General features: G+C 62.1%; 107 protein-coding genes, 1 tRNA gene and 1 other RNA gene (1 of these 109 running past the window's edge). 45 read left to right on the top strand and 64 right to left on the bottom strand.

Annotated features, from left to right (window positions below):
* Positions 1-127 precede the first annotated feature (127 nt).
* From truB to rimP, 6 genes are all read right to left on the bottom strand, one after another.
* The gene (gene truB / locus GGD53_RS20045) at positions 128-1,060 is read right to left on the bottom strand and encodes a tRNA pseudouridine(55) synthase TruB (RefSeq protein WP_184458626.1); all 933 of its coding nucleotides are present in this window, start codon (positions 1,058-1,060) and stop codon (positions 128-130) included.
* 12 nt (positions 1,061-1,072) lie between these two features.
* On the bottom strand, positions 1,073-1,477 hold the full coding sequence (gene rbfA, locus GGD53_RS20050; protein ID WP_009993666.1) for a 30S ribosome-binding factor RbfA: 405 nt from the start codon (positions 1,475-1,477) through the stop codon (positions 1,073-1,075).
* Between the two features lie 150 nt (positions 1,478-1,627).
* Positions 1,628-4,381 carry a translation initiation factor IF-2 gene (gene infB, locus GGD53_RS20055; RefSeq protein ID WP_184458627.1) on the bottom strand — a complete coding sequence of 918 codons (2,754 nt, stop codon included), beginning with the start codon at positions 4,379-4,381 and terminating at the stop codon, positions 1,628-1,630.
* 102 nt (positions 4,382-4,483) lie between these two features.
* Positions 4,484-5,176, bottom strand: a complete 693-nt coding sequence (locus GGD53_RS20060; RefSeq protein WP_184458628.1) for an RNA-binding protein — start codon at positions 5,174-5,176, stop codon at positions 4,484-4,486.
* On the bottom strand, positions 5,173-6,774 hold the full coding sequence (nusA, locus tag GGD53_RS20065) for a transcription termination factor NusA (protein WP_064800221.1): 1,602 nt from the start codon (positions 6,772-6,774) through the stop codon (positions 5,173-5,175). Before nusA ends, GGD53_RS20060 begins: the two co-directional genes overlap by 4 nt.
* A 59-nt stretch (positions 6,775-6,833) precedes the next feature.
* The gene (gene rimP / locus GGD53_RS20070) at positions 6,834-7,439 is read right to left on the bottom strand and encodes a ribosome maturation factor RimP (protein ID WP_041678513.1); all 606 of its coding nucleotides are present in this window, start codon (positions 7,437-7,439) and stop codon (positions 6,834-6,836) included.
* A 244-nt stretch (positions 7,440-7,683) separates the two neighbouring features.
* Between rimP and GGD53_RS20075 the strand changes: the two genes are divergently transcribed.
* Together GGD53_RS20075 and GGD53_RS20080 are read left to right on the top strand one after the other, a co-directional pair.
* Positions 7,684-9,315 carry an MFS transporter gene (locus tag GGD53_RS20075; RefSeq protein WP_184458629.1) on the top strand — a complete coding sequence of 544 codons (1,632 nt, stop codon included), beginning with the start codon at positions 7,684-7,686 and terminating at the stop codon, positions 9,313-9,315.
* 8 nt (positions 9,316-9,323) lie between these two features.
* On the top strand, positions 9,324-9,779 hold the full coding sequence (locus GGD53_RS20080; protein ID WP_184458630.1) for a GNAT family N-acetyltransferase: 456 nt from the start codon (positions 9,324-9,326) through the stop codon (positions 9,777-9,779).
* Between the two features lie 6 nt (positions 9,780-9,785).
* Here GGD53_RS20080 and GGD53_RS20085 read toward each other — a convergent pair whose 3' ends face one another.
* Complete coding sequence (locus GGD53_RS20085) at positions 9,786-11,057, bottom strand: lytic murein transglycosylase (RefSeq protein ID WP_184458631.1); 1,272 nt, start codon at positions 11,055-11,057, stop codon at positions 9,786-9,788.
* Between the two features lie 185 nt (positions 11,058-11,242).
* Complete coding sequence (gene recR, locus GGD53_RS20090) at positions 11,243-11,848, bottom strand: recombination mediator RecR (RefSeq protein ID WP_184458632.1); 606 nt, start codon at positions 11,846-11,848, stop codon at positions 11,243-11,245.
* A 57-nt stretch (positions 11,849-11,905) separates the two neighbouring features.
* On the opposite strand from recR, the gene GGD53_RS20095 reads away from it, so the two are divergent.
* Positions 11,906-12,523 (top strand): MOSC domain-containing protein, encoded by a 618-nt coding sequence (locus GGD53_RS20095; protein ID WP_184458633.1) that lies wholly within the window; start codon positions 11,906-11,908, stop codon positions 12,521-12,523.
* Between the two features lie 84 nt (positions 12,524-12,607).
* On the opposite strand, the gene GGD53_RS20100 is transcribed toward GGD53_RS20095, so the two are convergent.
* The 3 genes from GGD53_RS20100 to ffs form a co-directional block, all read right to left on the bottom strand.
* Entirely contained in the window at positions 12,608-12,931 is a 324-nt protein-coding gene (locus tag GGD53_RS20100; protein WP_184458634.1) for a YbaB/EbfC family nucleoid-associated protein, read from the bottom strand.
* Positions 12,932-12,953: 22 nt separating this feature from the next.
* Positions 12,954-14,825: a DNA polymerase III subunit gamma/tau gene (locus tag GGD53_RS20105; protein WP_184458635.1), complete on the bottom strand. Its 1,872-nt coding sequence runs from the start codon at positions 14,823-14,825 to the stop codon at positions 12,954-12,956.
* A gap of 46 nt (positions 14,826-14,871) precedes the next feature.
* Positions 14,872-14,968, bottom strand: an RNA gene (gene ffs, locus GGD53_RS20110) — signal recognition particle sRNA small type.
* Between the two features lie 89 nt (positions 14,969-15,057).
* Here ffs and GGD53_RS20115 point away from each other — a divergent pair.
* The 5 genes from GGD53_RS20115 to GGD53_RS20135 all read left to right on the top strand — a co-directional run bounded on the left by GGD53_RS20115 (position 15,058) and on the right by GGD53_RS20135 (position 18,027).
* Complete coding sequence (locus GGD53_RS20115) at positions 15,058-15,468, top strand: HIT domain-containing protein (protein WP_184458636.1); 411 nt, start codon at positions 15,058-15,060, stop codon at positions 15,466-15,468.
* Positions 15,465-16,424, top strand: a complete 960-nt coding sequence (gene nudC / locus GGD53_RS20120) for an NAD(+) diphosphatase (protein ID WP_184458637.1) — start codon at positions 15,465-15,467, stop codon at positions 16,422-16,424. The genes GGD53_RS20115 and nudC overlap by 4 nt, the downstream gene beginning before the upstream one ends.
* Positions 16,425-16,428: 4 nt before the next feature.
* Positions 16,429-17,124 carry a helix-turn-helix transcriptional regulator gene (locus GGD53_RS20125; protein WP_184458638.1) on the top strand — a complete coding sequence of 232 codons (696 nt, stop codon included), beginning with the start codon at positions 16,429-16,431 and terminating at the stop codon, positions 17,122-17,124.
* Positions 17,125-17,267: 143 nt separating this feature from the next.
* The gene (locus GGD53_RS20130) at positions 17,268-17,528 is read left to right on the top strand and encodes a hypothetical protein (RefSeq protein WP_184458639.1); all 261 of its coding nucleotides are present in this window, start codon (positions 17,268-17,270) and stop codon (positions 17,526-17,528) included.
* Between the two features lie 130 nt (positions 17,529-17,658).
* A complete protein-coding gene (locus tag GGD53_RS20135; RefSeq protein WP_184458640.1) occupies positions 17,659-18,027 on the top strand; it encodes a VOC family protein in 369 nt (122 codons plus the stop codon).
* Between the two features lie 19 nt (positions 18,028-18,046).
* Here the strand turns inward: GGD53_RS20135 and GGD53_RS20140 are convergent, their stop codons facing one another.
* Complete coding sequence (locus GGD53_RS20140; protein ID WP_184458641.1) at positions 18,047-18,901, bottom strand: prephenate dehydratase; 855 nt, start codon at positions 18,899-18,901, stop codon at positions 18,047-18,049.
* A 10-nt stretch (positions 18,902-18,911) separates the two neighbouring features.
* Positions 18,912-19,667: a 3-deoxy-manno-octulosonate cytidylyltransferase gene (locus GGD53_RS20145; RefSeq protein ID WP_184458642.1), complete on the bottom strand. Its 756-nt coding sequence runs from the start codon at positions 19,665-19,667 to the stop codon at positions 18,912-18,914.
* Between the two features lie 153 nt (positions 19,668-19,820).
* Between GGD53_RS20145 and GGD53_RS20150 the strand changes: the two genes are divergently transcribed.
* The gene (locus GGD53_RS20150; protein WP_086081450.1) at positions 19,821-20,384 is read left to right on the top strand and encodes a c-type cytochrome; all 564 of its coding nucleotides are present in this window, start codon (positions 19,821-19,823) and stop codon (positions 20,382-20,384) included.
* A 72-nt stretch (positions 20,385-20,456) separates the two neighbouring features.
* Here GGD53_RS20150 and GGD53_RS20155 read toward each other — a convergent pair whose 3' ends face one another.
* Complete coding sequence (locus GGD53_RS20155) at positions 20,457-21,404, bottom strand: AEC family transporter (protein ID WP_184458643.1); 948 nt, start codon at positions 21,402-21,404, stop codon at positions 20,457-20,459.
* Positions 21,405-21,901: 497 nt separating this feature from the next.
* Between GGD53_RS20155 and GGD53_RS20160 the strand changes: the two genes are divergently transcribed.
* A complete protein-coding gene (locus tag GGD53_RS20160; protein WP_184458644.1) occupies positions 21,902-22,894 on the top strand; it encodes an adenosine kinase in 993 nt (330 codons plus the stop codon).
* On the opposite strand, the gene GGD53_RS20165 is transcribed toward GGD53_RS20160, so the two are convergent.
* Positions 22,887-23,426, bottom strand: coding sequence for an SH3 domain-containing protein (locus tag GGD53_RS20165; RefSeq protein ID WP_184458645.1), 540 nt, complete (start codon positions 23,424-23,426; stop codon positions 22,887-22,889). The two genes, GGD53_RS20160 and GGD53_RS20165, sit on opposite strands and share 8 nt — an antisense overlap.
* Positions 23,427-23,611: 185 nt before the next feature.
* Between GGD53_RS20165 and GGD53_RS20170 the strand changes: the two genes are divergently transcribed.
* Positions 23,612-24,613 (top strand): 2-hydroxyacid dehydrogenase, encoded by a 1,002-nt coding sequence (locus tag GGD53_RS20170; protein ID WP_184458646.1) that lies wholly within the window; start codon positions 23,612-23,614, stop codon positions 24,611-24,613.
* Positions 24,614-24,619: 6 nt separating this feature from the next.
* Here the strand turns inward: GGD53_RS20170 and GGD53_RS20175 are convergent, their stop codons facing one another.
* Genes GGD53_RS20175 through recF form a run of 3 tightly spaced genes read right to left on the bottom strand, consistent with a single transcriptional unit; the run spans position 24,620 to position 27,044 of the window.
* Positions 24,620-25,093: a GNAT family N-acetyltransferase gene (locus tag GGD53_RS20175; RefSeq protein ID WP_184458647.1), complete on the bottom strand. Its 474-nt coding sequence runs from the start codon at positions 25,091-25,093 to the stop codon at positions 24,620-24,622.
* Positions 25,090-25,923, bottom strand: a complete 834-nt coding sequence (locus GGD53_RS20180; RefSeq protein ID WP_432443134.1) for a molybdopterin-synthase adenylyltransferase MoeB — start codon at positions 25,921-25,923, stop codon at positions 25,090-25,092. Before GGD53_RS20180 ends, GGD53_RS20175 begins: the two co-directional genes overlap by 4 nt.
* Entirely contained in the window at positions 25,920-27,044 is a 1,125-nt protein-coding gene (recF, locus tag GGD53_RS20185; protein WP_184458648.1) for a DNA replication/repair protein RecF, read from the bottom strand. Before recF ends, GGD53_RS20180 begins: the two co-directional genes overlap by 4 nt.
* 381 nt (positions 27,045-27,425) lie before the next feature.
* Here recF and GGD53_RS20190 point away from each other — a divergent pair, with 381 nt between their 5' ends.
* Positions 27,426-27,791 carry a helix-turn-helix domain-containing protein gene (locus GGD53_RS20190; RefSeq protein ID WP_184458649.1) on the top strand — a complete coding sequence of 122 codons (366 nt, stop codon included), beginning with the start codon at positions 27,426-27,428 and terminating at the stop codon, positions 27,789-27,791.
* Between the two features lie 121 nt (positions 27,792-27,912).
* Here GGD53_RS20190 and GGD53_RS20195 read toward each other — a convergent pair whose 3' ends face one another.
* From GGD53_RS20195 to GGD53_RS20220, 6 genes are all read right to left on the bottom strand, one after another.
* A complete protein-coding gene (locus GGD53_RS20195) occupies positions 27,913-28,113 on the bottom strand; it encodes a hypothetical protein (RefSeq protein WP_184458650.1) in 201 nt (66 codons plus the stop codon).
* A gap of 360 nt (positions 28,114-28,473) precedes the next feature.
* On the bottom strand, positions 28,474-29,601 hold the full coding sequence (gene dnaJ, locus GGD53_RS20200; RefSeq protein ID WP_184458651.1) for a molecular chaperone DnaJ: 1,128 nt from the start codon (positions 29,599-29,601) through the stop codon (positions 28,474-28,476).
* Positions 29,602-29,686: 85 nt separating this feature from the next.
* On the bottom strand, positions 29,687-31,603 hold the full coding sequence (dnaK, locus tag GGD53_RS20205) for a molecular chaperone DnaK (protein WP_184458652.1): 1,917 nt from the start codon (positions 31,601-31,603) through the stop codon (positions 29,687-29,689).
* Between the two features lie 282 nt (positions 31,604-31,885).
* On the bottom strand, positions 31,886-34,213 hold the full coding sequence (locus tag GGD53_RS20210; RefSeq protein ID WP_184458653.1) for a transglycosylase domain-containing protein: 2,328 nt from the start codon (positions 34,211-34,213) through the stop codon (positions 31,886-31,888).
* Positions 34,214-34,726: 513 nt separating this feature from the next.
* Positions 34,727-35,428, bottom strand: a complete 702-nt coding sequence (locus tag GGD53_RS20215; protein WP_184458654.1) for an SH3 domain-containing protein — start codon at positions 35,426-35,428, stop codon at positions 34,727-34,729.
* 442 nt (positions 35,429-35,870) lie between these two features.
* A complete protein-coding gene (locus tag GGD53_RS20220) occupies positions 35,871-37,259 on the bottom strand; it encodes a M20/M25/M40 family metallo-hydrolase (RefSeq protein ID WP_184458655.1) in 1,389 nt (462 codons plus the stop codon).
* Positions 37,260-37,469: 210 nt separating this feature from the next.
* Here GGD53_RS20220 and GGD53_RS20225 point away from each other — a divergent pair, with 210 nt between their 5' ends.
* On the top strand, positions 37,470-39,854 hold the full coding sequence (locus GGD53_RS20225; RefSeq protein ID WP_184458656.1) for a bifunctional diguanylate cyclase/phosphodiesterase: 2,385 nt from the start codon (positions 37,470-37,472) through the stop codon (positions 39,852-39,854).
* A gap of 6 nt (positions 39,855-39,860) precedes the next feature.
* On the opposite strand, the gene GGD53_RS20230 is transcribed toward GGD53_RS20225, so the two are convergent.
* Positions 39,861-40,277: a MarR family winged helix-turn-helix transcriptional regulator gene (locus GGD53_RS20230; protein ID WP_184458657.1), complete on the bottom strand. Its 417-nt coding sequence runs from the start codon at positions 40,275-40,277 to the stop codon at positions 39,861-39,863.
* Positions 40,278-40,688: 411 nt separating this feature from the next.
* On the opposite strand from GGD53_RS20230, the gene polA reads away from it, so the two are divergent.
* Together polA and GGD53_RS20240 are read left to right on the top strand one after the other, a co-directional pair.
* Complete coding sequence (gene polA, locus GGD53_RS20235) at positions 40,689-43,688, top strand: DNA polymerase I (RefSeq protein WP_184458658.1); 3,000 nt, start codon at positions 40,689-40,691, stop codon at positions 43,686-43,688.
* Positions 43,689-43,858: 170 nt separating this feature from the next.
* Positions 43,859-46,225, top strand: coding sequence for a DNA translocase FtsK (locus GGD53_RS20240; RefSeq protein WP_184458659.1), 2,367 nt, complete (start codon positions 43,859-43,861; stop codon positions 46,223-46,225).
* A 35-nt stretch (positions 46,226-46,260) separates the two neighbouring features.
* Here GGD53_RS20240 and GGD53_RS20245 read toward each other — a convergent pair whose 3' ends face one another.
* From GGD53_RS20245 to phnG, 15 genes are all read right to left on the bottom strand, one after another.
* Entirely contained in the window at positions 46,261-46,767 is a 507-nt protein-coding gene (locus GGD53_RS20245; RefSeq protein WP_184458660.1) for a GrpB family protein, read from the bottom strand.
* 9 nt (positions 46,768-46,776) lie between these two features.
* A complete protein-coding gene (gene phnN / locus GGD53_RS20250; RefSeq protein WP_184458661.1) occupies positions 46,777-47,382 on the bottom strand; it encodes a phosphonate metabolism protein/1,5-bisphosphokinase (PRPP-forming) PhnN in 606 nt (201 codons plus the stop codon).
* Positions 47,379-48,518, bottom strand: a complete 1,140-nt coding sequence (locus GGD53_RS20255; protein ID WP_184458662.1) for an alpha-D-ribose 1-methylphosphonate 5-triphosphate diphosphatase — start codon at positions 48,516-48,518, stop codon at positions 47,379-47,381. Before GGD53_RS20255 ends, phnN begins: the two co-directional genes overlap by 4 nt.
* A 13-nt stretch (positions 48,519-48,531) precedes the next feature.
* Positions 48,532-49,227 (bottom strand): DUF1045 domain-containing protein, encoded by a 696-nt coding sequence (locus GGD53_RS20260; RefSeq protein ID WP_184458663.1) that lies wholly within the window; start codon positions 49,225-49,227, stop codon positions 48,532-48,534.
* 141 nt (positions 49,228-49,368) lie between these two features.
* Positions 49,369-50,712, bottom strand: a complete 1,344-nt coding sequence (gene phnE, locus GGD53_RS20265) for a phosphonate ABC transporter, permease protein PhnE (protein ID WP_184458664.1) — start codon at positions 50,710-50,712, stop codon at positions 49,369-49,371.
* A gap of 7 nt (positions 50,713-50,719) precedes the next feature.
* Positions 50,720-51,679: a phosphonate ABC transporter, permease protein PhnE gene (gene phnE / locus GGD53_RS20270; RefSeq protein ID WP_184458665.1), complete on the bottom strand. Its 960-nt coding sequence runs from the start codon at positions 51,677-51,679 to the stop codon at positions 50,720-50,722.
* A 64-nt stretch (positions 51,680-51,743) separates the two neighbouring features.
* The gene (phnD, locus tag GGD53_RS20275; RefSeq protein WP_184458666.1) at positions 51,744-52,649 is read right to left on the bottom strand and encodes a phosphonate ABC transporter substrate-binding protein; all 906 of its coding nucleotides are present in this window, start codon (positions 52,647-52,649) and stop codon (positions 51,744-51,746) included.
* Positions 52,650-52,737: 88 nt separating this feature from the next.
* Positions 52,738-53,583 carry a phosphonate ABC transporter ATP-binding protein gene (gene phnC, locus GGD53_RS20280; RefSeq protein WP_184458752.1) on the bottom strand — a complete coding sequence of 282 codons (846 nt, stop codon included), beginning with the start codon at positions 53,581-53,583 and terminating at the stop codon, positions 52,738-52,740.
* Between the two features lie 118 nt (positions 53,584-53,701).
* Entirely contained in the window at positions 53,702-54,319 is a 618-nt protein-coding gene (locus GGD53_RS20285; RefSeq protein WP_184458667.1) for a DapH/DapD/GlmU-related protein, read from the bottom strand.
* Positions 54,316-55,023: a phosphonate C-P lyase system protein PhnL gene (gene phnL / locus GGD53_RS20290; RefSeq protein ID WP_184458668.1), complete on the bottom strand. Its 708-nt coding sequence runs from the start codon at positions 55,021-55,023 to the stop codon at positions 54,316-54,318. The genes GGD53_RS20285 and phnL overlap by 4 nt, the downstream gene beginning before the upstream one ends.
* A gap of 24 nt (positions 55,024-55,047) precedes the next feature.
* Positions 55,048-55,824, bottom strand: a complete 777-nt coding sequence (gene phnK, locus GGD53_RS20295) for a phosphonate C-P lyase system protein PhnK (RefSeq protein WP_184458669.1) — start codon at positions 55,822-55,824, stop codon at positions 55,048-55,050.
* Entirely contained in the window at positions 55,821-56,696 is an 876-nt protein-coding gene (locus GGD53_RS20300; RefSeq protein ID WP_184458670.1) for an alpha-D-ribose 1-methylphosphonate 5-phosphate C-P-lyase PhnJ, read from the bottom strand. Before GGD53_RS20300 ends, phnK begins: the two co-directional genes overlap by 4 nt.
* Positions 56,693-57,799 carry a carbon-phosphorus lyase complex subunit PhnI gene (locus GGD53_RS20305; protein WP_184458671.1) on the bottom strand — a complete coding sequence of 369 codons (1,107 nt, stop codon included), beginning with the start codon at positions 57,797-57,799 and terminating at the stop codon, positions 56,693-56,695. Before GGD53_RS20305 ends, GGD53_RS20300 begins: the two co-directional genes overlap by 4 nt.
* Positions 57,800-57,803: 4 nt before the next feature.
* Entirely contained in the window at positions 57,804-58,412 is a 609-nt protein-coding gene (gene phnH, locus GGD53_RS20310; RefSeq protein WP_184458672.1) for a phosphonate C-P lyase system protein PhnH, read from the bottom strand.
* The gene (gene phnG, locus GGD53_RS20315) at positions 58,412-58,888 is read right to left on the bottom strand and encodes a phosphonate C-P lyase system protein PhnG (RefSeq protein ID WP_184458673.1); all 477 of its coding nucleotides are present in this window, start codon (positions 58,886-58,888) and stop codon (positions 58,412-58,414) included. Before phnG ends, phnH begins: the two co-directional genes overlap by 1 nt.
* A gap of 110 nt (positions 58,889-58,998) precedes the next feature.
* Here phnG and phnF point away from each other — a divergent pair, with 110 nt between their 5' ends.
* A complete protein-coding gene (gene phnF, locus GGD53_RS20320; protein WP_184458674.1) occupies positions 58,999-59,736 on the top strand; it encodes a phosphonate metabolism transcriptional regulator PhnF in 738 nt (245 codons plus the stop codon).
* 55 nt (positions 59,737-59,791) lie between these two features.
* Here the strand turns inward: phnF and GGD53_RS20325 are convergent, their stop codons facing one another.
* The 6 genes from GGD53_RS20325 to mepA form a co-directional block, all read right to left on the bottom strand.
* Positions 59,792-60,427: a 2,3-bisphosphoglycerate-dependent phosphoglycerate mutase gene (locus tag GGD53_RS20325; RefSeq protein WP_183705438.1), complete on the bottom strand. Its 636-nt coding sequence runs from the start codon at positions 60,425-60,427 to the stop codon at positions 59,792-59,794.
* Between the two features lie 21 nt (positions 60,428-60,448).
* Positions 60,449-61,273, bottom strand: coding sequence for a 4-hydroxy-tetrahydrodipicolinate reductase (gene dapB, locus GGD53_RS20330; protein ID WP_184458675.1), 825 nt, complete (start codon positions 61,271-61,273; stop codon positions 60,449-60,451).
* A 15-nt stretch (positions 61,274-61,288) separates the two neighbouring features.
* A complete protein-coding gene (locus tag GGD53_RS20335; RefSeq protein WP_184458676.1) occupies positions 61,289-63,076 on the bottom strand; it encodes an ABC transporter ATP-binding protein in 1,788 nt (595 codons plus the stop codon).
* A 124-nt stretch (positions 63,077-63,200) separates the two neighbouring features.
* Positions 63,201-64,226, bottom strand: coding sequence for a glucokinase (locus GGD53_RS20340; protein ID WP_184458677.1), 1,026 nt, complete (start codon positions 64,224-64,226; stop codon positions 63,201-63,203).
* Between the two features lie 17 nt (positions 64,227-64,243).
* Positions 64,244-64,624, bottom strand: a complete 381-nt coding sequence (locus tag GGD53_RS20345; protein ID WP_064707596.1) for a methylglyoxal synthase — start codon at positions 64,622-64,624, stop codon at positions 64,244-64,246.
* Positions 64,625-64,710: 86 nt separating this feature from the next.
* Entirely contained in the window at positions 64,711-65,784 is a 1,074-nt protein-coding gene (gene mepA / locus GGD53_RS20350; RefSeq protein WP_184458678.1) for a penicillin-insensitive murein endopeptidase, read from the bottom strand.
* Between the two features lie 253 nt (positions 65,785-66,037).
* Here mepA and GGD53_RS20355 point away from each other — a divergent pair, with 253 nt between their 5' ends.
* The 7 genes from GGD53_RS20355 (at position 66,038) to pncB (ending at position 74,857) form a co-directional block, all read left to right on the top strand.
* Positions 66,038-67,870 (top strand): extracellular solute-binding protein, encoded by a 1,833-nt coding sequence (locus GGD53_RS20355; RefSeq protein WP_184458679.1) that lies wholly within the window; start codon positions 66,038-66,040, stop codon positions 67,868-67,870.
* 150 nt (positions 67,871-68,020) lie between these two features.
* Positions 68,021-69,109, top strand: coding sequence for a microcin C ABC transporter permease YejB (locus GGD53_RS20360; RefSeq protein WP_184458680.1), 1,089 nt, complete (start codon positions 68,021-68,023; stop codon positions 69,107-69,109).
* Entirely contained in the window at positions 69,109-70,257 is a 1,149-nt protein-coding gene (locus GGD53_RS20365; RefSeq protein WP_184458681.1) for an ABC transporter permease, read from the top strand. The genes GGD53_RS20360 and GGD53_RS20365 overlap by 1 nt, the downstream gene beginning before the upstream one ends.
* Complete coding sequence (locus GGD53_RS20370; protein WP_184458682.1) at positions 70,254-71,891, top strand: ABC transporter ATP-binding protein; 1,638 nt, start codon at positions 70,254-70,256, stop codon at positions 71,889-71,891. Before GGD53_RS20365 ends, GGD53_RS20370 begins: the two co-directional genes overlap by 4 nt.
* Positions 71,892-71,899: 8 nt before the next feature.
* On the top strand, positions 71,900-72,859 hold the full coding sequence (locus GGD53_RS20375; protein ID WP_184458683.1) for a 2-hydroxyacid dehydrogenase: 960 nt from the start codon (positions 71,900-71,902) through the stop codon (positions 72,857-72,859).
* A 149-nt stretch (positions 72,860-73,008) separates the two neighbouring features.
* Positions 73,009-73,365, top strand: coding sequence for a hypothetical protein (locus GGD53_RS20380; RefSeq protein ID WP_184458684.1), 357 nt, complete (start codon positions 73,009-73,011; stop codon positions 73,363-73,365).
* A 187-nt stretch (positions 73,366-73,552) separates the two neighbouring features.
* Positions 73,553-74,857, top strand: coding sequence for a nicotinate phosphoribosyltransferase (gene pncB / locus GGD53_RS20385; protein ID WP_184458685.1), 1,305 nt, complete (start codon positions 73,553-73,555; stop codon positions 74,855-74,857).
* Here the strand turns inward: pncB and GGD53_RS20390 are convergent.
* The 3 genes from GGD53_RS20390 to GGD53_RS20400 form a co-directional block, all read right to left on the bottom strand.
* On the bottom strand, positions 74,854-75,099 hold the full coding sequence (locus GGD53_RS20390; RefSeq protein ID WP_184458753.1) for a CrpP-related protein: 246 nt from the start codon (positions 75,097-75,099) through the stop codon (positions 74,854-74,856). The genes pncB and GGD53_RS20390 overlap by 4 nt on opposite strands.
* A gap of 361 nt (positions 75,100-75,460) precedes the next feature.
* On the bottom strand, positions 75,461-75,670 hold the full coding sequence (locus GGD53_RS20395) for a KTSC domain-containing protein (protein ID WP_064681543.1): 210 nt from the start codon (positions 75,668-75,670) through the stop codon (positions 75,461-75,463).
* Positions 75,671-75,823: 153 nt separating this feature from the next.
* Positions 75,824-75,913, bottom strand: a tRNA-Ser gene (locus GGD53_RS20400).
* Between the two features lie 227 nt (positions 75,914-76,140).
* Here GGD53_RS20400 and GGD53_RS20405 point away from each other — a divergent pair.
* The 9 genes from GGD53_RS20405 to deoA all read left to right on the top strand — a co-directional run bounded on the left by GGD53_RS20405 (position 76,141) and on the right by deoA (position 84,722).
* Positions 76,141-76,458: a hypothetical protein gene (locus GGD53_RS20405; protein ID WP_184458686.1), complete on the top strand. Its 318-nt coding sequence runs from the start codon at positions 76,141-76,143 to the stop codon at positions 76,456-76,458.
* 310 nt (positions 76,459-76,768) lie between these two features.
* The gene (locus GGD53_RS20410) at positions 76,769-77,761 is read left to right on the top strand and encodes a BMP family lipoprotein (RefSeq protein ID WP_184458687.1); all 993 of its coding nucleotides are present in this window, start codon (positions 76,769-76,771) and stop codon (positions 77,759-77,761) included.
* Positions 77,762-77,844: 83 nt separating this feature from the next.
* On the top strand, positions 77,845-79,356 hold the full coding sequence (locus GGD53_RS20415; protein ID WP_184458688.1) for an ATP-binding cassette domain-containing protein: 1,512 nt from the start codon (positions 77,845-77,847) through the stop codon (positions 79,354-79,356).
* 7 nt (positions 79,357-79,363) lie between these two features.
* Entirely contained in the window at positions 79,364-80,467 is a 1,104-nt protein-coding gene (locus GGD53_RS20420; RefSeq protein ID WP_184458689.1) for an ABC transporter permease, read from the top strand.
* A gap of 10 nt (positions 80,468-80,477) precedes the next feature.
* A complete protein-coding gene (locus GGD53_RS20425; protein WP_184458690.1) occupies positions 80,478-81,449 on the top strand; it encodes an ABC transporter permease in 972 nt (323 codons plus the stop codon).
* Between the two features lie 2 nt (positions 81,450-81,451).
* On the top strand, positions 81,452-81,841 hold the full coding sequence (locus GGD53_RS20430; protein ID WP_184458691.1) for a cytidine deaminase: 390 nt from the start codon (positions 81,452-81,454) through the stop codon (positions 81,839-81,841).
* Entirely contained in the window at positions 81,838-82,644 is an 807-nt protein-coding gene (locus GGD53_RS20435) for a purine-nucleoside phosphorylase (protein ID WP_184458692.1), read from the top strand. Before GGD53_RS20430 ends, GGD53_RS20435 begins: the two co-directional genes overlap by 4 nt.
* Positions 82,637-83,413 (top strand): deoxyribose-phosphate aldolase, encoded by a 777-nt coding sequence (gene deoC, locus GGD53_RS20440; RefSeq protein WP_184458693.1) that lies wholly within the window; start codon positions 82,637-82,639, stop codon positions 83,411-83,413. Before GGD53_RS20435 ends, deoC begins: the two co-directional genes overlap by 8 nt.
* A 1-nt stretch (position 83,414) precedes the next feature.
* Positions 83,415-84,722: a thymidine phosphorylase gene (deoA, locus tag GGD53_RS20445; RefSeq protein WP_184458694.1), complete on the top strand. Its 1,308-nt coding sequence runs from the start codon at positions 83,415-83,417 to the stop codon at positions 84,720-84,722.
* Positions 84,723-84,728: 6 nt separating this feature from the next.
* Here deoA and GGD53_RS20450 read toward each other — a convergent pair whose 3' ends face one another.
* The 7 genes from GGD53_RS20450 to GGD53_RS20480 form a co-directional block, all read right to left on the bottom strand.
* On the bottom strand, positions 84,729-85,298 hold the full coding sequence (locus tag GGD53_RS20450) for a TIGR02281 family clan AA aspartic protease (RefSeq protein WP_184458695.1): 570 nt from the start codon (positions 85,296-85,298) through the stop codon (positions 84,729-84,731).
* 127 nt (positions 85,299-85,425) lie between these two features.
* A complete protein-coding gene (upp, locus tag GGD53_RS20455; protein ID WP_020920114.1) occupies positions 85,426-86,055 on the bottom strand; it encodes a uracil phosphoribosyltransferase in 630 nt (209 codons plus the stop codon).
* Between the two features lie 102 nt (positions 86,056-86,157).
* Complete coding sequence (locus GGD53_RS20460) at positions 86,158-87,126, bottom strand: adenosine deaminase (RefSeq protein WP_184458696.1); 969 nt, start codon at positions 87,124-87,126, stop codon at positions 86,158-86,160.
* Positions 87,123-88,343: a phosphopentomutase gene (locus tag GGD53_RS20465; RefSeq protein WP_184458697.1), complete on the bottom strand. Its 1,221-nt coding sequence runs from the start codon at positions 88,341-88,343 to the stop codon at positions 87,123-87,125. The genes GGD53_RS20460 and GGD53_RS20465 overlap by 4 nt, the downstream gene beginning before the upstream one ends.
* A gap of 102 nt (positions 88,344-88,445) precedes the next feature.
* Complete coding sequence (locus GGD53_RS20470; protein WP_184458698.1) at positions 88,446-89,027, bottom strand: TadE/TadG family type IV pilus assembly protein; 582 nt, start codon at positions 89,025-89,027, stop codon at positions 88,446-88,448.
* Positions 89,027-89,662, bottom strand: a complete 636-nt coding sequence (locus GGD53_RS20475; RefSeq protein ID WP_184458699.1) for a TadE/TadG family type IV pilus assembly protein — start codon at positions 89,660-89,662, stop codon at positions 89,027-89,029. Before GGD53_RS20475 ends, GGD53_RS20470 begins: the two co-directional genes overlap by 1 nt.
* Before the next feature lie 113 nt (positions 89,663-89,775).
* Complete coding sequence (locus GGD53_RS20480; protein ID WP_064809269.1) at positions 89,776-90,186, bottom strand: pilus assembly protein N-terminal domain-containing protein; 411 nt, start codon at positions 90,184-90,186, stop codon at positions 89,776-89,778.
* Positions 90,187-90,566: 380 nt separating this feature from the next.
* Here GGD53_RS20480 and GGD53_RS20485 point away from each other — a divergent pair, with 380 nt between their 5' ends.
* From GGD53_RS20485 to GGD53_RS20530, 10 genes are all read left to right on the top strand, one after another.
* Entirely contained in the window at positions 90,567-90,743 is a 177-nt protein-coding gene (locus GGD53_RS20485) for a Flp family type IVb pilin (RefSeq protein WP_184458700.1), read from the top strand.
* A 121-nt stretch (positions 90,744-90,864) separates the two neighbouring features.
* On the top strand, positions 90,865-91,377 hold the full coding sequence (locus tag GGD53_RS20490; RefSeq protein WP_184458701.1) for an A24 family peptidase: 513 nt from the start codon (positions 90,865-90,867) through the stop codon (positions 91,375-91,377).
* A 110-nt stretch (positions 91,378-91,487) separates the two neighbouring features.
* Positions 91,488-92,303 carry a Flp pilus assembly protein CpaB gene (gene cpaB, locus GGD53_RS20495; protein WP_184458702.1) on the top strand — a complete coding sequence of 272 codons (816 nt, stop codon included), beginning with the start codon at positions 91,488-91,490 and terminating at the stop codon, positions 92,301-92,303.
* A gap of 12 nt (positions 92,304-92,315) precedes the next feature.
* A complete protein-coding gene (locus tag GGD53_RS20500; RefSeq protein WP_184458703.1) occupies positions 92,316-93,812 on the top strand; it encodes a type II and III secretion system protein family protein in 1,497 nt (498 codons plus the stop codon).
* Positions 93,809-94,567: a CpaD family pilus assembly protein gene (locus tag GGD53_RS20505; protein ID WP_184458704.1), complete on the top strand. Its 759-nt coding sequence runs from the start codon at positions 93,809-93,811 to the stop codon at positions 94,565-94,567. Before GGD53_RS20500 ends, GGD53_RS20505 begins: the two co-directional genes overlap by 4 nt.
* A gap of 14 nt (positions 94,568-94,581) precedes the next feature.
* Entirely contained in the window at positions 94,582-95,859 is a 1,278-nt protein-coding gene (locus GGD53_RS20510; RefSeq protein ID WP_184458705.1) for an AAA family ATPase, read from the top strand.
* Between the two features lie 89 nt (positions 95,860-95,948).
* Positions 95,949-97,421 (top strand): CpaF family protein, encoded by a 1,473-nt coding sequence (locus GGD53_RS20515; protein ID WP_184458706.1) that lies wholly within the window; start codon positions 95,949-95,951, stop codon positions 97,419-97,421.
* A 4-nt stretch (positions 97,422-97,425) separates the two neighbouring features.
* Positions 97,426-98,433 carry a type II secretion system F family protein gene (locus GGD53_RS20520; protein WP_184458707.1) on the top strand — a complete coding sequence of 336 codons (1,008 nt, stop codon included), beginning with the start codon at positions 97,426-97,428 and terminating at the stop codon, positions 98,431-98,433.
* A 14-nt stretch (positions 98,434-98,447) separates the two neighbouring features.
* On the top strand, positions 98,448-99,434 hold the full coding sequence (locus tag GGD53_RS20525) for a type II secretion system F family protein (protein WP_184458708.1): 987 nt from the start codon (positions 98,448-98,450) through the stop codon (positions 99,432-99,434).
* Positions 99,435-99,591: 157 nt separating this feature from the next.
* Entirely contained in the window at positions 99,592-100,224 is a 633-nt protein-coding gene (locus GGD53_RS20530) for a LysE family translocator (protein ID WP_184458709.1), read from the top strand.
* 40 nt (positions 100,225-100,264) lie between these two features.
* Here the strand turns inward: GGD53_RS20530 and GGD53_RS20535 are convergent, their stop codons facing one another.
* The gene (locus GGD53_RS20535; RefSeq protein ID WP_184458710.1) at positions 100,265-101,104 is read right to left on the bottom strand and encodes a tetratricopeptide repeat protein; all 840 of its coding nucleotides are present in this window, start codon (positions 101,102-101,104) and stop codon (positions 100,265-100,267) included.
* Between the two features lie 141 nt (positions 101,105-101,245).
* Here GGD53_RS20535 and GGD53_RS20540 point away from each other — a divergent pair, with 141 nt between their 5' ends.
* The 3 genes from GGD53_RS20540 (at position 101,246) to GGD53_RS20550 (ending at position 104,044) form a co-directional block, all read left to right on the top strand.
* A complete protein-coding gene (locus tag GGD53_RS20540) occupies positions 101,246-102,637 on the top strand; it encodes a leucyl aminopeptidase family protein (protein ID WP_184458711.1) in 1,392 nt (463 codons plus the stop codon).
* A 174-nt stretch (positions 102,638-102,811) separates the two neighbouring features.
* A complete protein-coding gene (locus tag GGD53_RS20545; RefSeq protein ID WP_011423607.1) occupies positions 102,812-103,162 on the top strand; it encodes a MarR family transcriptional regulator in 351 nt (116 codons plus the stop codon).
* Between the two features lie 24 nt (positions 103,163-103,186).
* Complete coding sequence (locus GGD53_RS20550) at positions 103,187-104,044, top strand: NlpC/P60 family protein (RefSeq protein ID WP_184458712.1); 858 nt, start codon at positions 103,187-103,189, stop codon at positions 104,042-104,044.
* Here the strand turns inward: GGD53_RS20550 and GGD53_RS20555 are convergent.
* From GGD53_RS20555 to GGD53_RS20585, 7 genes are all read right to left on the bottom strand, one after another.
* Entirely contained in the window at positions 104,041-105,432 is a 1,392-nt protein-coding gene (locus GGD53_RS20555; RefSeq protein ID WP_184458754.1) for an amidase, read from the bottom strand. The genes GGD53_RS20550 and GGD53_RS20555 overlap by 4 nt on opposite strands.
* A 23-nt stretch (positions 105,433-105,455) precedes the next feature.
* The gene (locus GGD53_RS20560; protein WP_184458713.1) at positions 105,456-106,316 is read right to left on the bottom strand and encodes an ABC transporter permease; all 861 of its coding nucleotides are present in this window, start codon (positions 106,314-106,316) and stop codon (positions 105,456-105,458) included.
* Between the two features lie 3 nt (positions 106,317-106,319).
* Positions 106,320-107,267, bottom strand: a complete 948-nt coding sequence (locus GGD53_RS20565; protein ID WP_184458714.1) for an ABC transporter permease — start codon at positions 107,265-107,267, stop codon at positions 106,320-106,322.
* 267 nt (positions 107,268-107,534) lie between these two features.
* Complete coding sequence (locus tag GGD53_RS20570; RefSeq protein ID WP_184458715.1) at positions 107,535-109,064, bottom strand: ABC transporter substrate-binding protein; 1,530 nt, start codon at positions 109,062-109,064, stop codon at positions 107,535-107,537.
* A gap of 110 nt (positions 109,065-109,174) precedes the next feature.
* Positions 109,175-110,170, bottom strand: a complete 996-nt coding sequence (locus tag GGD53_RS20575; RefSeq protein WP_184458716.1) for a P1 family peptidase — start codon at positions 110,168-110,170, stop codon at positions 109,175-109,177.
* Positions 110,171-110,296: 126 nt separating this feature from the next.
* The gene (locus GGD53_RS20580; protein ID WP_184458717.1) at positions 110,297-110,491 is read right to left on the bottom strand and encodes a hypothetical protein; all 195 of its coding nucleotides are present in this window, start codon (positions 110,489-110,491) and stop codon (positions 110,297-110,299) included.
* Between the two features lie 520 nt (positions 110,492-111,011).
* Positions 111,012-113,384: the 3' portion of an aminotransferase gene (locus GGD53_RS20585; protein WP_184458718.1), read on the bottom strand. It continues 555 nt past the right edge of the window; the window shows 2,373 of its 2,928 coding nt (coding positions 556-2,928); the start codon falls outside the window, past its right edge; its stop codon occupies positions 111,012-111,014.

Consider the following 113,384-nt stretch of genomic DNA (forward strand, 5'->3'; position numbering starts at 1 on the left):
ATGAATGTTCATTCGCGGCGATCCCTCCGACTCGAGATGTGGTAGCTCCAGTCTCCTCGATCCGCTCCGAATGGACAACCTCCCGAAAGCTCACAGCAGAGCCTGACAATCGTCAGTGGTAACGGACTCAGGCGAAAACCCGCTTCGGTCGAAACTCGCCCTGGCCGATTTCGCCGATCGCGATCAGCCTGCCGCGTGCCGTCGCATAGGCTTCGCTTTCAGCAATCGGCGCATCGCGGCCGCGCACCAGGATCGGATTGCCCATCTTCAGCCGGTGCGCCTGATCTTCGTTGATGACGAGATGAGGCAGGGCCGACAATGCTTCGCAGGTGTCGATGAGCAGCGCGTCGAGGGCGGCAAGCCGCTCGTCCATATCCTCGATCGCTTCGAGTGCCACGAGGTTTGCGAGCGGCACCATGGCGTCTTCCGAAAAGGGCGCGACAAAGGTGCGTCGCAGCCCTGATATATGGCCGTAGCAGCCGAGCTCGCGGCCGAAATCGCGGGCCAGCGCCCTGACATAGGTGCCCTTGCCGCATTCCACTTCGAAATGCGCGGTATTGGCGTCCGGGCAGGCAAGCAGGGTCAGCCGGAAGATCTCCACCTCGCGCGAGGGGATCTCGACGGCTTCCCCTTCGCGCGCCAGGTCGTATGCGCGTTCACCCGCTATCTTGATGGCGGAAAACTGCGGCGGGACCTGGCTGATCGTGCCGATATATTTTGGCAGGATGTCGCGGACCTGCTGTTCGGTCGGACGCTTGTCGGATGTCTGCGTGACCTCGCCTTCGAGGTCGTCGGTCGCGCGCTCCTCTCCCCAGCTCACCGTGAATTCATAGATCTTGCGGCCGTCCATTACATAGGGAACCGTCTTGGTCGCGTCGCCGAGCGCGATCGGCAGCATGCCGGAGGCGAGCGGATCGAGCGTGCCGGCATGGCCGGCCTTCTGCGCCTTGTAGAGCCACTTGATCTTGGAAACGGCTTCCGTCGAGCCGAAATCCACCGGCTTGTCGAGAATCAGCCAGCCGGAAATCGGCCGGCCCTTGGGTTTGCGTGGTTTGGACATCAGTCTCTTCTGTTATTGTTCGTCGTTGTCGCCGTCGAGATCTCGGCTCACCTCGGGCGAACGCAAGAGCTCGTCGATCTTCTTGTAGTTGTCGAAGCTGGTGTCGTCCCGGAAGCGCACCTCCGGCATGTATTTCATCTGCCGAAGCTGCGGCCCGAGCCGGCCGCGGATGAACTTCGCATGGCGGTTTAATGCCTCGATGACGATGCTGTGGTCGGAAACGCCGAGCGGTGTCACATAAGCCGTGGCGATCTTGAGATCGGGCGACATGCGCACTTCGGAGATCGAAATCACGGTCGCCTCGATGATGTCGTCACGCACTTCGCCGCGCTGCAGCACCTGGGTGATCGCGGCGCGGACCTGTTCGCCAACGCGCAGCATGCGCTGCGAAGGCGCGGATGATGTTGGTCTGGTCATTGTTATCTCTGTTTGCCGATGCGGCTGGGAATCGAACCCGTCAAAGGAGAGCGTCCATGACTCTTTTGGCTGAAAAGGTCAAGCCGGCAGGTAGAAAAGCCACCCGCCGGAGAGCGGATGGCTTTTGTCAAGCTGCTGGAACGCAGAGGATTAGAGCGTGCGCGTGATATGTTCGACGCGGAAGCACTCGATGACGTCGCCGACGCGCATGTCTTCGTAGTTTTCGAAGGCCATGCCGCACTCCTGGCCCATCGGCACTTCGGAGACTTCGTCCTTGAAGCGCTTGAGGGTCTTGAGCTTGCCTTCGTGAACGACGACGTCGTTGCGGATAAGGCGGACGCCCGCCCCGCGCTCGACCTTGCCTTCGACGACACGGCAGCCTGCGACCTTGCCGACCTTGGTGATGTTGAACACCTCCAGGATCTCGGCATTGCCGATGAAGGTCTCGCGCCGTTCCGGCGACAGCAGGCCCGACATCGCTGCCTTCACGTCATCCACGAGGTCGTAGATGATGTTGTAGTAGCGGATCTCGATGCCCTGGCGTTCGGCGAACTGGCGCGCCTGCGCATTGGCGCGAACGTTGAAGCCGATGATGGCCGCGTTCGAGGCTTCGGCGAGCGAAATATCCGACTCCGTGATGCCGCCTGCGCCCGAATGGACGATGCGGGCACGGACCTCGTCGGTTCCGAGCTTTTCCAGCGCGCCGGCAATCGCTTCGATCGAACCCTGCACGTCGCCCTTGATGACGAGCGGGAACTCCTTGATGCCGGTGCTCTGCATCTGCGTCATCATCTGTTCCAGCGAACCGCGCTGTCCCGACTGGCGGGCAGCCGCCTTGTCGCGGGCAAGACGCTGGCGGTATTCCGAGATTTCGCGGGCGCGGCTTTCGCTCTCGACCACGGCGAACTTGTCGCCCGCCTGCGGCGTGCCGGAAAGGCCAAGCACTTCGACCGGCATCGCCGGCGGTGCTTCCTTCATATGCTCGCCCTTGTCGTTGACGAGGGCGCGCACACGGCCCCAGACATCGCCTGCGACGATGATCTGGCCCGGCTTCAGCGTACCGTTCTGAACGAGAACCGTGGCAACCGAGCCGCGGCCGCGGTCGAGCTGGGCTTCGATGACGGTACCTTCCGCGGTGCGGTTTGGATTGGCCTTGAGGTCAAGGATTTCCGCCTGCAGCAGCACGGCTTCGAGCAGCTTGTCGAGGTTCTTGCCTGTTTTGGCCGACACTTCGACGTCAAGCGTTTCACCGCCCATCGATTCCACGAAAACTTCGTGCTGCAGAAGCTGGTTGCGCACCTTCTGCGGATCGGCTTCGTGCTTGTCGATCTTGTTGATTGCAACAATGATCGGAACACCGGCCGCCTTGGCGTGATTGATCGATTCGATCGTCTGCGGCATGACGCTGTCGTCAGCCGCCACGACCAGGATCGCGATGTCGGTCGACTGCGCGCCGCGGGCACGCATCGCCGTGAAGGCGGCGTGGCCGGGGGTGTCGATGAAGGTGATCTTCTGGCCGTTCTGCTCCACCTGATAGGCGCCGATATGCTGCGTGATGCCGCCGGCTTCGCCGGCAACCACGTTGGCATGGCGGATGGCGTCGAGCAGCGAGGTCTTGCCGTGGTCGACGTGGCCCATGATGGTGACGACGGGCGGACGCGAAACGCGGTCGCCTTCAACGTCGGCGATGTCAAAGATGCCGAGTTCGACGTCGGATTCAGAGACACGCTTGACGGTATGGCCGAATTCGCCGGCGATGAGTTCGGCAAGGTCGGCGTCGATGACGTCGCCCGGCTTCATCATCTGGCCTTCTTTCATCAGGTACTTGATGACGTCAACGGCGCGTTCGGACATGCGCTGCGACAGTTCCTGAATGGTGATGGTCTCAGGCAGGACGACTTCGCGGGAAATCTTCTCGCGAGTCTCCTGCATCTGGCTGCGGCGGAACTTCTCCTGCCGGCGGCGCATCGCCGAAAGCGAACGGCTGCGGCCGGCGTCCTCGCCGTCCACATCGGCAGTGGTAATCGTCAGTTTGCCGCGGCGGCGCTCGTCATCCGTCTTCGGACGGGTCGTCACCGGCTTTGCGGGTTCGGGGCGAACGACGCGGCCGCGCACCGGACCGCTGCGCGAAGCGCCACGATCGTCATCGTCGCCGTCATTGCGACGGCCCCGAACGCCAGCCGGCGCGCCGGGCGCCGGGCGAGCGGCTGCTCCGTCGGCATCGGGCCGGCGCGCTGCCGGCGCGGGTGCTGCCGGGCGCGGCGTCGTGTTCGGGCGAGCCTCAGCCGTAGCGGGAGCCGGCGCTGCAGCAGCGGCAGCCGGTTCGGCGGCAGCAGCGGCGGCCGCTTCGGCCTGCCGGGCTGCCTCTTCGACGGCTCGGCGTGCGGCTTCCTCCGCCTCGGCTGCCTTGCGGACAGCCTCTTCGGCGGCGCGGCGCTTTTCGTCCTCGGCGCGGCGGATCGCATCCTGGGCGTCACGTGCCTGGGATTCGGCGAGCGCACGGCGGCGCGCATCCATTTCCTCAGGCGACAGATGGTTCAGCACGACAGGGCGCGGGCGATCGTTCGGACGCGGCTGCTGATAGGACTGTTGCGGACGCTGGTTGCCTTGGCCGCCGCCCGGCTGATGAATCCGCGGCGCCGGCGTCGACTGCTGCGGACGCGCCTGAGCAGGTGCTGGCGCCGGTTCGGCTGCGCGAACCGGGGCTGCGGGGACCGCAGGCGTGATCGGCTTTTCGTCTTCCGGGCGCATCGGGCGCCGCTTGCGGGTCTCGACCACGACCGCCTTGGTGCGACCCCGACCCATATCCTGGCGAACGGTACCCTGGCTCATCCCCGATGGTTTCAGGGTGAGAGTCTTCTTGCCCGTTACGCTGAGTGTCTTGTCGTCGTTACTATCGGTCATTCGTTCCCGTTCCTTCGGACAGGGAGCGATGACTAGATCAGACCCTGTCGTTCAAATACTGTCGATCAATGAGAATGAGACCGGCCGATGCCGGTGACCGCCTCATTGTTGTTGCCGGCCAGCGCCGCCCGCTGCCCGGGACTGACCGCCAATACGGTACTGTTCGAGCATCTTTGCGCGCTTCACTACACCCTCACCCGCCTGCCCTGCAAGCACTGCGGCATGGATAAAAGCATTCTGGCCCATCAGGCCTTCCATTTCGCTCTCCGAGAAGAAACGGTAGGAAGGTATCTCCTCCTCGGTCTCCATTCCGAGGTGCCAGGCCTTGCGGGCCTGGTCGATTTTTCGCACTCCATCATCCGCTGCGTCAGTGGCGTGGAACACCGCAAGGGCTGCTCCACTTCTGACCGCGGCATCCACTTTCGAGGCGCCGCTGACGAACTGGCCGGCCTTGCGCGCCATGTTCATCATCTGCATCACTTGCGCCGCCAGCAGTCGGTCGACGCTTGCGCCGAGATCGTCCGCTGCCTTCACTTCCGCTTTCAGCGCCCGGGCGAACAGCTTTTTCGCCACCGCCCTGTCGACCAGCGACCGGTCGGCCTTCACCCAGCAGCCGCGTCCCGGAAGCTCGCGCTTCAGGTCGGCGACGACGGTTCCGTCGGGAGCCGCGACGAAGCGGATCAGCTCTTCCGGCGATCCGCTTTCGCGCGTCACGATGCACATGCGTCCGTTCACGTCATACCCTGCAAGATCGTCGTCCTCGGGATGAACGTTCGGCTCATGCGCGGTCATCATGCTTCCTGTTCGGCTTCGGTGACCTCTTCTTCGGTCCCCTTCGCCAGGTCCTCTTCGGTGATCCAGCCAGCCGCGAGGCGGGCCTGCACGATCATCTGCTCGGCCTCGACACGCGAGACGTCGAACTTCGAGAACAGGCCTTCGAACTTCTTCGTTTCGCCGTTCTTGCGTTCGCTCCAGCCGACGAGGTCATCGGCCGCACAACCGGCGAAATCCTCGATCGTCTTGATGCCGTCCTCGCCAAGCGCCACCATCATCTGGGCGGTCATGCCGTCGATCTGGCGCAGCTCGTCCTCAACGCCGAGCGCCTTGCGCTTCTCATCCATCTCGGCTTCGAGACGCTCGAGGAATTCGCGGGCGCGCTGCTGGATTTCCTGCGCCGTCTCTTCGTCGAAACCGTCGATCGAGGAGATTTCGTCGAGATCGACATAGGCAAGTTCTTCGACGGCGGCAAAGCCTTCCGACGCCAGAACCTGGCCGACCATCTCGTCGACGTCGAGCGAATCCATGAACAGGTTGGTGCGTTCGTTGAATTCCTTCTGACGGCGTTCCGATTCCTCGGCCTCCGTCATAATGTCGATATCCCAGCCGGTCAGCTGCGAAGCGAGGCGGACGTTCTGGCCGCGGCGGCCGATCGCAAGCGACAGCTGCTCGTCGGGAACGACGACTTCGATGCGCTCGGCGTCCTCATCGAGAACGACCTTGGCCACTTCCGCCGGCTGCAGGGCGTTGACGACGAAGGTCGCCGGGTCCTGGCTCCAGGGGATGATGTCGATCTTCTCACCCTGGAGTTCGCCGACGACGGCCTGGACGCGCGAGCCGCGCATACCGACGCACGCGCCGACCGGATCGATCGAACTGTCGTTCGAGATCACCGCGATCTTGGCGCGCGAGCCCGGATCGCGGGCGACCGACTTCACCTGGATGATGCCGTCGTAGATCTCGGGCACTTCCATGGTGAAGAGCTTCACCATGAACTGCGGATGCGTGCGCGACAGGAAGATCTGCGGACCGCGCTGTTCGCGACGAACATCATATACGTATGCACGGACGCGATCGCCATAGCGCACGTTCTCGCGCGGGATCATTTCGTCGCGGCGGATGATGCCTTCACCGCGGCCGAGATCGACGATGACGTTGCCGTATTCGACGCGCTTGACGGTGCCGTTGACGATTTCGCCGACGCGATCCTTGAATTCGTCGAACTGGCGGTCGCGCTCGGCTTCACGCACCTTCTGTACGATCACCTGCTTGGCGGACTGTGCGGCGATGCGGCCGAAATCCATCGGCGGCAGCGGATCGGCGATGAAATCGCCAAGAGCTGCGTCCGGATTGCGGTCGCGGGCAAGTTCCAGCGGGATCTGCGTCGAATAATCCTCGGCCTTGTCGACCACTTCGAGCAGGCGTTGCAGACGGATTTCACCGGTCTTCGGATTGATGTCGGCCCGGATGTTGGACTCGGTGCCGTAACGGGAGCGCGCCGCTTTCTGGATGGCATCGGCCATTGCGGCAAGCACGATCTCCCGGTCGATGACTTTTTCGCGCGCCACTGCATCTGCGATCTGCAGAAGTTCGAGCCGGTTCGCACTGACTGCCATTGTTTTGTTTCTCCGTCTTTACTCCAGGGTTCCCGTCCCTGCAGCGGTCTGTTGATCGGTTATTCCTGGTCGTCTGCTTCGTTCTGGTTCGCGGCCTGCGCTTTCGCCAGCTTGTCGGCGCGCAGCGCATCACGGATCAGATCGTCGGTCAGAATGAGCTTCGCATCGCTAAGCGCCGTGAAGGGAATGATGACCTTCTGCTCTTCCCCGTAGGCGACCTGGTCACGCTCGAGCGTGAATCCATCGGCGTCTGCTTCGACGATCTTGCCGCGGAAGCGTTTGCGGTTGCCGATCATGATCGACGTTTCGCACTTTACAAGGTGGCCTTGCCAGCGGACGAAATCGGATTTCCGCACCATCGGACGGTCGATGCCGGGCGAAGACACCTCGAGATGATACTCTTTATCGATCGGATCTTCCACATCGAGGACGGGAGAAATCGCCATCGAGACTTCTTCGCAGTCCTGAACCGTCATCGTGCCGTCGTTGCGCTCGGCCATCACCTGCATCGTCGCGCCGTTCTGGTTCAGCATGCGCACGCGGATGAGCCGGAAACCCATGCCGACGAGAACGGGTTCGATGATATCGGCAAGACGCTGGTCGAGCCCGGTTTCGGTAATCAGCCGCGGCTCAAGTTCGTTGTCTGCGTTTGTCATGTCCGACAAGCGGCGCTCCTCGCAATTTCAAGCTGTTCAGGCGATCGAGCTAATAAAAAAGAGCGGGTCCTTGCGGCCCACTCTTCATCAAGCGATCAAGAATTTGAGAGCCATATAGTCGGGTTTTTCCGAAATTGCAAGGTCTGCGACCGATTCCGCCAATTCATGCCGGGCGAGGGGAACGGACCTATGGCCAGCGATCGTCTTCCGCATATATTGCCGGTGGCACACAATAACAAAAACGGGAGACATCGTGGGCTATACATCGTCGACACTGGCGCCTTTGCGGCACGATACCTACCGCACCATCTGGTTCGCCAGCCTTTCCTCGAATTTCGGCGGCCTGATCCAGGCGGTGGGTGCCGCCTGGATGATGACGACGATTACCGCCTCCGAGGACATGGTCGCGCTGGTGCAGACCTCAACGGCGCTGCCGATCATGCTGTTTTCGCTGATATCGGGGGCGTTGGCCGATAATTTTGATCGCCGCCGGGTCATGCTGACGGCACAGTGCATGATGCTGACGGTTTCGGCCTTGCTGACGGCGTCAGCCCTTCTCGGTTGGATCACGCCCTGGCTGCTGCTCTTCTTCACCTTCCTGATCGGCTGCGGCACTGCGCTCAACAACCCTTCCTGGCAGGCCTCCGTCGGCGATATGGTACCGCGCGCCGATCTGCCGGGCGCCGTTACGCTGAACAGCATGGGTTTCAACATCACCCGCAGCGTCGGCCCGGCGATCGGCGGCGTGATTGTGGCGGCAGCGGGTGCTGCCGCGGCCTTTGCTGTGAACACCGCAAGTTACCTCGCCCTGATTTACGCCCTGCTGCGCTGGCGCCCGAGCACGCCCGTCCCCACCTTGCCGCGCGAAGCGCTCGGCAGCGCCATCTTCGCCGGCCTGCGTTATATCTCGATGTCGCCCAATCTTGAAAAGGTCCTCGTACGAGGCCTGGTTTTCGGTATCGGCGCGAGCTCGATCCTGGCGCTGCTGCCGGTTGTCGCCCTCGACCTCGTTGCCGGCGGTCCGCTGACCTATGGCTTCATGCTCGGGGCCTTCGGTATCGGCGCGATCGGTGGTGCGGTGCTGAGTGCAAGAATTCGCCAGGCGCTGTCAAGCGAGACGATCATCCGCCTCGCCTTTGCCGGCTTTGCATTGAGCGCCGTCATCGCCGCCATCAGCCCGAGCGCCGTCCTCACATCAGCCGGGCTGCTCATTTCGGGCGCCTGTTGGGTCTCCGCACTTTCGCTCTTCAACACCATCGTCCAACTGTCGACGCCGCGCTGGGTGGTCGGGCGCGCGCTGTCGCTCTATCAGACCGTCACCTTCGGCGGCATTGCCGGTGGCAGTTGGCTCTGGGGTGTCGCGGCGGACCGCTATGGGGTCGCCGATGCGCTGCTGATGGCGTCGGTCGTCCTGCTGCTCGGCATTGCGATTGGCCTGCGGTTTTCGATGCCGGCCTTCGCCTCGCTCAATCTCGATCCGCTGAACCGCTTCACTGCGCCGGCCTTAAGCCTCGACATCACCCCGCGCAGCGGCCCGATCGTCATTCAGGTCGATTACGAGATCGCCGACGACGATCTGGCGGAATTCATGGCGCTGATGGGCGAGCGCCGCCGCATCCGCATCCGCGACGGCGCCCGGCATTGGGCGCTGATGCGCGATCTCGAAAATCCCGGCCTCTGGACGGAAAGCTACCATACGCCGACCTGGGTCGAATATATCAGACACAACCAGCGGCGCACCCAGGCCGATGCCGAAAACATCGACCGGCTGCGAGCGCTCCATCGCGGTGAAGGCCCGCCCCATGTCCACCGCATGATCGAGCGCCAGGCCATCCCGCCAGGCGACGATGTCTTCCACAAGGCGCCGATCGATCTGCATCATTGAGAGCAGCCATGTACAGTTTCAGGCTCGCCCGTCTATCCGATCTCGCCGCCATCGTCCGGCTTCTCGCCGATGACGATCTCGGCGCCGCCAGGGAAATCGTCTCCGATCCCGTCGATGCGCGTTATCTCTCGGCCTTCGCGGCGATCGAGGCGGATGCCAACCAGTTGCTTGCTGTCGCGACCGACGCCTCCGACCAGGTCGTCGGCTGCCTGCAGCTGAGCTTTCTTCCCGGCCTCTCCCGGACCGGCATGTGGCGCGGGCAGATCGAAAGCGTGCGTATCGCAAGAGAGTGTCGCGGAGCGGGCCTCGGCGCGCAATTCATCGAATGGGCGGTCGCCCAATGCGTCGAGCGCGGCTGCGGCCTCGTGCAGCTGACATCGGACAAGACACGGAAAGACTCGATCCGCTTCTACGAAAAGCTCGGTTTCGTCGTCAGCCATGAAGGGCTGAAACGCAACCTCTGAATCCGGCTATTTCAGTCTGCCCTTCATGCTGGCTTCGGGAAAGCATGTCGGCTTCATGCCGTTCTTTGCCTGCCACTGGCCGATCGAGCGCCGCGTCTTATAGCCGGGCAATCCGTCGGAGCCGCCGACGTCATAACCCTGACGCTCCAGCGCCTTCTGCATGGCGGCGACATCCGAACGCAGCATCTTGCCGACATCGCCCCATTCGCCTTCGAATGCGTCGCCGTTCGAGGCGATCCGGTCGGCGAGGTTGCCGATATAAAGCGCGTAGAGGTCGGAGTTGTTATACTCCTTGATGATATAGAAATTCGGCGTGACGATGAATTCCGGGCCGTCGCGGCCGGCCGGCACCAGCATCATGCCCTGAGCCTTCATCTCACCTGAGGGAAAGGCTTTGCCGGAGATGCGCTCGATGCCGAGCGAGGCCCAGTGCGAAAGCGGCTTTGCCAGATCAGGCCCCTCCTGCGCGCAGGAGACCGCTTCGGGTATCGACACCTCGAAGCCCCAGTCACGATCGCGCTGCCAGCCCTTCTTGACCAGATAGTTGGCGATCGAGGCGAGCGTATCCGGCACCGAGGTCCAGATGTTGCGGTGGCCATCGCCGTCGAAATCCACCGCATATTTCAGATAACTCGTCGGCATGAATTGCGGCTGGCCGAGCGCGCCGGCCCATGAACTCTTGAAATCGGCAGGCGTCACGTCGCCGCCGTCGAGAATATGCAGTGCCGCCACCAGCTCGGCGCGGAACATCTCCTTGCGCGTCGACATGAAGGCCTTGGTCGCCAGCACTTCGATCGCCGATTCCGGGATCTTCGCGGCGCCGAAGCCGGTTTCCCGGCCCCAGATGGCGAGCACGATCGAGCCCGGCACGCCATAGGTCTTCTCGATCCGCTTCAGCGTCGAGCTATATTGCGCGGCAAAGCCGCGTCCCGTTACGGCAAGCCTCTGCAGCCGGTCCTCGTTGAAATAGGGGCCGGGCGAGGAAAATTCCGCCTGCGTCTGCTTCTGTTCTTTCGGCGGCGGGAAACCGGGCGGAGCGAGATCCGGCAGGTTCCAGTTCAGCGTGATGCCTGAGAAAGCGGCCTTGAAGGTCGTCTCGGAAATACCGCCCGCCTTTGCTTCGGGCCAGAGGTCCTTCTGCACCCAGTTTTCGAACTGTGCCTCGACATCGGCTTTCGATGGGGCTGCGTATGAGGGGAGAGGAAGGAGGGCAGTCATAGCAGCAAGTGCGAATATAAGCAGCCGCCGAGCCACACCCCCCTCTGTCCTGCCGGACATCTCCCCCACAAGGGGGGAGATCGGCTGGGGGCGCCGTCTTGCCCAAATGAAGCGCCTAAGATGGTCGAAGCCGCCTGGCGCACGATCAAGATTTTGGGAGGCCTGCGCCTCTTGTCGATCTCCCCCCTTGTGGGGGAGATGTCCGGCAGGACAGAGGGGGGTACGCTGCCACATACGCAACCCCCTCATATCGCCGTCCGCGCCCGTAGCGCCGCCGCCAGCGTGCCCTCGTCGAGATAGTCGAGCTCGCCGCCGACCGGCACGCCATGCGCCAGCCGCGTGATCTTCACCTCAAGTCCCTGCAGCTGATCGGTGATGTAGTGCGCCGTCGTCTGCCCCTCGACGGTGGCGTTGACGGCGATAATCAGTTCGCGGATGCCGCCTTCGCCGATCCGGTCGATCAGCCCGCGAATATTGAGATCGTCGGGCCCGATCCCGTCGAGCGGCGACAGCGTGCCGCCGAGCACGTGATAGGCGGCGTTCATTGCGCCCGCCCGCTCCAACGCCCAGAGGTCCGAGACGTCCTCGACGACGATGATGACGGATTGATCGCGCTGCGTATCGGTGCAGACGGTGCAAGGGTCGACCGTATCGACATTGCCGCAGCGCGAGCAGATCTTCACCTTGTCATAGGCCTCGCCCATCGCGTTCGATAGCGGGCCGAGCAACTGGTCCTTCTTCTTGATCAGATGCAGCGCCGCCCGGCGGGCCGAGCGCGGCCCGAGGCCCGGCACCTTCGCCAGAAGCTGGATGAGTTTTTCGATTTCGGGGCCGGTGACTCGTTTTGCCATGCGCCGTTCTTAACTGATATGGAACGAAAACGGAATCGCGGAAGGATCGGCCGTCGCATGAAAATCCTGGCCCTTTGCACAGGCAACCCGGAAAGGCTGGCCTGCAAAAGTTACAAGACCGGCATCTTCAAGCGGCCCGTCAACGGCGCGGTGATGATCGATGCCGAGGGACTAGTCGGCGATGCCATCTGCAACCGCAAACACCATGGCGGCGTCGACCAAGCTGTTTATATCGAGGGATCGCTGACGCTCGACTGGTGGAGCAGGGAGCTCGGCCGACCCCACGAGCCCGGCACCTTCGGCGAAAACATGGTGATCTCGGATCTCGACAATCGCGACGTTGCCGTCGGCGACCGGTTCATATCAGGCGATCTCATCCTCGAAGTCACATCGTGCCGCATCCCCTGCGCCACTTTCGCGGCCAGGATGAATGACGCGAAATTCGTCAAACGCTACACCGTGGCCGCCAGCCCCGGCATCTATTGCCGCGTCATCAAACCCGGTGTGGCCAAGGCCGGAATGCCGGTGGAGCATCAGGCGTTTGTTGGAGAGAAAGTCACGATACCGGAGCTGATGAAAACATTTGGCCGGCAGCTTTCGGAGGCGGACCGGTCGCGATATCTCGCTGCTCCCATTCACTATAAGCTGCGGGCGATGCTGGAAGCGCAGCGTTAAGAGCGGCGTTCTGCAGGTGTCGCCGGCCCGATAGCAGCATCGGCTATCGGAACCGCAGTCAATATGATTATCAATTGTCTGCTATCAAAACGGCAGCTTGAAGCCGGGCGGGATCGGCAGGCCGGCGGTCAGCGCCTTGGTCTTTTCGGCGGCGAGCGCCTCAGCCTTGTCCTTGGCGTCCTTGTGGGCGGCAACGACTAGATCCTCGAGGATCTCGACATCGTCCTCTTTGAACAGCGACGGGTCAATCTTCAGGCTCTTCAGGTCGCCCTTGCCCGAAATGACGACGGTGACGAGGCCGCCGCCGGCCTTGCCTTCGGCCGTGAGCTCGGCGATCTCCGCCTGCATCTGCTCCATCTTGGCCTGCATTTCCTTGACTTTGCCCATCATGCCCATGATGTCGCGCATCGTCTCACTCCTTCTTGAAACCTTAGAATTCTATGTCGTCGCCGGGCAGAATGTCGCCTTCTTCGGATTCGGCGGCAGCCGGCGGCTTGGCCTCGCCTTCCTCTTCCGGTTCCGGCGCCCGCACGCGCACGTCGATGATCTTTGCGCCGGGAAAATGCGCCAGGATCGCCGCCACGTCAGGGTCCTGGCGGGCATCGATGACATGCTGTTCCCGGGTCCTGGCCTCTGCTTCCACCAGCGTCGGCTGGCCTTCGTCGCGGCTGAGGCTAACGATCCAGTGGATGCCGGTCCATTCCTTCAGCTTGACGGCAAGCTCGTTGAGCAGCGTCGTCGGCGCGCCTTCGGTCAGGCTGACGTCAAGCCGGCCGGGCTCGATCCGCACCGGGCGCACGAAATTGCGCACCATCGCCTTCAGCTTCGCGTCGCGCTTCTCGGTGGCGAGATTGACGATATCGCTGACCGAATTGACCTTGACGAGCGGCTTCGGCGCTTCCGCCGGTTTCGCCTCTATCCGCCCGACAGGCATGGTCTCGGGCTGGCTGCTCGGCACGGCGCGCAGCATTGCCACCGGCGCCGAAGGCTGCGGCTTGCTCGGCGCGATATCAGGCGCGCGTGCCGCGACACTGCTTTGATAGGGAACCCGCGTGCCGCCGCCTCCGCCGGAAGGCGGGGAGGAGGGGCGCGAGCCGGCATTGTCGCCGGAAAACTCCGCAAGCCGCCGCGCCGCATCCTCGGGCGCTGGCAGATGGGCCGCGTGCGCGAGTCGGATCAGCACCATTTCGGCTGCACCCGCCGTGCGCGACGAGCCTTCCGTTTCGGGAATGCCCTTCAGCAGCATCTGCCAGATGCGCGACAGCGTCGTCACCGCAACACCCCTAGCGAATTCCGCCGCCTTGGTGCGCTCGATCTCGCTCAGAGAAGGGTCGTTTGCCGCATCCGGCACATATTTCAGTCGCGTCACCAGATGGGTGAAATCGGCAAGATCGGTGAGCACGACCACCGGATTGGCGCCAGCCTCATACTGGCTCTGGAACTCGCCGAGTGCACCGGCCACGTCGCCTTTGACGATATGCTGAAAGAGATCGACGATCCGGGCGCGGTCGGCAAGGCCGAGCATGCCGCGCACCGCTTCCGTCTGCACGGCGCCTGCGCCATGGGCGATCGCCTGGTCGAGCAGCGACAGGCCGTCGCGCGCCGAGCCTTCGGCGGCGCGCGCGATCATAGCCAGCGCGTCGCCTTCCGCCTCGATGCCCTCCTTGGCCGCGATTGTCGTGAACAGCCCGACGAGATCCGACGCGCTGATGCGGCGCAGGTCGAAGCGCTGGCAGCGCGACAGCACGGTGATCGGCACCTTGCGGATTTCGGTGGTGGCGAAGATGAACTTCACATGCTCCGGCGGCTCTTCGAGCGTCTTCAGCAGGCCGTTGAAGGCCTGCGTCGACAGCATGTGCACTTCGTCGATGATATAGACCTTGTAGCGCGCCGAAACCGGCCGGTAGCGCACCTGCTCGATGATCTCTCTTATATCGTCGATACCCGTGTGTGAAGCGGCATCCATTTCGATCACATCGACATGCCGGCCTTCCATGATCGCCTGGCAATGTTCGCCGGGAACACGCAGGTCGATCGTCGGCTTGTCTATTTCTGCCGTCTTGTAATTCAACGCCCGCGCCAGGATGCGCGCCGTCGTCGTCTTGCCGACGCCGCGCACGCCGGTCAGCATATAGGCCTGCGCGATGCGGCCGGTCTCGAAGGCGTTGGTGAGCGTGCGGACCATCGGCTCCTGGCCGACCATCAGGTCCGTGAAATCCTTGGGGCGGTATTTGCGAGCCAGCACCCGGTATCCGGTGCCCGTCGAGGCGGCATCTTTTGATTGTCGCTCGGTGTCGCTCATCGCCCTGCTTGTCGCCCGGGATCGTCGGGCATTTCGTGGAGAGAAGGTGGGAGGCTGGCACGATGACCCGTGCCGGGCTCGTTAGGGCTGCTTCCTTCCGGACCTGACCCGGTTGGCGAGTGGCTCGTCCACCACCAACCTCCCGGATGCACATATCGGCAATATCGTCATCAAAAGCAAGCCAACATCCAAAAAAACTGCTAGTCGTAGGAAAAGACAGGAGGAATGCCCTTTGGACGGTTTTGTGCTCGACCCCCGGCTGGAAAACGACAGCGTCAGCATCATGATCACCGGTCTCTGTGATCTCAGATTGTCGAGAGATGCCCGCTGGCCCTGGCTCATTCTGGTTCCGCGCCGGGCTGGTATTACCGAAATCTTCGAGTTGACGCCGCTCGATCAGGTGCTGCTCGCCTTCGAGACCGAGCTCGTCGCCAAGGCCTTAAAGAACATTACCGGTGCTGCAAAAATCAATATCGGGGCTCTTGGCAATATCGTCCGCCAGCTTCATGTTCATGTCATTGCCCGCTTCGAAGGCGACGCCAACTGGCCGGGTCCCGTCTGGGGTTTCGGGCGCGCGGAGCCTTACGAGGACGCAAGGAGAGACGAATTCACAGCAAAGCTGCGGGAAGCCCTTTCATCATGAACCATTCGCTTTTCGATTCGGATGTGCCCCATCCGGAACCCAGCAATCTCACTGCCTTTGCCGCCAACGACCTCAATCGCGATTCCGAACACCGCGACGAACATTCCGTCGAAAAGGCGCTGGCAAAGGACGGTACCCATATCTTCGCCTTTGCCCGGGACAAGCTGGTGCTGAAACATGACGGCCAGGTGCTCGATCCGCTGTTTGCCCGTTACGAACTGCAGGAATTGCAGCCGAATTGGGACGAGACGGTGCTGCTCGGCTACCGCAAATCAGGCGAGCCGCGCCTTGCCGTTCCCGTCGGCATCGACGTCGACGATCTCACCAGCCAATACAAGCCCGCCGACGGCCGCACGCTGTTCCGCGAGATGCTGATCGACGAAGTCCTGCTCGGCGAATTCGCCCAGGCCGCAAGCCTCATCCGCTGGAATGGCGACAACCGATTCTGCGGCCGCTGCGGCGCGGCGATGGAGATTCATATCGGCGGCTACAAGCGCGTCTGCGCCGCCTGCGAACACATGATCTTTCCTCGTACCGACCCCGTCGTCATCATGCTGACGATCGACGAAACGCGCGATCTCTGCCTGCTCGGGCGCAGCCCGCATTTTGCGCCCGGCATGTATTCCTGCCTTGCCGGCTTCGTCGAACCCGGCGAGACCATCGAGAACGCCGTGCGCCGGGAAACGCTGGAGGAATCCGGCATCCGCACCGGCCGCATCCGCTATCACGCCTCGCAGCCCTGGCCGATGCCGCATTCGCTGATGATCGGCTGTTACGCCGAGGCCAAATCCACCGAAATTACGCGCGACGAGACGGAACTCGAGGATTGCCGCTGGTTCACCCGCGAGGAAACAATCGAGATGCTGGAACGCCCGAGTGCGACCGGCAAGGCCTCTCCACCGAAAGGGGCGATCGCCCACCGCCTGATGCGCGACTGGGCGGAGTGGAAGCGGTAGCGCCATGCCGGTCGCCCGCTCGGAACGGCTGCTGACGCTGCTCCAGACGCTTCGGCGTTATCGGCGGCCGGTGACCGGAACTGTTCTTGCCCAGGAAACCGGCGTCAGCCTGCGCACGCTCTATCGCGATATTGCCAGCCTGCAGGCCCAGGGCGCGATGATCGAAGGCGAGGCGGGCATCGGTTATGTGCTGAAGCCCGGCTTCATGCTGCCGCCGATGATGTTTTCCGAAGAAGAGCTGGAAGCCCTGGTGCTCGGTTCGCGCTGGGTGGCCCGCGCCGCCGAGCCGCGCCTTGCCGGCGCCGGCGCCGATGCGCTCGCCAAGATCGTCGCCGTGCTGCCGGCCGACATGCGTGAAACGGTCGATTCGGCGACACTCTTCGTTGGCCGCAAGCGTCAGGACGAGGACAGGGCTGATGTTTCGGCTATCCGCAAGGCGATCCGTCTGGAGCGCGTGCTCGAACTGCATTACGGCGACGAGCAGGGTCGGATCTCCCGCCGCCGTGTCTGGCCCTTCGCGCTCGGTTATTTCGAGCATGTGCGCATCATCATGGCCTGGTGCGAACTGCGCCAGGATTTCCGCCATTTCCGCACCGATCGCATCATCGATATGGCGGTTCATGAGATGCGTTATCCCCGCCGCCGCACAGCGCTCCTAAAGGAATGGCGCGAGACGCAGGACGTGCCGCTGGAGACCTGAACGCTGCTGCCATAAACTGTCAGCAGGGAGAGTTATTATCAGTCTCACTTCACTACAGCGCCGCGCGTCTTCGGACGCGCAAGGACGCTGTGACATCCAGGTTTTGCGCATCGTGCCGATGCGCTTGGGAAGGAGTACTGATCATGGTAACGCCTCCAATCATTCAACAGGCCGGCGATCGCTTCGCCACCGACAGTTTTGCCGATATCATTTCAGCCGAAACTTTCGCCGACGTCCGGCAGTCGGCAGGCTCCGGCCTGCTGCGCCTGGCTATGAGCTTTTTCCGGATCTCCGAGCCGAGCCGCTCAAAACTCGATATCGAAGCCATACCGGATTCCTGCAAGTGCGACCTCGGTTTCATTGATGGGCGCAACCCGCGCCTCCATGATCGGTTCCCGCTCTAAAATCTGATTGTCCAGCTCATTCACTTGACGAGAGCTGGCGTTGCTTTCGCAGCGCCTTCTGTTTTCTGCTGCCATAAACTGGCAGCAGGAGATCTCGCAGGCCCCAACTTACAGCAACGGGAGAACCGCAATGATCAGCCCCAATCTGATAATCCTTTATGTCAAGGATCCGGCCGAGAGCGCCAGCTTCTATCGGAACCTCCTGAACCGGGAACCGGCCGTGGAAGCGCCGAATTTCGTCGCCTTCCCGCTCGATGGCGGCTTCACCCTTGGTCTCTGGCGGCGCAGCAAGGTCGAGCCGCAGCCCTCCGCCATCGGCAATCGAGGCGAAGTGGCCTTCATGCTGCCGGGAGAAAATGCCGTCGCCAGGCAATATGATGACTGGCGTCAGCGCGGCCTGCCGATTGCCCAGGAACTGACCGAACTCGATTTCGGCCCGACCTTCGTGGTGCTCGACCCGGACGGGCACCGGCTGCGCGTCTGCGAGCCGGATAAATAATAAGAGAGCGCGAGGTCTGTTAAAGCAGGCCTCGCATCACATGCCCCTTGTAGACGCCGAGGATGCGCACCTTCTCGGAGAAGAAACGCAGCTCCTCCAATGCTCGGCGAACGTTCGGATCGTTCGGATGGCCCTCGATATCGGCGTAGAATTGCGTCGCCACGAATTTTCCGCCGAGCTGATAGCTTTCGAGCTTCGTCATGTTGATATTGTTCGTGGCAAAGCCGCCGAGCGCCTTGTAGAGCGCTGCCGGAATGTTGCGGACGTTGAAGACGAAGGTGGTGACGACCTTTTCCTCAGCCGAATTGCGTTGCGCCCATTCCTCCTCGCGCGACAGGATCACGAAACGGGTGACATTGTTTTCCGTATCCTCGACATTCTCGGCGACGATCTCCAGCCCGTAAAGATCGGCGGCAAGGCGCGGAGCAAGCGCCGCCATTGAGCGATCGCCGGTTTCCTTCACGAGTTTTGCCGCCCCGGCCGTATCGCCGGCGATGACAGGCTTCCAGCCGTGAGCGCGCACAATCTTGCGGCACTGTCCAAGTGCGTGGATATGGCTGTGCACCGTCCGGATCTCATCCTTGGTGACTCCGGGCAGCACCATCAGCTGAAAGCGGATCGGCATGAAATATTCGCCGATGATATGCAGCCGCGATTCCGGCAGCAGATGGTGGATATCGGCGACGCGTCCGGCAATCGTGTTCTCGATCGGGATCATCGCGATATCGGCGTCGCCATTGTCGACCGCCGTGAAGGCATCCTCGAAAGTCTGGCAGGGCAGCGGCTCCATAGTCGGAAACATGTCGCGGCAGGCCATGTCCGAATTGGCGCCGAATTCGCCCTGGAAGGCGATCCTGTTGGTCTTGATGTTCATGATAGTCCCGTCAGTTCTGCCGTGCAGAGAGGATTCGCCGCGCTTTTTCGAGGTCGGCCGGAGTATCGACACCGAGCGGAACCGTGTCAACGATCTCGGCATCGATGCGCATGCCGGCCTCCAGTGCCCGCAATTGCTCCAGCGATTCGCGCCTTTCGAGCGTCGACGGGCCGAGCGAGACGAACCGCTCGAGCGCAGCGCGCCGATAGGCATAGAGGCCGATATGATGGTAGAGCGGCCCCTTGCCGTAAGGCGCCGTGGCGCGAGTGAAGTAGAGGCCGCGCAGGCGGGTGTCGGAAATCGGCGAGCCGATGACCTTGACGATGTGCGGCGCGGTCTTGTCCTCCTCATTATCGATTTCGATAGTCAGCGTGCCGATATCGACTGCTTCGTTCTCGAGGGGTCGCAAGGCCGCCCGCACCGTTTCAGGCTCGATCGTCGGCAGGTCGCCCTGGACGTTGACGATGAACTTCGCCTTGCCGTCCGGATCCACCTTCTTCAGCGCTTCGAAGATACGGTCCGAGCCGGATTCATGATCCTTGCTGGTCATGACGACTTCGAAGCCGGCGGCAGCCACGGTATCGAACACCTGCGGGTCGTCGACGGCGACGACGACCCGGCCGATTTCGGCTTCTTTTGCGCGCATCGCCACCTGCACGATCATCGGCAGTCCGCAAATATCGGCGAGCGGCTTGCCCGGAAGCCGAGTTGAAGCCATCCGTGCCGGGATCAATACGAGCACGTCGTCGAAATTTGAATCACGCATTGTTCGGGCCTTCTATTCCGGGCTGAAAAGTGTCAAAAAGTCTCACGCATAAGACCATTTAGACAGTTGCAACGAACAGTCAAAAGACATAGGTTCCGCGCGATTTCAAGATGGTCCGGTTCTGGTCTGCCGGCTGCAAGGGGAGCATTGCAGATGAATTCATACGTCAATACGGCCGTGGGGGCGCTGCTCGGAACGATTTTCGTTCTGATGTCGGTCTCCATCGCGTCCGAGGGGATCTTCCATTCCGAAGCGCCGGAGAAGGAAGGTTTCGCGATCGTTGCGGAAGAGGCGCCGGCCGCCGGTGGCGAAGCTGCGCCGGCCGCTGCCGTTCCGATCGCGCAGTTGCTCGCTTCTGCAGATGCCAAGGCCGGTGAAGCGGTCTTCAAGAAGTGTCAGGCCTGTCATGACGGCACCAAAGGCGGACCGAACAAGGTCGGTCCGAACCTCTTTGGTGTCGTAGATCGCCCGATCGCCTCGCATGAAGGCTTCGCCTATTCCTCTGCGATGAAGGATTTCTCCAAGGGCAGCAGCGAGAAGTGGACTTTTGAGAATCTCAACAAGTTCCTGCTGGCGCCGAAGAAGGACGTTCCCGGCACCGCGATGGGCTTTGCCGGTCTGCCGAAGGATCAGGATCGCGCCAACGTCATCCTCTACCTGCACACGCTGGCTGATTCGCCGGTGCCGCTGCCGGATCCGAAAACAGCCACGCAGTGAACGGCAGGATGATCGCATTCATGGAAAAGCCCGGCTCGCAAGCCGGGCTTTTCTTATTATGCCGAGACCCGCTCAGGCCCCCAGGAAATAAGCCCAGAGCGAGACCGTGATGGCGCCGAGCGCCGTTGTCACCGTGATCGTCGAGGCGGCGAGGCTGTGACCGACGCCAAACCGGTTGGCGATCAGCCAGGCGTTGACGCCTGTCGGCACCGACGAGGTCAGCACGATCGCTGCCGTCCATGCAGGGCTGAGGCCGAGGAGATGGCTCGCCGCCCAGACGCAACCGGGCAGCAGCAGCAGCTTTAAGCTCGAGGTGACGCTGGCAATGCCGAAATTGCCGGAGACGCCGTATCTCTCCAGCGCCATCCCGAGCGAGATCAGCGCCGCCGGACCGGCAATGCCGGCGATCTGATTGACGACCGTCGCCAGCGTCGCCGTCATGGTAAGGCCGGAAAGATGCATGGCCATGCCGGCTGCAAGCCCGATCACCAGCGGATTGCGTATGAGATTGATGACGATCTGGCGAAGCACGAACACCATGCTGCGGTCGCTTTTGCCGGCGATCTTGCGCTCCGCATGCTCCATCAGCACTGTGCCGGCGACCATCATGACAGGCAGATGCACGGCAAGCAGGATCGACAACGCCACCAGCCCTTCGTCGCCGATGGTCCGCTGAACGAGCGGCAGCCCGATGAAGACGTTGTTGGCGAAGGCTGAGGAAACCCCAGCGAGAACGCCGATCCGTTCATCGCGGCCGAAAAGCCGCGTTGCGGCGATATGCCCGGCCGTCCAGGTGATGGCGACACCGGAGAAATAGACGATCCAGAGCCGGAAAGGCGAGGCGCCGTGGAAATCCGCTTCGGCGATGGTGCGGAAGAGCAGAAGCGGCACGGCGATCTTGAAGACGAATTCGCTGAGCGCGTCGCCGACATTCGAGGTCATCAGACCGCTACGAACGATCACCCAGCCGATGAGGATCAGGATGAAGATGGGAAGGACGTCGAGAATGATGGCTGACATGAGGCGGGATGCTCTGCGGGGAGGGGAGTATCCGACCTCTACAGCATCGACCCGAAAATCGGAATCGATTTTCGGTAAGTCCAATGCGTAGATTTGAAGAGTGAGAGCGTCCTGTGCGTCCGAACGGCGCTCGACCAGCAAAGGGCAAGCGCCGCCCGCTCCGGCCGCTGAGCTCTCCGCAAAGCAAAAAAAGCGGGCACAGCCCGCTTTTCCGCTCCGGCCTTGCCGGAGGGATCACGAAGCTGCCAGTTCATCCGTGGTCAGCATCGCGCCGGTAAGATCGAAGGGATCATCCCTCGGGCGCCCGGCTGCAACTGAAAGCTGCTCATGCCGGTCTTCCTGCGAGTACTTGTAGATTTCGAAGATGACAGCGGCATGACGAATAAGCGGCACTTTTGCGAAGAAATAGATGCGCTATTCACCATTTGTCCTTCCAAACCGCGGAAATTTCGCTAAGACCGAACCCCGGCTATCACAAATCCGGGACCCCCCATTCCATGACAAGATTCGATGTTCTGACGGTCGGCAACGCAATCGTGGATATCATCGCCCGTTGCAACGACCAGTTCCTCATTGACAACCAGATCACCAAGGCGGCGATGAACCTCATCGACGCCGAACGTGCCGAACTGTTGTATTCGCGCATGGGACCGGCACTGGAAGCCTCCGGCGGCAGCGCCGGCAACACGGCGGCGGGCGTTGCCAACCTGGGCGGCAAGGCAGCCTATTTCGGCAATGTCGCCGCAGATCAGCTCGGAGACATCTTCACCCACGATATCCGCGCCCAGGGCGTCCACTATCAGACGAAGCCGAAGGGCACCTTCCCGCCGACGGCGCGTTCGATGATCTTCGTCACCGAGGATGGCGAGCGTTCGATGAATACCTATCTCGGCGCCTGCGTCGAACTCGGTCCTGAGGATGTCGAGGCCGATGTCGTTGCCGATGCCAAGGTCACCTATTTCGAAGGTTATCTCTGGGATCCGCCGCGCGCCAAGGAGGCGATTCTCGATTGCGCCCGCATCGCCCATCAACACGGCCGGGAAATGTCGATGACGCTGTCCGACAGTTTCTGCGTCGACCGGTATCGCGGCGAGTTCCTCGATCTGATGCGCTCCGGCAAGGTCGATATCGTCTTTGCCAATCGCCAGGAGGCACTGTCGCTTTACCAGACCGACGATTTCGAAGAGGCGCTGAACAGGATCGCCGCGGACTGCAAGATCGCCGCCGTGACGATGAGCGAGAACGGCGCCGTCATCCTGAAGGGCCGGGAGCGTTATTACGTCGATGCAATCAGGATCCGCGAAGTCGTGGATACAACGGGCGCCGGCGACCTGTTTGCCTCCGGCTTCCTCTATGGCTACACGCAGGGACGGTCCCTGGAGGATTGCGGCAAGCTCGGTTGTCTCGCCGCCGGCATTGTCATACAGCAGATCGGCCCACGCCCGATGACGTCGCTTTCCGACGCCGCCAAACAGGCGGGGCTTATTTGAAGGCTTCGCCGGGATAGGCGCCCCAGATTTCCGACTGCGCCACCCAACCCGCGGCGCCGTCGGTTTCTGCGTGGCACCAATCGCCGTTGCATTCGCCGATCGTCAGCATCACGCCGGGTTCGAGCTTGGCGACGATCGAGGCGGAGGGCTGCGCCTCGCGGCGCAGATTGACATAGACGCCCTTGCCCTTCGTCTTCATCCAGGGTGCCGCGATCGCCGCGCGCTGGCCTGATAGCAGCGACTGATTGACCCAGCCTTCAGTGCCGTCGGCATCGCGGATGCGGCGCCAGTTGTCGTATTCCTGGATGACTTCCACCGGCAGGCCGGATTTCAGATACATCCACGATACGGCGAAATCCGTTCCGGGGCCGATGCGCAGGTTGACGCGCTTCGATTTCAATGTGACGAAGCGCGGCAATGGCAGGCCGCTCGGCCCCTTGGCCGCTTGCGCATGAGCAAATTCTAAGGTTCCCATGGATGCGGCCAGAGCGATCGCGAGGGCGAGGCAGGACTTCAGGACTTTGCTGCGCATGGAGGCTTCCGTTTGCTCGAATTCGCGGGCAAGCCCGGCCTGCACGCGCTCCGGGCTTTGACATTCCCCGGCTGCACCACGAGTTTTGTTTGTCTTCGCGTGCGGGTCTGGTAGAAATTGCCCGGAACGGGAAAATTATCACCCCTCTTGGTTAAAGACCTCTGAACAAGGCATCGCAGGCAGCCATGACAGCGAAGAAAAAACCGAAGGTCTATATCACCCGCAAACTGCCGGATGCCGTCGAAACCCGAATGCGGGAGCTCTTCGATGCCGAGCTGAACATCGACGACGCGCCGCGCTCCGTTCCCGAACTTGTCGCCGCTGTGCGGACCGCCGACGTGCTGGTGCCGACGGTCACCGATCGCATCGATGCGGCGCTGATCGATGAGGCGGGACCGCAGATGAAGCTGATTGCCAGCTTCTCCAACGGCACCGACCACATCGACGTCGAGGCGGCGGCGCGCAAGGGCATCACCGTCACCAACACGCCGAACGTCCTCACCGAGGACACTGCCGATATGACGATGGCGCTGATTCTCGCGGTTCCGAGGCGGCTCGGCGAAGGGGCGCGGATCCTGACCGACAAGCCGGGCGAGTGGGCCGGCTGGTCTCCCACCTGGATGCTCGGCCGGCGCATTCACGGCAAGCGGATCGGCATCGTCGGCATGGGGCGAATCGGCACAGCGGTGGCCCGCCGCGCCAAGGCTTTTGGCCTTTCGATTCACTACCACAACCGCAAGCGCGTCAATCCGGCCGTCGAGGACGAGTTGGAGGCAACCTATTGGGAAAGCCTTGACCAGATGCTGGCCCGCGTCGACATCGTCTCGATCAACTGCCCCTCGACACCGGCAACCTTTCACCTGATTTCGGCGCGCCGCCTAGCGCTGCTGCAGCCGACGGCCTATCTTGTCAATACGGCGCGCGGCGATGTCGTCGATGAAACCCAGCTGATCAAGTGCCTGAGGGAGGGCAAGATCGCCGGCGCCGGCCTCGACGTCTTCGAGAACGAGCCTGCCGTCAATCCGAAGCTCGTCAAGCTCGCCAATGAGGGCAAGGTCGTGCTGCTGCCGCATATGAGCTCGGCGACGATCGAAGGCCGCATCGACATGGGCGACAAGGTCATCATCAATATCCGCACCTTCATCGACGGCCACAGACCGCCGAATCGGGTGCTGCCTGGCCGCTGATGCGCGTCAGCGTGTAAGGCTCTTCCGCATCTCGATGAAGGTCGTTCTGGCAAAACCGGGATGGGCCTTCTCGGCGGTTCTGGAAAATCCCCAGGCGGCAAAGACGGCGTGATTGTCGGTAAGCTCGATGCGTGTCTCCAGCCGCAAGGCGGCAAGGCCGAATTCTGCAGCCGTCTCCTCGGCAACTGCCAGCAAACGCCTGCCGAGGCCCTTGCCTTGCGCTTCCGGCAGAACGGCGAGCTTGCCGACATAGAGACAATCGGCCTCCGGCCGCAGGAACAGGCAGCCAATCAGCTTTCCATCGCCAATGACAATGTAACCGATCTCGGCCTCAGCCTTCGCGGCCAGCGTCTCCGCCGTCAGGCTGAGCGCCGACGACGGCGGATCGATCCTGCCGTTCATCGAAGCGAAGGCGGTCAGGATGAGGGCGAGCAGCTCGTCCCAGCGCGTGAAACTCGGATCGAGGCGGATAATCCTCATCCGGCTTGCCTGGCGCGGCGGCGCTTATAGCGCACGGTTTCGAACCGGGCCGAGAGTGCGTCGTAAAGCAGCAGCCGCCCGATCAGCGGCTCGCCGGCGCCGGTGATGAGCTTGATCGCCTCCATCGCCATCATCGTGCCGATGACGCCGGTGAGCGCGCCGATAATGCCGGCTTCGGCGCAGCTGGGAATCAGGCCCGCCGGAGGCGCCTCGGGAAACAGGTCGCGGTAGCCTGGGTTGGGCGCTCCGTCCTCGGCCGTCTCATAAGGTTTTAGCACCGTCAGCGAACCGTCGAAACGACCGACGGCACCGGTGACGAGCGGGATACCTGCTTCCTCCGCCGCATCGGCCGCGGCATAACGCGTCTCGAAATTGTCGGAGCCGTCGATCAGGAGATCGAAGCCGGATAACTGACGTCGGGCAGTCTCGCGAGAAAAGCGTTCCTCGAAGCGGATGAGCCGCACATGCGGGTTGAGCCTGGCAATGGCCAAGGCGGCGCTTTCGGTTTTCAGCTCGCCGATCGTGCCGGAATCATGGATCACTTGGCGTTGCAGATTGGACAGCGACACCCGGTCGTCGTCGACGATGCCGAGCGTGCCGATACCGGCGGCGGCGAGATATTGCAGAATCGGCGCACCGAGCCCGCCGGCGCCGATCACCAGCACGCGGGCGGCTTTGAGTTTCTGCTGGCCTGCGCCGCCGATCTCGGGCAGCAGGATATGGCGTTGATACCGGGCAATTTCATCGGGGCTGAGAGGTTCCATGGCGGCGATCGTAGCATGGCCGCCGACATCGGGAAAAGCGACATCGGGAAAAGCGGTCTCCCTCATCCGAACACCCTTCCGTCCGCAACCGTAAAGAACTGCGCCCTGTCGCCGAGGGCCGAGAACATTCCCCGATCCGTTCCGGTCATGAAGGCCTGGCCGCCCAATCCATCGACGAGGTCGAACAGCGCGGCGCGCCTGTTCTCGTCGAGATGCGCGGCGATCTCGTCGAGCAGCAGGATCGGCGCATGACCGGTGAGATTGCCGACCAGCCGCGCATGGGCAAGCACCAGGCCGACAAGCAGCGCTTTCTGCTCGCCGGTGGAACACCGCTCCGCCTCCATCGCCTTTTCGCGGTGGTGGACGATGAGGTCGGTCCGGTGCGGTCCCTCCAGCGTGCGCCCCGCGCCGGCATCGCGGTAGCGGCTCTCGGCGAGCATCGCCGCGTAGTCGTCCTCGAGGTCGACCGATGGACGCGAGAACTGGCCGTCCATGAAGCCCGAGAGCTGCAGCGAGACCGATGGGAAAGGCGAACTCTCCAGTGTTTCCTCGGTCAGCCGGGTCAAGAGGCCGAGCATCTCCTGCCGGGCGAGCGCCATGGCGATGCCGAGGCTTGCCATCTGTTCTTCGATACCCGCAAGCCAGGAAGGGTCGAAACGGCCTTCGTCCAGCAGCTTGTTGCGGCTGCGCATGGCGCGCTCGAAATCGCTGGCGCGGCGGCCGTGGGCAGGATCGAGCGACAGCACCAGCCGGTCGAGAAAGCGCCGGCGGTCGGAGGAGGCGCCGGTAAAGAGCCCGTCCATCGCCGGTGTCAGCCAGAGAAGACGCAGGTGATCGGTCAACTCGTCGGCGGTTTTTGCCGGGGTGCCGTTGATGCGAAGCCGGCGGGCTGTGGTCTCCTCGCCCGCTTCTATGCCGGTTCCGATCTCGACTTCGCCCTCCATGCCGTCAAGCGCCGCGAAGATCGAAAAGCCACCGGCCGCCCCGACGCGGGTAATATCGCCATAGGCGGCTCGGCGCAGGCCGCGGCCGGGCGAAAGCAGCGAGACCGCCTCCATGAGATTGGTCTTGCCGGCGCCATTGTCTCCGGTCAGCACGGCATGCCGACCGTCGAGACTGAGGCTCGCGGCCGCATAATTGCGGAAGTCTGTCAGCTTCAGACGCGAAAGAGAGACCTTATGCGGCATTGCGTATCCGGGTTCGTGAAGCGTGACAGCTAAGCCGAAGCGGCGCGGATGGCAAGCTCGCCCCTTCGCGCCGCGGATCGCGCGCGCTTCACCGCAAGCATCGTAAACATGAAAGATTCCGGAACTTTTCGGTACTGTTTTTCAGAAATCCGCAAAAAATACAACCGCATCAGAGGCGTCCGAGATTGGGCGTCAGCCGGCCACAGTCATCGTCGGCGTTCTCGGATCGCCTGCGTGGCAGGGCTTCTGCGACATTCCTCGGTGGCTGCTGACGTAACGTAATGCCCAGAAAAAGTCGGTTGAATTTTGCAACTGCCGGGTTGCGTTATCCCGGGAAAACGATATGGTGAACAAAAGGTTCATGTATAAGAGAGTGGTGAAGTGGCAGATCCGGTCGATATCATTGTTGGTCGCAACATCAGACAGCTTCGCGCCATTCGTCGTGTTTCCCAGCTCGAGCTCGGTGAAGCACTCGGACTGACTTTCCAGCAGATCCAGAAATATGAAAAGGGAACGAACCGCGTGTCAGCCAGCAAGCTGCATCAGATCGCGGTCTTTCTCGGTGTCGAGATCTCCGCCCTCTTCGAGGGGACGGATATATCGGAATTCGGCGGCCGTATCGAACTCAGTCCTGATGCCTATGCCCTTGCGCTGAGCTACGACAAGCTGAACTCGGCGGCAGGCAAGGAAGCGGTCAAGACCATCCTTACACTCATGAGCGGCGAAGCGGTCGATAGCGCCGCCTGATCCCGCTGAAGCGGTCAGCTGACGTCGGGAGAAGCAAGACTTCTTCAGAGGGACGACCTCCGAACCATGTCGGGGGCTGCCTGTCCCCAGCGGTAGACGCATTTCGCGACGCGCTGGTGAATCAGTGAATCTCGCACCCATGCAACGCCGTCAGCAGCTCGTCCTGCGTCTGGTGGCCGGCATGGTAGAGGTCGATCGCGATACTGGCGATGGAAAGGCCCTGCTGGCTGCGAAGCTTGATGTTGCGCTCGGCACACCATGTGTAGATGGCGCCGGCGAGAACGTCGACATCTTCGGACTGAGAGGAAAAGGCTGGCGCCATGATGGATACTCTTGCTTCGTGGTCCCCGTTAGAGCGCCTGCGTCCAATGGACACGCCGGAAACGCTCTGTCGCTCTGAAACTGCGCATCACCCCCCGGACATCGATTCCGAGCTCCTGGGTCATGCGCTGACGGCAGAGATTGGAGTCATTTTAAAAACTTGCAAGCGGCATCATCGGGCTGCGTTAACGCAAGTTCCTGTTCCGATCGGGCGCCGTGTCGATCTGGAACAGTTTGCGCGGCAGATCTGGAACAGACCGCCTGGCATGAACTGCCCATGTCCAAAATCAGGATTTGCGGGCGCAAAAAAGCCGAAGACGTTTCCGTCCCCGGCTTTCGCGATTGCCTATCGACCGACGGCTCAGCCTTCGAAGAATTCCTTCATCCGGGCAAAGAAACCCGTCGACTCCGGATTGTTCTCCTTGGAGGAAATCTGCTCGAATTCCTGCAGCAGTTCGCGCTGACGCTTGGTGAGCTTTTGCGGTGTCTCGATCTGGATCTGGATATAAAGGTCGCCCGTCTGCGCCGAACGCAGCACCGGCATGCCCTTGCCCTTGAGACGGAACTGTTTGCCGGCCTGGGTGCCCTCAGGCACGCTCACCCGCGATTTGGTGCCGTCGAGCGTCGCCACGTCGAAGGTTCCGCCGAGAGCAGCCGTCGTCATCGAGATCGGCACGGCGCAATAGAGATCGGCTCCGTCGCGCTGGTAGAATTCATGCGGCTTCACCGACAGGAAGATATAAAGATCGCCGGCCGGTCCGCCGCGAGCCCCGGCTTCGCCCTCGCCCTGCAGGCGGATGCGCGTGCCGTCCTCGATGCCGGCGGGAATATTGACGGAGAGCGACCGCTCTTCCGTCACCCGGCCCTGGCCGTGGCACTTCGGACACGGATCGGGAATGATCTGGCCGCGGCCGTGGCAGGTCGGGCAGGTCCGCTCGATCGAGAAGAAGCCCTGCGCCGCGCGCACGCGGCCCGTGCCCTGGCAGGTGCCGCAGTTCTTCGGCTGCGTGCCGGGCTTGGCGCCCGAACCCGAACAGACGTCGCAGGTGATGGAAGTGGGAACGCGGATCTGCGCCGTCTTGCCCGAGAAAGCCTCTTCCAGCGTTATTTCCATATTGTAGCGAAGATCGGCGCCGCGCTCGCGGCCTCCCGCAGAGCGCTGGCGCGCCCGTCCGCCGCCCATCATCTCGCCGAAAATATCTTCGAAGATGTCGGAGAAGCCTCCGCCGGCAAAGCCGCCGCCACCGCCGCCCATGCCGCCGTGCTCGAAGGCTGCGTGGCCATAACGATCATAGGCTGCCCGCTTCTGCGGGTCCTTGAGCATTTCATAGGCTTCGTTGATTTCCTTGAACTTCCGTTCGGCTTCCTTGTCATCCGGGTTCTTGTCCGGGTGATATTTCATCGCCAGCTTTCGGAAGGCGCTCTTCAGCTCTTTCTCGTCCGCCGATTTGGCTACACCCAGAGTTTCGTAAAAGTCCGCTTTTGCCATTAAGGATTAAACCCCGGAAATGGATTTCCGGCTGCCATGGTGAGCAGCCGGATCAGGTGTTGAAGCATAACCACGCCGCCGCGGATTACGCGGACTTCTTGCGGTCGTCGTCCTTGATTTCCTCGTAGTCGGCGTCGACGACATTGTCGCCGCCTTCCGCGGAGGCATCGGCAGCAGCACCGCCTTCGGCCTGCTGTGCTTCATAGATCGCCTGGCCGAGCTTCATGGAAACTTCCATGAGCGTCTGGGTCTTGGCCTTGATGTCTTCGGCGTCGGCTTCGGTAGCCTCGGTCGAGGACTTCAGCGCGGCGATCGCATCCGAGATGGCGGTGCGGTCGGCTTCGGAGACCTTGTCGCCGTAATCCTTCAGCGACTTTTCCGTGGAGTGGATCAGGCTTTCGGCCTGGTTCTTGGCTTCCACGGTCTCGCGGCGCTTCTTGTCTTCGGCAGCGTGGGATTCGGCATCCTTCACCATCTTTTCGATGTCGGCGTCGGAGAGGCCGCCGGAAGCCTGGATGCGGATCTGCTGTTCCTTGCCGGTGCCCTTGTCCTTGGCCGAAACCTGCACGATGCCGTTGGCGTCGATGTCGAAGGTGACTTCGATCTGCGGCACGCCGCGCGGCGACGGCGGCAGGCCGACGAGGTCGAACTGGCCGAGCAGCTTGTTGTCGGCAGCCATTTCGCGCTCGCCCTGGGACACGCGGATGGTGACGGCCTGCTGGTTGTCTTCCGCGGTCGAGAAGGTCTGGCTCTTCTTCGTCGGGATCGTCGTGTTGCGTTCGATCAGACGGGTGAAGACACCGCCGAGCGTCTCGATGCCGAGCGACAGCGGGGTGACGTCGAGCAGCAGAACGTCCTTGACGTCGCCCTGCAGAACGCCGGCCTGGATGGCGGCGCCGAGCGCAACCACTTCATCCGGGTTGACGCCCTTGTGCGGCTCCTTGCCGAACAGCTGCTTGACGACTTCCTGGACCTTCGGCATGCGGCTCATGCCGCCGACGAGAACGACTTCGTCGATTTCGGCAGCGGTGACGCCGGCGTCCTTGAGGGCTGCCTTGCAGGGCGCGATCGTACGCTGGACGAGATCGTCGACCAGGCTCTCGAGCTTGGCGCGGGTCAGCTTCAGCGTCAGGTGCTTCGGGCCGGAGGCGTCAGCCGTGATGAACGGCAGGTTGATTTCGGTCTGCTGCGAGGACGACAGTTCGATCTTGGCTTTTTCTGCGGCTTCCTTGAGGCGCTGCAGGGCAAGCTTGTCGTTCTTCAGGTCGATGCCGTTGTCCTTCTTGAATTCGGCAACGAGATATTCGACGAGGCGCATGTCGAAGTCTTCACCGCCGAGGAAGGTATCGCCGTTGGTGGACTTCACTTCGAAGACGCCGTCGCCGATCTCGAGGATCGAAATATCGAAGGTGCCGCCGCCAAGGTCGTAGACGGCGATCGTCTTGCCGTCCTTCTTGTCGAGGCCGTAGGCGAGAGCGGCAGCGGTCGGCTCGTTGATGATGCGGAGCACTTCAAGGCCGGCGATCCTGCCGGCATCCTTGGTTGCCTGGCGCTGCGCGTCGTTGAAGTAGGCGGGAACGGTGATGACGGCCTTCTCGACCTTTTCGCCGAGATAGGATTCGGCGGTTTCCTTCATCTTCTGAAGGATCATCGCGGAAATCTGTGCGGGCGAGTAGCCCTTGCCATTGGCTTCGACCCAGGCGTCGCCATTGTCGCCCTTGACGATGGTGAAGGGAACGAGATGCTTGTCCTTCTCGACGGTCGGATCTTCGTAGCGGCGGCCGATCAGGCGCTTCACCGCAAAGAGCGTGTTCGTCGGGTTGGTGACCGCCTGGCGCTTGGCCGGCTGGCCGACGAGGCGCTCGCCATCATCGGAAAAGGCCACCATGGAAGGGGTCGTGCGCGCACCTTCCGCATTCTCGATGACCTTTGCGTCCTTGCCGTCCATGACTGCGACGCAGGAATTCGTCGTTCCAAGGTCGATACCAATTACTTTTGCCATGTCATTCTCTCCTTGAAGCAAGCTGTCGGAACCCCCAGAAGGCATTTCCCTGACAGCCCCTTACGGGATGGGTCTACTTGAGATTACGCAATCGTGATTGCGGTGATGCGGCGTATATAAGGAGCGGTTTTCTGGACTGCAAGGCGGGAAATAGCCCGGAATCCAGCAAAACGAATGTGTTGCCTTCAATTTTCGCAGCAGCCGGGAAAGCGGTCGCCCGATCCCCCGAAAGCGTGCGATTTCTAGGATATATGGCTTGCGCCGGGCATGCAGCACGGAATCTCATTGACCCATGATCAAGTCGAGCAGGGTCGTGCGCCGGGGCTGCACCGAAGAGGTCGTCTGCGGCCCACCGACATCGCCGGGCGGCACGATGCCGTCGTAGCCTGAACCGCCGCCTTCGGCAACGTCTGCAGGCGGAACAGGGCCGTTGCCGGGGCCTGCCCGCTGTTGCCGGACAGGCGCCTGCGGATAACGCTCGGCATTCTCGCCGCCGCCGAACACGCCGGAAATGATGCCGCCGATCGTCGTCGGTGGCGGCACTTCGGCCGTGACCGGCTGCCCGCCGTCGGGCGCTGCCTGCGCCATCGGCTGGCCGCTGTTCGGATTGTCGATCAGCTGGCCGTTGCCAAAGAGCGGCGCCGGCGAAAGACCCTTGTGGGCGGCGATCATGAATTCCTTCCAGGCCTTGGCTGGAAGACCGCCGCCGGTCACCTTCTTCATCGGCTTGCCGTCGTCATTGCCGAACCAGACGCCGGTCGTGAGGTTGCTGGTGAAGCCGACGAACAGCGCGTCGCGCGAATTCTGCGTCGTGCCAGTCTTGCCCGCCGCCTGCCAGCCGGGAATCTTGGCACTCTTGCCGGTGCCGTTTTCGATGACGCCCATCATCATCGTGTCCATCTGCGCGGCGATCTGCTCGGAAAGCACGCGCGGCGGACTGTCGTAGGTATTTTCGTAGAGAACCTTGCCCTCGGCGGTCGTCACCCGGCGGATGACGTGCGGCGTCGCCTTGTAGCCGCCGTTCATGAAGGCGGCATAGGAGGCGGTCAGTTCCATCAGCGACACTTCGGACGTCCCGAGCGCAATCGAGGCGTTCGGCTGCAGCTCGCTTTCGATCCCGAGCCGGTGGGCGAGTTTGATCACCTGATCCGGCCCGTCATACATCACCAGCTGCGCGGCCACCGTGTTCAGCGACTTGGCGAGCGCGGTGGCGAGCGTCACTTCGCCATTGTATTTCTTCTCGTAATTCTCCGGCGTCCAGTCGCCGATGCGGATCGGCGCGTCGTTGAACACCGAAAAAGGCGTCAGCCCTTTTTCCAGCGCCGCGGTATAGACGAAGGGTTTGAACGAAGATCCCGGCTGGCGCTTGGCCTTGACGGCGCGGTTGAACTGGCTCGTCGCATAGTCTCTGCCGCCGACGAGTGCCCGGATCGCCCCGGTGCCGTCGATCGAGACCAGGGCCGCCTGCGACGCGTCGAGCTTGACTCCCTCCTTGTCGAGCACGTCGACCAGCGACTGCTCGGCCTTCTTCTCCAGCGATTTGTCGATCGTCGTATCGACGACGATGTCTTCCTTGACGTCGCCGATCAGGCCCGGCAATTCGTCCATGACCATATCGGCGACATAATGCCCGGCGCCCGACCAGTAGCTCTTGGCCGAAGCCGGGGTCTGCGACATCGCTGTCTTGACCTCGGAATCGGTGATGAAACCCTGCTCGCGCATCGCCGCGAGCACGAGCTGGGCGCGCGCATTCGCCGCTTCCGCGTCGCGGGCCGGCGAAAGCCGCGAAGGCGCCTTGAGCAGGCCGGCCAGCACCGCGGCCTCGCCGAGGTTTACGTCCCGCGCCGATTTGTTGAAATAGCGGCGTGAGGCCGCCTCGACGCCATAGGCGTTCGATCCGAAGAACACCCGGTTGAGATACATCGCAAGAATCTGGTCCTTGGTGTATTTCTGCTCCAGCCAGAGCGCCAGCAGCACTTCCTGCACCTTGCGTTCCAGCGTTCTCTCGGGGGAGAGAAAGAGGTTCTTGGCAAGCTGCTGCGTCAGCGTCGAGCCGCCCTGCACCATGTGGCCGGCCGTGAAATTGGTGACGATCGCCCGGCCGAGGCCGAGCGGATCGACGCCGAAATGCGAATAAAAACGCCGATCTTCGATGGCGATGACGGCTTCGGGAATATAGGGCGACATGTTTTCGAGCGACAGCGCCTCGCCGCCGGTGGCGCCGCGATTGGCAATGACGCTGCCGTCGACGGCGGTGATCTTGACGTTCGGCGGCCGCTCGGGGATCGCCCACGTGCTGGCGCTCGGCATGCGCGAGCCGTAATAGAGGACAAGCCCGGCAACGCCGATGCCGGCCCAGATGAAAAGCACGACGCACCAGTAGACGACGCCGCGCAGGAAGCCGAAAAGGCCGCCGCCTTCACGCTCCCGCGGCTCACGCCGCCGCTGGCGGGCGGCACGCTGCGGCGGGGGCTTGGAGCCGCCGCGCCGCGCGGATCTGCTTCCGATGACGCGGTCGTCGGCGTCGAGCGAAAATTCATCATCGTCGCGGGCCGGACGGCCGCTGAAGGACGGTTCGATTCTGTCGCCTGATTTGCCTCTGCCTGCCATCGCGGACCGGTCGCATCCCCTGTTCGATCGCGAAGCCCACTTCGCATAACGGCGCCCTGTTACAGCGCCCGGCGTCTCCTCAGACGCGCGAAGGACGCTGTAGCACTTTGAAGTGTTGCATAATTTTGTCCTTAAACTGATTTCGGTTTAAGGACCTATGCGCGATCATCCGAGTGAACTGTAATTGCGGCGATTTAACGGGGTGTTAAAGGACGACAAGCGATGAGAGCCGCACTATCGAAGCCGCGCAGTCATGACCAGGGCCGGGGCGCGGTGCGCACGATTTTCGAATTAGGAATTAATGCGGCGAGCGGAACCAATAGGCTCGACGACTGTTTATGGAGAAGCGGGACAGCCCCTCACGTCCCGCGAATGATCGGCCGTCTCCCCTCAACGCGCGCCGATCGACATCAGGCCCGGTGCATCCCCCCAAGGAGCGCCGGGCTTTTTTGTGGCTCCGCTTTCCAGTGATTCTGTCGCAGAAAGGGCGGCATCGCTGCCGCCCTCGATGTTTCAGTCGCAGGCGGGATCGCCCGGGCGGCAGACGAAAGGCGAAGCCCGGGGGTCGGGACGATTGTAGGTGTCGGCCTTCCCGCCTCTGAACTGCGGCAGATTACGGAAATTCGTGTCGGTTTCCCGACGCTCGGGCCGGCGGACTTCCTCTCTGCGATCGTTGTCGCGCCAGTCCCGGTTGCGATCCCGGTACTCGCGGGCCCGGTAATCCCGGTCCCGGTCCCGGTCACGGTCGCGGGAATAATAATCGCGGTCGCGGTCACGGTAATAATCGCGGTCGCGGTTGCGGTAATAATAGTCCGGGCCGCGGCTCCAGCGGTCACGCTCGCGATAGAAATCGCGATTGCGGTAGTACCGGTCCCAATAATTGCCGACGCTGAAGGTGACCATCGGAATGCCCAGCGGGCGATAATATTCCGGACCCACATAGACGCGGCGTTGCTGGTAGACTGCCTGCACGTACTGGCCGGAGACCCAGCCGCGGCCGCCATAGAATTCGACGTCGCACCAGTTGACGTTGGAAAGGCAGCCGCGGATTTCGACGGACGAACCGGCGGGTATGACGGCGACGGCGGGATACCGGGTGCTCGGACCGGCACGCATGTTGACGTTTGCCGTCGAGTAACCCTCGGCGGCCTGCGCCATTGCCGGAGCCAGCACAAGTAGCGCGGCCGCGGCTATTTTGACGATGAGGTTTCTCACGCTTCTCACTCCTCGTTGGCGTGTTTTTCAGGCAGCGCTCGGCTGCGTTTCCTTGGCATATGGCATCTGGAACAAAAGATAGAGCGATCGCCGGAATTTGTTAGGGCGTCATCATTCGCTTTGTCTTTCAAAACCTTATAGGTCGAGCGCGATGAACGCAGCTTGAACGGGGGGAGATTTGTGCTCTCATTCGCTTCGACAGGGCGCATGAACCGACAGGACGCGCGGAGCGTCTCCGGCACGTCACGCTGTCCGGCAATCGAGGTCCGATCCTGATCGACAAGTTAACCTTTTGTTAACCTTTCGGCGGCAGTCTCACATCAATACCCGCTTGCTCCTTGACCACGGATGAACTGGCACCGAGCCGGGCGGATGACGAAAGGCCGGGCAACCGGCCTTTTTGTTTTCTGGTTTTGGCGCCGATAGGGCGCGTCATTGCCCTTCAGCCGGCGAGCGCCTGAAGGATCCGCACCCAGGAGCGGATGCCCTTATGGTAGGAGACAAGCTCGTACTTCTCGTTCGGCGAATGGATACGGTCATCGGCGAGGCCGAAGCCGACGAGCAGCGATTCCATGCCGAGCATCTTCTGGAAATCTCCGACGATCGGGATCGAGCCGCCCATGCCGATGACGATGGCAGGTTTCGGCCACTCGTCGGAAAGCGCCGTCTTCGCCTTGGTCAGAACAGGCGAATCATAGGAGAGATGAATCGCCGGCGAGCCGCCATGCGGATGGAATTCCACCGAGCAGTCGCCCGGAATTTTCGACCTGACATAGCTGCGGAAAGCCTCGCGGATGGCAGCCGGATCCTGGGTGCCGACAAGCCGGAAGGAAACCTTGGCCGAGGCCTTGGCGGCGATGACCGTCTTGAAGCCTTCGCCGGTATATCCGCCCCAGATGCCATTGATTTCGGCCGTCGGCCGCGCCCAGGTGAGTTCCAGCACCGACCGGCCCTTTTCGCCGGAGGGAATGGAAAGGCCGACTTCACCGAGGAAGCTCTCCGCCGTTTTGCCGAGCGTATCCCATGACGCCTTGATGTTGTCGGGCGTTTCCTCGACGCCGTCGTAAAAGCCCTCAAGCGTGATGCGGCCGGTCTCGTCATGCAGGCCGGCAAGCGCCTCGACGAGAATATGGATCGGATTGGCCGCAGCGCCGCCGAAGAGGCCGGAATGCAGGTCGCGGTCGGCGGCCGTCACGACCACCTCCTCGCCGACGAGGCCGCGGAGTGCCGCGGCGATTGCCGGCGTATCGCGGTCCCACATGCCGGTATCGCAGACAAGCGCATAATCGGCCTTGAGTTCGGCGGCGTTGGCTTCGAGGAAAGGCTTCAAGGACGGTGAGCCCGATTCCTCCTCGCCCTCGAACAGAATGGTGATGCGGCAGGGAAGTGCGCCATTGATCTCCTTATAGGCGCGGCAGGCTTCGACGAAGGTCATCAACTGGCCCTTGTCGTCGGAGGTGCCGCGCCCGGTCAGGATCTTGCGGCCATCGCCGACATCCTTGATCGATGGCTCGAAGGGATCGTTTTCCCAAAGCTCGATCGGGTCGACCGGCTGCACGTCGTAATGGCCGTAGAAAAGAACATGGGGCGCGTCGGCGGAAGCGCCGGCATGGTGGGCGACGACCATCGTATGGCCGGGTGTGTCACGCACCGAGGCGGCAAAGCCGAGGCTTTCGAGATAGGCGACCAGCCATTCGGCCGCCTTCCGGCATTCGGTCCGATAGACGGGATCGGTGGAAATCGACTGGATGCGCAGAAGCTCGAACAGCTTTTCGAGGCTCGAGGAAAGGTTCTCATCGGCGCGCGCAAGCACCTGTTGTAGATCCGTCATTTTCGACTCCTTTTTGAAATTTGGCCGGACGATAGACCAAACGAGGAAGGCAGGCGAGGCGGAAAAGCAAAATGGGCGGCGCGAAAGCGGCCATATCCAGATCGGGTGCAAGAAGATTGCCGGATAATATAGAAGAAGCTGCTAATTCAATTTACAGTTATTTAGTACAACCTAAATAGTCTGACAGAATTCAGCTGTTCGGGGGGACGGATGTTTTCGGTCATTACATGTATTCGCGACGATCACGATTGGCGGCTGGTACTCGCGGCCGCCGCGGTTTGTCTGATCGGCGCGATGGCAGCAATGCTGCCGCTTTCGCGCGCTCAAGGATGCGATGCCGGGCGCCGCAGGCTCTGGATCGCCGCCTCGGCTTTCGCCTTCGGCACCGGCGTATGGGCAACGCACTTCATCGCGATGCTGGCCTATGACGGCGGCATGCCGATCAGCTACCAACTGGGGCTGACGGCGCTTTCCTTCCTCCTGTCGGTTGTCGGTTCGTGGGCGGCGATCGTCGTCGCTTCGGAGAGCCGCGGCCAGTTTTCGCGCATCCGCGGCGGCGTCCTGATGGCGCTCGGCATCGCCTCGATGCACCTGACCGGTATGCAGGCGATCGAGACACAGGCGGTCATCGTCTATGATCCCTACATGACGCTGAGTGCGGTTCTGGCGGGGGCGCTGCTGTCGAGCGCTGCCTTCTACGCCTTCTTCCAGTGCAGGGGCCTGAGGCGGCTCCTCACCTCGTCCGTCATCTTCGTTCTTGCAATCTGCGCTCTCCACTTCATTTCGATGGCAAGTATCACGCTTGTGCCGGATCCCGGCAAAGAGGTCCCGGCGATGGTGCTCGATACCAGCCTGCTGGCAGCGATCGTGGTGGTAGCGGCGACGGCTCTCATTCTGACCGCTATCGCGGTGGTCTTTATCGACAGCCATCTGACGGATCTGAGAGGGCTCGCCAATGCCTCGCAGGAAGGGTTGCTGATCCTGCGCGAAGGCAGGGTCATCGATGCCAATGAACGGTTCCAAACGCTTTCCGGCTGGAAGCTTGCCGATCTTGTCGGCAGGGCGCCGTCCGTTGCTTTGACCGTCAACCAGGGGCAGAACAGGCCTAGCGAGACCTTGCTCAGCACCCGCGGCGGCAAGGAGATCGCCGTCGAAGTCAATACCAGCAGGATCGTCTATCGCGGGCACAATTGTGACGTGCTGGCGGTGCGCGATCTGACGGAGCGCCGGCAGGCCGAGGAGATGATCGAACATCTCGCCCACCACGATGTTCTCACCGATCTTCCGAACCGGTCGTTGTTCGATACGCGCATCCGCCAGGCGCTGCAGATGGCCGAACGAAAAAGCAGCAAGGTGGCCCTCTTCTATATCGATCTCGATCGGTTCAAGAGCGTCAACGATATTTTCGGCCATGCCGAGGGCGACCGAATTCTCCGCAAGGTTGCCTCGATCCTCCGTCGCGTCGCCGATGAAAGCGATACGATCGCCCGTCTCGGTGGCGATGAATTTGCCATCATTCAGCCCGCCGGACAGCAACCGGCGGCCGCGCAGAAGCTCGCAGCCGCGATCCTCGACGAATTCGCCGCCGAGATGGATACGGCACGCGACCCCACAGCCGTCGGCGTCAGCCTCGGCATCGCCCTTTATCCGGCCGACGGACGTGATGTGGACGAGATCTGCAACAATGCCGATATCGCACTCTATCGGGTCAAGCACGGCGGCCGCGGCAAGGCCTGTTTCTTCGACGCGGAAATGGACGAGGCCACGCGCGCCCGCCGCCAGATCGAAAGCGAACTGCGCCACGCCATCACCCGCAATCAGATCCATGTCAGCTATCAGCCGATTTACGGCGCACTTAGCGGCGAGGTCAGCGGTTATGAGGCCTTGATGCGCTGGAACCGGCCGGGGCACGGCATCAGCGAGCCGGATGTCTTTATTCCGATCGCCGAGGAAAGCGGATCGATCGTCCAGCTCGGCGAATGGGTGCTGCGCGAGGCCTGTACAGAGGCTGCGCGCTGGCCGCATCCGCTGACGATCGCCGTCAATGTCTCGCCGGTGCAGTTCATGTTGCCGAACCTTTGCGAGCGGATCGAGGCGATCCTCGAGGAAACGGAGCTCGCGCCCGACCGGCTGGAAATCGAAATCACCGAGGCCGCTCTCATCCGTGACCGCGATCGGGTGATGGCCACGCTGCAGCGCCTGCGCAGTCTCGGCGTTCACATCGTCATGGACGACTTCGGCACCGGTTTTTCCTCGCTTTCCAACCTGCGAACCTTCCCGTTCGACAAGATCAAGGTCGACCGCAGCTTCACCGGCATGCTGGAACATGACGCGGCGTCACGTTCGATCGTGCGCGCCATCATCGGTCTCGGCCACAGCCTCGGCATGCCTGTCGTGACGGAGGGCGTCGAAACCGAGACGCAGCGCCAGATCGTCCTCGAAGAAGGCTGCGCACAGGTGCAGGGCTTTTTGCTCGGCAAGCCGGATATCGAGCCGAGCATCAAGCTCGCCGCCAAAAGCCTTCTGTCCTCGACGGCCGACGCTGACGTGTCGCCGCCTCCGTGGCGGCGATCTACGCGTCTTGCCGGTGAATAATCTCGATCAGAGCGTCTTGGCGTTTTCCAGCAGCCGGCGGATATATTCGAGCGTCAGCTCGCGTTCGAATCCGCGAAAGCCTTTGAACAGCGCGAGGTCCGCCTCACGCGCGGTCTCGATCGCCTCAGCCTCCATTGCACGCGCCTTCGGCGTCAGGAAAATCAGCTGCGCCCGCTTGTCGGACGGATGCGGCCGGCGCTCGATCAGCCCGTCGCGGACCATGCGCGAAAGCGTATTGGCCATGGTTGCCTGTTCGATAGCGACTCGGTCGAGAAGCTGTTTCTGGGTCAGCCCATCCTCGGCCCAGAGTTCCAGCAGGATGGGAAACTGGCCGGGAGAGAAACCAAGTCCGACCGCACGCTGGTGCAGCGAGCGGGCAAAACCTTTCGCCAGCTGGCTGGCAAGGTAAGCTCCCGAATCCATGCGGTTAAATCCCATGATTGCAAGTTAGGCTCAAAACCGTGCCGGAGACAATGCAGCAAATCGCAGAGGATGCTGCAAAAAATGCAAGCCGCGATCAGACCTGCGCGAGCCTGGAAAAACAAAAGTCGCCATGACCTGGAGGTTGGCCATGGCGACTTTAAAATGGGGACAAAGGCCCGGAGAGGGGGATAAGGCCTTTGTCCAAGCCTGATGCGGCGGGGGACAAGCCGGTAATCAGACCCGCGACGCGATCAAGCGCCGGTGACATGCATTTGTGGCTACGAATGTGGTTTTTCAAGGGTCACGGTACGTTACAAATCGGTAACAGTTTGGTGAGCGGAAATCCTTTCCGCTCTTGGCGCACCGAACTTTATATGGACCTGGTTTCCTGCCCGCGCTATCCATGCACGCATGAAAAATGGCGATCATCTCTTCCTAGTCGACGGTTCCGGTTTCATCTTCCGGGCGTTTCACGCATTACCGCCGCTGACGCGCAAGACCGACGGTCTGCCGGTCGGCGCCGTTTCCGGTTTCTGCAACATGCTGTGGAAGCTCTTGAGGGATGCGCGCAACACCGATGTCGGGGTAACGCCGACCCATCTTGCCGTCATTTTCGACTATTCCGCCAAGACCTTTCGTAAGGATCTCTATGACGCCTACAAGGCGAACCGATCGGCCCCGCCGGAAGAGCTCATCCCGCAATTCGGCCTTATAAGAGAGGCGACCCGCGCCTTCAACCTGCCCTGCATCGAGACCGAAGGCTTCGAGGCCGACGACATCATCGCCACCTACGCCCGCCAGGCCGAGGCCGCGGGCGCCGATGTCACCATCGTTTCCTCCGATAAGGATCTGATGCAGCTCGTCACCTCCAATGTCCATATGTATGACAGCATGAAGGACAAGCAGCTCGGCATTCCCGACGTTGTCGAGAAATGGGGCGTGCCGCCGGAAAAGATGATCGATCTGCAGGCGATGACCGGTGATTCCGTCGACAATGTTCCCGGCATTCCGGGAATCGGCCCGAAAACCGCTGCCCAGCTCCTTGAGGAATATGGCGATCTCGACACGCTGCTCGATCGCGCCACCGAGATCAAGCAGGTCAAGCGCCGCGAGACGATCCTCGCCAATATCGAGATGGCGCGACTTTCGCGCGAACTCGTGCGGCTGCGCACCGACGTGCCGCTCGATCTCGATCTCGACGCGCTGGTGTTGGAACCGCAGAACGGCCCGAAGCTCATCGGCTTCCTGAAGACGATGGAATTCACGTCGCTGACCCGACGCGTCGCCGAAGTCTGCGATTGCGATGCGAGCACCATCGAACCGGCGGTCGTCCCTATCGAGTGGGGCAAGGCGGCCCATGGTCCCGATCTCGACGCGGCCGAGCCGGAGCCCGTTGCCGGCGGCATCCCGGACGTATCGGGCGAATCGGTGCCCGTGCCGCCGCGCGCGAAGGCAAAGAGCGGCGTCGAAGGCGCTTTTTCGCCGGCCGATCTCGCCAAAGCGCGGGCCGAGGCATTTGCGACGCTGCCCTTCGATCATTCGAACTACGAGACGATCCGCGATCTGGCGACGCTCGACAGATGGATAGCCGATGCGCGCGACACCGGCCTTGTGGCTTTCGATACCGAGACGACGTCGCTGGATGCGATGCAGGCCGAGCTGGTCGGTTTTGCGATGGCGATCGCCGACAATGTCAGCGATCCCACCGGCACGAAGATTCGCGCCGCCTATGTGCCGCTCGCCCACAAGAACGGCGTCGGCGATCTGCTCGGCGGCGGCCTTGCGGAAAACCAGATTCCCATGGGTGACGCCTTGCCGCGGCTGAAGGCATTGCTAGAGGATGAATCGGTCCTCAAGGTCGCCCAGAACCTGAAATACGACTACCTCTTGATGAAGCGTTACGGCATCGAAACGAAGAGTTTCGACGACACGATGCTGATCTCCTACGTGCTCGACGCCGGCACCGGCGCTCACGGCATGGACCCGCTCTCGGAAAAATTCCTCGGCCATAAGCCGATTCCGTACAAGGACGTGGCCGGCAGCGGCAAGGCGAACGTCACCTTCGACCTGGTCGATATCGACCGCGCCACCCATTACGCCGCCGAAGACGCCGACGTGACGCTGCGCCTCTGGCTGGTGCTGAAGCCGCGGCTGGCGGCGGTGGGGCTGACCAGCGTTTACGAGCGGCTGGAGCGGCCGCTGCTGCCGGTGCTGGCGCATATGGAAGCGCGCGGCATCACCGTCGATCGGCAGATCCTGTCGCGGCTGTCCGGCGAACTGGCGCAGGGGGCGGCGCGTCTGGAAGACGAGATCTACCAGCTCGCCGGCGAGCGTTTCAATATCGGTTCGCCGAAGCAGCTGGGCGATATCCTGTTCGGCAAGATGGGCCTTGCCGGCGGCAGCAAGACGAAGACCGGACAATGGTCGACCTCCGCCTCGGTGCTCGAGGATCTCGCCGCCGCCGGTTTCGAGCTCCCGCGCAAGATCGTCGACTGGCGCCAGCTCACCAAGCTGAAATCCACCTATACCGACGCGCTTCCGGGCTATGTCCATCCGGAGACCAGGCGGGTCCATACCTCCTATTCGCTGGCTTCGACGACCACAGGGCGCCTGTCCTCGTCCGAACCGAACCTGCAGAACATTCCGGTGCGCACCGCAGAAGGCCGCAAGATCCGCACCGCTTTCATCTCGACGCCGGGTCACAAGCTGATCTCCGCCGACTACAGCCAGATCGAACTGCGGGTGCTTGCCCATGTGGCCGAGATCCCGCAGCTGACCAAAGCCTTCGAGGATGGCGTCGACATTCACGCCATGACCGCGTCGGAAATGTTCGGCGTGCCGGTCGAAGGCATGCCGGGCGAAGTGCGCCGCCGCGCCAAGGCGATCAATTTCGGCATCATCTACGGCATCTCCGCCTTCGGTCTCGCCAACCAGCTGTCGATCGAGCGCTCGGAAGCCGGCGATTACATCAAGAAGTATTTCGAGCGTTTTCCCGGCATTCGCGATTATATGGAGAGCCGCAAGGTGATGGCGCGCGACAAGGGTTATGTCGAGACGATCTTCGGCCGGCGAATCAACTATCCCGAAATCCGCTCGTCCAATCCGTCTGTGCGGGCCTTCAACGAGCGTGCGGCGATCAACGCGCCGATCCAGGGTTCGGCTGCCGACGTCATCCGCCGAGCGATGATCAAGATGGAGCCGGCGCTCGCCGAAGCCGGTCTTGCAGAGCGTGTGCGCATGCTGCTGCAGGTGCATGACGAGCTGATTTTCGAGGTCGAGGACGAGGGTGTCGAAAAGGCGATGCCGATCATCGTCTCGGTCATGGAAAACGCCACGATGCCGGCGCTCGAAATGCGCGTGCCGCTCAAGGTCGATGCCCGCGCCGCCACCAATTGGGACGAGGCGCATTAACCGCCTCCCCAAAACGAAAAAGATTTTTCCGTTTCTCCTAACTCACTGAAATCACGACCATGTACCTCCCCAGGCCGTATCGGAACGATACGGCTGGAAGGAACTTATTAACCTTCCTTTTCTATCCCGGTAGGGTCGTAATTTGTTAGGCATGAGTGAGTAGCGGACGCATGCGTTTTCCCAGAACCAATTTGACGGATGCCGCAGATTTTTCCAGCGGCATTGATACGGAGCTTCCGGAGGAAAATCCAGGCGAGAGGCCGCCGGCACCGATCTGGCAGAGCAACTTCTCGCTCGCGCCGAATGTTCGCTTCACCCGCACGCCCGAAACGCTGATCAGCCGCCGCCGCCCGTCGAACGAGCCCGTTCGCAGTGAACCGGAAGCGGAACAGCAGGCGATACGGATAGAACCGGTCGCGGTCGACGTGCCCTTCGATATCTACCTGCCAGAGCCCGCTGAACCTGCCGTAGTGCAGGCTGAGATCGAGACGCTCCAGCCGCCGGCGGCCGCGGTGGAGGCTCCCACCCTGCGCGTCGCTTCCGAACTGTCTTCGATTTCCGATTTTGCCTTCTGGGAAGTCATGGCCTTCGAGGAGGGCGAACCGGTGCGCGTGCCCTCGATCATTCTTCCGAAGATCGAGACCGCGCCCGAATCGATCACCTCGCTGTTTCGCGTCATGGAATGGCGTCCGGGCGCGCTGAAGCCCGCTCAGGCGGCATCCCGACCGGTCCAGCCACCGGCTGCAGCGCCCGCGCCGGTAGCTCCGCGCCCGCCGGCGGTGATTTCCCTGGAAAGGCCCGTGCGGACCCGCGAGGCGGCGATTACGCCGGCGCAGCAGGTCGCGCCCCAGACTGCGCCGATGCCTCAGGTCACGCCGGTGCCTCAGGCCGCCCCGGTGTCTCAGACTGCCCTCGTGCCTCAGGCCGCCCCCGTGCCTCGGACTACGCCCCCCGTCGCCGCGGTCCTGCCGTCGCCGCGCCTTGCGGCGAGGCCTGAAAAGATCGATGCATCAGGTTATGAATTCCCGCCGCGCGCTCTTTTGCAGGAGCCGCCTGAACGTCTCGGCGAGATCATGTCGCAGGAGACGCTGGAGCAGAATGCCGGTCTTCTGGAAAGCGTGCTTGAGGATTTCGGCATCAAGGGCGAGATCATTCATGTCCGCCCCGGCCCCGTCGTCACCCTTTATGAATTCGAGCCGGCGCCCGGCGTGAAGTCGTCGCGCGTCATTGGCCTGGCCGATGATATCGCCCGCTCGATGTCGGCGCTGTCGGCCCGCGTCGCCGTGGTCCCCGGCCGCAACGTCATCGGCATCGAGCTGCCGAACGTCACCCGTGAAACCGTCTATTTCCGCGAGATGATCGAGAGCCAGGATTTCGACAAGAGCGGCTATAAGCTGGCGCTCGGCCTCGGCAAGACCATCGGCGGTGAGCCTGTGATCGCCGAGCTCGCGAAGATGCCGCACCTGCTTGTCGCCGGCACCACCGGATCGGGCAAATCGGTCGCCATCAATACGATGATCCTGTCGCTGCTCTACCGCATGACGCCGGAGCAGTGCAGGCTGATCATGGTCGACCCGAAGATGCTCGAACTCTCCGTCTATGACGGCATTCCGCATCTGCTGACGCCCGTTGTCACCGATCCGAAGAAGGCGGTCATGGCGCTAAAATGGGCCGTGCGCGAGATGGAGGAGCGTTATCGCAAGATGTCGCGCCTCGGCGTGCGCAACATCGACGGCTATAACGGCCGCGTCTCCCAGGCACGCGAAAAAGGCGAGACCATCCACATCATGGTCCAGGTCGGCTTCGACCGGCAGACCGGCGCGCCGATCGAGGAAAGCCAAGAGCTGGATCTTGCGCCGATGCCCTATATCGTCGTCATCGTCGACGAGATGGCCGATCTGATGATGGTCGCCGGCAAAGAGATCGAGGGTGCGATCCAGCGTCTGGCGCAGATGGCGCGTGCCGCGGGCATTCACCTGATCATGGCGACCCAGCGCCCCTCGGTCGACGTCATCACCGGCACGATCAAGGCGAATTTCCCGACCCGCATTTCCTTCCAGGTGACCTCGAAGATCGACAGCCGCACCATCCTCGGCGAGCAGGGCGCCGAGCAGCTGCTCGGCCAGGGCGACATGCTGCATATGCAGGGCGGCGGACGCATCGCCCGCGTCCACGGTCCCTTCGTCTCCGATGCCGAAGTGGAGAAAGTCGTTGCGCACCTGAAGACGCAGGGTCGCCCCGAATATCTCGACACCGTGACTGCCGACGAGGAGGAAGAGCCGGAAGAGGAAGACGCCAGCGCCGTTTTCGACAAGAGCGCCATGGCCTCAGAGGATGGCAACGAGCTTTACGAACAGGCGGTCAAGGTCGTCATGCGCGACAAGAAGTGCTCGACCTCCTATATCCAGCGCCGCCTCGGCATCGGCTATAACCGCGCTGCTTCACTGGTCGAGCGCATGGAAAAGGAAGGTCTTGTCGGCCCGGCAAATCATGTAGGCAAGCGCGAGATCGTTTCCGGGCGGAGCGACGGCGATTGATTGACAATTACCGAAGTGCGCAACGCCCTTCGGTCTCATCTTCTCAACGTGGCCAACCCCACCGTTTCATTGACGAAGGCTGATTTTCCGCCGGTATAGAAATCCCAATCGCCGTCTGCCTCCGCGGCCAGCCGGCGTTTCAGGTCGGCATAGGCTTTGGCTCTGTCGGGATGGGCTCTGAGATAATCGCGAAACAGGATGCGTTCTTGATGCGCGCGATTGTCGGGGCCGCAAAGATAGAGTCTGAAACCATGACACTCGCGATTCCGGGTAAAGACCCAGCGGCCGTCTCCATGAGGGTCGCCGTGAAAGATGAAGTGGGCGGCGCGTGCCAATTCGATTGCTGGCGGTAGCGCTTCATCGGATATTGCGACGACATCGAGGTCGATCTTCGGCTTGGCCGCAAGGCCGGGCACCGATGTGCTGCCGATATGGTCGATGGACAGCACTAGGTCACCGAGCAGGACGGAGACTTCGGCGCTGATTTTGGCAAAGAGCAGCGGCCAGGAAGGGTCGTAATCAACGACTTTGATGGCGCGCATCCTGCCTCTCTACTGTGTCGAATTCACTTCGGCCAGCAATCCGTCCAGGATCGCGATCATCTTCTGTTCGGCTTCTTCAAGCGAACCGCTATTGTCGAGTTCCGTCACGTCATAATCGCCGCGCACAGTGAGCGGCCCGCGGGCAAGCCTGGCCATGATGTCCTCATGTGTCTCGCGGCCGCGCGCTTCGAGCCGGCTGGCGAGCACGTCCGGGCTGGCCGTGACATTGATGACCTTCAGCCGCGGGAAAGCGGCCTGGAAGCGGTGAAGCGCCGAGCGCGAGCCGTTGGCCACGACGACGTGGCCTCGCGACAGCGCCACCGAAACTTCGGCCGGAATGCCGTATCTCAGGCCATGCGCTTCCCACCAGACCGCGAAGGAGCCTGACTGCTCCATGGCGGCAAAGCCCTCGAGGGAGACGGAAAGATGATCCTCGCCGCCGGCATTGCGGTGGCGGGTGATGACGCGGCGGGCGAAATGCACGTTATCGCGGCCGGAAAAACGCCGCGCAGCGAGGTTCATCAGCGTGTCCTTGCCGGCGCCGCTCGGCCCGACGACCACGACCATGATGCCGCGCTCGGCTCCGGCTGCTGCATGGGGTTCGTGCGGGGTCATGCGACACGGCGTCCCTGGCGCCAGACGGAGCGTGTCACCGGCACGCCATGCGAGCGGTGGACGCGGACGAGGTCGGCGCGCAGTCCGGTCGCGATCCGGCCTCGATCGTCAAGGCTGACCGTGCGGGCGGGCGTCGACGTCACCATCGCGATCGCTTTCGGAAGGCTGATGCTCTCCACCTCGTCGGCGAGGATGAAGGGTGCATGCAGCAGGCTGAGCGGCACGTAGTCGGAGGACAGCACGTCGAGCACGCCCATTTCGGCGAGATCGCGGGCGGCGATGTTGCCGGAATGGGACTTGCCGCGCACGATGTTCGGCGCGCCCATCAGCACGCTCATGCCGTGCTCGTGCGATGCCCGGGCGGCATCGAAGCTGGTCGGAAACTCGGCAAGCCGCACGCCATTGTCGATTGCCTCATCGACATGGGAGAGCGTGGCGTCGTCATGGCTTGCAACCGTGATCCCGCGCTCGGCGCAGACCTTGGCGATGGCGTTTCGATGCGGAGTCGAATTGCGCGCCGATTCAGCTTGGCGCTTGGCGACGAAACGGGCGAACGCCTCGTCGCTCAGGCCCCGCTTCTTCTGGTAGTAGAAGATATATTGATCCATCGTCTGAAACTGCCGCTGGCCGGGCGCGTGATCCATCAGCGAGACGAGCCGCACGTGCGGATCCTTTTCGAAATCGGCGAAATGTTCGAGCACGTTGTCGGCCGATACCTCGCAGCGCAGGTGGATGAGGTGCTCGGCGCGCAGCCGGCCTTCCTTCTCCGCCGATTGGATGGCGTCGGCCATCTCGCGCATCTCGCCATGTTCGAAACCGCCGTCCTCGTCCGCGCCCATGCGCAGGCAGTCGAAGACCGTCGTGATGCCCGATGTGACGATCTGGGCGTCATGCGCCTGGACGGCAGCCGTCTTGTGCCAGCGGATGCCCGGGCGCGGCTGGTAATGGCCTTCGAGATGGTCGGTATGCAGTTCGACGAGGCCGGGAATGACGTAGTCGCCTTCGAAATCTTCGCCGGCTACTGAATTGCCTTCGGAGATATCGGCGATCTTGCCGTCGCGAATAAGAATCGAGCCTGCGAGGATGTCATCCTCGAGTACGATGCGGGCGTTGGAAAAAACGGTCTCTTTGCTCATATCGTCAGGTCTTTCAGCTTTTGGCGCCTGCCAGTGGCAGCCAGGAATGAACTTTGAACGGGGCGCCGCGCGTCTCCTCGATGAAGACGGCGAGGCCGGAAATCGAAAGCGGCCGGCCGGTGAAACCGGCAAAACGCTCCGCCAGGATCGCCTTCATGACCTCGGCGCGTTCGGCGGGTACCTGGCCGCTCAGCGTCATGTGAAAACCGAAATCCTCCATGACGTAAGGATATCCCCAGCGTTGCAGATTGATACGCTGGCTGTCGCTGAGCTTCTCCGGGTTGCGTCGCGCGATATCGGTCTCGGAAGGCGTAGCGCGGAACGGTTCGAAGGATTTTACCACCTTTGCGGCGAAATCCTGAAGAGGTTGGTGAAGAGAACCGGGAACCAGTGCAAAAAAACGGCCAAGCTGGCCGAGCACGAGTTCAGGAATCTCGAAGGCCGGGGTGCGCGCCGCGAAATCCTCGGCAAAGGTGATGAGATCCCTTTCGGTGACGGAAGCGGCAAGCGAAAACGGCGCCTTGATCGTCGCGTGAAAGCCGTAGCGGCGCGGGTCGGCGGTCAACTCGAACTGTTCTGCCGCACTGAGTGTCTCATGGTCGGGTGCAGGATAGATTTCGCCGGTGAAAGCATCGCGACCGAGCCAGAGCGAAGCCGCGCCGGTCAGGGGATCATCCTTCGGCGGCGAAAAATAGAGAGCGTAGCGCAAGGCTTTTTTCCTGGGAATCGTCGAAACGAGGAGGGCAATGTTCAGTGATTTGGCGGCGAACCGCAAGCAGGCTCCCGGCTAAAAGATTTCCGTGACAGAATGATGATGGCGGGAGCGCCGCCACCGCCCCTTATCGACCGGTCAGTGCGCCTTCGTGCCCATCAACCGGTGGCGCAGCGCGTTCGAAGCGGCGTCGAACAGGAAGACGACGATCAGGATCAGAATGACCATATAGGCGACGTTTTCCCAATTGGCGTTGGTGCGCATCGCCTCCCAGAGCTTGAGGCCGATGCCGCCCGCGCCGACGGCGCCGATGATCGTGGCGCCGCGCACGTTCGATTCCCACTGGTAGAGCGTCTGGCTGACGATGACGGGAACGATCTGCGGCATGATGCCGTAACGGTGGACAAGCACCGTTTGAGCGCCGGTCGACTTGATGCCTTCCCGCGGCTTGTTATCGATATTCTCGAGCCCCTCGGAATAAAGCTTGCCGAGCGTGCCGGTCTCGGTGAGGAAGATCGCGCCGCTGCCGGCAAGCGGGCCGGGGCCGAAAGCGCGAGTCAGGAACAGCGCCCAGATCAGCATGTCGACCGAGCGCAAGAAATCGAAGAAGCGCTTGAGGATCTGGTTCAGGAGGCGGTTCGGCGTGATGTTGCGCGCCGCCAGGAAGGCGAGCGGGAAGGCGGCAAGCGCGCCGAGCAGCGTTCCGAGAAAGGCCATGATGATCGTCTGGAAAAGCTTGGTCCAGACGTCGCCATGCTGCCATTCGCTGTTGTTCCATATATCCTCGAAGGCGAGCGATAGGTTGGTCTGGTCGGGCTTGATGCGCGGGCCGGAGACAATAAGGCCGATGACTTCGCTGACCGGCTTGTCGAAGAAGGCGGACTGCGTGTCGAAGAGGAAATTCGCCCAGCCGAGGAAGCGTTTGCGGACCTTCACGCGATCGACGGAAATGCTGACGTCGCCGGCAAAGCCGAGATCTGCGAGCACGTTGTCGTCATAGACCGTCATCCAGCTCGGCACCGGCCCGACCACCTCAGGCGCGCCGCTCGAGAGTTCGACGGGGATGCTGATGCCGTGCGCGGTCACGATCGTTTCGCGCTTCGAAACGGTGACGCTGCGGCCGGTGCCGCTGACAGAAACGGTGATGCTGCCATCGGGATTGTTGACCACCCAGTCCGGGTGCGGATTGTCGCCGAGCGGCGAGAAGCGGGGATAACGCACCTCGATCGAGCCGTCATCCTGGATGCGGAAGTCCGCCTGGACATCGTAGCTCACCCATTGGCTGAGATAGATGCCGACGCGCTCCCAGTGGGCTTCGGCAAGCAGCTTTGGCAGGTCGAAGAACCAGACGGCGTAAAGACCGTAGAGCAGCGTTGCAATGAGGATCATCAGCCCTCCGAAACGCTGGCGGAACGACCGGTGAAAATATTCCGGATAGCGCGCTTCGATCTCATGCATGCGGTTTGCGTCGATCACCGTCATGGCGGCCTCAATGTTGCAGAAGGAAGGCGTGCTCGCCGACAAGACGGCGGCGCAGCCATGCGGAGAACTGGTCGACGGCGACGATCGTGACGAAAAGTAAGAGAACGAGCGCCATCGTCTTGGCGCCGAAGCCGCGCGAGATCGAAAGTTTCAGCTCCTCGCCGATACCGCCGCCGCCGACGGCGCCGATGATGGTCGAGGCGCGCACGTTGATCTCCAGGCGCAGCAGGGCATAGGAGGTGAAATTCGGCAGCACCTGCGGCAGGGCGGCGAAGCGCACGCGCTCCCACCAGTTGGCTCCCACTGCCTTCATCCCCTCGTGCGGTTTCATGTCGATGTTTTCGGCCACTTCATAGAAGAGTTTGCCGAGCGCGCCGATCGTGTGCAGGGTGATGGCGATGATGGCGGCGACCGGCCCGATCGACAGGATCGCCGAAAACAGGCCGGCGATCACGATTTCCGGGAAGGCGCGCAGGAATTCCATCAGCCGCTTGGTGAAGACGCGCAGCGGCCACGAACTCGTCAGGTTGCGCGCCGCAAAGAAGCTCAAGGGCACGGCAAAGACGAAGGCGATAATCGTCGAGATCAGCGCCACGTTGATCGTCACGATCATCAGCTCGAAATATTCCGGAATGTAGAAGGCGCCCCAGACGTAGACGCGGCCCTTGTCGAAATTGAATTCCTCGCCGCCCTTGTCGTTGACGCTCGCTATGTCGAAAAGCGCGTGCCAGACGTCGTTCCAATCCTTGGGAATGAGCCAGCTCAGGAAGTCGAAGAGGTGCGGCAGGCGTTCGAAGAAATGGCCGGCATTGCTCTCATCGGCAAAGCGGACGGAGCTCAAGAAAGCCGCGATGAGGATAACCAGGCCGAGAATGGTGTAGAAGCGGCGCCTGGCGATCATCCGATCCCAGGCGGTGCCGATCTCCTGCGTGCTCTGCATGTGCGGCTGTGTGTCGGCAATGGTCATGGACGCTCCGCCCGGTTACAAACAAGGGGCGGCCGTTACCGGCCGCCCCGCATTGAAAAGGCGATCAGCCGCCGATGGCCGCCTTGCGGACTTCGACGACAGCATTGTAGAAGTCGTGCTTGACGGGGGCATAGCCCTTGTAGTCGCCACCTTCGACAGCCGAGAAGCACTTGTGATCCTTTTCCGGCAGGGCCGTGAAGAAGGCTGCGAGCTTCGTCTGCCACTCTTCGCCCAGCGCGTTGCGCACCACGAGCGGGCCGTTCGGGATCAGCGGCGAACGCCAGACTTCGACCAGCTTGTTCGGATCAACCGCGCCCTTGTCGACTTCCTTGCGGAAGGTGCCGGAGGTGTAGCCGTCCTTGAAATCACCGATGCCCGAGGAGTCGTCGACGGCAACGTCGACCTTGCCGTCGTAGGCGGCAAGCAGGTTGTTCTCGTGGCCGCCGTTGAACTGGGTCGAAGCGAAGAACTTGTCGTTCGGCATGCCCGTGTCCTTCGGGATCTGCGTCAGCGGAACGAGGTAACCGGAGGTGGAGTCCGGATCGGCGTAGCCGAGCTTCTTGCCCTTGGCGTCCTTGATGGTCTTGATGCCGGAGGACTTCAGCGCTAGGCCGATCGAGTGATAACCCGTCGAACCGTCCTTCTGCTGCGTCGTCAGGATCGGCGTGACGGCCTTCGGGTCCTTGAGGTAGACGGAGGCGTAGCCGGAAGCGCCGAGTTCGGCGAAGTCGAGCGTGCCGCCGAGCAGACCCTGGATAACGCCGTCATAATCGGCGGCCGGGAAGAGCGAGACCTTCTCGAAGCCGAATTCCTGCCTCAGATGGTCGGCGAGGCAGGCATAGTTGCGCAGGCGGTCGGTTTCGTTTTCGCCGCCCAGGATGCCGATGCGGAATTCCTTGAGCTCTGCGGCATTGGCGGCGCCGGCGAGCGCGAACAGCGCCGTTGCCGCAAAGAGTGCTTTCTTCAACATGCGTTCTCTCCTATCGACCGGTGTCCCCGGTCTTCCCGTTACGAAGAAATGTGCCCTTGACGCGGGCGTTCGATCGCGGCCGTCCCGCTCAGAGGCCGGCCAATGCCAGCGGTTGGGCGCCGGCGGATTGATTGTCTGCCCTCTCGGAAGCGATATTGATGGACGTCGACGTCATGGTTTCGTCGATGCCGGCGCCATCCTTGTCCGTCCCGTAGATTTCCTTCACCGCTTCGGCGGTCAGCTCCGAAGGTTTGCCGTCGAAGACGACGCGGCCGCCGGCCATGCCGACGATGCGCTCACAATAGTTGCGGGCGGTGTCGAGCGTATGCAGGTTGGTGATGACGGTGATGCCCTCACGCTCGTTGATGTCGCGCAGCGCATCCATGACGATCTTGGCGTTCAGCGGGTCGAGCGAGGCGATCGGCTCGTCGGCGAGGACCATCTTCGGGTTCTGCATCAGTGCGCGGGCGATCGCCACGCGCTGCTGCTGGCCGCCGGAAAGCGTGCCGGCCGGCTGCAGCGCCGTCTGCTCGATGCCGAGGCGCTCAAGCGCGGCGATCGCATGCACGCGTTCCTCGCGGGTGAAGATGTTGAGGAGGCTCAGAAGCGTCGAGCGGTGATTGAGGCGGCCGAGCATGACATTTGTGAGAACATCGAGGCGCGGCACCAGGTTGAACTGCTGGAAGATCATCGCACAGTCGCGCTGCCAGTTGCGCAATGCCCGGCCGCGAAGCCCGGAGACCTCGACGCCGGCGAAATGAATGGAGCCGGCGCTCGGCTCCTGCAGACGGTTGATCATACGCAGCAGCGTCGACTTGCCGGCGCCGGAGCGGCCGATGATGCCGACCATCTGACCCTGGGGAATGGTGAGCGTCACGGCATCGACGGCGAGTTTTTTTCCGAAACGACGTGTGACATCCTTCAGCTCGAACATCATGCTCTTCCCTTGCACTCCACGCCTTGATCAGCATCGCATTAGTCCCGCTTCATGAACCTCCAATGTCATATTTGTGTAAGAACTGTCACAAAACTCCGCCCCGCGGAGGCGGCATCTAGCTCTCGTAGCGGGCCAGAAAATCTTCCGCGCTTAGGTTGCGGAAATCCTGCAAAGCCAGGCGCAACCGGTCGTGTCGCCAATCCCACCAGGAAAGCCTGTCCATGCGTTCGCCGATCTCTTTCGGGAAACGTTCGCGGATCAGCTTGGCCGGCACACCGCCGACGATCGTGTATGGCGCAACGTCCTTCGATACGACCGCGCCGGCCCCGATGACGGCGCCGTTGCCGACGTTGACGCCGGGCAGGATGGTCGCGCCATGGCCGACCCAGACGTCGTGGCCGATCGTCACCCGGTTTGCGCGCCGCCAGGCGAAGAAATCCGTCTCCATGTCGGCGTCCGGCCAGTAATCGGCGGCACGATAGGTGAAATGATGCAGGGTCGCGCGCCAGGTCGGATGGTTGGTCGCATTGATGCGCACGGCGGCGGCGATATTGACGAACTTGCCGATCGTCGCGCACCAGACGGCGCCATCCTGCATGATGTAGGAATAGTCGCCGAAAGTGGCTTCGCTGATGCGGCAGCGTTCGGAGACCTCCGTATAGCGCCCGAAAGTGGAGTCGCTGACATCGGCCGTTTCGTGGATATAGGGCTCGATGCCCAACTGGCGGCTCATGCGGCGATCTTCCGAGGAGAGAACTGCTGGACGTCGAGGATGCGGTCGGCGACGGCCTCGCGCACTTCCTCGTTGTGGAAGATGCCGAGAAGGGCGACGCCCGCCTTCTTCTTCTCCGCGATCATGCCGACGACGACGGCGCGGTTTTTCGCATCGAGCGAGGCTGTGGGTTCATCGAGAAGCAGGATCGTATGCTCGGTGATGAAGCCGCGGGCGATGTTGACGCGCTGCTGCTCGCCGCCGGAGAAGGTGGCGGGCGGAAGCTGCCAAAGCGCCTCCGGCAGGTTGAGCCTGGCAAGCAGGGCGCCTGCCTTTTCGCGTGCAACGACGATTTCTTCGCCGCGCGCCACGAGCGGCTCAGCCACCACGTCGATCGCCGCCACGCGCGGTACGGTGCGCAGGAATTGGCTGACATAGCCGAGGGTATCGCGGCGAACTTTGAGCACGGTGCGCGGATCGGCGGCGGCGAGGTCAACGATCCGCCCGTCGTGGCGGATGAGGATCTGGCCGGTGTCGACGGCATAATTGCCGTAGATCATCTTGAGCAGCGAGCTCTTGCCGATGCCCGAGGGGCCGCCGAGCACGACGCATTCGCCTGACGACACCGAGAAGGCGACGTCGGAGACGACGGGCAGCCTGATGCCGTCGCGCAGGTGCATGGTGAAGCTCTTCGAGACTTCGGAAACGACGAGGGGCGTTGGCATGATTTGGTTTTCCTGGTTTCTAGCTCAGACCTGCAGGATCGAGGAGACGAGCAGCTGCGTGTAAGGCTCTCTGGGATCGTCGAGTACGCGGTCGGTGAGGCCCTGTTCAATGACGGTGCCGTCCTTCATCACCATCATGCGGTGCGACAGCAGGCGGGCGACGGCAAGATCATGGGTGACGATGATCGCCGAGAGGCCAAGATCGTTGACGAGGCCGCGCACCAGATCGAGCAGACGCGCCTGCACCGAAACATCGAGGCCGCCGGTCGGCTCGTCCATGAAGACCAGACGCGGACCGGTGACGAGGTTGCGGGCGATCTGCAGGCGCTGGCGCATGCCGCCGGAAAAGGCGCGCGGCTGATCGTCGATGCGATCGGCGTCGATCTCGACGCGTTCGAGCCAGTCGATGGCGGTGGAGCGGATCTTGCCGTAGTGCCGGTCGCCGATCGCCATCAGCCGTTCGCCGACATTGGCGCCGGCCGACACGGTCATGCGCAGCCCGTCGGCCGGGTTCTGGTGCACGAAGCCCCAGTCGGTGCGCATCAGGAACCGGCGTTCGGCCTCGTTCATATGATAGAGGTCGCGGTAGCCGCCGTCGCGCATATGGTATTCGACGCTGCCGGTCGTCGGCATCAGCCGGGTGGAGATGCAGTTGAGCAGCGTCGTCTTGCCCGAACCGGATTCGCCGACGATGGCGAGCACCTCGCCGGGCCAGAGCTCGAAGGAGACGTTCCGGCAGCCGATGCGCTTGCCGTAGAACTTCGAGAGGTCGTTGACCTTGAGCAGCGGTATATCGGTCATTCTGCAGCCTCCCGGGCCAGCATTTCGCCGGCATGCCCCTGGGCCCGACGGTCTTCGCAATGGTCGGTGTCGGAGCAGACGAACATGCGCCCGCCCTTGTCGTCGAGGATGACCTCGTCGAGATAGACATCCTCTGCGCCACAAAGCGCGCAGGGCCTGTCGAAGCGCTGGATCTCGAAGGGATGGTCTTCAAAGTCCAGGCTGACGACATCTGTATAGGGCGGCACGGCGTAGATACGCTTTTCGCGGCCGGCCCCGAAAAGCTGCAGCGCTTCCGATCGGTGCATCTTCGGATTATCGAACTTCGGCGTCGGCGACGGGTCCATGACGTAGCGGCCATGCACCTTGACCGGATAAGCATAGGTCGTGGCGATGCGGCCGTTGCGGGCGATATCCTCGTAGAGCTTCACATGCATGAGGCCATATTCCTCGAGCGCATGCATCTTGCGCGTCTCAGTCTCGCGCGGTTCGAGGAAGCGCAGCGGCTCGGGGATCGGCACCTGGTAGACAAGCACTTGGCCGGGCCCGAGCTTCTCTTCCGGGATGCGGTGACGCGTCTGGATGATCGTCGCCTCGCTGGTGCGCGTCGTGACCGCGACATTGGCGACCTTTTGGAAGAAGGCGCGGATCGAGACAGCGTTGGTCGTGTCGTCGGCGCCCTGGTCGATGACCTTCAGCACGTCATCAGGCCCGATGATCGAGGCCGTCACTTGCACGCCGCCGGTGCCCCAGCCGTAGGGCATCGGCATCTCGCGTGAGGCGAAGGGCACCTGATAGCCAGGAATGGCGATCGCCTTCAGGATGGCGCGGCGGATCATCCGCTTGGTCTGTTCGTCGAGATAGGCGAAGTTGTAGCTGGCGAGATCGCTCATTCGGCGGCTTCCTTCATGTCTTCGCCGCTGCTGCGGGCGGCTTCGAATTCGCGGCGCATGCGGCGGACGAGGTCGAGTTCGGCCTGGAAGTCCACATAATGCGGCAGCTTCAGGTGCTCGACGAAACCGGTCGCCTGGACATTGTCGGAATGGGAAATGACGAATTCCTCGTCCTGGGCCGGCGCGGTGATGTCCTCTCCGAGCTCTTCGGCGCGAAGCGCCCGATCAACAAGCGCCATCGCCATCGCCTTGCGCTCGCTCTGGCCGAAGACAAGGCCGTAGCCGCGGGTGAATTGCGGCGGCGCCTTGGCCGAGCCCTTGAACTGGTTGACCATCTGGCATTCGGTGATCTGGATCGTGCCGAGAGAGACGGCGAAACCGAGCTCCGGCACGTCGAATTCCACCTCGACTTCGCCGATGCGGATCTCCCCGGTGAAGGGATGGTTGCGGCCATAGCCGCGCTGGGTGGAATAACCGAGCGCCAGCAGGAAGCCTTCATCGCCGCGGGCAAGCGCCTGCAGGCGCAGATCGCGGGTCATCGGAAATTCCAACGGCTCGCGGGTCAGATCGCCGATCTCGTGATCTTCGGGCATGTCGCCGTCGGCCTCGATCAGGCCCTCTTCGCCGAGGATTTCGGAGACGCGCATGACGCGGCCGGTCTCGGCCGGACGCTGGGCCGGCGCCTCGACCGCTTCGTCCTCAAGCAGCGACGGATCGAGCAGCCGGTGGGTATAATCGAAGGTGGGGCCGAGCAGCTGGCCGCCCGGCAGGTCCTTGTAGGTCGCCGAAATGCGCCGTTCGATCGTCATGCCAGCCGTGTCGAGCGGTCTGGAATAACCGAAGCGCGGCAGCGTCGTGCGATAGGCGCGCAGCAGGAAGATCGCCTCGATCATGTCGCCGCGCGACTGGCGCACGGCGAGCGCTGCAAGTGTGCGGTCGAAAAGCGAGGCCTCGGCCATGACGCGGTCGACGGCGAGCGCCAGTTGTTCGACGATCTGCTCGATACCGATCGCCGGCAGTGAACGGTCGCCGCGGCGGCGGTCGGCGAGCAGCCGATGGGCATTGGCGATGGCGGCCTCGCCACCCTTGACGGCAACATACATGAGCTCAGATCTCCGTTGCTGTGATCTTGGTGGTGCGCGGCAGGCAGACGAAGCGCGTGCCCGAGGTCAGCACGATGTCGATGCCGCGCGGAAAGAGCGCACGGTTCTCGGTCCAGAGCCTGAGGAAGGTCTCCGGCAGCCCCGCCGGCGCAATCTCCACGACGCTCTGGATGCCCGGACCCATCAGCGCCAGCCTGCGTCCGCCTTCGAGTTCGGGAAGTTCGATGACAACAGTCGTCGAACGGTCGGGATATTCCTGCGTTCCTGACGCAAACAAGCCGAAGGAGCAAAGCGCGGTGCCCGCCTCAATGAAGGCAAAACGCGCATCGGCCTTTTCGGCTGTCAGGGGCGCGCCAGTGTGGAAGCCGAGCCACTCCGGCGTGGCGGATTTCGCCAGTCCCGAGGTAAGCCAGACTGATGTGTCGTGGTCGCAAAGGGTGAGCGCGATCGCGCCGGCGGCAATGCCGAGCGGCGCCGGCGGAGCGATACCGGCCGCAACAGTCTGAATAGCGCCGGGACGGGCCATGCCGTCCATCAGCATCTTGAAGACGCTCTGCGCATGGAAAACAGGGTCGGCAAAACCGCCGGTCAAAGCTTCTGTCGCAAGACCCATCAGTTGTCTCCCCGCACCATGGTGAAGAAATCGACGCGGGTTGCCGCTGTCTCATCCGCCTTGCGGAGCTCAGTGGCGGCGATGCGCGCGGCAATCGGCGAAAGCAGTGCCTGTTCGACGAAGTCCCTGGTCGTCTCCTCCTGCCAGAGCGCGTCGAAGACCGCCGCAAGACGGGCCTTCTCCCGGTCGGTGCCGAGCGCCTGCGCATGACCGATGGAGCCGGACTCGAGCCGCACCGTCGCGCGTGTCACCGTCACCTCGCCGAGATTGAAGGGAGCTCCGCCGCCGCCGATGCGACCGCGCACCATCACCAGCCCCGTCTCCGGTCCGCGCACCGGACAAGCCACGGGCTTTTGCGGCAACGCATCCCAGGCTGCCTGGAGTTCGCTCCGCTCCGCTCGCGCCAGCAGATCGGCGGCGCGTTTGCGCTCCGAGACCGTCTGCGACGCGGCGTCTGTCTTGTCCGCTGATGTCATCGCTGCTTTCCTTCAAATGTCTATTGATATAGACAACTATACAAGCTATACCTAGCCTTAAATCGGTGTCGTGACAAGCGTGTGACATCGTGGGGCAAGGCAGCGGCAGAATGGCAGGACTGAAGCAGGTGCAGAGGCAGACAGGTGTGGCACTCTGGCGTCAGATCGCCGATCGAATTCGCGAGGCGATCGGCAACGGAGCCTATGACGAAACGGGAATGGTGCCGCCGGAAACGGTGCTGGCGCTGCAATTCGGCGTCAACCGCCATACGGTGCGCAGCGCGCTGGCGGCGCTGGCGCAGGAGGGGATCGTGCGTGCGGTACAAGGTCGCGGCACGCTGATCGAGCGCAAGGAGCGGCTGAACTTCCCGATTACCCGGCGCACGCGCTTCACCGCCGGCATCGGCGATCAGGCGCGCGAGACGCGCGGTCTTCTGCTCGATGAGGCGCAGGAGGAGGCGAGTGCCGAGATCGCCCGCTGGTTGGGCCTGAAACAGGGCGAGCAGGTGATCCGGCTGGAAACATTGCGCCATGCCGACAGGCGGCCGGTTTCAAAGGCCACGAGCTGGTTTCCCGCTGAACGCTTCGCGGGGATCGGCGAGGCCTACCGAAAGCATGAATCGATCACCAAGGCTTTCGCCGAGCTCGGGCTGGCGGACTATATCCGGGCGACGACCGAGGTGACGGCCGCCCATGCTGCTACAGCCGACCTGGCCGATCTGGAACTCACCCCCGGTGCGATCCTGCTGATCGCCAAGGCAATGAACACCGATCTCGACGGCGTGCCGGTGCAATATTCAATCAGCCGTTTCGCAGCCGACCGGGTGCAGTTCACGATCGAGAACTGAGGCCAATAATTGAGGCAAGGCGTGCCGACCGCTTCCGGCGGCACGCCTCACCGAATTAGTGTGCGCCGGACATATCGCCCAGAACTTCCTTGGAGGCCACGGTGGAATCCGCGTTCAGCTTGTAAACCATCGGAACGCCGGTCGCGAGGTTGAGGGCAAGCACGCCTTCTTTGGTCAGCTTGTCGAGCACCATGACCAGCGAGCGCAGCGAATTGCCGTGGGCGGCGACCAGCACCTTTTCGCCACGCAGCACCCGCGGCAGGATTTCCGTGAGGTAGTAGGGCCAGACACGCGCGCCGGTGTCGCGCAGGCTCTCGCCGCCCGGCGGCGGTACGTCATAGGAACGGCGCCAGATATGCACCTGTTCCTCGCCCCATTTGGCGCGCGCATCATCCTTGTTGAGGCCGGAGAGATCGCCGTAGTCGCGCTCGTTCAGCGCCTGGTCGCGGATCGTTTCGAGATCGGGCTGGCCGACCTTGTCGAGGATGAGCTTCAGCGTGTGCTGCGCGCGCACCAGCGCCGAGGTATAGGCGACGTCGAACTTGATCCCGTATTCGGCAAGCGCGGCGCCGCCGGCTTTGGCTTCCTGAATGCCGAGTTCCGTCAGGTCAGGGTCCTTCCAGCCGGTGAAGAGATTCTTCAGGTTCCAGTCGCTCTGGCCGTGGCGAACGAGGACGAGGGTACCGCTCATGAATATGCCTCCGTAGTATCCTTATTGGGAAGAAAGCCCGAGCACGTCGAGCATGGAATAGAGACCCGGCTTCTTGTCCCGCGCCCAGAGCGCCGCCTTGATGGCGCCGCGCGCGAAGATCGAGCGGTCGGCCGCACTGTGCGACAAGGTGACGATTTCGCCTTCGCCGGCAAAAAGCACGGAATGCTCGCCGATGACCGAGCCGCCGCGCAGCGTCGCAAAACCGATCATGCCCGCCTCACGGGCGCCAGTGTGACCGTCGCGCACCCTCACCGATTTCGACGCAAGATCGATATTGCGGCCCTTGGCCGCGGCTTCACCGAGGAGAAGGGCGGTTCCGGAAGGGGCATCCACCTTGTGTTTGTGGTGCATTTCCAGGATTTCGATATCCCAGTCTGCGGGATCGAGCGCCCGCGCTGCCTGCGCGGCCAACACGCTGAGCAGGTTGACGCCGAGGCTCATATTGCCCGACTTGACGACGCGGGCATGGCGTGCCGCCGCGGCGATCTTCGCGTTGTCCTCGGTCGAGCAGCCCGTCGTGCCGACGACATGAACGATGCGGGCCTGAGCGGCGAGGCCGGAGAATTCCACGGTTGCGGCAGGCGCGGTGAAGTCGACCACGCCTTCGGCATGCAGGAAGGCCTGGAGCGGATCGTCGCCGATGATGACGCCGGTCGGCCCGAGACCGGCGATTTCGCCGGCATCCCTGCCGACGAAGGGCGAGCCGGCGCGCTCGACCGCGGCATGCAGCACCACGCCCTCGATGGAATGAATGAGCCGGATCAGCGTCTGCCCCATGCGCCCAGCTGCGCCGACCACCACCAGTTTCATCGCAGCATCGCTCATGTCAGTCTCACCAGGTTAGTATGAATCCGAGGCCGAGGGCCTCTGCAGGTTGTTGAGGCGAGCGTAAAGACCGTCGCTGACCTTCGCAAGCGTCTCATGATTGCCTTCCTCGACGACCCGGCCCTGCTGCATGACGACGATCTTGTCGGCGCGCACGACGGTCGAAAGCCGATGGGCGATGACGACGACGGTGCGCCCGGTCATCGCCTCGTCAAGCGCCTTCTGCACGGCGGCCTCGGATTCGGTGTCGAGCGCGGAGGTCGCCTCATCGAGCAGCAGGATCGGCGCGTTGCGCACCAAAGCCCGCGCGATCGAAAGCCGCTGGCGCTGGCCGCCCGAAAGCGTCACGCCGTTTTCACCGACCGGCGTATCGTAGCCCTGCGGCTGCGCCGAGATGAAGTCATGCGCATAGGCGAGCCGGGCCGCCTCCTCCACCTCGGCATCGGTCGCTTCCGGCCGGCCGTAGCGGATATTGTCGCGGATCGTGCCCTCGAACAGGTAGGGCTGCTGCGAGACATAGGCGAGCTGCTGGCGCAGCGACTTCTTGGTGATGTGGGCGATATCCTGTCCGTCGATCAGGATCTCGCCTTCACGTGGATCGTAGAAACGCGGAATGAGGCTGATGACCGTAGATTTGCCAGCGCCCGAGGGGCCGACGAGCGCCGTGGTCGCCCCGCCCTCGGCGACGAAGCTGACGCCGCTGAGCACGCTTTCATTGCCATAGGCGAAGGAAACATTGCGGAATTCGATGCGCGCCTGTGTCACCGTCAGCGGCCGGGCATCCGCCAGATCGCGCTGGCGCGGCTCCATGTCGAGCAATTCGTAGATCATCCGCGCATTGACGACGGCGCGCTCCATTTGCACCTGCAGGCGGGCGAGACGCCGGGCCGGGTCATAGGCAAGCAGCAGCGCCGTCACGAAGGAGAAGAAGGCGCCCGGGGCCACATTGTAATAGATCGAGCGATAGGCGGCATAGGCCAGCACGCTGGCGACGGCAAAGCCCGCGAAGCTCTCCGTCAGCGGCGAGGTGCGTTCTGAAAGCCGGGCAATCCGATTCGCCCGGTTTTCCGCGGCCGTGATGAGCTTGTTGACCTTGTTCTCCAGCTCATCTTCCATCGTGAAGGCCTTGACGATGGCAATACCCTGGATCGTCTCCTGCATGGCCCCCAGCACGTGGCTATTCAGATGCACGGCCTCGCGGGTTGCCGAGCGAAGACGTTTGGAAACATAACGCAGTGCATAGAGCAGCGGCGGCGCCATGATGAAGACGGCGAGGCTGAGCAGCGGGTCCTGGAGGACCATCACGCCGATCAGCGAAACGAAGGTCAGGAGGTCGCGCACCGTCGAGGTGATCGTCAGGTTGAGCACGTCACGGATGCCGCTGACGTTCTGGCTCACTTGCGCGGCGATATGAGCCGAGCGCGCCTCGCTGAAAAAGCCGACTGAAAGCGTCATCAGATGCGCATAGAGGCGGCGCTGATAGCGGGCGACGATATTGTTGCCGACCTTGGAAAGCGCCACGGCCTGGCCGTAGCTCGCAAAACCGCGCAGCACGAAGGCGATGAAGATCGAAAGACAGATGATCCAGACGACGTCGGCGCGGCGATTGGCGAAAGCCTCGTCGATGATCGCCCGCATGATCCAGGCGGTGAATGCCGTCGAAAGCGCCACGACCACGAGGCAGGCGATCGCGAAGACATAACCCCAGAGATGGTCGCGGCCGTTTTCAGCGATGATGCGCTTCAGGATGCCGGTGACTGTATCGCTGCTGACGCTCTGCTTTCTGCTTTCCACGGCTTCCAAATATCAAGCTTCCTGTCCGAGACTGAGCGCGTCGTCAACGTGGCGCGCACTTTGGCCGGCTCTATAAAGAGTTGGGACTGGTTTGGCTAGACCGCGGCGCGGCCCGGAGGGACGCGCGCTGGGCTCAGCGCCGCCAGCGGCGGCCTTCCGTCGATACGCCGAAATTGGCAGGCATGCGCGCATAGGAGGAAAGCCCTGCGAGCGCCGCCAGCGGATGGGTCACCACATAGGTCGGGATGGTGCGAAGCAGCGCACTATGCGGCGCCTTGTCCTCGAAGGCTTGCCGGAATTCTGGTCTCTTCAGCGCCGGCAGGATCTTTTGCGAGATGCCACCGGAGAGATAGACACCGCCGCGCGCCATGAACACCATCGCCATGTCGCCCGCCACGCGGCCGAGATAGGTGGCAAACAGCGAAACGGTCTCGACGGCGGTCTTGTCACTGCCATCAAGCGCATGTGAGGTGATATCGGCCGGATCCTTCATCGTCGGCTGGATGCCGTCGACCACGCAGATGGCGTTGTAGAGATTGACGAGGCCGCGTCCACAGAGGATCTGTTCGGCCGAAACACGGCCTTCAATCGTCTCGATATGCGGAAAGATTTCATAATCGCGCTTGCTGCGCGGCCCGAGATCGATATGGCCGCCTTCGCCGGGAACCGGGATCCAAGTATGCTGGGCATGCACAAGCCCGCCGACGCCGAGACCGGTGCCAGGTCCGAGCACGACGCGCGAGGCGATCATGTCGCCGGTGGCGCTGCCGATGCGTTCGCGGTTTTCATCCGACAGGGCGGCGATCGCCAGCGCCTGCGCCTCGAAATCGTTGACGACGAGCACGTCTTCGATGCGGAGGCCCTCGATCATCGTCTTTGGCCGCACCACCCAGTCGCAATTGGTCAGAGGGATCTCGTCGTCGTTGATCGGGCCGGCGACGGCGAGGATCGCCGAACGCGGCTGCACCGCTGTTTTGTCGAGCACGCCCTTTTGGATCGCTTCGTCGATCGTGGCGAAATCCGCCGTGCGCACGTTCGGAAACTGCTTCGGTTCGGCATAGGCATCGGTCAGGATGGAGAAGCGGGCATTGGTGCCGCCAATATCGCCGATGAGGATCGGGAAAGGAAGCGGAGCGGTGCTGTGGCTGGGTTTGGGCATGGCCGGTTCCGTGCTGATCAGGCTTCGAGTGTAGGAAGGAGCTTTATGGCGGTCGCGTGGTTGAGCGCCATCGGAATGTCGTAGACGATCGCAAGCCGCATCAGCGCCTTCACGTCGACATCATGCGGCATCGGCGTCAGCGGGTCGACGAAGAAAATCAGCGCGTCGACTTCGCCGGTTGAGATCAGCGCGCCGATCTGCTGGTCGCCGCCGAGCGGCCCGCTTTTCAGCCTGGTAACGTCGAGATCGGGAGCGGCATCGAGCACGCGACCGCCGGTGGTACCTGTCGCGACGATCTTCCAGCGCGAGAGAAGGTCCTGATTGGCGCGGGCGAACGCCGCCATGTCGTCTTTCTTCTGGTCATGCGCGATCAGCGCAAGGCACTTGCTGCCGGCCATGAAGTGAATCTCCGCCCCAACAATTCAATCGATTTGATCGCTTTATACCAAGTATTTGCGATTTGAAAGACAATGCGTCCGCCCCTTCATTGGATCGCCGGCTTGTCGTTCGGGACCGGGCCGACATCCGGTAACCCCTCGTCGTCATCCGCCGGCGCGGCTGCCGGAGCGGCGGCCAACGCGCTTACGGCGGAAGGCCCGCCATAGGTGGCGGCCTGCATCGAAGCGACGGAAGCGGCATCGAGCACGGCAGAGCAGGCCTTCGGCAGGTCGGAGACCATCATCTCACGCGGCGGCTTTGGCGGCTTGGCGCCGGGTTTGGGCGGTTTCGGCGGCGCCCAAGGTGCCGGGGTGAACCAATAGGCGAGCGACTTGTCGCAGCCGTCTCCTGAGGCGACGGGAGCTTGCGGCGTACATCCGGCAGCACCGGGCGGGCATTTGATGCGGATGTGGAAATGCGAGTCATGGCCGTATATCGGCCGCAGCTTACCAAGGTTGGTGCGGTCGCCGGTCCAGGTGTCGCACATCTTCTTCTTGATCGCCGGATTGACGAAGATGCGCTCCACTTCGGGATAGCTCGCCGCCAACATCAAAAGCCGCGCCCGCGATTCCGTCCATACCTTCGGGTTGACGGTGAGGAACTTGTCCTTCTGCAGCATGCTGGTGAAGGGCAGGTCCTCGCGCTCCTCAGCCGTCATGCGGTGCGCCGGCATCGGGGTGAACCAGATATCGGCATCGAGGCCGATCTGGTGCGAGGAATGGCCGTTGAGCATCGGCCCGCCGCGCGGTTGCGCGACATCACCGACGAGGATGCCCGGCCAGCCGGCATATTTGACCGCATCCTGCGAAAACCGTTCCAGAAGCGCAATCATCGCCGGGTTGCCCCAGCGGCGGTTGCGTGAAAGCCGCATCGCCTGCCAGGTCGGCCCGTCGGTCGGCAGCGCCACCGCGCCGGTCATGCAGCCCTTTGCATAAAAGCCGATCGGCTGCGCCGGCCCCTGCGTTGGCAGGCTGACGCTTGCGAACAGCGCCTTGGCGCTGCCCGGGCTTGGCGTTTTCTGCTCGGCGACGACATCGCCGGCGGCAAGGCCGGCCCCAATCGCGCCGGCAAGCGCCAGTCTGCCGAATGTTCTGAAAGCCTGAGCGAAGCCGAAAGCCATGCTGTTCCCTTACGTCGATGCCGAAGTGATTTGCACTCGAATCTATCGTGAAAAGCGATTTTGGTGAATCGATGATTTGGCGGTCGAACGCAGCAGGAGACGGGGACGGATCGCCGCAGCGCCCAAGCATTGGCGTTCCTAACGGGGCTGGCGGCTCAAAATTTCGCGAGCCGGTCAAAAACCAAACTCTCTCCTGTTTTTCGCCCCTATTTCTCGTATTGTCGAATCCATCAATATTCAGGGGAATGCGTGAATGGCGACTTTGTGGTCGAAAATCGCTCTGTTTCTATCGCTTACGGGTGTTTTGACGCCTTTGACGGCAATGGGTGAAGAGCAGCCGTTTCAGATCGGAAGCTCGGTAATCAGCGAAATGAAATACAAGCCGGGCTTTGCTCATTTCGACTACGTCAATCCAAATGCCCCAAAGGGCGGAGATCTGCGCCTTTCCGCGAGCGGTGCCTTCGACACCTTTAATCCGCTGCTTGCCAAAGGTCAGACGGCGGTAGGTCTGACGCTCGTATACGATACGTTAATGAAGCCCGCCGATGACGAGCTGCTTGTGTCCTATGGCCTGCTCGCCGAAGGGCTGTCCTTCCCTGCCGACGTCTCGAGTGCGACCTTCCGGCTGCGCCAGGAGGCGAAATGGGCGGACGGGCAGCCGGTAACGCCCGAGGATGTCATCTTCAGCCTTGATAAGACCAAGGAGCTCAATCCCGCCACCGCGAACTACTATCGCCACGTGGTAAAGGCCGAAAAGACCGGCGATCGCGACGTCACCTTCACTTTCGACGAGAAGAACAACCGCGAGCTTCCGAATATTCTCGGCCAGTTGGTCGTCGTGCCGAAACATTGGTGGGAGGGGCAGGGACCGGATGGCAAGCCGCGCGACATCTCAAAGACGACGCTCGAACCAGTGATGGGTTCAGGGCCCTACAAGATCGCGTCCTTCTCGCCCGGAGCGACGATTCGTTATGAACTGCGTGACGACTATTGGGGCAAGGATCTCAATGTGAATGTCGGCCAGAACAATTTCCGCAACGTCATCTACACCTATTTCGGTGATCGGGACGTCGAATTCGAAGCCTTTCGCGCCGGCAACAGCGACTTTTTGCAGGAGACGACGGCTGCCCGCTGGGCGACGGGATATGATTTCCCCGCCGTCAAGGAAGGTCGCCTCAAGAAGGAAGAGGTTGCGAATCCGCTGCGCTCCACCGGCATTCTGCAGGCTCTGGTACCCAATATGCGGCGTGACCTCTTTAAGGACGAGCGCGTCCGCGAGGCACTGAATTACGGTTTCGATTTCGAGGAGCTGAACCGCACGGTTGCCTTCAACAGCTACAAGCGCATCGACAGTTATTTCTGGAACACCGAGCTCGCCTCCTCCGGCCTGCCCCAGGGTCGTGAACTGGAAATACTGCAGAGCATGAAGGACAAGGTTCCGCCGGAGGTTTTCACGACACCCTACACCAATCCCGTTGGCGGTGATCCGCAGAAGAGCCGCGACAACCTCCGAAAGGCGATTGCTCTTCTGAAAGAAGCCGGCTGGGAGCTGAAGGGCAATCGCATGGTCAATACCAAGACCGACCAGCCAATGAGTTTCGAGATATTATTGTCGAGCCCCATATTGGAGCGCTGGGCAGTGCCTTATGCCAGCAATCTCAAGAAAATCGGCATAGATGCGCGAGTTCGGACTGTCGACGCTTCGCAAGCTGTCAACCGCGAACGCAGCTTTGACTTCGATATGATCTGGAATGTCTGGGCGGAGACAATGAATCCGGGCAACGAGCAAGCCGACTATTGGGGATCAGGCTCTGTCAACCAGCAGGGTTCTCGCAACTACGCCGGCATTGCCAACCCAGCCGTCGATGAGCTCATCCGCATGATTATCTTCGCGCCGAACCGCGATGAACAGGTCGCTGCGATCAAGGCAATGGACCGGGTATTGCTGGCAAATCACTACGTCATCCCGCTATTCTACCGCGACACCGTTAATATTGCCTATTGGAACACAGTCACGCATCCTGCCGAATTTCCGGCCTACAGCCTTGGTTTCCCCGATGCTTGGTGGTCGACCTCGGCAAAATGAGCGGGCTTGCAATGCAGGGGCTCTGGGCTCCAAATGGCACGAGCGAATCACGACAAGCCGGCGGGGCCGGCAAGGGAAGGCTGGCGGATTGAGCGGCATTGGACTGAACGGCGTGCAGACAAGAAATACTTTCCCGGAGGCTGAAGGCTGATGGGCGCCTATGTCATTCGCCGCCTGCTTTTGATGATTCCGACCATTGTCGGCATCATGGCAATTTCCTTCATCGTTGTTCAATTTGCACCCGGCGGCCCGGTCGAGCAGGTGATTGCCCAGCTGACCGGCCAGGCCGACAGCGCCGATCAGCGCCTGTCCGGCGGCGGCGATCTCCTCGGTGGCGGCGGCAGCGACGAAGGTTCGAAATATCGCGGCGCTCAGGGGCTTGATCCGGAGCTGATCGCCAAGCTCGAAAAACAGTTCGGCTTCGACAAGCCGCCGCTGACGCGCTTTGGCGAGATGATGTGGAATTACATCCGCTTCGATTTCGGCGAGAGCTTCTTCCGCAACACCTCCGTGCTCGACCTCATCAAGGAGAAGCTGCCGGTGTCGATCTCGCTCGGCATCTGGATCCTGATCTTCTCCTATGCGATCTCCATCCCGCTCGGTATCCGCAAGGCGGTCAAGGACGGATCGACCTTCGACGTCTGGACCTCGGGCGTCATCGTTATCGGCTATGCCGTTCCGAGCTTCCTCTTCGGCATCCTGCTGATCGTGCTTTTCGCCGGCGGTTCCTTCTACGACTGGTTTCCGCTGCGCGGCCTCGTTTCCGACAATTTCGGTGAGCTCGCCTGGTGGCAGAAACCACTCGATTATTTCTGGCACCTCACTTTGCCACTGATCTCGCTTTCGCTAGCAGCCTTCGCCACCACGACGCTCTTGACCAAGAATTCCTTCATCGAGGAGATCAAGAAGCAATATGTCGTCACCGCCCGCGCCAAGGGCTTGAACGAGCGGCAGGTGCTTTACGGCCATGTTTTCCGCAACGCCATGCTGATCATCATCGCCGGTTTTCCCGGCGCCTTCATCTCCGCCTTCTTCACCGGCTCGCTGCTGATCGAGAACATCTTTTCGCTCGATGGCCTCGGCCGCCTCGGCTATCTCTCGGTGGTCAACCGCGATTATCCGATCGTCTTCGCGACACTCTATATCTTCTCGCTGCTCGGTCTCTTCGTCAGCCTGATTTCCGATCTGATCTACACCTGGATCGATCCGCGCATCGATTTCGAGCGGAGGGATGTTTGATGGACGCCGCCGCAAATCCCGCCACCGCAACTCCGGTGAAACCGCCGCGCAAGGGTCTGCTGTCGCCGACCAACATCCGCCGCTGGCAGAATTTCCGGGCGAACGGCCGCGGCTACTGGTCGCTGTGGCTGTTCCTGCTGCTGTTCGTGCTCAGCCTGTTTGCAGAATTCCTCGCCAATGACCGGCCGATCATCGCCTCCTACAAGGGCGAAATCCTGTTTCCCGTCCTGATCGACTATCCCGAGGAAAAATTCGGCGGCTTCCTCGCCGAAACCGACTACCGCTCCTCGGTGATATCGGACGAAATCAACGCCAATGGCTGGATGATCTGGCCGCCGATCCGCTATTCCTACCGCTCGGTCAACTCGGACATTCCGCATTCGGCGCCCACCGCGCCCTTCTGGCTGATGACCAAAGAGGAACGCTGCTCGGGTTATCCGCAAGGGGCGAATGATCCCGGCTGCACGCTCGGCAATCTCAATTGGCTCGGCACCGATGACCAGGCGCGTGACGTGCTGGCGCGCGTCATCTACGGCTTCCGCATATCGGTGTTGTTCGGCCTGGCGCTGACCATCTGCTCGGCAATCATCGGCGTGACGGCAGGGGCGGTGCAGGGCTATTTCGGCGGCTTGACCGATCTCTTGCTGCAGCGCTTCATCGAGATCTGGTCGTCGATGCCGGTGCTTTACATCCTGCTCATTATCGCAGCCGTCCTGCCGCCCGGCTTCTTCGTGCTGCTCGGCATCATGCTGCTCTTCTCCTGGGTCAGCTTCGTCGGTGTAGTGCGCGCCGAATTCCTGCGCGCCCGCAATTTCGAATATGTCCGCGCCGCCCGTGCGCTTGGCGTCAACAACCGCACCATCATGTGGCGCCACCTGCTGCCGAACGCCATGGTGGCGACGCTCACCTTCCTGCCCTTCATTCTCTCAGGCTCGATCACGACGCTGACCTCGCTCGATTTCCTCGGCTTCGGCATGCCGCCCGGCTCCCCTTCGCTCGGCGAAATGATTGCTCAGGGCAAGACCAATCTGCAGGCGCCCTGGCTCGGGCTGACGGCCTTCTTCGCCATGTCGATCATGCTTTCCCTTTTGATCTTCATCGGCGAAGCCGTGCGCGACGCCTTCGACCCGAGGAAGACGTTTCAATGAGTGACATGACAGAACCGCTCCTTTCCGTCCGCGATCTCTCGGTTGCCTTTCATCAGGGCGGCGAAACGTCGCTTGCCGTCGATCGAATCTCCTTCGATATCGCCAAAGGCGAGGTCGTAGCGCTCGTCGGCGAATCCGGCTCCGGCAAATCGGTCTCGGCCAACTCAATCCTGCGGCTTCTGCCCTATCCCTCGGCAAGTCATCCCTCCGGCGAAATCCTGTTCAAGGGCAGGGATCTCTTGAAGGCATCGGAGCGGGCGCTGCGAGAGGTGCGCGGCAACGACATCACTATGATCTTCCAGGAGCCGATGACCTCGCTCAATCCGCTTCATACGATCGAGAAGCAGATCGCCGAGATCCTCGCCCTGCACCAGGGGCTTACCGGCCAGCCGGCGCGCGAGCGGGTGCTGGAACTGTTGAACCAGGTCGGCATCCGCGAGCCTGAGAAGCGGCTAAAGGCCTATCCGCACGAACTCTCCGGCGGTCAGCGCCAGCGCGTGATGATCGCCATGGCGCTTGCCAACCGGCCGGAACTGCTGATCGCCGACGAACCGACAACAGCGCTCGACGTCACGGTGCAGGCGCAGATCCTCGAGCTTCTGCGGCAGTTGAAGGCCGCCCACGGCATGTCGCTGCTGTTCATCACCCATGATCTCGGCATCGTCCGCAAATTCGCCGACCGCGTCTGCGTCATGACCAAGGGCCGGATCGTCGAAACCGGAACGGTCGAAGAGGTCTTCGCTAATCCGAAGCACGAATATACCCGCCATCTTCTCGCTTCCGAACCGCGCGGCGAGCCGCCGCTGGCCGATCCGTCGAAGCCGGTGGTGATGGAAGGGTCTGACATTCGCGTCTGGTTCCCGATCAAGGCGGGGCTGATGCGCCGCGTCGTGGATCATGTGAAGGCGGTCGACGGCATCGATCTTTCCCTGCGCGCCGGACAGACGCTCGGCGTCGTCGGTGAATCCGGCTCCGGCAAGACCACGCTCGGCCTGGCGCTCACCCGTCTGATCTCTTCTCAGGGACGGATCGCCTTTGTCGGCAAGGATATAGCCGGCTATTCGTTCAGCGAAATGCGGCCATTGCGCAACCAGCTGCAGATCGTCTTTCAGGATCCTTACGGTTCACTCAGCCCGCGCATGTCGGTCGGCGATATCATCGCCGAAGGGCTGAAAGTGCACGAGCGCTCATTGACGGCAGAGGAGCGCGACCAGCGTGTCTGCTGGGCGCTGGAGGAGGTCGGCCTCGATCCCCTGACCCGCTGGCGCTATCCGCATGAATTCTCCGGCGGACAGCGCCAGCGCATCGCCATTGCCCGGGCCATGGTGCTGAAGCCGCGTTTTGTCATGCTCGACGAACCGACCTCCGCGCTCGACATGAGCGTACAGGCGCAGGTGGTCGACCTCCTGCGCGATCTGCAGAGGAAACACGACCTCGCCTATCTCTTCATCAGCCACGACCTGAAGGTGGTGAAGGCGCTTGCCAACGACGTCATCGTCATGCGGTTCGGCAAGGTGGTGGAGCAGGGGCCGTCCGCGGAAATCTTCCGCGCGCCGAAGGACGATTACACCAAGGCGCTGATGGCGGCCGCCTTCAACATCGAGGCGGTGCCGACGCCCGCCGTGCAGCAGTAAAGAAGATCATGTCAGTTCGTCCTCCCGTCCTGGTCGATATCAAGTTCAATCCCGAAGGTGTCGCCCGTGTCCTGAAGACGGCTTTTGCCGATCGCGGCAGCATCAATCTCGCCGATCCGGTCGATCGCGCGCGTGATCTCCGTGCCGTCGAATATGCTCTTCTCTGGAAGCCGGATGCCGACCTTTTCAGCCGGGCGCCAAACCTCAAGGTCATCTTCTCGGGCGGCGCCGGTGTCGATCACATCATCGGCATGGCCGGCCTGCCTGATATTCCAATCGTCCGTTTCGTCGACCGCAGCCTGACGACCCGCATGAGCGAATGGGTCGTCATGCAGTGCCTGATGCATCTGCGCGGGCAATATGCCCATGACATCAAGCAGCGGCGGCGCGAATGGGCCAAATTGATCGCGCCGGAAGCGGCGGAGGTGACCGTCGGCGTCATGGGGCTCGGCATTCTGGGCCAGGATGCGGTGGCCAAGCTGAAAGTGATGGGCTTCAACGTCATCGGCTGGTCGCGCACCCGTAAAGCCATTGACGGCGTCGAGACCTTCGACGCGGGCGAACTGGACAGGTTTCTTGCCAAGACCGACATTCTGGTCGGTCTCTTGCCGCTGACGCCTGAGACGACGGGCTTCTATGATAGCGGGCTATTTAAGAAGCTCCGCCGCGACGGTGCGCTCGGACAGCCGGTCTTCATCAATGCCGGCCGCGGCAAGAGCCAGATCGAGGCCGACATCGTCTCGGCGGTCAGGGAGGGGACCCTCGGCGGCGCTTCTCTCGACGTTTTCGAAGTGGAGCCGCTCGCCACCGACAGCCCCTTGTGGGAAATGGAGAACGTCTTCATCACCCCGCACGACGCGGCGGTCTCCGAAGAGAACGCGCTGTTCCGCCATGTCGAGATGCAGATCGCCCGTATTGAGCGCGGCGAGCCGCTGCAGTTCGTGATCGATCGCGCCGCCGGTTATTAGATTTAAGCGGCATCTCGCGCCAAAGCTGCGGCGGTTTGGCTATTCCCAAGACCGCGGCACGTGTCAGCCCGGAACCTTCCAGACGGCCACCCGTTTTCCTTGCGAAGTTCTTTGCGGCCGGATCGGCCGCCAAGGCAGCGAAGGAGACGATGATGGCGCATCAGACCGAAACACGCTGGGAAAAATCCGACGGAAAGCTTCACAAGGAACAGCAAATCCCGCCGGTCAAGGCAAAGCAGGGGCGTATGGGTTATCGTGTCCTGACCGTGCTGCTCGTGGCGCTGATCCTTGCCTTCGTGGTCTGGATTCCAGTCGAGATCTGGGGCCGCCGCGAGGCGAACGAGGTGGCGCCGCAGCAGCCCGGCCAACAGCTCCAGCAGCAGCAGTCGGACGCAGCACCCGCGCCGACCATGCAAAATGGCAATGCGGTCCCGACCGAGACGCCACAAACGGCGCCGGCCCCGAATACCGCTCCTGTGGCCCCGGCTCAACCTCCGGCCCAATAGGCGTTCGACAGGTGATCTCCCGCATCCCGTCGCCACCATGCGGCGGGATGTTTATGTTTTGTCTGGACTTCCTCCGCCGATTTTTCGATAAGAAGGCGCACGAGCCGGTTTCGTGCGCCGGCCCGGAACTTGGCAGCACTCGGGAATTTGGCAGCACCTGACCGGAGTGGACAGGGGCAGGAATCTCATGGCCAAGACCGATATCGCGAGACGCGTCTACAATCACGCCTGGAAACTCGACCCGATCATCCGCAGCCTGATCGATACCGACTTCTACAAGCTGCTGATGCTGCAGATGATCTGGAAGCTCTATCCTGATGTGAACGCCTCCTTCACCCTCATCAACCGCACCAAGCGCGTCCATCTCGCCGAAGAGATCGATGAGGGCGAATTGCGCGAACAGCTCGACCACGCCCGCACGCTGCGGCTCTCCAAGAAGGAGATGATCTGGCTGGCGGGTAACAGTTTCTACGGCCGTGCGCAGATCTTCGAGCCCGAATTCCTGGCCTGGCTGTCCAACTTCCAACTTCCCGAATACGAGCTGTCGAAGAAGGACGGGCAATATGTTCTGGACTTCCATGGGTCCTGGAAGGAAACCACGATGTGGGAGATCCCGGCGCTTGCCATCGTCAACGAGCTACGTTCGCGTTCGGCGATGAGGGCGCTCGGCCCTTTCACGCTGGATGTGCTCTATGCCCGCGCCAAGGCGAAGATGTGGTCGAAGGTCGAGCGGCTGAAGGAGTTGCCCGGCCTGCGCATCTCCGATTTCGGCACCCGCCGCCGCCACAGCTTTCTCTGGCAGCGCTGGTGCGTCGAGGCGCTAAAGGAAGGTATCGGTCCGGCCTTCACCGGCACCAGCAATGTATTGCTGGCGATGGATTCCGATCTCGAGGCGGTCGGCACCAATGCCCACGAGCTGCCGATGGTGGCCGCCGCCCTGGCGCAGACCGATGAGCAACTGCGCAACGCCCCTTACAAGATCCTGCGCGACTGGAACAAGCTCTATGGCGGCAACCTGCTGATCGTCCTGCCGGACGCCTTCGGCACCGCGGCCTTCCTGCGCGACGCCCCCGAATGGGTCGCCGACTGGACCGGCTTCCGTCCCGACAGCGCGCCGCCGATCGAAGGCGGTGAAAAGATCATCGACTGGTGGAAGAAGATGGGCCGCGATCCGCGCCAGAAGCTGTTGATCTTCTCCGACGGTCTCGATGTCGACGCCATCATCGATACCTACCGGCATTTCGAAGGCCGCGTGCGCATGAGCTTCGGCTGGGGAACGAACCTGACGAATGATTTTGCCGGCTGCGCCCCGACCGAAATATCGGGCCTCAATCCGATCTCGATCGTCTGCAAGGTCAGCGACGCCAACGGTCGTCCGGCGGTAAAACTCTCCGACAATCCGCAGAAGGCGACCGGTGAACCGACGGAGGTCGAACGTTACCTGAAGTTCTTCGGTGCGGAGGACAGGGTGGATCAGACCGTTCTGGTTTAGGCTCGCCGCGCCGCGCGATCATCCCGGTGTACGACGCGGCCATCCCGGGGTAGATCGATATGCCCAGCCATCGCATCCTCGATCGCCCAGCCGAAACGCCAGGCGTCGAACATCGAATACCATTCCTGCAGATCGGTGATCGGCAGAACATCCGGCTTCGACATCGGATTGTCCGCCAGACTGCGGCCAAGAGCACGGTCGCGCACGCCACGCTCCTGCATCTCAAGCAGATTCTCGAACATCATCACCCGGCCTCCCGTTCTATGGGTTTATGCAATCATGCTAATGAAGCATTGTCGAGTCCGGATGTGAGCATTCCGGTTTTTCACAGGATTAGCCCCATTTCGCTATTTCCAGGCAATCGCGGCCGACCTCGGGGCGATCTGGCGAAATGGATTTGGGCGTGACGGGGAGGCCCGGCTTCCTGGCTGGGGTCCGCCACCGAGCCTCCCGGCTGGCCGAATCTCTGAAAGCGGCAGCACTGACAATTGCCGCTTTCTGCTCGGGCCGATCCAATTGTGATGGAGGCGAGAGTTAACCAGCGGTTACTATCCACCGGCCGCGTCTCAATCCGACGCAATTCACCAGCCCGCCCGGCGGCTCTCAGGCAGCCAGTCTGCGAAACCGCGTCCTGATCCGATCGAGATAATAATGGCCCGGGGATGGCGCCGCCGTCATCGCATGGGCTTCCGAAGAGGGCACACCCTCGAACAGACGCTCCTCGCCGTTCTTGAAGCAGATCCTGAGCCGCCCGTCTTCCTGGCTGAAATAGACGGATTTGATGATCTTCGACTTCACCGAAAGTTCTTCCACCTGTTTTACCTCTGCTGTTGGTTTTGGCAGAACCCTAAACCCAAACGTGCAAAGACACGGTGAAGCAGCGTGGTAAAAATTCTCCAATTCTGGACATGCCGAACTCGGTTTGACCGGCGGATATCTGCAGGAGATGCATGAGAGAAAGTGAAATGGCGGACAGGGAGGGATTCGAACCCTCGGTACGCTTTCACGTACACACGCGTTCCAGGCGTGCGCCTTAAACCACTCGGCCACCTGTCCTTTGGCGTTCGCGCCCGGAGAGGAGCAAATCGTCGGAACGGCGCGATATATACCGATGAATTTTTGCCGATCAACCCAAATCTAACAGTTTTTTGACTTCTTCCGATAAAACTCCCTTCGGCCCATCCCATTGTGCTTCACCTCAGCGATGACTATGTAATTCTCAAGGTGGAGAATGGCGCGGGCTCGCCGGAATTGTCCGGCATATCGAAGCGTCGGAGGGATTGATGCGTTTCCTGTTGCGTCTGGCGAGTCTTGTCGCGCTTGCGGCAGCCGTTATTGCCGGGACCATCGATTCGATCCAGTCGGTTGCCGCCTCCGCCGTGATCATGACGCCGATGTCGGACGCCTGGCAGGATGTGAGCCCGGACACGCTGACGTCGCTGCAATCCGCGCTTTCCTATTATATCCACCCGCGCTTCTATGCCTTCATCTTTCAGTGGCTGATGCTGCAGCCGGCCTTTGCGGTTTTTCTGGTAATCGCGCTGCTTCTTTGGATGATCGGCTACAAGAAACCGCAAGTGTCAGGCCGCTTCATCGCGTAGCCGATCGGTTTGAGCCGGTGCGATGCGGCGAAGGCCTGATATGGCCCTCCGCGGCTTCGGCATCTGCCGGCGGATTGGCTAGAAAAACTGCAGCCGCGATGGGGAAATGTCCAAAAATCAGCCGGGAAGAACTGATTTTCAGCAATCGCTGCAAATCTTTACCGCCTGAAAAATTTCTGGTGAATTTTTCCGTGAGCCATGCAAGGATGCGCGCAGCCAGGCCTCCGGGGGGAGGTCGGTGGTTCCGCAGACATGTCCGAAAAGGGCTTGCGGGAGGACCCCTAACGAATAGCAACAACAGGGCTGCACAATGAAAAAATCCCTTCTCACTCTCCTTGCCGTGGCTGCCATGTCGACGACGGCGCTGGCCGCCGATGTCAAACCGGCGCTGGTTTACGGCACCGGCGGGAAGTTCGATAAGTCTTTCAACGAAGCTGCCTATAACGGCGCCGAGAAGTTTAAGGCCGAGACCGGCATCGCCTATCGCGACTTCGAGCCGACCGGCGACACGCAAGGCGAACAGGCCATCCGCAACTTCGCAAGCCGCGGTTTCAATCCGGTGGTCGCCGTTTCCTTCGCCTGGACTTCGGCAATCGAGAAGGTCGCAGCCGAATTCCCTGACACCAAATTTATCATCGTCGACTCCGTCGTCGATAAGCCGAACGTCCGCTCGGTAGTCTACAAGGAAGAAGAAGGCTCCTACCTTGTCGGCATTCTCGCCGGCATGGCATCCAAGACCGGCAAGGTCGGTTTCGTCGGCGGCATGGACATCCCGCTGATCCGCAAATTCGAATGCGGTTACGAGCAGGGTGCGCGCGCTGCCAAGGCCAATGTCGAGGTTTTCCAGAACATGACCGGCACGACGGGTGCAGCCTGGAATGACCCGGTTCGCGGCGGCGAGCTCACCAAGAACCAGATCGACCAAGGCGCCGACGTCATTTACGCCGCAGCCGGCGCCACGGGTCTCGGCGTTCTGCAGACCGCCGCCGACAACAAGAAGCTGTCGATCGGCGTCGATTCCAACCAGAACCATCTGCATCCGGGCTCGGTCCTGACTTCGATGGTCAAGCGCGTCGACCTCGCCGTCTATAACGCCTATACCGACACCAAGAACGACAAGTTCACCGCTGGTGTTCAGGCTCTCGGCGTCAAGGAAGATGGTGTTGGCGCCGCGATCGACGACAACAACAAGTCGCTGATCACGCCGGAAATGCAGGCTGCCGTCGACAAGGCCAAGGCCGATATCATCGCCGGAACCGTCAAGGTTCACGATTACACCTCGGACAACGCTTGCCCGAAGTGATCAGCGCCCTGATGTAATATCGAGATCGGGCGTATGGCGGAGGGGATTTTCGCCATACGCCCTTTTCTTATTTGGAGCCTGCAGTGACAGATAAGCCCGCTATCGAGCTTGTCGGCATCGATAAGAAATTCGGTGCCGTCCATGCCAACAAGGACATCAACCTCACCGTTGCCAAGGGGACGATCCACGGCATCATCGGTGAAAACGGCGCCGGGAAATCGACGCTGATGTCGATCATCTATGGTTTCTACCACGCCGACAGCGGCGAGATCCGCGTCAACGGCAATCCGGTCACCATCCGTGACAGCCAGGCGGCGATCGCCGCCGGCATCGGCATGGTGCACCAGCATTTCATGCTGGTCGACAATTTCACTGTGCTCGAGAACATCATGCTCGGCGCCGAAGGCGGCTCGCTGCTGGCCAGAGGCGTCGCATCGGCCCGCGCCGAGCTCAAGCGGCTGGAAACCGAATACGGTCTTGAAGTCGATCCCGACGCACTGATCGAAGAGCTGCCGGTCGGCTTGCAGCAGCGCGTCGAAATTCTGAAAGCCATGTATCGCGGCGCCGAGATCCTGATCCTCGACGAACCCACAGGCGTGCTGACGCCGGCTGAAGCCGATCACCTCTTCCGCATCCTCAAGGTGCTGCGCGACCAGGGCAAGACGATCATCCTCATCACCCATAAGCTGCGCGAGATCATGGCGATCACCGATACGGTCTCCGTCATGCGCCGCGGCGAGATGGTCGCCACCCGCAAGACGACGGAAACGACGGTGGAGGAGCTTGCCGAGCTGATGGTCGGTCGTCGCGTGCTGCTGCGCGTGCAGAAGGGCGAAGCCAATCCGGGCGCCGCCGTACTCTCCGTCCGCAACCTGACGGTCAAGGACAACCGCGGCGTCACCATGGTCGACAACGTCTCCTTCGACGTGCGCGCCGGCGAGATCGTCGGCATCGCCGGTGTCGCCGGCAACGGCCAGTCGGAATTGCTGGAGGCGATCGCCGGAATCCGCAAGCCTGTCTCCGGCGAAATCCTTCTCGACGGCCAGACGATCGACAAGGCCGATCCCGCCCGCCTGCGCGACCTCGGGCTTGCCCATATTCCCGAGGACCGGCACCATATGGGGCTGGTGCTGAAATTCGAGGAATATGAAAACTCCGTCCTCGGCTATCACCGCCGTCCGGGCTACAGCAAAGGGCCGCTGCTCAATCTCGACGCGATCCGCCAGGATGCGATGGAGAAGATCGAAAAATATGACATCCGCCCGCCGAATCCGCGGCTGAAGACGGCCAATTTCTCCGGCGGCAACCAGCAGAAGATCGTCGTCGCGCGCGAAATCGAACGCGATCCGAAGATGCTGATCATCGGGCAGCCGACACGCGGCGTCGATATCGGCGCCATCGAATTCATTCACCGCCGGATCATCGAGATGCGCGACGCGGGCAAGGCGATCCTGCTCGTCTCCGTCGAGCTCGATGAGATCCGCGCCCTTTCCGACCGTATCCTTGTCATGTTCGCCGGCCATGTCGTCGGTGAGAAGACGCCCGATGCCGGTGAACAGACCCTCGGCCTGATGATGGCCGGCATTGCCGCGTGAGGCCTTTATGAGCACTGCTTCCGTACCGCTACCCAATTGGATCAATTACGGTCTGATCCCGCTTTTAAACCTCGTCGTCGCCTTCCTGATCTCAGGCTTCGTCGTCTGGCTGATCGGCGAGAGCCCGCTCGGTGCGCTGTCGCTGCTGCTCGAGGGTTCGCTCGGCAATGGCGAATTCATAGGCTTCACGCTGTTCTACGCGACGAGCTTTATCTTCACCGGTCTTTCCGTTGCGGTGGCAATCCATGCCGGCCTCTTCAACATCGGCTCCGAAGGTCAGGCCTATCTTGGTGGCCTCGGCTGCGCTTTGGTGGCGCTTTCGCTCGACAATTACCTGCCATGGTATGTGACGATGCCGGTTGCGGTCGTCGGCGCTGCCCTCTTCGGTGCGATGGCGGCCTTCATTCCGGCATGGCTTCAGGCGAAACGCGGCAGCCATATCGTCATCACGACGATCATGTTCAACTACATCATCGCCTCGCTGATGAACTATCTGCTGGTGCACGTACTGATCGTGCCCGGCAAAATGGCGCCGGAAACACGCACATTCCTCGAGGGCGGGCAGTTGCCGAAGCTAACATGGCTGATGGAGATATTCGGGACAAAGCTCGGTGCTGCCCCGTTGAACGTTTCTTTCATCATTGCGCTGGTCATGTGTTATGCCGTTTGGCTTCTTATCTGGCGCACGAAGCTTGGTTTCGAGATGCGCACGCTGGGCGTTAGCCCGACGGCCGCTTCCTATGCCGGTATGCCCTATGTACGGATCGTGATGATCGCCATGATGCTTTCCGGCGCGCTCGCCGGCATGATGGCACTCAATCCTGTCATGGGCGCCTCCGCCCGCCTGCAGGTGGGTTTCGTTAGCGGCGCTGGCTTCGTCGGTATCGCCGTATCGCTGATGGGCCGCAACCATCCGCTCGGCATCATTTTCGCAGCCATCTTGTTCGGTGTTCTCTACCAGGGTGGCGACTGGATCTCTTTCGAAATGCCGAACATCACCCGAGAAATGATCCTCGTCATCCAGGGTCTGGTCATCCTGTTCGCCGGCGCGTTGGAATATATGTTCCGGCCGGCGATTGTGCGCTTCTATCAACAGTTCAAGCGAGCCTGAGGAGCGGACGATGGATTATTATGAAATCTTCATCAGCATCTTGGCGTCCACTATCCGCCTGTCGATCCCGCTGATCTTCACCGCGCTCGCCGGTCTGTTTTCGGAGCGCGCCGGCATCTTCGATATTGGCCTTGAGGGGAAGATGCTGGGATCGGCCTTCGCCGCCGCCTGTATTGCCTATCTCACCGATTCCGCCTGGCTAGGGCTCGGCGCGGGCGTCGTCTGCTCGGTGGCGCTCAGCCTGGTGCACGGCTTTGCCTCGATCACCAATCGCGGCAACCAGATCGTCTCCGGAGTCGCGATCAACTTTTTCATTGCCGGCATCACCATTGTCCTCGGCCAAGCTTGGTTCGGCCAGGGCGGCCGCACGCCGCAGCTGGCGCCTGAGGCCCGCTTCGCGCCGATCATCCTGCCGGGCGCCGATGCCCTCCACGACATACCGATCGTCGGTCCTCTCTATGCAAGCGTCATATCGGGCAACAATATCCTCACCTATCTCGCCTTCCTCGCCGTGCCCTTCTCCTGGTGGGTGCTTTACCGCACGCGTTTCGGCCTCCGGCTGCGCGCCGTCGGCGAAAATCCGGGCGCGGTCGATACGGCAGGCATTTCGGTTGCCTGGCTGCGCTACCGCGCCGTCATGTGCGCCGGCATCCTCTGCGGCTTTTCCGGCACCTATCTGGCGATCGCCCAGTCCGCCGCCTTCATCAAGGACATGTCGGCCGGCAAGGGTTATATCGCGCTCGCTGCCCTGGTCTTCGCCAAGTGGAAGCCGGTACCGGTGATGTTTGCCTGTCTGCTGTTCGGCTTCCTCGATGCTTTGGCGAACTTCATGCAGGGCAAGCAGGTACCATTGGTCGGTGAAGTGCCGGTCCAGGTTTTCCAGGCGCTGCCCTATATCTTGACCTGTATCCTGCTTGCCGGCTTCATCGGCGTCGCAATCCCGCCGAAGGCCGGCGGCGTGCCCTATACGAAGGAGCGTTGATCATGTCCCACGACCTGTTCGAGGCCGCTCGCGGCGCCATGGCCTTTGCGCATGCGCCCTATTCGAAATTCCCGGTCGGTGCGGCGATCCGCGCCGAGGACGGCAAGGTCTATACCGGCGCCAACATCGAAAACCTCTCCTTCCCGCAAGGATGGTGCGCCGAGCCGACGGCCATCAGCGCCATGATCATGGGCGGCGCCAGGAAGATCGTCGAAATGGCCGTAATTGCCGAGAAGCTGCCGCTCTGCCCGCCCTGCGGCGGCTGCCGCCAGAAGATCTCCGAATTCGCCTCAAAGGACACGAAGATCTACCTTTGCGACGGGGTAGGCGTGAAGAAGACCATGACGATGGAAGAGCTTCTTCCCTTCAGCTTCGAGACGGAACTCGGATGAGGGCGACGGTCGACCTGCTCGCCGCATTGCTCGGCGCGATCAAGCCGCGCCACGGAATCGTGCTCGGCTCCGGTCTCGGCTCCCTCGTTGGCCAGTTGGAAGGTGCCGTCCGTATTCCCTATCGCGACCTGCCGGGCTTTCCCGTCAGCGCCGTCTCCGGCCACGCCGGCGAAGTCGTCGCCGGCCGCCTCGGTGGAAAGCCGGTCATCATGCTTTCCGGCCGCGTGCATTATTATGAGAAGGGCGATGCCAACGCCATGCGTCTGCCGATCGAGGTGCTGAAGGCGCTCGGCGTCGAGGCGCTGATCCTGACCAATTCGGCCGGATCGCTGCGCGACGACATGCCGCCTGGTTCGGTGATGCAGATTACCGATCACATCAACTACTCCGGCATGAACCCGCTGATCGGGGAGGAGAGCGACCATCGCTTCGTCGGCATGACCAATGCCTATGACGCCGGCCTCGCCGCGGCGATGCTGAAGGCGGCGGCAAAACTCAAGATCGAGCTGGGGCAGGGCGTATATATGTGGTTTTCCGGTCCGAGCTTCGAAACGCCGGCCGAAATCCGCATGGCGCGCATCCTCGGCGCCGATGCCGTCGGCATGTCGACGGTGCCGGAGGTGATCATCGCAAGAATGCTGGGTCTGAGGGTTGCGGCCGCTTCCGTTATCACCAACTATGGAGCAGGCATGACCGGCAATGAGCTCAGCCATGAAGAAACCAAGGACATGGCGCCCGTCGGCGGCGCCCGTCTCGCCGCCATATTGAAAGAGATGATTGCGGGAGAAAGCGAAAATGACTAGCCATTCTATCCGGGAAACGGCGGCGGTCGCCCTTTCCCTTCTCGACCTCACCAATCTGAAGGACGATTGCACCGAGGCGCAGATCGATACGCTCTGCGCCCGCGCGCAGACGCCCTACGGTAACAGCGCCGCGATCTGCATCTGGCCGCGTTTCGTTGCCCATGCCCGCAATATCCTCGGCGCCGGCCATCCTGTGCGGATCGCAACCGTCGTCAATTTCCCCGCAGGCGATATGGAAGTGGCCGATGTCGCCGCCGAAACGCGTGAGGCGATTGCCGATGGCGCCGATGAGATCGATCTGGTCATCCCCTACCGCAAGCTGATATCAGGAAATGAGAAGGCGGTGACCGATATGGTCAAGGCGGTGCGCGCCGAATGTACCGGCCCCGTTCTGCTGAAGGTGATCGTCGAGACCGGCGAGTTGAAGGATGCAGCATTGATCCGCCGCGCCTCCGAGCTCGCCATCGAAGCCGGAGCCGATTTCATCAAGACCTCCACCGGCAAGGTTGCCGTCAACGCGACGCTCGAAGCCGCCGACATCATGATCCGCGCCATTCGTGAAAGCGGGCGCAAGGTCGGGTTCAAGCCGGCCGGCGGCATCGGCTCGGTGGCTGATGCGGCGCTCTATCTCAGCCTCGCCGAAACCATCATGACGCCGGACTGGGCCATGCCTTCGACCTTCCGTTTCGGCGCTTCGGGCCTGCTCGACGACATACTGGCGGTTCTGAGCGGAGCGCAGCCGGCACCGGCTGCGGCGTCGGGCTATTGAGATGATTCCGCAGGAGATCATCCGGCGTAAACGCGATGGCGAGGAGCTCGACGCCGCCGATATCAGCTCCCTCATCGCGGCACTCGCCGACGGGCGGCTGTCCGAAGGCCAGATCGGCGCCTTCGCCATGGCCGTCTGGTTCAAAGGCATGTCACGCGAGGAAATCGTCGCCCTGACGCTGGCGATGGCCAACTCCGGCGACAGGCTGCAATGGGGCGATATCGGCCGTCCGATCGCCGACAAACATTCGACCGGCGGCGTCGGCGATAATGTCTCGCTGATGCTGGCGCCGATCGCCGCCGCCTGCGGCCTCGCCGTCCCGATGATCTCGGGGCGCGGCCTCGGCCATACCGGCGGCACGCTCGATAAGCTCGAATCCATTCCCGGTTATAGGATCACCCCTGATGCGGAGCTCTTCGGCAAGGTGGTGAAGGAAGCGGGATGCGCCATCATCGGCCAGACCGGAACCTTGGCGCCCGCCGACGGCAGGCTTTATGCCGTGCGCGACGTCACCGCCACCGTCGATTCCATTCCGCTCATCACTGCCTCCATCCTGTCGAAGAAGCTCGCGGCCGGGCTTGAGACGCTGGTGCTCGACGTCAAGCTCGGCAACGGCGCCTTCATGGCTGACCGCCGTCAGGCAGAGATGCTGGCGCATTCCCTGGTCGAGGTGGCGAACGGCGCGGGCGTGAAGACCTCCGCCTTGATCACCGACATGAACGAGCCGCTCGCCGATTGCGCCGGCAACGCGATCGAGATGCGCAACTGTTTGGACTTCCTGGCGGGCAGGAAAAGCGGCACGCGGCTCGAGACCGTGGTTTTTGCCTTTGCCGCCGAGATGCTGGTGAAATCGGGCATTACCGCATCTTCTGAAGAAGCCGATGCGATGGCGCGCCGAGCGCTGTCATCGGGACAGGCGGCCGAAAGCTTCGGGCGTATGATATCCATGCTCGGCGGACCGGCCGATCTCGTCGAAAATCCGGAAAGATACCTGGCCAAGGCGCCGGTCGAAAAACCAGTCCCGGCCGCCCGATCCGGCTGGCTTGCCGCCTGCGACACGCGCGGTATCGGCATCAGCGTCATCGATCTCGGCGGCGGCCGCCGTCATCCGGCAGATCGGATCGATCACCGCGTCGGTTTCTCCGGCCTCCTGTCGCTTGGCACCCGGGTCAATGCAGGCGATCCGATCGCTGTCGTCCACGCTGCCGACGAAGCCGCGGCGGAAAAAGCAGCTGCGACCCTTGCCGTGCATTATCGCATTGCGGACGACAAGCCGGAATTGGTCCCCGTCATTGCAGGCCGGGTCTGATGCGGTTTACTGTTTGAGGCTGAGCGAGCCGTCGGCGACGGAATAGGAGGCGAGTTTCTGCAGGAAGCTCATGCCGACCAGCGTGGTCGTCAGCGCGTCGTCCCTGAGCACGAAGGCCTCGACATTCCGGACGCGGATGCCGCCGATTTCGACGCGATCGAGGGTCACATGCGCGGCCTTCGTCTGGCCGTTCGCCGTGTTCACACCATAGCGGAAGTCGAGCTGATTTGCGGTGTAGCCGAGCCGGCGGGCGAGTGTCTCGTTGAGGGCGACATAGGTGGCGCCGGTATCGATCAGCCCTGGCACCGGCTTGCCGTTGATCTTGAAGCTGCCGGTATAGTGCCCCTGCGCATCCGCCTGCAGGCGGATCGTACTATTGCCGGAAGCGGGCGCCGGTGCAGCGGACTGGCCCGCGTCGGCCGATACGTAATTGGCGGAGAGACCGTCGGCAGGTTCCTGGCTGACACTTCCAACGAAGGAAGGTACCTGTGTGGCCAACACCGCGGCGATGCTGGCGAATATGACGGTACGCACGAGCATGAAACAGAAATCCTTCCTGTATAAACCCCGCTTCATGCAGGGCCTCATGCTTCCAGCTTGCTAAGCCTCAAATCCTGATAACTTGCTAATATCGATAACAAAAAGGCCCGGAGCGAACCGCCCGGGCCATAAAGTCTTGCGATTTGGTAAAGGAAGGCTGAAATTATTTGGTTCCGTACATGCGGTCGCCGGCATCGCCGAGGCCGGGCATAATGTAGCCCTTCTCGTTCAGATGGCTGTCGATCGCGGCGGTGAAGACCGGAACATCCGGATGCGCCGCGCGGAAGTTGCGGATGCCTTCCGGGGCGGCGAGCAGGCAGAGGAAGCGAATATTGTGGGCGCCGCGTTCCTTGAGCTTGTCGATCGCCGCAATCGAGGAATTGCCGGTCGCCAGCATCGGGTCGACGACGATGATCAGGCGCTCGGCCACGTCTTCCGGCGCCTTGAAATAATACTCGACCGGCTGCAGCGTCTCGTGATCGCGATAGACGCCGATATGCGAGACGCGGGCGGAAGGCACGAGATCGAGCATGCCTTCGAGCAGTCCGTTGCCGGCGCGCAGGATCGAGGCGAAGACCAGCTTCTTGCCTTCGAGGATCGGCGAGTCCATCGTCTGCAGCGGCGTCTCGATCGTCGCCATCGTCAATTCGAGATCGCGGGTGACCTCGTAACAGAGCAGCGTGGAGATTTCGCGCAGCAGGCGCCGGAAACTTCCCGTCGATGTCTCCTTGCGTCGCATGATGGTGAGCTTGTGCTGCACAAGCGGATGATCGATGACCGTGACGCCGTCCATGGGGAAGCCTTTCATTCTTTCTAACGAATGTTTCTTTCACGGAAATCGGCCCGACCGCAAGAGTGGAGCCGAATTTGTACCGATCTTCCCCAGCCTCTCGCCCTAAAGGCGGGCGAGCAGCGCCTGCCGCGTCTCCTCGTCGACGAAGGCGGCCTCGATTGCGGTGCGCGTCATGGCGTTGATTTCCGCGTCGGTGAATCCGAAAACGACGGCAGCAAGCTCGTATTCCCGCTCGAGCGAGGTATGGAAGAAAGGCGGATCGTCGGAACTGATCGTCACCCGCACGCCGGCTTCCTTCAGTCGCCGCAGCGGATGCGAGGTGAAATCGGGAAAGACCCTGAGGGCGATATTGGAGCCTGGGCAGACTTCAAGCACGGTGCCGAGATCGGCAAGCCGCTTCACCAGATCGAGATCTTCGATGGCGCGCACGCCATGGCCGATGCGTGCGGGACGCACGGCATCGAGCGCGTCGGCAACGCTGAAGGCGCCGCAGACCTCGCCGGCATGGATGGTCAGCCCCAGCCCGGCATCGCGGGCGATATCGAAGGCTCTGATATAATCGGCCACGCGGCCCATGCGCTCCTCGCCGGCGAGATTGAAGCCTGTTATCAAAGGGTTGCCGGCCCTTGCCGCATATTCGGCCGCTCCGATCACGCTTTCCGGACCGAAATGCCGTTCCCCGGTGACGATCAGCCGGGCCTCGATGCCGCTTTTGGCCTTGGCTCGCCGGATGCCTTCACAGACGCCCGATATATAGGCATCGGCGCCGAGCCCGATGCGCTTGCCGTGGTCGGGCGACACGATGAGTTCGCTATAGATCGTATCGATGCCGGCAAGTTCGTCGAGATAGGTTTCGGTCAGGAGCGCATAATCCTCCTCCGTCCTGTAGACCTCGGAAACCTTGTCGTAACACTCGAGAAAACTTGCGAAATCGTGCCAGACATAGGCGCCGTCGCGAAGCTCGCCGCTGATGTCGACGCCGTATTTCCGCGCCTGCGCCTCTGTCAACACAGGCGGTGCCGCGCCCTCCAGATGGCAGTGCAGCTCGACCTTCTTCAAATGCGATGTCACAGAAAACTCCTTCCATGCGCTCCGCCCGGGATGCCGAGATGGCGCGCAATGCTTTCGCCGATATCGGCATAGGTGCGGCGAACGCCGATGGAACGCGACCGGATGCCGGGGCCGTAAATAATGATCGGCACGCGCTCGCGCGTATGATCCGTGCCGCGCCAGGTGGGGTCGCAGCCATGGTCGGCGGTCAGCACGACGAGGTCGCCGGGTTTCAACTTCTTATGGACCTCAGGCAGACGCGCATCGAAGGCTTCGAGCGCTGCCGCATAACCGGGCACGTCGCGGCGATGACCGTAGATCATGTCGAAATCGACAAAATTGGTGAAGACGAGATCGCCGTCCTCGGCCGCGTCGATTGCCGAGAGCGACGCATCCATCAGCGCCTCGTTGCCGCTGGCCTTGATGACCCTGGAAATGCCCTGATGGGCGAAGATGTCGCCGATCTTTCCCACAGCATGCACATGCCGGCGGTGCTCGACCAGCCGGTCGAGCAGCGTCGGCTCCGGCGGCAGAACGGAAAAATCGCGCCGGTTTCCGGTGCGCTGGAAGGTGGAGGCGGATTGGCCGATGAAGGGCCGGGCGATGACGCGGCCGATATTGTAGGAATCGAGAAGGGCGCGAGCCGTGCGGCAGAAGGCAAGCAGCCGGTCTAGGCCGAAATGCGCTTCGTGCGCCGCGACCTGAAAGACCGAATCCGAGGACGTATAGCAGATCGGCTTGCCGGTGCGGATATGTTCTTCGCCGAGCCTGGCGATGATTTCGGTTCCCGAGGCGTGGCAATTGCCGAGAATGCCGGGAATGTCGCCCTCCCGGCATAATGCCTCGATCAACTCCGGGGGAAAGGCATCGCCTTCCGTCGGAAAATATCCCCAATCGAAACTGACGGGTGTGCCCGCGATCTCCCAATGGCCCGATGGCGTGTCCTTGCCGCGGGAGATTTCGCTGGCCGCGCCATAAATGCCGTAGATCTTTTCCGGCAGGGGCATGCCGGCCGGAAATTGGCCGGAGGCGGCCCGGGCGATGTGCAGAAGCCCGAGTTCCGACATGTTCGGCAGGGAAAGCGGCCCGCTGCGCAGCCCAGCGCGGTCTCCGGCACCGGCCGCGCAGAATTCGGCGATATGGCCGAGCGTGTCGGCGCCCTCGTCGCCATAGGCTGCCGCATCCGGCGCCCCGCCGACGCCGAAGGAATCGAGAACGAAGAGAAAGGCGCGCGCCATTTTACCCCCGAAAGGACCGATCGCCGGCCTCCGGACCGTCGGAGGCTGAAGCCCACGCATATAGTGCCGCGCCCGGCTTGGCAAATTCGAGATGGGGAGGGGTCAGCAGTCGCCGCAGGGGATCGAGTCGCCTTGCCGCTGGCGATAGAAGTAACTGCGGCTGATGGTGATCGTGCGCATCCCATCCGGCATGAAGTTCGGCGCGAACAGGAACATCGTATAGGGGATGCTGAGTTCGGTCCGAACGAGGAAGCTGTTTGCCGTCTTCATATCGGCCGGCACGTCGCTCACCGTCCCATTCTTGGCGTAAGGCGCCGTTCCGTCCTGCGCCCAGGACCAGAGCACTTTCGCATTGGCGCCGGCGTCGATTGAAATTCCGGTGATTTTCAGCGTCAGCGATGTCGTATTGTAAGGCACGAACATCGCCGTTGCGACTGACGGCATGTCAGCGAGCGCGCTCTTCGTGACGGATTGCTGCTGGGTGACGAGGTCGGCGATCGCACCAGCGGCGCGTGTCGCGCGCTTGCTGACGCTGAGGCCGATCGTGATCTCGAAAGCGCCGATATAGAGCATGATGAGCACGGGAAAGAGGATCGCGAATTCGATCGCTCCGGCGCCCTTGCGCTCTCGCACCAGCCGACGCGCCTGCTGTACCAGTCTGGTGAACGGGGTGCGCATCGCCATTATGGATACTGCTCGTTCTGGAAGGCGGAGGTTGCGATAATCAGATATTGCGTCGGCATCGAACCGTCGGACGGACGGATGGTCGTGATATAGGGCCGGACCAGATCCGTGATGATTTCCCATCGATAGTAGGCGCGCAGCATGTTGATCGTGCCGGCGCCGCCAGGTGTATATTTGAAGGCCGCGGTGTTGATGTCGGCATATCGGTCACTGGAAACCTTGGGGATCGTCGTCGGAATGGCCGAGAAGGAGCTGAACGTCTGCACATCCACGTAAAGCTTGCTCGGCGTGGCGGCTTCGCTGGTCGAGCAGCTGATCAGGATCGAGATCTCGTTGCAGAACGCCTGACGGAATTGCGTCCGGCTCATATCGGTCGTGCGGCCGAGATTGTAGGTGATCTGCCCGGTCCGCATCCGGCGGCTCATCGTATCGACGGCGTTGGAGACGAGCTCTTCGGCGGCGAAGGCGATGAAGGTTTCAAGGATCGCGAAGATCACCAGGAAGTACGGGATGGCAAGCAAGGCAAATTCGATCGCCGCTGCGCCGTCGCGCGAGCGGGCGACAGCCCGAAACTTGGAGAAACGGTTCGGCGCGAAGGCGCGCTCCCTATCCGTCTTCTGATCAACTACCGTCATTGCCTGGACCCGAGCGACATCTCTGCCTGCCACACTAGGGTCCGTTCGTTGATTTTCCGTTTCAGGACGATACGACGATTTTAACGAATGGCAGAAGATCCGAGTCGGGCCGATCAGGGTGACGTGGTGCCGGCGGCCGCTTGCTGCGCATGCTGCTCGCAATTGGGCGTGCAGGACAGCACGGAGCGCTCGGTCTGCCGATAGACGCGCACCGTGTTGCCCTCGTCTATCGACACAAGGATGCGCTCGTCCAGGATCGCGTTGCCGTCGGCGTCCAGAAGAACCAGATTGGTGGTGCCGAAGCTGCGTCCTGTCAGCACGATCGTCTTGGCATCGGCTACGGTCGCGTCGGCGACCTGGGCGTTGCCGACGATGACCTTGCTGACCGGGCGGTCGAGCTTCAAGACGCGCGCGTGATCCATATAGACGCGCAGCATGTCATCGTCTGCGGCCGAGGAAACTCCCGAAATACCGGAAACGGCGATCATGCCGGCAAAGAAAATGGTTTTGCCGCTCGATGACATTTGGTCCTCTTTCACGATCACAGCGCAATAGGCGCATAGAATGGAAAAAAATGGTGAATGAAGCCTTAAACTCACCATGCTGTTTCGCGGTGAAGCAGGATGATCTGATTTGGCACTGGCGCCGGGCGGTAGAGGTTGCGGCTGGATGCGCTGCCTGTGCTGTTTCCGGATGAATCCCGTTGTTAACCTCTGAATATCGTTAAATATTGAGCGAAATGAATAAGGTAAAGCTTACCCTGCGAGAGCCTTCGGCGGCTTTCACATGCTGTTAACTCTTTTTCTTAAGCCGATGGAAACGCCCATTCATTAGATTACTGTTCATCCGATCAACGGCAACAGTTGGCGGACGTGCTGAACATCAACTGGAGTTAGGAGTACCCATGACCAAGCTTTTTAGCCGTTTTCTGAAGGACGAATCCGGCGCGACCGCAATCGAATACGGCCTGATCGCAGCCCTCATTTCCGTAGCACTCGTCGCCGGTGCTACTACGCTTGGCAACAAGCTGAACTCTACGTTCTCGACATTGGGTGGCAAGCTGGACGACGCTGTGAACTAATAATGATTACTGGAGCGCGGCTCTGGTTAGTAAGATCAGGCTCACGAGCGAACCGCCGTGAGCCTGTTTGTCTTGGGCAGATGAAACTTGGGGCGGATGAGTACTTGGGGCAGGTGAGAAGATGATCGTAGCCGCAATCCTTCTTGTTTTTCCGCTCTGCCTTGCTTTTGCGGCCATATCCGATCTGTTGACGATGACGATCCCGAACAGGGTATCGTTGATCATGATGGTTGCATTTGCCGTGCTGGCGCCTTTGAGCGGCCTCACTCTTCCGGCGATCGGAACGCACGCGCTGGGAGCCGCCATCGTGTTCGGCATTTGCTTTGCCTTCTTCGCACTCAATGTGATGGGCGGTGGAGACGCGAAACTCCTTAGCGCCACTGCACTCTGGTTCGGTTACGATCCCGCTCTGCTGTCTTTTCTGACTTATGTTAGTGTCGTCGGTGGCTTGGTGACGTTGGCGATCCTGTTGATCCGGTCACAGTTGAATACGATATTGGCCATCGGCCTGCCGGTGCCCAATTCTTTGCTGCTCGCCAAGAAGATCCCCTACGGCATCGCCATCGCGATCGGCGGCTTCATGGCCTTCCCGTCTTCGCCGCTCTTCATCGCTGCGCTGGAAAGCTTGAAATAGCCGCATTTTAAATGCCCGTTAACTTAAAATGTAAGCATTCCATTAACCATAATTATACCAATTCCTGAGCATTCTGCAGGGCGAACATATCGTGCCCTGAGGAATGATCGATGAAACCGGCTCGCCTTATAATTCTTGCTGTCGCCGTGGTGGCAGCCGGCCTAGCCGGGCTCCTGGCAATGCGCATGGCCGGCAGCGGTGGCGTCGTCACGCGGGTGCAGTCGGTTATCGAGAAAGAACCCACCGTCAACATCCTCGTTTCGAGCGGCAATCTGCCGGTCGGGGCAAGGCTCGATGAGAAATCGGTGCGCTGGATGCCTTGGCCGCAGGGCGGCGTGGTCCAGGGCTTCATCACCGAGGCTGACAAGCCGGACGCGATCAAGGACCTGCAGGGCGCCGTCGTGCGTCTGCCGATCTTCGAAGGCGAGCCGATCCGGCCCGAAAAAGTCGCCGATTCCAGCAGCCGTATCCTGTCCTCGCTGTTGCCGGCCGGCAAACGCGCCGTCGCGACCGAGATATCTGTGGCAACCGGCGCCGGTGGTTTCATCCTGCCGAACGATCGCGTCGATGTCATCATGGTCCGCAAGGGTACCGAGGCCAACAAGCTCATCACCGAGACCGTGCTGAGCAATGTGCGCGTTCTCGCCATCGACCAGCAGATCCAGGAAAAGGACGATGGCTCCAAGACCGTGGTCGGCACGACCGCAACGCTCGAGCTGACCCCGGACCAGACGAAAGTTCTCGCCGTTGCCCAGCAGATGGCTGACCGGCTTTCGCTCGCTCTGCGCTCCGTCGCCGATGCGCAGGAGCAGGATACCAGTGCGGCGGACTATCTGCTGAGCGGCGACAACGGTAGCGCGATCATTCAGGTCATCAAGTCGGGCGCCATCGTGACGGATGCCGGCGCAGCGCCGAAGGCGGAGTAAAAGGACGTGCAAATGGGTCATTCAACGCGGCGCGCCAAGTTTCTCCTGACAGGCTGCCTTTCGCTGGCAGTCGGCGCGACCGGCATGGCGCCGGCTTCTTTCGGGCCGCTTTTCGCTGTCAGCGAGGCGCGTGCCGCTGAAAGCATTGTCCGCATCTCGCAGACCGGCCCCGACGCTCATCGCCGGCTGAAGCTCGGGCTGAACAAGGCCGTCGTCGTCGATCTGCCGGAGGATGCCCATGATATCCTCGTCTCCGATCCGACAATGGCCGATGCCGTGACCCGCACCTCCCGGCGCATCTATCTGTTCGGCAAGAAGGTCGGCCAGACGAATATCTTTGTCTTCGGCGCCGGCGGGCAGGAGGTCGTCAATCTCGACATCGAGATCGAGCGCGATGTCTCCGGCCTTGAAACCAATCTCCGCCGTTTCATTCCCGACTCCAACATCAAAGTCGAAATCGTCTCCGACAATATCGTGCTGACCGGCACCGTGCGCACGCCGCAGGACGCCACGCAGGCGGCCGATCTGGCGCAGGTCTTCCTGAAGGGCGGCGAAGCGACGACAAGAACCGAGACGGCATCCGGCACCGGCGGCGACAGCTCGGTGGCGCTCTTTGCCGAAGGCCGCCAGACGTCGCAGGTCGTCAACCTGCTGCAGATCCAGGGTGAGGACCAGGTCACCCTCAAGGTGACGATCGCCGAGGTTCGCCGCGAGGTGCTAAAGCAGCTCGGCTTCGACAACCTCGTCTCCAATTCCTCCGGCATGACGGTTGCTCAGCTTGGCGCTCCGAGCGCCGACAGCGCCACAGCCACCGTCGGCGGCGGCCTGGCGGCGCTCTTCAAAAGCTCGATCGGCAAATACGACATTTCGACTTATCTCAACGCGCTGGAGCAGGCCAAGGTCGTCAGGACCCTGGCCGAGCCGACGTTGACGGCGATCTCCGGCCAGGCGGCGACCTTCAATTCCGGCGGCCAGCAGCTTTATTCGACGACCGACAATGACGGCAACGTCACTGTCGTTCCCTTCAACTACGGTATCAACCTTGCCTTCAAACCGGTGGTGCTGTCGTCTGGACGCATCAGCCTGGAGATCAAGACCAACGTCTCCGAGCCGGTGGCCGGCAGCGGCAACGCCACCTATCAGCGCCGCTCGGCGGAGACCTCGGTAGAACTGCCCTCGGGCGGCTCGATCGCTCTGGCCGGGCTCATCCGCGACAATGTTTCCCAGACGATGGGCGGCACGCCGGGCGTCTCGAAGATCCCGCTTCTCGGCACGCTCTTCCGCCAGAAGGGCTTCGAACGTCAGGAAACCGAACTTGTCATCATCGCCACACCCTACCTGGTGCGTCCGGTGGCGCGGAACCAGCTCAACCGGCCGGATGACAATTTCAGCCCTGAGAATGACGGCGCAACCTTCTTCCTCAACCGTGTGAACAAGGTCTATGGCCGCCGCGAGGCGCCCGTCGCCGACGCGCAGTTCCACGGCTCGATCGGGTTCATCTACAAATGAGCGGGGCACGATCGGCAGCAATGGCACAGAACAGAGATCAGGCGATGGCCCATATCAATGCGACGACACACCGCCTCGGTTACTCCAGGGCGCTTGTTACCACGGCCGTCCTGTCGGTGGCGATCCTTTCCGGATGCGCCGGTCCGCATGACCAGCTGACGACAGGCGGGATTCCTGACGACTACCGCGCGCGCCATCCGATCATCGTCACGGAGGCCGAGCAGACGGTGGATATACCCGTCGCCTCGTCCGACCGCCGCCTGACCATCGCCCAGCGCGATCTCATCCGCGGCTTTGCTGCCAACTACATTTCACGTGCCTCGGGCCCGGTTTATGTCCTGTCGCCGGAAGGTTCCCCCAATTCTGCGGCCGCCTATCAGCTGCGCAATCAGGTGCGTGCCGAACTGACGACAAGAGGGATCGCAAGCTCGAAGATCATCAATACGTCCTATGCGGCTGCCGGCGCCGGCGATGCGGCGCCGATCCGGCTGAGCTTTACCGGCACGACCGCGGTCACCACGCAATGCGGCCAGTGGCCGAAGGATATCTCGAACGATCTCGCCAACCAGAATTATTATAATTTCGGCTGTGCCTCGCAGAACAACCTCGCCGCCCAGATCGCCAATCCGGAGGACCTGGTGGCACCCCGCGGCATGACCCCGATCGATGCACAGCGGCGCAACAACGCGATCCAGGAATACCGGACGACGACATCGACGATCGAGGATGTCGCCGGCAGCGACAGCAGCTTCTGAGGCGGAACGGGACGATGAGCGCGATCGAATACGAAATCAGGAACCCCAGCGAACTTCGTCACGCCGAAGAGGCGGTGCGGATGGCGGATCTGGAAAATATGCGGCCGTTGCCGCGCATTTCCGTTCACGCCTTTTGCGAAAGCGAGCCCCTGCAGCATGTCATGGAACGCTGCGCCAGTGATCGGCGCATGGCGAAGGTGAGCATGCGCATCACCAGCGGCGGCATAGCCGCTGCTGCCAATATGTTCGCCGCTGCTCCGACGCCGAACCTGATCATCCTCGAGACCAAAGCCAATTCCGGAAGCCTGCTCGGCGAACTTGCGCCGCTCGCCGCCGTCTGCGACCCGACGACCAAGGTCGTGATCGTCGGCTACTACAATGATATCGGGCTCTATCGCGAACTCATCCGCAACGGCATTTCCGAATATATGGTTCAGCCGGTCGCCATGCCCGACATTCTGACGGCAATGGCCTCGATCTTCGTTGATCCGGAAGCCGAGCCGCTCGGCCGCAGCATCGCCTTCATCGGCTCGAAAGGCGGTACCGGCGCCTCGACCATCGCGCATAATTGCGCTTTCGGCATTTCCAATCTTTTCTCCACCGAGACTATACTCGCCGATCTCGACCTGCCCTATGGCACGGCGAATATCGATTTCGATCAGGATCCGGCGCAAGGCATCGCCGAAGCGGTCTTTGCGCCCGATCGGCTCGACGAGGTCTTTCTCGACCGCCTGCTGACGAAATGCTCCGAGCACCTTTCTCTGCTTGCCGCACCCTCGCTGCTCGACCGCGCCTATGATTTCGATGGCCAGGCTTTCCAGCCGGTGCTCGATGTCCTGCAGCGCAGCGCGCCCGTCACCGTCCTCGACGTTCCGCACGCGTGGTCGGAATGGACGCGCTCGGTGCTGGCGAGCGTCGACGAGGTGGTCATCACCGCGGTTCCCGACCTCGCCAACCTGCGCAACACCAAAAACATGCTGGACGCGCTGCGCAAGATGCGGCCCAATGACAAGCCGCCGCATCTGATCCTCAATCAGGTCGGCATGCCGAAACGTCCGGAGATATCGCCGTCGGATTTCTGTGAGCCGCTGGAGGCCGATCCGATCGCGATCATTCCCTTTGACATCAACCTCTTCGGTAATGCCGCCAACAGCGGCCGGATGATCTCGGAAGTCGATCCGAAGTCGCCGACGGCCGAGACCTTTTCGCAGATATCGCACATCGTCACCGGCCGGGTCGCCATCAAGAAGGCGAAGAAGGGCGGCCTGCTCGGCCTCCTGAAGCGGAAGTAGATGATGAGCAATTCCAGCAAAAGTGTGCAGCGGTTTTGCGTACGGAATTGCGTGAAAACAACAAGATAGAGTAGATCGGATTAAGCGGCATGTTTGGAAAACGCGGAAACGAAGGTTTCGGAAAGGCCGGAGGCGCAATAGCTCCTCCGCCGCCGACCCCGGCCGCCGCCGTGGCCTCTTCTCCTGCCGTCCTCGTCGAACCTCAGCGCGAACCCTCGCGCCAGCAGGTGACGCCGCCGCCGATGCAGGCGCCGCAGCGCAAGCGACCGGTTCGCACCGACGAATATTACGACACCAAACAGCAGGTCTTTTCCGCGCTGATCGACACGATCGATCTCTCGCAGCTTTCCAAGCTCGATGGCGAAAGCGCGCGCGAGGAAATCCGCGACATCGTCAACGACATCATCACCATCAAGAACTTCGCGATGTCGATCTCCGAGCAGGAAGAACTGCTCGAGGATATCTGCAACGACGTTCTGGGCTACGGTCCGCTGGAGCCCTTGCTGGCGCGTGACGACATCGCCGACATCATGGTCAACGGCGCCGGCCAGACCTTCATCGAAGTCGGCGGCAAGACGATCGAATCGGAAATCCGCTTCCGCGATAATGCGCAGCTTCTCTCCATCTGCCAGCGCATTGTCAGCCAGGTCGGCCGCCGCGTCGATGAATCGAGCCCGATCTGCGACGCGCGCCTGCCCGATGGCTCGCGCGTCAACGTCATCGCGCCGCCGCTGTCGATCGACGGGCCGGCACTCACCATCCGCAAGTTCAAGAAGGACAAGCTGACGCTCGATCAGCTCGTCCGTTTCGGCGCAATCACGCCGGAAGGCGCGACCGTGCTGCAGATCATCGGGCGCGTGCGCTGCAACGTCATCATCTCGGGCGGCACGGGCTCGGGTAAAACGACGCTTCTGAACTGCCTCACCAATTATATCGATCGGGATGAGCGTGTTATCACCTGCGAGGACACGGCCGAACTGCAGCTGCAGCAGCCGCATGTCGTGCGCTTGGAAACGCGCCCGCCGAATATCGAAGGCGAGGGCGAAATCACCATGCGCGATCTCGTCAAGAACTGCCTGCGCATGCGTCCCGAACGCATCATCGTCGGCGAAGTGCGCGGACCTGAAGTCTTCGACCTATTGCAGGCGATGAACACCGGTCACGACGGCTCGATGGGCACGATCCACGCCAACACGCCGCGCGAATGCCTGAGCCGTATCGAATCGATGATCGCCATGGGCGGCTTCACGCTGCCGGCAAAGACGGTCCGCGAGATCATCTCTACTTCCGTCGACGTCATCATCCAGGCGGCACGCCTGCGCGACGGTTCGCGCCGCATCACCCAGATCACCGAGGTGATCGGCATGGAAAGTGACGTCATCATCACCCAGGATCTGATGCGCTACGAGATCGAAGGCGAGGACGCTAGCGGCCGACTGATCGGCCGGCACATGTCGACCGGCGTCGGCAAACCGAATTTCTGGGATCGGGCGCGCTACTTCAACGAGGAAAAGCGCCTGGCCGCCGCCCTCGACGCGATGGAAGCGAAATCGAAGGAATAGCGTGATGTTCGGATTCGATCCGGTAGTCCTGGCAATCGTTGTCCTCGCCGCTGTCTCCGCCGCGGCGGTCGCCTATGCCCTGTTGTTTTCCCGGATCGAGGCCGACAAAAAATCGGCAAGCCGCATCAACCGTGTCAAATCGGCCGAGGTCGACCGCGCCAAGGTCAAGGCCGCCCGCGACCGGGTGCAGGAGATGTCGAAGCGGCGCAAATCGGTGCAGGACAACCTGAAGGATCTGGAAAAGCGCCAGAACGAAAAGACCAAGAAGACCCTGTCGATGAAATCGCGGCTGGTGCAGGCCGGCCTGACGATCACGCTGACGCAGTTCTATCTCTTCAGCGCCATTTTCGCTTCGGTGCTGCTGCTCATGGCCTTCATCATCGGCGCGTCGTGGCTGGTCATGATCGGCATCGCTTTCGTGGCCGGACTCGGCCTGCCGCGTTGGGCCCTTGGTTTCCTGATCAAGCGCCGCCAGAACAGGTTCCTCAACGAGCTTCCTAATGCCCTCGACGTCATCACCCGCTCGATCAAATCGGGCTTGCCTCTCAACGATGCGATCCGCCTGATCGCAACCGAGGGCACCGAGCCGGTCAAGAGTGAGTTCCGGCGCGTCATTGAAGCGCAACAGGTGGGCCTCAGCATTCCCGAAGCTTGCGCGCGCATGACGCTCCATATGCCGCTTCAGGAGGTCAATTTCTTTGCCATCGTCATCGCCATCCAGTCGCAGGCCGGCGGCAATCTCTCCGAAGCGATCGGCAACCTGTCAAAGGTGCTGCGCGAGCGCAGGAAGATGAAGGCCAAAGTTTCGGCGCTCTCGATGGAAGCCAAGGCCTCGGCTGCCATCATCGGCGCTCTGCCCTTCATCGTCGCGACCCTCGTCTACCTCACGTCGCCCAACTACATGATGATCCTTTTCACCGATCCGCGTGGCCATTTTATCATGGGTTTCTCGGCGGTCTGGATGTCGATCGGCATCTTCTTCATGCGCAAAATGATCAGTTTTGATATCTAGCCGGAGGAGGCACCATGTCGCAGGAGCTCGCCGCAACCCTGACCAATCCGGGCATGCTGATTGCGCTCCTCGTCGCGATCGCCGTCTTCGCCACCTTTTATACGATTGCCATCCCCTTCTTCGAACGTGGCGATCTCGACAAGCGGATGAAGGCGGTTTCGACCGAGCGCGAGCAGATCCGCGCTCGCGAACGCGCCCGCATGAACGCCGAATCCGGCGCCGGCAAGGCTTCGCTCAGGAGCCAGAACAACCGCTCTGTCCGCCAGATCGTCGAGCGTTTTAACCTGCGTAAGGCACTCGTCGACGAAAACACCGTCAACAAGCTGCGCGCCGCTGGGTTTCGCTCGGAAAATGCGCTGAATACCTTCCTCGTCGCGCGTTTCCTGCTGCCTTTCCTTTTCCTGGCGCTCGCCGCTTTCTGGGTCTTTGGCCTCGGCAATCTCGCCGAAAGGGGTATGCCGATCCGCCTCCTCGCGGTCATAGGCGTCGGCTATGTCGGTTTCTATGCGCCGAACATCTATATCTCCAACCGCATGGGCAAGCGTCAGTACTCAATTAAGCGTGCCTGGCCGGATGCGCTCGACCTGATGCTGATCTGCGTCGAATCCGGCATCTCGATCGAGGCCGCGATGCGTCGCGTCTCCGAAGAACTCGGCGAGCAATCGCCGCCGCTCGCCGAGGAAATGGTGCTGACCACGGCCGAGCTCTCCTTCCTGCCGGATCGCCGCGTCGCGCTCGAAAATCTCGCGACGCGCACCCAGATCGAGCTGGTCCGCTCGGTGGCCCAGGCGCTGATCCAGGCGGACCGATACGGCACGCCGGTTGCGCAGGCGCTACGCGTTCTTGCCCAAGAAGGACGTGACGAGCGCATGAACGAAGCGGAAAAGAAGGCAGCCGCCCTGCCGCCGAAATTGACGGTACCGATGATCCTGTTCTTCCTGCCGGTGCTGATCGCCGTCATCCTCGGTCCGGCCGGCATCCAAGTGGCAGACAAGTTCTGACGGTCGTACCGGAACCCTATGCCGCTTTTTTAGCAGAAGGCGATTTGAGATAGCGCTCGTGACCGGCGCCGGCATAACTGCTAAACGGGACGGACGACGATCGGCCGGCTCAGATGCGGTTTTCTCGGCGCTCGTCCCACTCGAAAGAGAGGTTCCGATGTCTTCCGCAGGCATTTTCATCAGCATCATGGCAGCCTTGGCCGTCGGCGCGATGAGCCCCGGCCCGAGCTTCGTCGTCGTCTCCAGGATCGCCATCTCGCGTTCGCGGCTGGATGGACTTGCGGCCGCATTCGGCATGGGCGCCGGCGGCGTCGTTTTCGCCGGGCTGGCGCTCGCCGGTCTGACGGCGTTGTTGTCGCAATTCGAGTGGCTCTATGTGCTGCTCAAGGTGGCGGGCGGGGCTTATCTCCTCTACATCGCCGTCAATATCTGGAGAGGCGCCGCAAAGCCGATCGAACTTTCCGATGCCGTCAATGGCCATCGCGCGCCCATGCGCAGCTTCATCACCGCATTGCTGACGCAGATCAGCAACCCGAAGACCATCATCGTCTACGCCAGTCTTTTTGCGGCGCTTCTGCCGCGGACGGTACCGCTCGATCTCCTCTTGGCGCTGCCGGTCGGCGTTTTCGCGGTGGAGGCGGGGTGGTATTCAATCGTGGCGCTCGCCTTTTCGGCTCGCCACCCGCGGCGGCTCTATCTCCATGCCAAGGGCTGGATCGACCGGGCCGCCAGTGCGGTGATGGGCGGCCTTGGTCTGCGGCTCATTCTTTCGGGCCTCAGCATCAGGTAGATCAGGCGGAGAAGGCTTGGTTATCCGCCAAATGATGAGGTCAGTTGGTGTTGCTGCCATCCGCTGCGCCCGGCGTCTTGTCCTTGGCAGCGAGCTTCTGCCAGGAGTTCTGCTGCGAGAGCATGCCCCTGAGATAGGCGACATTGGCATCGGCCTGCTGCGGCGAAAGCTCCCGCCGCGCGATCTGTTCCGCTTCCGCAAAACGTCCTTGCAGGCCGACGACGAGGGCAAGGTTCTGTCGGACGCGGCTGTCGGCGGTCGGCTGGCCGGCGGCGGAGCGCAGATAGGTTTCGGCCGTGCGCAGATCGCCGGTCAGCACATAGGACATGCCGAGATTGGAAAGGATCGAAGGCTCGTTCGGCTGGATGTCGAGCGCGTCGCGGTAGCGTTGTCGGGCCTCGCTCGCCCGGCCCATCTGGTCGAGGATTGCGCCTTCGGCCGAGATCAGCCTCCAGTCGGGGCGATCCGGTGTCTGGGCGCGGCCGATCGTGTCGAGCGCCTGCTGGAACTGCCCGGCCGCCGCCTGCGCCTTGCCGTAGGCGGCTAGCACATTGCGGTCGCCCGGATTGGCGATCGCCACCTGCTGCATGACGGCGAGCGCCTGCGCGTCGCGGCCGCTCATGCGCAGCAGGTTGGCGTAGTTGACGCCGTTGACGGGATCGCGCGGGTTCTTTTCATAGGCCTGGCCGATCCGGTCCGTCGCCGAGCGCAGCTCGGTCGCATCCATCTCTTCGACCGGCTTGGTCAGTTTCGGCACCGAGCCTGTCGTCATCCGGTCCTTGGCCGTCGTCGAGCAGCCGGCAAGCGCAAGGATGATCAGCGATGCTGCAGCACCCTGCAGGATACGGTTGGTGGATATGGTGATGCGCGAGGCAGGCATGTTGCGTTCCTGATTCCGAAATCGGCGCCTGACCTCGAAGCGGAACAGGGAAAGGTTTGACGCAATCTTCGCTCCAGCAATAGTCTGTTAACCCTAACAGACCGTTAAGGAACGATTCCTGGCGACCGCCGAAGGACAATCATGGCCCCCTATCAGTTCATCGAAAGACCGACTCCTTTCAACACGAAGGGCGGCTCGACGCTGCCGATCTTTGCCGTCACGCCTGCCCATATCGAGACCGGCACGATCGATCCGATTGCGCTCGATTGGGCGCGCAAGGCGGGCTACAAGGCCGAAAGCGGTTCGCTTTTGCTGATCCCGACGGCCGACGGCCAGCTCGGCGGTGCGCTTTTCGGCCTCGGCACCAACCCGTCGGAACAGCCCTACATCACAGGCAGGCTGGCCCGTGCGCTGCCTGCCGGCGACTGGCACATCGAGACCGCGCCGCTGACGGCAAATCGCCTCGCCCTCGGCTTCGGGCTCGGCAGCTACCGTTTCGATCGCTACAAATCGGAAAAGTCGTCGGCAGCGACCTTGATGATCCCCCGCGATGCCGACGGCGCCGATATCAAGCGCCAGCTCGCCGGCGTCTTTCTTGCTCGCGACCTCATCAATACGCCGACCAACGATATGGGGCCGGACCAGCTCGAGGCCGCCTTCCGCGCCCTGGCCGCACATTACAAGGCGGAACTATCGGTCATCACGGGCGACGAACTGCTCGAGCAGAATTTCCCGCTCGTCCATACCGTCGGCCGCGCCAGCGCCGACGCGCCGCGCCTTCTCGAACTGCGCTGGGGCAAGAAGGGTCATCGCAAGGTGACGCTCGTCGGCAAGGGCGTCTGCTTCGATACCGGCGGTCTCGATATCAAGCCTGCCGCCTCGATGCTGCTGATGAAGAAGGACATGGGCGGCGCGGCGAATGTCATGGGGCTCGCCCTGATGATCATGGACGCCAAGCTGAAGGTCGATCTGCGCGTCATCGTCCCGGTCGTCGAAAACGCCATCTCCTCCAATGCCTTCCGCCCCGGCGACATTTACCGCAGCCGAAAGGGTCTGACCGTCCAGATCGACAATACCGACGCCGAAGGCCGGTTGATCCTGGCCGATGCGCTTGCCTATGCCGACGAGGAAGAGCCCGAACTTTTGATCGACATGGCGACGCTGACAGGGGCTGCCCGCGTTGCCCTCGGTCCGGACCTGCCGCCCTTCTTCACCGATGATGCCAATCTGGCCCATGACCTGACCGAAGCAAGCCTGGAGACAGACGATCCGATCTGGCGCCTGCCGCTCTATGCCGGCTATGAAAGGGATGTCCGCGCCAAATTCGCCGACCTGACCAATGCCCCGGCCGGCGGCATGGCTGGGTCGATCACCGCCGCGCTTTTCCTCAAACGCTTCGTCAGCAAAACCAAGAGCTGGGCGCATTTCGACATTTATGGCTGGGCACCGTCCGAACGGCCACATTCGCCGGGCGGCGGCGAAGCACAGGCGATCCGCGCGCTCTTTCATCATATCCGCACCAGCCAGCGCTGACGCCGCCTGGCTAGTGCTCAGGCGCATCGCATGACCGCTGTCTCGCGCTGCGCCTCGCGGCCGATCGTTAAAATTTTATTCACCCTGCGGGGCGGCAGTTCTCGCCACCCTCTTGCATGTCCATTGCAACTGCCGGAAAATGAAACGCTAGCGTAACGATTTTCCGGAGGGGCCGTGCCGATCGAACTGACCGCCTCGCAGGCGCTGGGGCTCTGGCATGGCGTGGCGCTCGATCAGGTTCGCCATGACGACCGCGATTTGACATTGCGCCAGATGGCGATCCTGCTGCATATTTATCTCGTGCCGCCGCCCCACACGGTGCGCGGGCTTGCCGCCACGCTCAACGTCACCAAGCCGGTCATTACCCGCGCCTTGGATACGATGGGTGAGATGGGCCTAGTTGATCGCGTGCGCGACGATGCCGACCGCCGCAATGTGATCATCAAACGTACCGTCGGCGGTGCGCTCTACCTGGAAAAGCTCGGCGATCTCGTGCGGGATCAGGGCCGCCGCCTACCGATCTAAAAGGGCGATCTGAAAGGAACACAAATGACGATGCTCGACCGCCGCCTGCATGCCTATCGGCCGGATCTCGCGGAAGCGGGGCTCGAGGGCAAGGTGGAGGCGTCGCGCTTCGTGGAAGGCGCCGCAGCGCGTGTTGCCCTTCCCGTCGCCGCCCTGCGCCCTGAGCCGGAACTTGCCCGCGGCATCGATACGGAACTGCTCCTCGGCGAGGATGTGACCGTTTTCGATCGCGCCGACGGCTGGTGCTGGGTGAAAGCTGCCTCCGACGGCTATGTCGGCTATCTCAAGGCGGAGGCGCTCGCGCAAACCGGGCCGGCGCCGACCCACATCGTCACCGTACAGCGCACCTTCCTCTATCCGGAGCCGGAACTGCGCAAACCGCACCGGGCCATCCTGTCGATGGGAAGCCGCGTTCACGTCGCCGGCGAGGCGGAGGTGCGCGGTAATCACTACGTGGTGCTGACGGACGGCACGGCGATTTTCGCCAGACACGTGCAGCCGATCGGCGCTCTCGACGGTGCCGATTATGTCGCGATCGCCGCCCGTTTCCTCGAGACACCCTATCTCTGGGGCGGCCGCTCCGGCCTTGGCATCGATTGCTCCGGCCTCATCCAGCTGGCGATGCTGATGACCGGCAGATCGGCGCCGCGTGATGCCGACATGCAGGCGGCCGGACTCGGCGAACCGATCGACCGCTCCGAAATCCGCCGCGGCGACCTGGTATTCTGGAAGGGCCATGTCGCCATTTTCGAAGATCCTCAAACCATTCTCCACGCCAACGGCCACAGCATGACGGTGGCGCGCGAGAATTTCGAGTCGGCCGTCGAGCGCATCGGCTCGCTGTACCAACGGCCGACCGGCTATCGCCGCCCGTTTAGCTAAGGGATCGGCGGCTGCGGCCAGACGCTCACGCCGCCGGTCCAATCCTCGAAGGCTTTCGACAGTCTCAGCACCCGCATGTCGTCGAAACGTGGCCCGACGATCTGCAGCCCGATCGGCATGCCCGACCGGGAGAAGCCGCAATTGATCGAGGCGGCCGGCTGATCCGACATGTTCCACGGCAGGGTGAAGGCGATATGTTCGAAGGGCCTCGCTGGATCGTTGGTCGGCGATGCCCATTCGGCCGGATAAGAGACGATCGGGTTGGTCGGCGAAAGCAGGGCGTCGACCGTGGTGAACAGCCGTCCGCAGCTCCTGCGCATTTCGATCGTCTGATTGAAGCCTCTGACGGCATCGACGCCGCTGATATCGGCGCCGGCCTTCGCCCAATCCCTGATATAGGGCAGGATGCTGTCGCGCCGCTCTTCGTTGAGCCCTGCGATATCGCTCCACAGGCGGGCGCGCCAGAACGTGTCGAGCCCGTCAAGCATCGCGCGCGTCAGCACCGGTTGAACGGAAACGATGGTCGCGCCGGCCTGCTCGAAACGTTTTGCCGCCGATTCGACCGCGGTCCTGATCTGATCATCGACAGCAAACCCGCAGCCGGCATCGAGCATCAGGCCGATCTTCATGCCGGAGATGTCGACAACGAAATCCATCCAGTCGAAATCGTTGGGCGGCAGGCTCGTGCCGTCGCGCCAGTCGGGCCGTGACAGCGTCGCCATCGAAAAAGCGGCGTCCTCGACGGTGCGCGTCATCGGGCCGAGACAGCGCCCGACATAATAGGGATCGGCCGGAATGCGCCCGTGGCTCGGCTTGAAGCCGAAGATGCCGGTCCAGCCGGCAGGAAGCCGTACCGAACCGCCTATATCCGTGCCGATGTGCAGCGGCCCGTAACCAGCCGCGGCCGCGGCCGCGGCGCCGGCGCTCGATCCACCGGGATTCTGCGCGATGTTCCAGGGATTGCGGCTGAGAGGATGAAAGCTCGACAGGCCGGAAGAAAGCATGCCGTAATCGGGACAGGTGGTCTTGGCGAAGATCACCGCGCCGTCCTCGCGCAACCGCGCGGCAGCCGGCGCGTCGGCCTCCGCCGGCTTGAGTTCCACCGCCCTGGTGCCGAGCGGCACCGGCTGGCCCTTCGTCGCGATCAGTTCTTTCAGCGTTGCCGGGATGCCGTCGAGCGCGCCGAGCGGTTGTCCCTTCGCCCAGCGCTCCGTCGAAGCTTTCGCCTGCACGCGCGCCGCCTCAGGGTCGTAGAGGTAGAGTGCTGAGATTGACGGCTCCCAGGCGGCGATATGGTCTTCGAGGGAGAGCCAGTATTCGAGCGGCGAGAGGCTCTTATCGGCGAAGCGTCGCCTGAGTTCACGGATAGTAAGGTCGGTTTCGGCCATCGGCGTTCTATTTCGGAAGGACATCAGCGGCTGGCCTCGCGTGGATCGAGAAGGTCGCGCAAGCCGTCGCCGAGCATGTTGAAGCCGAGGACGGTAAGCGCGATGGCAAGGCCGGGCAGGACCGCCAGCCAGGGGGCCAGCGCCAGATAGGTTTGCGCATCCGCAAGCATCCGGCCCCATGTCGGCGCCGGCGGCGCCATGCCGAGCCCGAGAAAGCTGAGACCGGCCTCGGTCAGGATCGCCAGTCCGAGCTGGATTGTCCCATGCACGATGATCTGGCTGATGATATTCGGCAGCACATGGCGCAGCGAAATGGTCAGGCGCGTATTACCGATGGCGCGCGCCGCCGTCACATAATCGCGGCTCCAGGCCTGCAGCGAGGTCGCCAGCGTCACCCGTGCAAAGACCGGAATCATGAAGACGGCGATCGCGGTGATCGCAGTGAACCGCCCCGGCCCGAGAAAGGCGCCGAGCACCATGGCCGACAGGATCGGCGGCAAGGCGAAGATGACGTCGCAGATGCGCATCAGCAGCGCTTCGGCTGGACCGCGGATCGCCGCGGCGGAGATGCCTGATATCGAGCCGAGCGTCCCGCCAATCGCAACCGCGGTGATGGCGACCGACAGGGAGTTCCAGCATCCCGCCATCAGCATCGACAGCACGTCGCGGCCGAACTGATCCGTGCCGAGCAGGCCGAAGGCAAGCGGCGGCTGCAGTTTATGGATGATCTGCATCTTCGCCGGCGGCAACGGCGTCCAGACGAGCGACAGCAACGCAACGGCGACCAGCAGGCCAATGATCACCGCTCCGGATATTAAGTTGATTCGCCGGCTAAGTTTTAAAGCCCGGCGACTGATGGTGCTGGCGGAAATGACGGAAGTCATGCTTCAGGCCGCCTTTCTCATCCTGGGGTCGATTGCCAGATAGGAGAGATCGACGATGAAATTCACCACGATGACCAAGCCCGCGAAGAACAGCACGACATCCTGCATCACGATGATGTCGCGCTGGGAGAGTGCCTGAAGGGCGAGCCTCCCGAGACCCGGCAGGTTGAAGACGTTTTCCACCAGCACCGCGCCGGCGACCAGAAAGGTGAACTGCAGCCCGATCATCGTCAGAATCGGGATCAGCGCATTCGGCACGATATGCCGCCACAGCACCGCACTGCTTGATAGCCCCTTGGCCACCGCGGTGCGGGCAAAATCCTCATGCATCGTTCCAAGCACCGCCGAACGTGCGACGCGCGTCAACACCCCCGCCTGCGGCATCGCCAGCGCGACGGCCGGCATGACAAGCGCCTGCAATGCCGGCAGAAGACCGGCGCCCCACCCCGGGAAGCCGCCGGCTGGCATCAGCCCGAGCATCGTCGAAAACAGGATGATCAACAGCAGCGCCATCCAGAAGGCGGGCACGGCGATACTGATCTGCGAAAAGAGCGTTGCGATGACGGCGAAGACACCGCCGCGGCGCGAAGCGGCCAGCACGCCGAGCGGCAGGGCAATCGCCACCGAGAGCACGATTGCCATCAGCGCCAGTGGCAGCGTCACCGCTAGCCGCTCGACGATCAATCCCGCAACGGGAACGCCATAGGTTAGGGAATTACCGAGGTTTCCGGACAGGACGCCGGCCAGCCACCGCCCGTAGCGCGGGATGAGCGGCTGGTCGAGGCCGAGCTCGTGGCGCAGCGCTGCCAGCGTTTCCGGGCTTGCCGAGGTGCCGAGCATGATCGAGGCGGGGTCACCGGGCAGAAGATCCATGACGGCGAAGATCAGCAGCGAGACGATGAGAAGCGTGAGGATGAGGCCGGCGAAGCGGCGGGCGAGGAGGTTGATCATATTGGACCGAGTACCGCGGCAGGCGAACGCGGCACACCCTCTCCTCCCTCATTCCTGTGCTTGTCACAGGAATCCAGCCACGGCGCGTCGGCGCCGTGAATGACACTCATGCGATGAGGCGGTTCTTCCGCGCCCAAGGACTTGGGCGCGCTGGATTCCTGTGACAAGCACAGGAATGAGGGAGCGAGAGGTTCGCGTGAATCGACCATATCCGGCTGTCCTGCTTCCTGCACCGAGGCCATCGCCTTCACCGTATTCCCCGCTCGCTCACTCCTCCCAATAAACCCCCGACAGCACATTGGACGGGATCGGCTCGTTTTCCCACAGCCCCTTCAGTTTCCTGTCCCAGACGCCGAGTTTCGGCATGACGAAGAGGTAGAGCGCCGGCACGTCCTCGGCGAGGATCTTCTGCGCTTCGCCGTAGATCGCATTTTGGGCGGCGGGATCGGCGGTCTCCTGGACCTTCTTCATCAGCGCGTTGAAGGCCGGGTTCCGGTAGTTGAAATAATAGGGATCGCGTGCGTAGATGTCGATGTCGAGCGGTTCGGCATGAGCGACGATCGTCATGTCGAAGTTGCGATCCTTCATGACGTCCTGCACCCATTTCGCCGGAAATTCGGTCGGCTCGATGTTCATCGTCACGCCGATTTCGGCAAACATCGCCTGCATCACCTGGGCGCTACGCGGCGCATAGGCCATTTGCGGCGATTTGATCGTGAAGGTGAAACCGTTGGGGTAGCCGGCCTCGGCTAGCAGCGCCTTCGCCTTGTCGACATCATAGGGCAGTACGCCGGTCATGTCCTTGTAACCCGGATCGTTCGGCGTGTAGTGGCTGCCGATCGGCGTGCCGAGGCCGGACCATGCGCCGTCGATCACCGTCTGCCGGTCGATCGCCATCATCAGCGCCTGGCGGACGCGCCTGTCGTCGAAGGGCTTTTTGGCATTGTTCATGCCGGCGACGACCTTGAGTTCGGTATTGCCGATCTTGGTGACGAGCCTGGCATCGCCGTCGAAGGAACTCATCAGCTCGGGTGCGGCAAATTCCGGAAAGGCATCGAGATCGCCGGATTTCAGCGCGGCCGCCTGCGCTTGCGGATCGGCAATGAAGCGGAAGGTCACCTTGTCGAGCTTGGCGGACGCATCCTTGTTCCAGTAGTCGCCGTTCCTGGCGAGTTCGACCCTGTCGCCCTTCGTCCAGCTGGCGAACCTGAAGGGACCGGTGCCGATCGGCGTCACTTTGTCGTTGTCGGCCGTCTTCGGGGCGACGATGACAGATGCCGGCCAGCCGAGCCAATAGATCAGGCTGCCGGTCGGTGCCGAGAGATGCAGCACCAGCGTTTCCGCATCCGGCGTCTCGATCGAGGCGATCGAGGCGAAGAAGCGCTTTTGCGGATTGACCGAATCCGCGCCGCGGGCGCGGTCGAGCGCAAATTTGGCGGCGGCGGCATCGAAGGCTTCGCCGTCATGGAATTTGACGCCGGTCCGCAGCTTGAAGGTATAAGTCAGGCCATCGGCCGAAATCTCCCAGCTTTTCGCCAGCTGCGGCTGGACCTTGCCGGTCCGATCGACCGTCACCAGCCCCTCGAACACATTTTGCCAGGTGACCTGGCCGATCGCGACCGGAGCGGCGATCGTCGGGTCGAGGCCTGTTGGTTCGACGCTCATGCCGAGATTGAGGGCGGTCTTGGCCGCTTGCGCCGGTGTCATTGCCGTCATCATGAGACCGGCCGACAGGGCAGCACCAAGGGAAAGCCGGCTGATGAAGCGCGCCGAAGACGCAAACGATACCTTCATCATCATATCCCCCGGCACATGATTCGGTCCGCACCAGCTCGTCGAAAATACATCAGCGCCAGGATCTGCATTCACGTGTCTCCGCCATTTTATCAGATTGCGACCCTATTCAATCAACCGCGCTGGGGATAGCGGTCTCGCCATGCTATTTGCGCGCCTTCGGCCGGAAGGGCGCTCGCCATATAGATGCCGCGCGCGATTGCCCGCGCCATGACGATGGTGGCGAGGTGGCAAAGTTCCATCAGGCTTGCCATGTCGTTTCTGGAATGTTTGGCGGTCGAAGCGGCAAAGACGGTATCGCCGTCGAGCGGCAGATGGGCCGGCAGTAGCGCCCGGGCAAGGCCGTCATGACCGGCGAGCGAAAGCCGATGCGCTTCCGCCTTCGTCAGCTGCGCATCGGTGACGACAGCGCCGATCGTCGTTGCCGGCGTGCTCATCCCCTTGAGCCGCATCCGGTGATCGGTCGTCGCAGGCAGCCCTAGCCCGCCGAATTCGCCGTCTCTCTCGAAGGGTGCCGCCCAGAAATGCGGCCCGTCGCCGATCGTTGCCGAACCGAGCGCATTGACGGCGACGATCGCGGCGATGCGATGGCCGGCGCTGCTGACGGCAGTGGCCGAGCCGAGCCCGCCCTTGAAAGTGGCCGTTGTCGCCCCTGTGCCGGCGCCGGCGGTGCCGAGCGCGAATACGCCCTTCGTCGCGGCCTTCAATGCCGTATAACCCATCTCACGATAGGGAGAGTGAAGACCCCAATCCTTGTCGCCGCCGTTGAGCAGGTCCATCAAGATCGCTTGCGGCACGATCGGAATCTTGACGGGCCCGACTGCAAAGCCACGGCCAGCTTCGCGCAATCCCGCCTGCACGCCGCCGGCCGCATCGAGTCCGAAGGCGGAGCCGCCCGAGAGCACGAAGGCATCGACGGCACCGACGGTCATTGACGGGTCGAGCAGGTCGGTGTCGCGTCCGCCCGGCGCGCCGCCGAGCACCGTGCCGGATGCGACCGCCGGCTCGTCGAAGACGATGACCGTGACGCCGGATCCCAGCGCGAGGTCGGTCGCATGGCCGACGGAAACGCCTTCGATGTCGGTGAGCAGATTGAGAAGATCGGGCAAGGGCTGATCCTGGTGACGCTGATGCGGCCGATAGGACTGCAATTGCCTTAAAAAAACAAGACCGGCCCTGTTGGCAGGACCGGTCACATCAGAAAAGCCGCGAAAGTCGGTGGCGGCCGCATGCTGTCAGGCATGAAGCGGCTTCGGATGACGGCGGGTCAACAGGTCGTGGATGGCCAGCCGCACCTCGTCGGGCGAACCGAACCGCTGCTCATCGAGGTCGTGGACGTGGAATTTCACGGCGATGAACTTCAGCCGGTCCTCGTCGGGGATAACGATGCCGACGGGAACGCCTGCATATTCGATAACTTGCTTCTTCATAGATAGAACTCCTGCCGCGCGGGCATGCGCAGCCATGGCGAATTGACTTGTCTGGTACCGTTGAAAGGAGGACGAACGTCACATTCGACAGTTCGGGCGGGAGAGGGCGCCCGGACGGTCATTGCCAAGCACAGATCGCCCAAGGAGAGTGGCGAGAATATCGATGTCTATCATGTCTCGTTCCTTTCGTTGGCGTTGCGCTCGATGGTCCCGGAAGAGCCCGGGCCGGTGATGGCTGTCTTCAATATCGACTAACTTAGTAGAGATTACCTGACGGCCTGTCGGAAACATATTCCGAAACGTGTCAAAATATCGACGATCCGAAAAAATTCATTCCATCCTGGCCCGAACTTACAGAAAGAAACATATCAGCTCTTCGTAAAATTCGCATGACAGAATCGAAACTCTTTCGATCGCCGCAGCAGAAATAGGAAGTCTGTCTGATTCCGGCAATGGGCCTCGTCGTTTAAAATCGAGATGCCTCGAAATGACCGATTTGGTTAACGCCTGAGAGCATGGATCACCAGCCTTCCTGGAGCACCTTTTCCAGCATGTCTGCGAAGAAATCCGCGCTTTCGATACTGAGGCAGAGCGGCGGCTTGATCTTCAGCACATTTTGGTGATCGCCGGTCGGCTGCATGATGATGCCGAGCTCGAGAAGCCGGTCGCAGATCGCCGCGGTCTCTTCTGTCGCCGGCTCCAGCGTCGTTCTGTCGCGGACGAATTCCAGTCCGAGATAGAGACCCATGCCATGGACGGCGCCGGCGATCGGATGCCGGTCGATCAGCGCGGCAAGCCGGGCCTTCAGATGATCGCCGACCGTTCGGGCGTTGTCCCGCAGCTTCTCGTCGGCCATGATGTCGAGCACCGTTATGCCGGCGACGCAGCTGACCGGGCTGCCGCCGGTGGAGGAGAAGAAAGGCCCTTGCTTCTCCAGCGACTGTGCAATCTCCCGTCTGGTGATGACGGCGCCGAGCGGATGGCCATTGCCCATGCCCTTGGCGACGGTGATGATGTCGGGCACCACCCCCTGCTGTTCGAAGCCCCAGAAATAATGGCCGAGCCTGCCGTACCCGACCTGCACCTCGTCGGCGATGCAGAGCCCGCCGCGGGCGCGCACCTCGGTATAGATCTCCTTGAGGTAGCCTTCCGGCAACGGAATGCCGCCGGCATTGCCGTAGACCGATTCGCAGATGAAGCCGGCAAGGCCCTGGCCGCCGGCGTCGATCGTCTCGAGCACCGGCATGACCGTGGCAAGATACCTTGCCGCCGTGTCGGGTCCGCGAAACGCGCCGCGATAGGTATTCGGCGAAACGGCCGCATGCACCCAATCCGGTCGTGTGGTCAGCGCCAGCGGATTGTCGGCGATCGACGTGGAGACGGCGTCGCTCGCCGCCGACCAGCCATGATAGGCTTCGAGCAGGCAGAGCATGTTGCGGGCACCGCTATGGGCTTGCGCCAGCCGAATCGCCAGATCGTTTGCCTCCGAGCCGCTGTTGACGAGGAAGACCGCGTCGAGGCCATCAGGCGCGAGCGCCGCGAGACGTTCGGAAAATTCCGCAATCGCCGCATAGTGGAAGCGTGAATTCGTATTGAGCCGCAGCCATTGGGCGCTGATTGCCGCCGCCATCCTGGGATGGCCGTGGCCGAGAATCGTGACATTGTTGACCATGTCGAGATAGGCGCGGCCCTCGACATCGAACAGGTACTCCCTCCAGCCGCGCTCGATCTGCGGCGGCGCGGCATAATAGTTCTTCTGGGCGCTGGCGAAATGGGCTTGCCGCCGGACGAGCAGTTCGGCGGTCTCCGGTTGCGGCGCATCCGCTCCGAGGCTCAAAAGGGGCGAAGGCGAGGGGCAGAGAACCGACCAGGCCGCTGCCTCGCGCGGCGTGGCGAAGAGCGGGGGCTCCAGGCTTGCGACGCTGCAGAGCTGGAGGCGCAGCCCGCCAAGCGACGACGCCTCTCCGAAAACCGAACCGAGCGGATCCCCGGCGGCAAGCACGGCGCCATCCTCGACCAAAGGGTCGAGGCCGTCGAGATGCAGGGTCATGCTGTCGTCCGTCAGCGTCAGATGCTGGTCCTTCCAGCCGATACGGCCGGCAAAGGGCGCCGCGACCGCGCTTCCTGCGGCAAGGCAGATGTCGACATGCAGGGCGAAGGTCGCCTGTGCCCTCGCGTTTCCAAGGGCAGCGCGGGAAAGCCGATATTCACCATAGCGCGTCGCCGCCGTGCCGTTTTCGGTTGCAGCCCGGGCAAGCAGCCGCCAGTCCATATCGGCGTCCAGCCAGTTGCCTGCGGAAAAATACGCACTTCGTACGCCAAGATCGACATAGGCGATCGCAGCCGGATCGATATCGGGCAGCAAAGGCAGCCATGCTGATGCCGACGGGGCGGCGACATCCGCGCCGGCCGCCTTGAGGATGGCGGCTTCCATGAGTTCGAAGGGAACCGACATCACCGTATCGAAGATTGCCCGCTCGCGGTCGAGATTGCTGCGGACATAGTCGTTATCGGGATCGATCGACATCTGCTGTTCGCTGCTGGCGACGAGGATGACCGCGCGGGCGACGATCAGCGGCCAGAGCGCCTTCAGTTCCTCGTCGATCAGCGGGTAGATCGCCTGATAGGCAGTGACGGCGGGCAGGATATGAAACGGATCGCCATTCGCCTGATGCAGCAGCGAAGCGCAGGTGACGGCAAGGTCGCCGACCAGCCAGCCGCGGATGATGTCGCCGAAATCGATTACGCCATCAGGGATCGTGTGGCCATGGGCGTCGCGATGGCCGACGACATTGTCGCCGGTGACGTCGTGATGGACCGCCTGGAGCCGAAGCGACGGCGCCAGGGGCTGAATGCGGCGAACGGCCATCACCATGGTTTTGGCGATCCGGTC

The organism is Rhizobium aethiopicum, from assembly GCF_014197535.1.
GTDB lineage: Bacteria > Pseudomonadota > Alphaproteobacteria > Rhizobiales > Rhizobiaceae > Rhizobium > Rhizobium aethiopicum_A.

Excerpts from the sequence above, each read along its gene's own strand:
- truB (WP_184458626.1), bottom strand. The coding sequence starts at position 1,060 with ATGTCCAAACCACGCAAACCCAAGGGCCGGCCGATTTCCGGCTGGCTG.
- rbfA (WP_009993666.1), bottom strand. The coding sequence starts at position 1,477 with ATGACCAGACCAACATCATCCGCGCCTTCGCAGCGCATGCTGCGCGTT.
- infB (WP_184458627.1), bottom strand. The coding sequence starts at position 4,381 with ATGACCGATAGTAACGACGACAAGACACTCAGCGTAACGGGCAAGAAG.
- GGD53_RS20060 (WP_184458628.1), bottom strand. The coding sequence starts at position 5,176 with ATGATGACCGCGCATGAGCCGAACGTTCATCCCGAGGACGACGATCTT.
- nusA (WP_064800221.1), bottom strand. The coding sequence starts at position 6,774 with ATGGCAGTCAGTGCGAACCGGCTCGAACTTCTGCAGATCGCAGATGCA.
- GGD53_RS20080 (WP_184458630.1), top strand. The coding sequence starts at position 9,324 with ATGTACAGTTTCAGGCTCGCCCGTCTATCCGATCTCGCCGCCATCGTC.
- GGD53_RS20085 (WP_184458631.1), bottom strand. The coding sequence starts at position 11,057 with ATGTCCGGCAGGACAGAGGGGGGTGTGGCTCGGCGGCTGCTTATATTC.
- recR (WP_184458632.1), bottom strand. The coding sequence starts at position 11,848 with ATGGCAAAACGAGTCACCGGCCCCGAAATCGAAAAACTCATCCAGCTT.
- GGD53_RS20095 (WP_184458633.1), top strand. The coding sequence starts at position 11,906 with ATGAAAATCCTGGCCCTTTGCACAGGCAACCCGGAAAGGCTGGCCTGC.
- GGD53_RS20100 (WP_184458634.1), bottom strand. The coding sequence starts at position 12,931 with ATGCGCGACATCATGGGCATGATGGGCAAAGTCAAGGAAATGCAGGCC.
- GGD53_RS20105 (WP_184458635.1), bottom strand. The coding sequence starts at position 14,825 with ATGAGCGACACCGAGCGACAATCAAAAGATGCCGCCTCGACGGGCACC.
- nudC (WP_184458637.1), top strand. The coding sequence starts at position 15,465 with ATGAACCATTCGCTTTTCGATTCGGATGTGCCCCATCCGGAACCCAGC.
- GGD53_RS20125 (WP_184458638.1), top strand. The coding sequence starts at position 16,429 with ATGCCGGTCGCCCGCTCGGAACGGCTGCTGACGCTGCTCCAGACGCTT.
- GGD53_RS20130 (WP_184458639.1), top strand. The coding sequence starts at position 17,268 with ATGGTAACGCCTCCAATCATTCAACAGGCCGGCGATCGCTTCGCCACC.
- GGD53_RS20135 (WP_184458640.1), top strand. The coding sequence starts at position 17,659 with ATGATCAGCCCCAATCTGATAATCCTTTATGTCAAGGATCCGGCCGAG.
- GGD53_RS20140 (WP_184458641.1), bottom strand. The coding sequence starts at position 18,901 with ATGAACATCAAGACCAACAGGATCGCCTTCCAGGGCGAATTCGGCGCC.
- GGD53_RS20145 (WP_184458642.1), bottom strand. The coding sequence starts at position 19,667 with ATGCGTGATTCAAATTTCGACGACGTGCTCGTATTGATCCCGGCACGG.
- GGD53_RS20150 (WP_086081450.1), top strand. The coding sequence starts at position 19,821 with ATGAATTCATACGTCAATACGGCCGTGGGGGCGCTGCTCGGAACGATT.
- GGD53_RS20155 (WP_184458643.1), bottom strand. The coding sequence starts at position 21,404 with ATGTCAGCCATCATTCTCGACGTCCTTCCCATCTTCATCCTGATCCTC.
- GGD53_RS20160 (WP_184458644.1), top strand. The coding sequence starts at position 21,902 with ATGACAAGATTCGATGTTCTGACGGTCGGCAACGCAATCGTGGATATC.
- GGD53_RS20165 (WP_184458645.1), bottom strand. The coding sequence starts at position 23,426 with ATGCGCAGCAAAGTCCTGAAGTCCTGCCTCGCCCTCGCGATCGCTCTG.
- GGD53_RS20170 (WP_184458646.1), top strand. The coding sequence starts at position 23,612 with ATGACAGCGAAGAAAAAACCGAAGGTCTATATCACCCGCAAACTGCCG.
- GGD53_RS20175 (WP_184458647.1), bottom strand. The coding sequence starts at position 25,093 with ATGAGGATTATCCGCCTCGATCCGAGTTTCACGCGCTGGGACGAGCTG.
- GGD53_RS20180 (WP_432443134.1), bottom strand. The coding sequence starts at position 25,923 with ATGAGGGAGACCGCTTTTCCCGATGTCGCTTTTCCCGATGTCGGCGGC.
- recF (WP_184458648.1), bottom strand. The coding sequence starts at position 27,044 with ATGCCGCATAAGGTCTCTCTTTCGCGTCTGAAGCTGACAGACTTCCGC.
- GGD53_RS20195 (WP_184458650.1), bottom strand. The coding sequence starts at position 28,113 with ATGGCGCCAGCCTTTTCCTCTCAGTCCGAAGATGTCGACGTTCTCGCC.
- dnaJ (WP_184458651.1), bottom strand. The coding sequence starts at position 29,601 with ATGGCAAAAGCGGACTTTTACGAAACTCTGGGTGTAGCCAAATCGGCG.
- dnaK (WP_184458652.1), bottom strand. The coding sequence starts at position 31,603 with ATGGCAAAAGTAATTGGTATCGACCTTGGAACGACGAATTCCTGCGTC.
- GGD53_RS20210 (WP_184458653.1), bottom strand. The coding sequence starts at position 34,213 with ATGGCAGGCAGAGGCAAATCAGGCGACAGAATCGAACCGTCCTTCAGC.
- GGD53_RS20220 (WP_184458655.1), bottom strand. The coding sequence starts at position 37,259 with ATGACGGATCTACAACAGGTGCTTGCGCGCGCCGATGAGAACCTTTCC.
- GGD53_RS20225 (WP_184458656.1), top strand. The coding sequence starts at position 37,470 with ATGTTTTCGGTCATTACATGTATTCGCGACGATCACGATTGGCGGCTG.
- GGD53_RS20230 (WP_184458657.1), bottom strand. The coding sequence starts at position 40,277 with ATGGATTCGGGAGCTTACCTTGCCAGCCAGCTGGCGAAAGGTTTTGCC.
- polA (WP_184458658.1), top strand. The coding sequence starts at position 40,689 with ATGAAAAATGGCGATCATCTCTTCCTAGTCGACGGTTCCGGTTTCATC.
- GGD53_RS20240 (WP_184458659.1), top strand. The coding sequence starts at position 43,859 with ATGCGTTTTCCCAGAACCAATTTGACGGATGCCGCAGATTTTTCCAGC.
- GGD53_RS20245 (WP_184458660.1), bottom strand. The coding sequence starts at position 46,767 with ATGCGCGCCATCAAAGTCGTTGATTACGACCCTTCCTGGCCGCTGCTC.
- phnN (WP_184458661.1), bottom strand. The coding sequence starts at position 47,382 with ATGACCCCGCACGAACCCCATGCAGCAGCCGGAGCCGAGCGCGGCATC.
- GGD53_RS20255 (WP_184458662.1), bottom strand. The coding sequence starts at position 48,518 with ATGAGCAAAGAGACCGTTTTTTCCAACGCCCGCATCGTACTCGAGGAT.
- phnE (WP_184458664.1), bottom strand. The coding sequence starts at position 50,712 with ATGACGGTGATCGACGCAAACCGCATGCATGAGATCGAAGCGCGCTAT.
- phnE (WP_184458665.1), bottom strand. The coding sequence starts at position 51,679 with ATGACCATTGCCGACACACAGCCGCACATGCAGAGCACGCAGGAGATC.
- phnD (WP_184458666.1), bottom strand. The coding sequence starts at position 52,649 with ATGTTGAAGAAAGCACTCTTTGCGGCAACGGCGCTGTTCGCGCTCGCC.
- phnC (WP_184458752.1), bottom strand. The coding sequence starts at position 53,583 with ATGTTCGAGCTGAAGGATGTCACACGTCGTTTCGGAAAAAAACTCGCC.
- GGD53_RS20285 (WP_184458667.1), bottom strand. The coding sequence starts at position 54,319 with ATGAGCCGCCAGTTGGGCATCGAGCCCTATATCCACGAAACGGCCGAT.
- phnL (WP_184458668.1), bottom strand. The coding sequence starts at position 55,023 with ATGCCAACGCCCCTCGTCGTTTCCGAAGTCTCGAAGAGCTTCACCATG.
- phnK (WP_184458669.1), bottom strand. The coding sequence starts at position 55,824 with ATGACCGATATACCGCTGCTCAAGGTCAACGACCTCTCGAAGTTCTAC.
- GGD53_RS20300 (WP_184458670.1), bottom strand. The coding sequence starts at position 56,696 with ATGAGCGATCTCGCCAGCTACAACTTCGCCTATCTCGACGAACAGACC.
- GGD53_RS20305 (WP_184458671.1), bottom strand. The coding sequence starts at position 57,799 with ATGTATGTTGCCGTCAAGGGTGGCGAGGCCGCCATCGCCAATGCCCAT.
- phnH (WP_184458672.1), bottom strand. The coding sequence starts at position 58,412 with ATGGGTCTTGCGACAGAAGCTTTGACCGGCGGTTTTGCCGACCCTGTT.
- phnG (WP_184458673.1), bottom strand. The coding sequence starts at position 58,888 with ATGACATCAGCGGACAAGACAGACGCCGCGTCGCAGACGGTCTCGGAG.
- phnF (WP_184458674.1), top strand. The coding sequence starts at position 58,999 with ATGGCAGGACTGAAGCAGGTGCAGAGGCAGACAGGTGTGGCACTCTGG.
- GGD53_RS20325 (WP_183705438.1), bottom strand. The coding sequence starts at position 60,427 with ATGAGCGGTACCCTCGTCCTCGTTCGCCACGGCCAGAGCGACTGGAAC.
- dapB (WP_184458675.1), bottom strand. The coding sequence starts at position 61,273 with ATGAGCGATGCTGCGATGAAACTGGTGGTGGTCGGCGCAGCTGGGCGC.
- GGD53_RS20340 (WP_184458677.1), bottom strand. The coding sequence starts at position 64,226 with ATGCCCAAACCCAGCCACAGCACCGCTCCGCTTCCTTTCCCGATCCTC.
- GGD53_RS20345 (WP_064707596.1), bottom strand. The coding sequence starts at position 64,624 with ATGGCCGGCAGCAAGTGCCTTGCGCTGATCGCGCATGACCAGAAGAAA.
- mepA (WP_184458678.1), bottom strand. The coding sequence starts at position 65,784 with ATGGCTTTCGGCTTCGCTCAGGCTTTCAGAACATTCGGCAGACTGGCG.
- GGD53_RS20355 (WP_184458679.1), top strand. The coding sequence starts at position 66,038 with ATGGCGACTTTGTGGTCGAAAATCGCTCTGTTTCTATCGCTTACGGGT.
- GGD53_RS20360 (WP_184458680.1), top strand. The coding sequence starts at position 68,021 with ATGGGCGCCTATGTCATTCGCCGCCTGCTTTTGATGATTCCGACCATT.
- GGD53_RS20365 (WP_184458681.1), top strand. The coding sequence starts at position 69,109 with ATGGACGCCGCCGCAAATCCCGCCACCGCAACTCCGGTGAAACCGCCG.
- GGD53_RS20370 (WP_184458682.1), top strand. The coding sequence starts at position 70,254 with ATGAGTGACATGACAGAACCGCTCCTTTCCGTCCGCGATCTCTCGGTT.
- GGD53_RS20375 (WP_184458683.1), top strand. The coding sequence starts at position 71,900 with ATGTCAGTTCGTCCTCCCGTCCTGGTCGATATCAAGTTCAATCCCGAA.
- GGD53_RS20380 (WP_184458684.1), top strand. The coding sequence starts at position 73,009 with ATGATGGCGCATCAGACCGAAACACGCTGGGAAAAATCCGACGGAAAG.
- pncB (WP_184458685.1), top strand. The coding sequence starts at position 73,553 with ATGGCCAAGACCGATATCGCGAGACGCGTCTACAATCACGCCTGGAAA.
- GGD53_RS20390 (WP_184458753.1), bottom strand. The coding sequence starts at position 75,099 with ATGTTCGAGAATCTGCTTGAGATGCAGGAGCGTGGCGTGCGCGACCGT.
- GGD53_RS20405 (WP_184458686.1), top strand. The coding sequence starts at position 76,141 with ATGCGTTTCCTGTTGCGTCTGGCGAGTCTTGTCGCGCTTGCGGCAGCC.
- GGD53_RS20410 (WP_184458687.1), top strand. The coding sequence starts at position 76,769 with ATGAAAAAATCCCTTCTCACTCTCCTTGCCGTGGCTGCCATGTCGACG.
- GGD53_RS20420 (WP_184458689.1), top strand. The coding sequence starts at position 79,364 with ATGAGCACTGCTTCCGTACCGCTACCCAATTGGATCAATTACGGTCTG.
- GGD53_RS20425 (WP_184458690.1), top strand. The coding sequence starts at position 80,478 with ATGGATTATTATGAAATCTTCATCAGCATCTTGGCGTCCACTATCCGC.
- GGD53_RS20430 (WP_184458691.1), top strand. The coding sequence starts at position 81,452 with ATGTCCCACGACCTGTTCGAGGCCGCTCGCGGCGCCATGGCCTTTGCG.
- GGD53_RS20435 (WP_184458692.1), top strand. The coding sequence starts at position 81,838 with ATGAGGGCGACGGTCGACCTGCTCGCCGCATTGCTCGGCGCGATCAAG.
- deoC (WP_184458693.1), top strand. The coding sequence starts at position 82,637 with ATGACTAGCCATTCTATCCGGGAAACGGCGGCGGTCGCCCTTTCCCTT.
- deoA (WP_184458694.1), top strand. The coding sequence starts at position 83,415 with ATGATTCCGCAGGAGATCATCCGGCGTAAACGCGATGGCGAGGAGCTC.
- GGD53_RS20450 (WP_184458695.1), bottom strand. The coding sequence starts at position 85,298 with ATGAAGCGGGGTTTATACAGGAAGGATTTCTGTTTCATGCTCGTGCGT.
- upp (WP_020920114.1), bottom strand. The coding sequence starts at position 86,055 with ATGGACGGCGTCACGGTCATCGATCATCCGCTTGTGCAGCACAAGCTC.
- GGD53_RS20465 (WP_184458697.1), bottom strand. The coding sequence starts at position 88,343 with ATGGCGCGCGCCTTTCTCTTCGTTCTCGATTCCTTCGGCGTCGGCGGG.
- GGD53_RS20470 (WP_184458698.1), bottom strand. The coding sequence starts at position 89,027 with ATGGCGATGCGCACCCCGTTCACCAGACTGGTACAGCAGGCGCGTCGG.
- GGD53_RS20475 (WP_184458699.1), bottom strand. The coding sequence starts at position 89,662 with ATGACGGTAGTTGATCAGAAGACGGATAGGGAGCGCGCCTTCGCGCCG.
- GGD53_RS20480 (WP_064809269.1), bottom strand. The coding sequence starts at position 90,186 with ATGTCATCGAGCGGCAAAACCATTTTCTTTGCCGGCATGATCGCCGTT.
- GGD53_RS20485 (WP_184458700.1), top strand. The coding sequence starts at position 90,567 with ATGACCAAGCTTTTTAGCCGTTTTCTGAAGGACGAATCCGGCGCGACC.
- GGD53_RS20490 (WP_184458701.1), top strand. The coding sequence starts at position 90,865 with ATGATCGTAGCCGCAATCCTTCTTGTTTTTCCGCTCTGCCTTGCTTTT.
- cpaB (WP_184458702.1), top strand. The coding sequence starts at position 91,488 with ATGAAACCGGCTCGCCTTATAATTCTTGCTGTCGCCGTGGTGGCAGCC.
- GGD53_RS20500 (WP_184458703.1), top strand. The coding sequence starts at position 92,316 with ATGGGTCATTCAACGCGGCGCGCCAAGTTTCTCCTGACAGGCTGCCTT.
- GGD53_RS20505 (WP_184458704.1), top strand. The coding sequence starts at position 93,809 with ATGAGCGGGGCACGATCGGCAGCAATGGCACAGAACAGAGATCAGGCG.
- GGD53_RS20510 (WP_184458705.1), top strand. The coding sequence starts at position 94,582 with ATGAGCGCGATCGAATACGAAATCAGGAACCCCAGCGAACTTCGTCAC.
- GGD53_RS20515 (WP_184458706.1), top strand. The coding sequence starts at position 95,949 with ATGTTTGGAAAACGCGGAAACGAAGGTTTCGGAAAGGCCGGAGGCGCA.
- GGD53_RS20520 (WP_184458707.1), top strand. The coding sequence starts at position 97,426 with ATGTTCGGATTCGATCCGGTAGTCCTGGCAATCGTTGTCCTCGCCGCT.
- GGD53_RS20525 (WP_184458708.1), top strand. The coding sequence starts at position 98,448 with ATGTCGCAGGAGCTCGCCGCAACCCTGACCAATCCGGGCATGCTGATT.
- GGD53_RS20530 (WP_184458709.1), top strand. The coding sequence starts at position 99,592 with ATGTCTTCCGCAGGCATTTTCATCAGCATCATGGCAGCCTTGGCCGTC.
- GGD53_RS20535 (WP_184458710.1), bottom strand. The coding sequence starts at position 101,104 with ATGCCTGCCTCGCGCATCACCATATCCACCAACCGTATCCTGCAGGGT.
- GGD53_RS20540 (WP_184458711.1), top strand. The coding sequence starts at position 101,246 with ATGGCCCCCTATCAGTTCATCGAAAGACCGACTCCTTTCAACACGAAG.
- GGD53_RS20550 (WP_184458712.1), top strand. The coding sequence starts at position 103,187 with ATGACGATGCTCGACCGCCGCCTGCATGCCTATCGGCCGGATCTCGCG.
- GGD53_RS20555 (WP_184458754.1), bottom strand. The coding sequence starts at position 105,432 with ATGGCCGAAACCGACCTTACTATCCGTGAACTCAGGCGACGCTTCGCC.
- GGD53_RS20560 (WP_184458713.1), bottom strand. The coding sequence starts at position 106,316 with ATGACTTCCGTCATTTCCGCCAGCACCATCAGTCGCCGGGCTTTAAAA.
- GGD53_RS20565 (WP_184458714.1), bottom strand. The coding sequence starts at position 107,267 with ATGATCAACCTCCTCGCCCGCCGCTTCGCCGGCCTCATCCTCACGCTT.
- GGD53_RS20570 (WP_184458715.1), bottom strand. The coding sequence starts at position 109,064 with ATGATGAAGGTATCGTTTGCGTCTTCGGCGCGCTTCATCAGCCGGCTT.
- GGD53_RS20580 (WP_184458717.1), bottom strand. The coding sequence starts at position 110,491 with ATGAAGAAGCAAGTTATCGAATATGCAGGCGTTCCCGTCGGCATCGTT.